Origin of the sequence: Lysobacter sp. S4-A87, assembly GCF_022637455.1 — a bacterium.
Lineage (GTDB): Bacteria > Pseudomonadota > Gammaproteobacteria > Xanthomonadales > Xanthomonadaceae > Lysobacter_J.
In genome coordinates, this window is the sequence record NZ_CP093341.1 from 569,905 (window position 1) to 685,247 (window position 115,343).

The window sequence follows — 115,343 nt, forward strand, 5'->3', positions numbered from 1 at the left end:
GCCCTGCTGGCGCACGCAATGAAGGTGCGCGACCGCAGCCAGCCGGCGCCTGCAGCGCCACAGGCCGCGCGGGCATCGATCGTCCCGCGTGGGCGGCTGCTGCTGAGCAATCCGTTTCCGACCGCATCGGTAGTGCTGCGCCGCGACCTGCCGTTCCGCTTCAATGAAGACTTCCGCCGGGTCGAGGATTTCCTGCTGTGGGGCCAGATCGGCTTCTCGGGCTTCCGCTGCGCCAAGCTGGACCAGACCCTCGCCTACTGGCACAAGGCCAACTACGGCGCCGGCGGTCTGAGCGAAGACCTTGCCGCGATGCATCGCGCCGGTCGCGAGGCCCGACTGGAGCTGTTGCGTCAGGGCCTGGTGACGCTGCCCGAGCACCTGTTCGCCCGCTGCTTCGGGCTGGTTCGCAAGGCTCGCCAGCGCCTGTTCGCGACGATGAGGCGATGGCGCGCCGAAGGTGTTGCCGGATGAGCAGCATCGACCACCTGACCACGTTGCCCCTGCGTTCGCGTCGTACGGCCGACACCGTCGGCGCGAGCGTTCTGAGCGCCCTGCTGCTGCTGGCGGTTGCTGCGTTCGGCTGCTGGCTGGTCGGCACCCGCTCGCCGGAGATCGGCACCGACACGCTGACCTATGCAGGCTTCTTCGAGGGACTCGGGCGGGAGTCGATCGAGACCCGGCTCGAGCCAGGCTTCGTTTACCTGAGCATCGCACTGTGGAAGCTGGGCGCTGGCGTGACCGGATACCAGACCGCTCTTTTCGCGTTGATGCTGGGTACCGTGGCGGTGTCGACTCGCCAGTACTTCCGATCCCTCGGCGATGAGCGCGGCCATCTGACGTTCCTCGGCGTGTCGCTGATGCTGCTGTACATCTCGCCGATGTTCGTCAATGCCTCCATCAACGCGGTGCGCCAGGGTCTGGCCGCCCTGCTGGTGTTCACCGCGCTGCTGTCGTTCCAGCAGCGCCGCTGGGGGATGTTCGCCCTGTTTGGCGCGATCGCCGGCAGCCTGCACATGTCTTCGCTGCTGTACCTCGTGTTCGCGCCGGTGCTGTTGCTTGGCCCACGCACGCAGCGGCTGGTCGCCGTCGCCGGCTTCATCCTCTACGTCACCGGGCTGTCGATGGCGATGGTCAGGGCTGCCGTTCCCGCGCTGTACGAACTGGTCATGACCTACACCGAGAACAGCTACTACCGCTCCGGCGTGCGCATCGACTTCGCGGTGTTCTCGATCTTCTGGTACGCACTGCCGCATGCCTTGTCGCCGCTGGTGAAGCCCGAGTTCCGCGAAAAGATCAAGAGCAGCACGGCGATCTACCTGGTGATGCTGCTGCCATTCTTCGCCGTAGGCTGGGGCTTCTTCTCCAACCGCTACCTGCTGCCGGCCTGGCTGTCGGCGTCGCTGATCGTCGCCGCAGTGATCTGCCACAGTCGCCTGCCCGCCCTGCGGCACCCGTTGCTGCTGAGGTTTGGCCTGGTCCTGTCTTGCGTGGTGTTCTACTACTTCGTCAACCACGAGATCGTGATCTGACGTGGACCCGACCTTTCCCCGCCGCCACTTGAAGGGCCAACGCCTCGCATGTCGCAAACGCTGCAGAAACTCGTAGTTGGCCTCACCTACCCGCCCGCGCTCAGCCTATGCCTGATGGCGATTGCCGCCGGCCTGTTGTTCCTGCGCCATCGCCGCATTGCCGCCACCCTGCTCGCGGTGGCGATTGCCTGGTCGGGGCTGTGGTCAGTGCCAATGGCCTCGGACTGGTTGCGCGGAAAGCTCGAAGCGCGTTACCCACCGGTCGATGAAGCCACGCTTCCCTCCGCAGACGCCATCGTCGTGCTCGGTGGCGGCATGCGCTACGGATGGCTGGATCGGCCCGAGGTCCGCGCCGAAGACCTCGAGAACAGCCGCCTGGCCGCAGGGGCACGCGCATGGTTGGCCCGACGCGCGCCAATCGTGATCCTGTCGGGTGGCGGAGAGAACGGCGGCACTGGAAGTCATGGCAGCGAAGCGCGAATGATGGCCACCGCCATCACGCGCCTGGGCGTACCGACATCGGCCCTGCTGCTGGAGGAGCGCAGTCGCAACACCCGCGACAATGCACAGTTCACCGCGCAGATCGCACAAGCACGCGGCGCGCACCGGATCCTGCTGGTGACGTCTTCTCTGCACATGCCGCGCGCCATTGAACAGTTCCGCGGCGAAGGCATCGACGCAATCGCCGTTGCCGTTCCGGAGCGCGCACGAAGAATCAGCTGGAAGGAACGATGGTTTCCGTCGCGTAGCGCACTTTGGCGAAGCGGACGCGCTTTCAAGGAGTTCGGTGGCTTGTTGATGATTCGTATACAGAACTGAACTGGCCGGCGGTCACACTTCTGTCGGGTTCCTGTTCGGCTCCGGTTGAACACACTGAATGCTCCTGCACCGCGCACCGCGGAAATCACACGACATGCGTCATCACGACATTACGATTCCACTGCGGTGCGCATGGATGGCGTCGTGAGCCTCGCTCCAGACGCGACAGCGTTGTGCACGCAGGCTTCCAATGCAGCACTGCGAACGAGTGATCGCCAGGTCTAGACCGGCACGTCCCGCCAAGGATGCGGGTCGAAAGCATCGACCGGATGCTTGCCAACGACGTGAGGGCCAGTCCTTGAACATCCAGTCATTGAGAAGCACCACCCGGAGATTCGCTTTGGCCAGTTCCATCGCAACCGTTGTGCTGGCAGCCAGTGGTTGTGTACCCGGACAGCAGATGAGCCGGCAATCGTCCGGCGCCATGCAGGTTGCCGGCGGTAGCGACGTGCGCATGGTTCCGATCACCGCTGATCTGGTGGCACCTGCGCGGGCACGGGTGCAGGTACCGCAGGAGCTGCTGAACTATCGCACCGAGTCCTACAAGATCCATCCCGGCGACACCATCCTGGTCACGGTCTGGGATCACCCGGAACTCACCAGCCCCGCCGGCAACCAGCAGCAGGCGGTCACCAATGGCCGACTGGTGCAGCCTGATGGCACGTTCTTCTATCCCTATGCCGGCAAGATCAACGTCACCGGCATGACCATCGAGGACCTGCGCAGCACGCTGGCCAGTCGCCTGGCACAGTACCTGCGCAACCCCCAGCTCGACATCAACGTCGTCGGCTACGGCAGCCGCGTCGCCGTGCAGGGCGCGTTCGAGGACACGGCGCCACAAGAGGTCACCACTGTTCCGTTGACGCTGTCGCAGGCGGTGGGCCGCGCCCGCATCAACGTCGAACAGGCCGACCTCGCCGGCTTCGTGCTCACCCGCGATGGCCGCGACTATCCGCTTGACCTGGATGCGCTCAACCGCGACGGCAAGGTCGCACCCGACATCTACCTCAAGCCCGGCGACCGGTTGTTCCTGCCGTTCAATGATCGCAAGGAGGTCTATGTCGTCGGCGAAGTGCTGCGGCCGCAGGCGCTCACCTTCAAGACCACCGACATGACCCTGACCCAGGCACTGGGACGCACCGGCGGCCTCAATCCGGTCACGTCCAAGGGCGAGGCGGTCTACGTGATCCGCGGCATCGAGGAAATGTCGCAGACACCAGCCACGGTCTACCACCTCGATGCCCAGTCGCCAGCCGCGTTCGCACTGGGCGACCGTTTCTCGCTGCGCCCTGGCGACGTGGTCTGGGTTGGCCCGGCCGGTGTGACGCGCTGGAACCGCTTCCTGTCGCAGCTGCTTCCGCTCTCGGGCATCATCGCCAACGCCGCCGCGGCCGGGAACGACATCGGCAACTGACGCGGCCTGACTTCTGCCGCGACAAAAGCACAGGGCCGGCGAGTTGCCTCGCCGGCCGTGCTCCCTCCCGGATATTCCCCGTATGTTCGCGGCGTGAGTTACTTGGCAGGTGCACTACCAGGCGGGAACGTCGCGAACATCTTGTCGATGCCAGCCTGCACCAGGGTATTGCCCTTCTCGACCGAGCTGGGAACCGTCGCCGACGCGGTGCCACGCCACACGGCCTGCTTGGTCCTGGTGTCGAACATGTCGACGACCAGCGTGCCGACGTCATACGTGCGCACCGTCGTCGAGGCGCTGCCCATGCCCATGCCACCCCAACCCCATCCGCCCCAGGCGGGGCCGTTGTAGAAGGTATCGATACTTTGCTTCTGCGTCGTGGCGACATTGGCAACGAGCGCGACGTCGGCCGAAGCCTCATCGGCCTGGCGCCAGCCCAGCGCCTGCAATTTCGCGTCGACGGCCGACACGATGCGCTGCTGGATTAGCGGCGAGTTGGCCTCGGGCTTCTTCAGCCAGGCATAGCTGTGGTAGTTGCCGAACTGCGCGGCCGGATCGTGATCGGTCGTCACCGTCGGCGTGGTGGCGCAACCGGCCAGCACCGCCGCCAGCAGCATGCCCAGCGCTACTTGTCTCATGGTCTTCTCCCGTATCTGGTAATCGGTTGTTCGCCAACCTACAGCGACGATCCACGGCCAACCTGGTCTGCCGTGGCCGCACTAGTTGCGTGGAACGGGAAATAGCCCCCAAGCGCGTGAACTGCATGTGAAACCTTGCCGCTGCGCGCGACTGCAGGCCATCGAGGCCTGCAAACGCGCGGAGGTTCTCCCTGATCGAAAAGGCAGGATCAGAACGAGATCGGGACTCGGGCGGTGAAGGTCACGTCGGGAGTATCGCGGGTCACACCAACGCCCAGTGCGACGTTGAGCGAGACCTTGTCGTTGAAGCGGTAGGTGCCGCCGAGCAGCATCGTGCCGAGGGTCACCCGCACCGAGCCCGGCGAATCCTTGCCGTTCTGCTCGGTCTTGCCGACCAGGCTGGTGTCGTAGCCCAGGCTGATCGATGCCTTTTCGTTCAACGCCAGGCCCATGCCGAGGTTGAATCCCCAGATGTCACCTGCTTTGACGTCGCCGAGGAATTCCTTGCCCGACAGCAGCACCGTGCGCGATACGTCGTGGCGCTCGAAGTTGTACAGGTAGCTGATGCTGCCGAAGAACACGACCGGATCGGACGGATACAACCAGGTCACGCCCGGCTGCAGGGATTCAAAGCCTGTGCCCGTCGGCAGCTCCAGCGGCAACCCCGTGCCGGTGGCGTTGGAGACGCAGCGCGTCACGCAGTCGGTGATGACTTCGAAGATGTCCTTGCCGGTACGACTCTTGTAGCGCAGCCAGCCGATGTAGAACGCCTTGTCGGGACCACCGCGGTTGAGCTGGTAGCGCGCGGTCGCTTCGAAGTCGCCCATGCCGCGACCGCTTGCGTTGAACACGTTGTCGACAGCAGTGCCGGTGAAGATCTCGCGGCTGACGGTGTCGGCATTGAGGTAGACGTACGGGACCTTGGCCTCGAGCTCGAATCGCCCGCCAAAGCCGTAGCGTCCGGTGATCGTGGCCACACCGGAGGTGGTCTTGACCTGGCGCACGTCGATCAGGCCGATCAGGATCGCCGGGATCACCGTGAAGCCGACCAGCGCAACACGGTCGTTGGCGGAATAGCCGTGCTGCAGCGACGGCTCCAGGATGAACTTGCCGGCCGGCGTGAGCACGCCCGGCTGGTCGAAGATCTGCGCCACTTCGGGCGGGCGCGACGAGCTCTCGGGGGCTTCGCCGACCGGCTTCTGCTGCTGCTGCGCCACTGGCTGTTGCGACTGCTGCTGCGGTTGCTGCTGTTGCTGGGGCTGTGCCTGCTGCGGTTGTTGCGCTTGCTGCTGGGCAACCTGCGTCGGCGCCTGCTGCATCGGCACCGGCACGAACGTCTGCTGCGACAGCGAGGGCACCATCCGGCTCGGAGTCACGCCGGCACCGCGTTCGCCTTCCAGTCGTTCCTCGTCCAGGGCACGCTGCAGCTGCGCGACGCTTTGCTCCTGCTGCGCCAGCGACTGGCGAAGTTCGCCCAGGCGCTGGTTCTGCTGGGTGATCTCCCGCTGCAGGGCGTCGAGGCGCGATTCTGCCGCGGCCACGGCTTCAGGCGAAGCCGGAACGAAATTGGTCGGCGCTGGAGGGGCGGCAGCCGCAGGGGGCGAAGGCGCCCTGGCAGTCGTGACAGCTTGCGGGGCGGCAGCGGTCGCAGGGGGCGCGGCGACCACCGCCGGAGAGGGCGCGCGGGCCACTGGAGCTGCGGCAGGGGGTGCCTTGGCTGGCGCTGGGGCTGGAGTTGCAGCCGGAGCCGGCCCAAGCCTGGCAGCCGATGCGGCGGCGGCGGCCAATGCGGCCGTGGCTGATCTGGCGGCAGCCGCGTCATGCGCTGCAGGAGAGGTGCCGTCAGTACGGCCGGCCGGCTGGTCCTCGGCGCCGGCGACGCCTGCCATGCCCAGCAGCAGGCAGGGGGCGAGCATCAAGCGCTGGCGTGTGGGTGGCGTCCTTTTCATGCGGCCTCCTGTGGGGGTCCTCGGATAGAACGCAGTCGGGGCGGTTTTCAGGGCGCCGGCATCAGGGCGGAGTCTCGGGGCGCCGATGTCACGGCGATGTCGCGGCCGCGACCGTTGCGTTCTGGAGGGCCTGCTGCAGGTTCAGGTCCTGGAACGCGCTCAGGGTGTCGACCCCGACATTGACCGTGGTCAGGGCACGGATGTCCTGGTCGTTGCGCGTGTTCTGGATCAGCAGACCATTGAAGGTGGTGGACGGCTCGACGGTATTGCCCTCGCCCACCTGGATCACCTGCCCCTGGTTGAAGCGGGCCAGTTCCTGGGCCTGGTCGGTGGTCATGTGGGTGATGTCGGGAATGTGCACCTGCGTCGACGACAGCAGCTCACCGTTGACGAACACCGCACGCTCGATCCCGAACGACAACGACATGCCGCTGGCAGTCTGGAAACCGCCGCGCATGTCCTCCAGCAATGCCGGGTCCACGGGAACCCATTCGGCACCCAGCGGACGTTGTTCGGCTGCGTTGGCCGCGGTGGCGGCCATGCCGGCAATGACGGCGACTGCCATCAGGCCGGGTCTCAGAAGCGATGAAGGAGAGCGCATGTCCCACCCCCTCAGATGTCGCCCGGCCGCTTGCGCGGCGTGACGATGTTGTAAAGGCTGTCGCGTGCTATGCCGGCATCCAGCGGCGCCGGTGGCGCCGTGCGCCAGTCGCGGGCGAGATTGAAGCCGGCGATCTCGCGCCGGTTGTGGATCACGAACAGGATCTTGTTGTCCCACAGCTCTTCGAAGCGCGAGCGTGGCATTGCGCGCGTGCCGCGCGCGGGATCGCCAAGCAGGATGCGGCCATTGCGCAACCCCTTGACCACTACGAAATGCTTGTAGCCGCGATCATTGAGCAGCACGATCGCCGGCAGCCCTTCCTGGAACAGTTTGTCCAGTGGCTGTTCGAAGCCATCGGCTTCGAATCCTCTCGACTTCAGGTAGCGGCGCATGTCCAGCAGCGAGAATCCGCGCTGCTTGATCTTTGCCTGGTCGCCGCTCTGGTACATGTGCATGAACACCTCGGCCTCGGTGACCGGGATGCCGTACTGATAGGTCAGCAACGTCGCCGTCGCCGCCGATCCGCAACTGAAATCGTACTGTTGCGGCACCGTGGTCTGGAACCTCGCCTCTTTCAGGCTGACCACCTGCATGCGATAGGGTGCGCCATTGACGCGCACGTCCACCTTGCCGGCCTGGGCAAGGCCGGCGAAGAGGATCCAGACCGATGCCGCCAGCACTGCACGGCTTCGGATGTTGCGGACGCTCATGGAGTCGGGTCCGCGAACTGCACGTTCACGATCATTCCGTTCTGGATCAGCACATTCGCGCCGGTGTTCTGGATGACCGTGTTGATGCCGTTCGAATTGACGAACGAACCGCCACCCAGTGCGTTGTTGCCGGTGACGACACGATTGGCGGTGTTGTCCTCCACTCTACCTTCCAGGAGGACATCGTTTTCGACGATGTCGGCGCCACCGCGCATGTCGGCGAGCGCTTCCACATCTATCGACTGGCCCATCGCGCTGTCCTGCAGTACCGGGGCATCGACGGGTTCAGCAGCGGGTGCGAATGCCAGCGGATCGCTGGTTTCGCTGTAGTTGGTAACGTCCTGGGCAGCAACCGTGCCCAATGAGAACAGGCAGATCAGACCTGCTGTGCTTGCAAGAACGATGGAACGGGTCGGTCGCACGGTCTTTCTCCTTTGCCATGCATCCCCGTCGCGCGCGTGGTTTCCCACCAGACCGAAGCTTCCTGCCGGCGCTTGCGGCGCCGACAGGAATTCCAGAATGCGCAAACGACGTACCGCAGGGGTCTGCGGTACGTCGGGGGGAGCGCTTACGGGCCTACGGACAGGTTGGCCTGGACGGTCACACCCTGCTGGATCAGCGAGGAGAAACCGCTGTTCTGCGCAACCGTCATGATGCCGGCCGCCGACTGTCCAACGCTGGTCATGTTGCTGGACATGTTGAACGAACCTGCGTCATTGGCGACTGAGCCGCCAGCACCACCGGCACCGCCGGTCGCACCGTTGCCGACGCCACCGTTGCCGGCACCACCGTTCCCGGTGCCACCGCCACCGCCTGCGCCGCCTGCGGCACCTGCCGCACCGACTGCGCCATCACCGGCAGTCGCCGAGCCATTGCTTGCGCTGGCATCGGCATCGCCGTTGGTGGCTGCGCCACCGCCGCCGCCGGAACCGGCAGAAGCAGTAACCGTGCCGCTCGCGCCGCCGTCACCGGCAGTTGCACCGGAGGTGCCCGTGCCTGCGCCGGAAGTTGCGGTCGAAGTGGAGGTCGAGCTCGAGGTCGAGCTCGGTGCGCCGCCAGCACCGCCCGCGCCGCCAGTGCCGCTACCGCCTGCACCGCCTGCGCCGCCAGTGTCGTCGCCGCGACCGCGAGCACCGCCGCCGTCGCCGCCGTCGTTGCCGCCGCCGCCACCACCGTTACCGCCGTCAGCACCACCGGCAAGCGAGCCGGAGCCTGCACCCGAACCGGAACCTGCCAGGCTGGCACCGCCAGCGTCGCCGCTGTCGTTGTCGGCATCGCCGCCACGACCACTGGTGTTATCCCAGGTGTCGCCGCCGCGGCCGCCACGGCCTGCCGTCGCATCGCCAATGACCGCGTCACCGGAAATTGCGCTGCCATTCTCGGCACTGCCGCCGCTGCCGCCGTCTCCGCCGTCGCCGCCGTTGCCGCCGTCTCCGCCGTTGCCGCCGTAGCCGTCGCCACCGTAGCCCTTGCCGCCGTAGCCATCACCACCGGCGCCGCCCTTGCCACCATTGGCGCTGCCATAGTTCTTGGCGGCGTTGCCGATGTCATGGTTATAGGTGTCATAGACCGAGCCTTCCAGCTTGGTCAGTGCGACGATGTGGCTGGAGGTCTTGGAGAAGGTGCTCGAATCGGTATAGGTGTTGGTTGCGGTGCCACTGCTGGCGGCCGAGGCCGACCCTGCAGCTGCCCCGGAATCGCCGTTGTTTGCGGTGCTGCTATCGCTGTCGTTGTCCTGGCTGTTGTCGGTGGCAGTGATGTTGGCGAGGATGTCATCGCCGCCATTGCCATCACCGTTCGTCTGTTGTGCCCAGGCCTGGCTGGTAAGACCAAGGCCCAGGAGCACTGCCGTTGCCATCAAGCTGCTACGAATGCGCATTTTTGTTCTCCTTTACGGTACGTCGATTGGCACCCGGGGGAGGCACCGGTAAACGACGCATGGAACTACACGCACAGGCGGTGCCAATGTTCGTTCAGCTGGGGCAAGTGATTGATCGCCAATGCGATTCCGCCTGAACAAAATTTGGTCGGCTGGAGATCGGGGTGACCGGGGCCGCAGAAGGGCCCAAGGTGTTGCATATATGAAACCGGCTTTAGTCGAATGACTTGCCGTACATCGGCATTGGCACGATGCAAACCATTGATCCGCGGTGCTCGGTTGGTGCCGGCCGCAGATTCAGCGAGTCATTGCGAAAGTGAAACGTCCACCTTTACAGGCATCTTTCAAAAGCAATATTCCTGTTCCCGCTCAACAGGTTGCGCTCAGGAATTGCGGCTTTGCTGGCGTTGCGAAGTGGCAACGCGCGGGCGCTGTCAGGATCACTCGTTGCCCTTGCTCACACCGCGCTCACGACGGGCAGCGTCGCGAACCGTGCGCAGGCGTTCAAGTTTTTCCCTGAGCTTTATCTCCAGGCCGCGCTCGACCGGCTCGTAATACACACGCTCGCCCATCGCATCCGGGAAGCCGGTCTGGTCCAGTGCGATGCCGCCTTCGGCATCGTGGTCGTACTGGTAGCCCTTCGAGTAACCCAGCTGCTTCATCAGCTTCGTCGGCGCATTGCGCAGGTGCAGCGGAACTTCCTGCGTTCCGTACTCGCTGACATCGCGCTTGGCCGCGTTGAATGCGGCATAGCCGGCATTCGACTTGGCGGTGCTGGCCAGGTACAGCGTCAACTGCGCGAAGGCCAGCTCGCCCTCGGGACTGCCCAGGCGCTCGAACGTATCCCAGGCATCGAGCGCCATCTGCAGGGCGCGTGGATCGGCCAGGCCGATGTCCTCGACCGCCATGCGCGTGAGCCGGCGGGCCAGGTATGAGGGATCGCAACCGCCATCGAGCATGCGCGTCAACCAGTACAGGGCAGCATCGGGATTGGAGCTGCGCACCGACTTGTGCAGCGCCGAGATCTGGTCGTAGAACTGCTCGCCGCCCTTGTCGAAACGCCGCGTCCGGTCGGCGAGAACCTGTGCCAGCGTGGTCGCGGTGATTTCACCGTCTTCGCCTTCGGCCAGTTCCGCGGCGATCTCGAGCAAGGTCAGTCCGCGACGGACATCGCCGTCGGCGGCACGCGCGATCTGTTCCAGCGCCTCGTCGGCGACCTTGAGGCCACGCCCGCCCAGGCCACGCACGTCGTCGGCCAGCGCCTGCTGCAGTGCCAGGCGGATGTCATCGACCGAGACGGCTTCCATCACGTGCACGCGGCAGCGCGACAGCAATGCCGAGTTCAACTCGAACGAGGGATTCTCGGTGGTGGCGCCAATGAACAGGATCGTGCCGCGCTCGATGTGCGGCAGGAACGCATCCTGCTGGGTCTTGTTGAACCGATGAACCTCATCGACGAACAACACGGTGCGATGGCCTTCAGTGAAGCGCAGCGCCGCCTCGGCCAGGACCTGCCGCACTTCCGGCAAGCCAGACAGCACGGCCGAGATCGCGCGGAATTCGGCATCGGCGTACTTGGCCAGCAACAACGCCAGCGTCGTCTTGCCACAGCCGGGCGGTCCCCACAGCACCATCGAATGCACGCGACCGGACTCGATCGCGCGACGCAGTGCCGAGCGCGGGGACAGCAGGCGCTTCTGCCCGACCATCTCGTCGAGCGTGCGCGGACGCATGCGCTCGGCCAGCGGGCGCATGGCGTCGCGATCGACGTGCAGCAGGTCGTCGGACCTTGTCAGGTCGGAAGCGGAATTTTGCGGAGAGTTGCGCCGGGCCACGAATTGGCAACCTTGCCTTGGACCCGCACACAATACCAAGACGCCGGACTGCGGCCGCCGCCGCAGCCTGCGGGTTCAGCGACCGGCCACGGGCGGCAAGGCCGCTGCCGGGGGCGTCGCCATGTCGTAGTGCAACTGCAGCCACTGGCCACTGCGACGGTCGTAGAACGCGGCGATGCGGATATTGCTGCTTCCGTCGATTCCGAAGTCCGCCAGGCCCCAGGCGTCGATCAGCAGGTAGTCCTGCCCGGTCTCGACCGACTCGATGCGATCGAGCTGCAGGCGCACCGACGTGCTTCCCAGCGTCCGTCGCAGGGTATCGACGAGGTGATCATCCAGGCGCTGCACCATTGCCGTGTCATTGGGCACCGGCCGCGCGTCGCCCCCTACCCCCAGCACCAGCTCCGGCGGGCCGGCCTGGCCGAGCAGCACGTCGTAGCGGGTGCGGAACTGGAAGCCTATCCACGCCACATCGCCAGTGAAGCGCATCTGCCCCTCGCCGCTGACGGAGCGCTGGCCGGATTCGCCCGGCTCGTCGCTGATCGCGCCGAAGCGCGCCTCGACCGCACGGCCATCGAACTGCGCGGCCAGCGCGCCGACGACGACGCCCGCGACGGCCTTTTCCAGTGTCGGGCGATCGTTGCTGCGCGCCATTGCTGCCCGCGAGGCCAGCTCGGCCGGCGGCATCGGCACGGCCTTGACCGGCATCGGCGAGGGCGCGCCAGGCTCAACAGCCACGGCAGCCGCCGAGTGCGCGAGCAGCAGCACCAGCGCCCATGTCCGGCAATCACGCATTGGTTGGGCAGGTTCCCGCGGCCAGGAATTGGCCTCGCTGCCTATCTGATAACGAAAAGGCCTGCCGAAGCAGGCCTTTGCGCGCTGGGGGTGGGTTCAGCCCCGATCAGCCGCCGCCAATCACGTCCACGCCCTTGGGCGGCGTGAAGCGGAACGTACCGCTGCTGAAGGCCGGATTGCGCTTCCAGCCGCTGAAGCTGATCTCGGTGCGCTGGCCGAGCGCGTCGACCACGTGCATCTTGACCAGGCCTGACGGGTTGAAGCCCAGGCGCGCGGATCGAAAACCGGATTCACCCTCGCCCTTGGGCGTCAGCGACAACCATTCCAGGCCAGCGTCGGCGCCAAGTTCCCTGACGTTGAACTGTGCGTCGAGGCGGCTGGGGTCGATCAGCGCCGACAGCGGGCTGTTCTGCTCCTCCTCGCCCTGCGGACGCACGGTCACCTGCTGCAGGTCGGGATCGTGGACCCAGACCTTCTTGCCGTCGGCAACGATCAACTGCGGGTAAGGCTTCACGTACTCCCAGCGGAACAGCCGCGGTGCCGACAGTGCCACCTGCCCGCTCGAGTTTTCCTTGAGCTTGCCGTTGGTGTCGAACACCTGCTGCGTGAACTCGCCGCTCAGGCCCTTGAGCCCCTTGGTGAACGTATTGAGGTTGTCGCGCGCGCCGGCAAAGGCGCTCGAGGCGGCCAGCGCGGCGATGAGGCCGGTCAGATGGATCAAGCGCATGGGAGTTCCTGCATGGTGTGGCGGCGTACGCGCGATGGACGAAGTGTGCCGTCGAAAAGATGAATGGAGGCATGAACGGGACCCGGGGACCCGGGCCGCCCAGTCCCCGATCCGGAGTCGTTCCGCGCCCGCCCTACTTCGGCGGTGGCGGCGCCAGCACGCTGCGGTCGCCGTTGTGCTCCGGAGGCGTGACCACGCCGGCCATCTCCATTGCCTCGATCAGGCGGGCGGCGCGGTTGTAGCCGATCTTCAGGCGGCGTTGCACGCCCGAGATCGAGGCACGACGGGTCTCGGTGACGATGCGGACGGCTTCGTCGTAGAGCGGATCGGATTCGTCGCCACCGCCGCCGCCACTTTCCGGCAGCCCGGTCGCGCCGACGACAATGCCGTCGCCCATGGTCTGCACTTCGTCGAGCACGCCCTGGATGTAGTCCGGGCCACCGCCGACCTGCTTGAGGTGTTCGACCACGCGATGCACTTCCTCGTCGGAGACGAAGGCGCCGTGGACGCGCTCGGGCATCGCCGTGCCCGGCGGCAGGTAGAGCATGTCGCCATGGCCGAGCAGCGTTTCCGCGCCCGACTGGTCGAGGATGGTGCGCGAGTCGATCTTGCTCGACACCTGGAAGGCGATGCGGGTGGGGATGTTGGCCTTGATCAGGCCGGTGATCACGTCCACCGACGGACGCTGCGTGGCCAGGATCAGATGGATGCCGGCGGCGCGCGCCTTCTGCGCCAGGCGGGCGATGAGTTCTTCGACCTTCTTGCCGACGATCATCATCATGTCGGCGAATTCGTCGATGAAGATGACGATGAAAGGCAGGGTCTCCAGCGGCTGCGGCGCCTCGCCGAGTTCGGCGTTGGGCTTGAACAGCGGATCCATCATCGGCTGGCCCGCTTCCTCCGCATCCCTGACCTTCTTGTTGAAGCCGGCCAGGTTGCGCACGCCCACCGCCGACATCAGCTTGTAGCGGCGCTCCATCTCGGCCACGCACCAGCGCAGGCCATTGGCGGCCTCCTTCATGTCGGTGACGACCGGCGCGAGCAGATGCGGGATGCCCTGGTAAACCGACAGCTCGAGCATCTTCGGGTCGATCATCAGCATCCGCAGGTCTTTCGCGGAAGCCTTGTACAGCAGTGACAGCACCATCGCGTTGACCGCGACCGACTTGCCCGAGCCAGTGGTACCGGCGACCAGCAGGTGCGGCATGCGCGCCAGGTCGGCCACGGTCGGGCGGCCGGCGATGTCCTTGCCCAGCGCCAGCGTCAGCGGGCTGGTCGACTTGTCGTATTCCTTCGAGCGCAGCAGCTCGGACAGGAAGATCATCTCGCGCGACGTGTTCGGCGTTTCCAGGCCGACCACCGACTTGCCCGGGATCACGTCGACCACGCGCACCGACTTCACCGACAGGCCGCGGGCGATGTCCTTGTCGAGCGAGCTGATCTGGCTGACCTTCACGCCCGGCGCCGGCTCCAGCTCGAAGCGCGTGATCACCGGCCCCGGATAGGCACCGACGACCTGCGCGTCGATGCGGAAGTCCTTGAGCTTGAATTCGATCTGGCGCGACAGCGTTTCCAGCGTCTCTTCGCTGTAGCCCTTGGGCTGCGGCTTGGGATCGTCGAGGAGTGCCAGCGGCGGAATGCCGGTGCCATCGCCGACGTGGAACAGCGGGATCTGCTGCTCACGCTTGGCGCGCTCGCTCTTCTCCACCACCGGTGCCGGTGGCGGTTCGATCCTGACTGGCGCGCGCTTGGCGCGCAGTTCGGTGTCGACCTTGCGTGCTTCTTCGCGCTCCTCGCGGAACGCCCGGGTCTGCTGCCACTCGGTCGCCTGCTTCTCGCCCTGGCGGAACAGCTTGCCCAGCGTCGGCCCGAGCGCGAGCACCCACAGGCCGATGCGGTCCATCAACGCGAACCATGACAGCCCGGTGGCCAACGTCACAGATACCAGCAGCAGCGCAAGCAGGAAGAGATTGCCGCCCACGGGGCCGAAACCGCTGTAGAGCGACTTGCCGACCAGCCGGCCCAGCACGCCACCGCTACCGGCGGAGAACGCTTCAGGCGGCGCGACGCGCAGGTGCAGCAGGCCCGTGGCCGCCACCAGGAATCCGACGATCCCGATCAGGCGCAAGGCGGGGCCGAGGTCGGCATCGCCGTCACCGTCGGCATCCATCCCGAACAACGCGATCCAGGCGATTGCACCGAGCATCAGCGGCAGGAGGAATGCGACGTAGCCGCACAGGTACAAAAGGATGTCAGCGGTGTAGGCACCGACCTGTCCGCCGACGTTGTGCAGCGGCGCGGTGATGCTGCCCGAATGCGACCAGCCCGGGTCCTGCGGCGAGAACGTCACCAGGCTGGCGAGCAGATACAGCAACAGCGGCGCGATCAGGATCAGCGCGATATCGCGCATGAGACGCTGCCGCCGCGGCGAAGGCGGCAACTTTTCGACCGTGACTTTCTTGCGGCTTGCCGCGGACGCCTGTGCCACCGTGATGTTCTGCCTCAGCTACGTGCCGTTAGTTGTTGAATATACGCCAGAAGAGGCGAAAACGGGGATCCGGAACCCGGGACTGCGAGGAAGCGCCGGCCATCTCCCCGGGAAAGCCTACGACAATCCCGCCCGCCCCCGCCTGAAGCGCACCCGGGGCGAACCGGGGTGCCGGGCGGGGCCCCGGGTGCGCTGCGCTGACCCGGGCTACGGGGAGGGGCCGGCGAAGTGCGGATGCTGGATACGAAACGGGGAGGACGGGTCACCCCGCCCTCCCCGCTAATCGGCCGTTGCCTGACGCTACTTCAGAGCTTGATGTCCAGCAGCGCCGGGTGCACCAGCTTGCCGCCTTCGACGTTGATGCCGCGCACCAGCGCCTGGTTCTGGCGCCAGGCGTCGCCCGAGGCCAGCTTGTTGACCCACGGCAGGATCGCCGCGCAGATCGCCTGCGAGCTCGTCTGCGGCACGGCGCCGGGCATGTTGGTCACGCAGAAGTGGGTCACGCCCTCTTCGACGTAGGTCGGCTCCTTCCAGGTGGTCGGACGCGAGGTCTCGAAGCAGCCGCCCTGGTCGATCGAGATGTCGACGACGACGCTGCCGTCCTGCATGCCCTTGAGCATCTCGCGGGTCAGCACGTGCGGAGCGCGCGCGCCGGTGACCAGCACCGCGCCGACGACGAGGTCGGCCGAGGCCACTTCGCGCGCGACGACGTCGGCGTACGGATAGAGCGTGGTGACGTTGTTGCCCAGGCGCATCATCTGGTCCATGCGGTCCTGGCGCATTTCGAACACCACGACATTGGAGCCGCCGGCTGCGGCCAGCGCCGCCGAGGCGCTGCCGGCCTGGCCGGCACCGAACACGACGACCTTGCCGCGCTCGGTCGACGGCAGGCCGCCGAGCAGCTTGCCCTTGCCGCCTTCGGGCTGGTGCAACAGGTGGGTACCGACCTGCACGGCGATCTTGCCGGCGATGACCGACATCGGCGCCAGCAGCGGCAGGTCGCCGTTGGGCAGCTCGACGGTCTCGAAGGCGATACCGGTCAGACCGATGTCGAGCAGGTGCCTGGTCAGCTCCGGCTCGGCTGCCAGGTGCAGGTAGCAGAACAGCAGGTGGTCCTTGCGCAGGTGCTTGAGGTCGCCGGCGATCGGCTCCTTCACCTTCACGATCAGCTGGCCCTTCTCGTAGAGCTGCGCGGCATCGGCGGCGATCTTCACGCCCAGCTGCGTGTACTGCTCGTCCTTGAAGCCCGACTTGACGCCGGCATCCTTCTCGATCCAGACCTCATGGCCGCGCTTGACCAGGTCGCCGGCAGCAGCCGGAACGAGCGCTACGCGCCCTTCGAGGGTCTTGGTTTCCTTGGGAACGCCGATCCGCATGTCTCTACCTTCAAATGTTGATACAAGTGTTGAATCACCGACGCGGGCATGCGCGGGCAATTACGAGGGAATGACGCAAAAAAGCGCCGCAGGCGCGGCGCGTACCGCTATTGTCCTTCACAAGCCGGACAGGGCTCACGGCGCAGTGCAACATTGCGTCCGCGAAGCGATCCTTGTTTTGCCGGGATGCCGCCTCCAAGCTATGGCTTCGACGACCCGACACACGCTGGCGTATGGCCGCAACCGCGCCAGACGCCTTTCCATCCATCAGCCCGCGATTATACCAATGACCCCATCGAAGCACTCCCACGTCATCATCCTCGGCTCCGGCCCGGCCGGCTGGACCGCGGCCGTCTACGCCGCGCGCGCCAACCTCAAGCCGCTGGTGATCACCGGCCTGCAGATGGGCGGTCAATTGATGACGACCACGGAGGTCGACAACTGGCCCGGCGATGCACACGGCCTGATGGGTCCGGACCTGATGGCGCGCATGCAGGCGCATGCAGAGCGCTTCGACACCGAAGTGGTGTTCGACCACATCCACACCGCTGACCTGTCCTCGCGCCCGTTCAGGCTCGTCGGCGACAGCGGCGAGTACACCTGCGACGCCCTGATCATCGCCACCGGCGCGACTGCGAAGTACCTGGGCCTGCCGTCGGAAGAGCTCTTCAAGGGCCGCGGCGTGTCCGCCTGCGCCACCTGTGACGGCTTCTTCTACAAGGATCAGGACGTGGCGGTGATCGGCGGCGGCAACACCGCGGTCGAAGAAGCGCTGTATCTGTCCAACATCGCCCGCAAGGTCTACCTCGTGCACCGCCGCGACACGCTGCGCGCGGAGAAGATCATGCAGGACAAGCTGTTCGCCAAGATCCAGTCCGGCAAGATCGAACCGATCTGGCACCACGAGGTCGACGAAGTGCTCGGCAACGACGCAGGAGTGACCGGTCTGCGCGTGAAGTCGGTGCAGGACGGTTCGACCCGCGAGGTGCTGATCCACGGCCTGTTCGTCGCCATCGGCCACACGCCGAACACCTCGCTGTTCGAAGGCCAGCTGGCGATGAAGAACGGCTACATCACCATTCGCACCGGCCTGGAAGGCAATGCCACGCAGACGTCGGTGCCGGGCGTGTTCGCCGCCGGTGACGTCGCCGACCAGGTCTATCGCCAGGCGATCACCTCCGCCGGCTTCGGCTGCATGGCCGCGCTGGATGCCGAGAAGTTCCTCGACAAGGAAGGTTGATGCTGGAAGACGGGGTCGTGCTGGTTGATGCAATGGACGCCGGCCCCGTCCCTTCCCGCGCACGCACTGCGCACGCCTGAGATGGCTTCACCTCGCATCATCGCCTCGCTGTCGGACATCCCCGCTTCGCAGTGGGATGCGCTGCACGACGGCCGCAATCCGTTTGTCACCCATGCCTTTCTCAGCGGGCTCGAACAGCATGGCTGCCTGCGCGCGCAATGGGGCTGGACGCCGCAGCACCTGACGCTATGGGAGGACGAGGAACTCCTCGCCGCCGCTCCGGCCTACCTGAAAGGCAACTCTCACGGCGAGTTCGTCTTCGATCACGCGTGGGCACATGCCTATGCACAGCACGGGCTCGAGTACTTTCCGAAATGGCTGTGCGCGGCGCCCTACTCGCCCGTCACCGGGCCGCGACTGCTGGCGCGGGATCCGTCTCTGCAGTCCGCGCTGGTCACGACACTGGCAGGGCTGTGCGCCGGCAATTCGCTGTCTTCGGCGCACGTCAACTTCCACCGCGACGACGAGGATCCTGCGTTCGACCGCGACTGGCTGTCGCGGATCGACGTGCAGTACCACTGGCGAAATGATCGCGACTGGACGACGTTCGACGACTACCTGGCTGCATTCGACCACAAGCACCGCAAGAACATCCGCCAGGAACGCGCCAGGGTCGAGCGCGCCGGCGTGACGTTCCGCGTGGTCGAGGGGCGCGACGCCAGCGAACAGGATCTGGCGGCGATGCATGACTTCTACCTGCAGACCTTTGCCGAGTACGGCAACCGGCCCGCCCTGACGCTCGAGTTCCTGCGCCACCTTGCACGGTCGATGCCGGCGTCGATGGTGATGTTCCTGGCGATCCGCGATGACCGCCCGATCGCCGGCGCGCTCTGCCTGCGTGGCGGCGACACCCTGTACGGCCGCTACTGGGGCGCCCACGAGACAGCGCCCGGGCTGCATTTCGAGACCTGCTACTACCAGGGCATCGACTACTGCCTGCGAAACGGCCTGACCCGTTTCGAGCCCGGCGCCCAGGGCGAGCACAAGCTCGCGCGCGGCTTCCTGCCGACGATCGTGCGCAGCCGCCACTGGGTCGCCGACGAGCAGTTCCGGGCCGCATTGCGCGACTGGTGCGCGCAGGAGTCCGACTCGGTGCGGCGCTACGCGGCGACGCTGGCCTCGCACTCACCGTTCAAGGCCACATAGGCCCTCCCGCTTCGGCCGCCGTGCGGGACGACAATGGCATCCGGCGATGACATCATCGCGCCATGACCGCCCTGCCCGCCCTGCTGCCGGACGACCCCGAGGCGCCATTCCCGCCCGTGGAGCAGGCGCTGCGCCAGCCCGACGGCCTGCTCGCGGTAGGCGGCGACCTGTCGCCGGCGCGTCTGCTCAATGCCTACCGGCACGGCATCTTCCCGTGGTACTCGCAAGGCCAGCCGATCCTGTGGTGGAGCCCTGATCCGCGCACCGTGTTCGCCACCGGCGGTGTGAAGCTGTCATCGAAGTTCCGCCGCAGCCTGCGCAACAGCGACTGGACGGTACGCGCCGACACGGCCTTCGATGAAGTCGTCGAAGTCTGCGCACGCATCCGCCGACCCGGCCAGCGCGGCACCTGGATCACTCGGGAAATGCAGGTCGCCTATCGCCGCCTGCACGCACTCGGGCACGCGCATTCGTTTGAGGTGTTCGCGGGCGAGCACCTGGTCGGCGGCATCTACGGCGTGGCGGTGGGCCGCATGTTTTTCGGCGAGAGCATGTTCAGCGCCGAATCGGGCGGCTCCAAGGTCGCCCTGGCGGCACTCGCCTGGCACCTGCATCGCTGGGGCTGGCCCCTGATTGACGCCCAGGTCGAGAACCCGCACCTGTTGAGCCTGGGCGCCCGGTCGTGGCCGCGGCAGGCCTTCGTCGCGCGGGTGGCCGAGATGGTGGCGCTGGAGGGCCTCCCCGGCCCCTGGAGCGCCCAAGTGGGCGATTGGCCCGCGCGCCGACTGGCCGGTCTGCTGCCCGATTAACCGTTTTTTTGCAACGGCGGCGCGCGCATGGCAAAATACGGGGCTTCGTTCCGTCCCTCATCCTGAGGCACGGGCGCTCCACGCATTTCAGGAACCACATGGCAAAAGACGACGTGATCGAATTCGAGGGCACGGTGGCGGAAACCCTTCCGAACACCATGTTCCGGGTGCGCCTCGAAAACGGGCACGAGATCATTGCCCACATCTCCGGCCGCATGCGCAAGAACTACATCCGCATCCTGACCGGCGACAAGGTGAAGGTCGAAATGACCCCGTACGACCTGACCAAGGGCCGTATCACTTACCGCATGAAGTAATGGCGGTAAGCAATTGAATTAAAAAGGCGGCCATTGGCCGCCTTTTTCTTTTGCCGAAGCAAGTCCCTGGATTCCCGCCTACGCGGGAATGACGGCTTTCAGACGAAGACTGGGCAATGAATTGCCGGAGCGTCGTCTGCCGGGCCGGGGATTGCGCAGCAGTGGGCCATGGATGGCCCACGCCCCGCATTCGGACAGGATGTCCGACTAAGGGGCGGAGCAATCCCCGGTTCGGCGGACGACGCCCAGCCGAAGCATCACGCCGCCTCGCCGCCTCGCCGCCAACCACGCCAACCACGCCGGTCACACCGTAGCCGGCAACAGCTTCTCCGGCTCGGCCTGCGCCTCGACCACCAGCTCGTCGTCCTTGACGTCGATGCTGACGCGGCCGCCGTTGACCAGCTTGCCGAACAGCAACTCGTCCGCGAGCGGGCGCTTGATCCTGTCCTGGATCACCCGCGCCATCGGACGTGCACCCATCAACGGATCGAAACCGTGCTGGGCCAGCCAGTCGCGCGCCGTCGGCGTCGCCGACAACGTCACCTCCTTGTCGTGCAACTGAGCCTCCAGCTCGATCAGGAACTTGTCGACCACGCGCAGGATGTGCTCGAAGCCCAGCGCCTGGAACTGCACCACCGCATCGAGGCGGTTGCGGAATTCCGGCGTGAAGCTGCGGCGGATCACCTCCATCGCATCGGTCGAATGATCCTGCCGGGTGAAACCGATCGTGCGCCGCGACGCCTGCGCCGCGCCGGCATTGGTCGTCATCACCAGGATCACGTTCTTGAAGTTGGCCTCACGACCGTTGGTATCGGTCAGCACGCCGCGGTCCATCACCTGCAACAGGATGTTGAAGATGTCCGGGTGCGCCTTCTCGACCTCGTCCAGCAGCAGCACGCAGTGCGGCGTCTTGACGATCTTCTCGGTCAGCAGGCCGCCCTGATCGAAGCCGACGTAACCCGGAGGCGCACCGATCAGGCGGCTCACCGAATGCGGTTCCATGTACTCGGACATGTCGAAACGGACCAGCTCGATGCCCAGCTGCAGCGCCAGCTGCTTGGTCACCTCGGTCTTGCCGACACCGGTGGGACCGGCGAAGAGGAAGTTGCCGATCGGCTTGTCTGGATTGGCCAGGCCCGAGCGGGCCAGCTTGATCGCGGAAGTCAGCGTGTCGATCGCCGGATCCTGGCCGAAGATCACCATCTTCAGGTTGCGCTCGAGGTTGCGCAGCACGTCCTTGTCGGAAGCGCTGACCTGCTTGGTCGGGATCCGCGCCATCTTGGCGACGATCGTCTCGATTTCCTCGACATCGATCAGGCTCTTGCGGATGTCGAGCGCCAGCAGCCGCTGCCGCGCGCCGGCCTCGTCGATCACGTCGATGGCCTTGTCCGGCAGCAGGCGGTCGCCGATATGCTTGACCGACAGGTCCACCGCCGCCTGCAGCGCGTCGTCGGCGTAGGTCACGCCGTGGTGCGCCTCGTACTTGGGCTTGAGGCCCTGCAGGATCTCGTAGGCCTCGCCCACGGTCGGCTCGACGATGTCGATCTTCTGGAAGCGCCGCGCCAGGGCCCGATCCTTCTCGAAGATGCCGCGGTACTCCTGGAACGTGGTCGAACCGATGCAGCGCAGGTCGCCCGACGCCAGCGCCGGCTTGATCAGGTTGCTGGCGTCCATGGTGCCGCCACTGGCGCTGCCGGCGCCGATAATGGTGTGGATCTCGTCGATGAAGAGCACCGCGTCCGGCAGCTTCTTCAGCTGCGTCAGGACCGCCTTCAGGCGCTTCTCGAAGTCGCCGCGGTACTTGGTGCCGGCCACAAGCGCGCCCAGGTCGAGGGCGTAGATGGTGGCGTCGGCAAGCACGTCCGGGACGTCGCCGTCGACGATGCGCTTGGCCAGGCCCTCGGCAATGGCGGTCTTGCCCACGCCAGCCTCGCCCACGTACAGCGGGTTGTTCTTGCGGCGGCGGCACAGCACCTGGATGGTGCGTTCGACCTCGTCGGCACGGCCGACCAGCGGGTCGATCTTGCCGTCGCGGGCGAGCTGGTTGAGGTTGACCGCGAACTCGGCCAGGGCGTCTCCCTTGCCCTCGCTGTCGCCTTCACCCGATGGCGACTCGCCCTCTTCCTGCGAGCGCGAGGCCTCCTCGCCGCCCTGCTTGGCGATGCCATGGGAGATGTAATTGACGACGTCGAGGCGCGCCACGTCCTGCTGGTTGAGGAAATAGACCGCGTGCGAATCCTTCTCGCCGAAGATCGCCACCAGCACGTTGGCGCCGGTGACTTCCTTCTTGCCCGAGGACTGGACGTGGTAGACGGCGCGCTGGAGCACGCGCTGGAAACCCAGGGTCGGCTGCGTGTCGCGGTCGACGTCTTCCGGCAGCACCGACACCGAGGTGGCGATGGCCTGCTCCAGGTCGGTGCGCAGGCGCGGGAAGTCGACCCCGCACGCCTTCAGTACGGCCTCGGCGGAAGGGTTGTCGAGCAGCGCCAGCAGCAGGTGTTCGACCGTCATGTACTCATGGCGCGCCTCGCGGGCGCGCTTGTAGCACTGGCCGATGCTGTATTCGAGATCCTTGCTGAACATGGGGCGAGAGCCTCCGGAAACTACTGCCGTCCTAGATGGGGGTGGGACTGGCGAATTCCATGCCGCCTGCAAGGCCCGCCGCAAGTCCCTTCCACCTCAAGGTCCTGGACCGGCCACGGGAGCGGCTGGTTCCACACCCTTCCTACTGGTCGAGACGTGCTAAGCAGGACTTTTAGGCCTTTTCCATCGTGCACAGCAAGGGGTGTTGGTTGAGCCTTGAAAATTCGTTCACCTGCGCCACCTTGGATTCTGCAACCTCGCGGGTGAAAACCCCGCACACACCCCGGCCGCGGGTATGCACGTGCAGCATGATCTGGGTGGCTTTTTCGGCGTTCATGGCGAAAAAGCGCATGAGCACCTCGACCACGAAATCCATCGGGGTGTAGTCGTCGTTCAGCAGCAGGACGGAATACAGGGGCGGTCGGGCGACCTCCGGCTTGCCGGTTTCCACCAGTACGCCGTGGTGATGTTCGTGTTCGGTCTGTTTGGCCATGGCCCGAATTATAGGGCCCGGGCGCTTTCCGGTCGTGGACGCCCATGCCCGGGCGCCGGCACAATGCCGCTCATTCACCGCCTCCACCCTTTGCCAGGAGCGAAACTTGATGCGTCTGCTTGCTGCGTTGCTGATTGCGCTGTCATCGATGCCGGCGGTCGCCGCCGACACCGGCATGCCTGCTGGTGAAACGCAGCGTCCTGTTGCCGACCCGCTGGTCGCCCGGCACCTGGACAGCCTCAAGTACCGCTACGAGGTGGACGAGGACGGCGACTACAAGCTGACCTTCGAAGTCGACGACAAGCGCAGCCAGCTCGCCTACGTGCTGTCGTCGACCGAGAAGTTCGGCAACCTGGAGGTTCGCGAGATCTGGTCGCCGGCCTATCGCAGCGGCGACGGGCCGTTCCCGGTCGATGTCGCCAACCGCCTGCTCGAGGACAGCCAGACGAGCAAGCTCGGCGGGTGGGTCAAGCAGGGCAGCATGGCCGTGTTCGTGGTCAAGATCCCCGCCGATGCCGCGGCAGGCGAACTCGACGATGCGCTCGACTTCGTCCTGCGCTCGGCCGACCAGATGGAAGCGGCATTGACCCAGGGCAAGGACGAATTCTGAAATGAGTTACCGCGAAGGCCGCTTCTGGCAACCCGACGTGACCGTGGCAACGGTCGTGGTCGACGGCGGGCGCCTGCTGGTGGTCGAGGAATCGGTCGGCGGGCAGCTGGTGCTGAACCAGCCGGCCGGCCATCTCGAGCCGGACGAAAGCCTGCTCGAGGCGGCACTGCGGGAGACGCTGGAAGAAACCGCCTGGGATGTGCGCCTGACCGCGTTCGTCGGCGCCTACCAGTGGAAGGCGCCGGCCAACGGCGACGGCAGTGGCGGTCGCCACTACCTGCGCTTCGCCTTCGCGGCCGAACCGGTGAGGCACCACGCGGAACGCCCCCTCGACGACGGCATCGTCCGCGCGGTCTGGATGACGCCCAGCGAGCTGCAGGCGGCCCGGGAGCGCCACCGCAGCCCGCTGGTGTGGCAGGCGGCGGCAGACTTCCTGGCGGGGCGCAGGTACCCGCTGGAGCTGGCCCAGCACCTGGCATGAGCAAGGCCGTGAGCAAGCTGACATGAGCGCGGCACAGGCAAGGACCATCGTCGGCATGTCCGGGGGCGTCGATTCCTCGGTGGCCGCGCTGCACCTGCGCGATGCCGGCGAGCGGATCGCCGGATTGTTCATGCAGAACTGGGCCGATGACGGCAGCGGCGACTGCCGCGCCGAGGACGACCGCCGCGATGCGGTCGCGGTCTGCGGCCGGCTCGGCATCCAGATCCATTTCCGCGACTTCTCCGGCGAGTACTGGGCCGGCGTGTTCGAGCATTTCCTGGCCGAGTACGCGGCAGGGCGCACGCCCAATCCGGACGTCCTGTGCAACCGCGAGATCAAGTTCAAGCATTTCCTCGACGCCGCCCGCGAACTGGGCGCGCAGTTCATCGCGACCGGCCACTACGCCCGGGTCGAGGCATCGGCAGGCCGCCACCTGCTCCTGCGCGCGGCCGACCGCAGCAAGGACCAGAGCTACTTCCTGCACCAGCTCGGCCAGGCCCAGTTGTCGGCAACCCGCTTCCCGCTCGGCGGGCTGCTCAAGCGCGACGTCCGGCAGATCGCGCTCGACGCAGGCCTGCCGACCGCGGCCAAGAAGGATTCAACCGGCATCTGTTTCATCGGCGAGCGTGATTTCCGCGGGTTCCTCGGCCGTTACCTGCCGGCCCGCGAAGGCGAGATGCGCACCCCCGACGGCCAGGTCATCGGCCGCCATCCGGGCGTGTTCTATTTCACCCTTGGCCAGCGCGAGGGGCTCAACATCGGCGGCGTGCGCGGCTTCGAGGCGGCGCCGTGGTACGTGGTCGGCAAGGATGTCGCCGGCAACGTCCTGTACGTCGACCAGGGCGCCGACAGCCCCTGGCTGCTGTCACAGACCCTGTGGTCCGAGCCGGCCCACTGGATCGCCGGGGGGGCGCCCTCGGCCCGCTTTGCCTGCACCGCGCAGACCCGCTACCGCCAGGCCGACGAAGCCTGCGAAGTGGCAGTGCGCGACGACGGCACCCTGGAAGTCCATTTCGCCCGCCCCCAACGTGCGGTGACGCCAGGGCAGTCGCTGGTGCTCTATGACGGCGACATCTGCCTGGGCGGCGCCGTCATCGCCGCCACCGACGCACCGCTGGAAGAACGATTGAAGGCCCAAGCTGCATGAATCAAAGCAAATCCATGTCCACCCGTGTGCTGGCGCTGGCCGGCCTGGTGCAGGCGCTGGCGCAGGTGCGACGCGTGGCCGATACCGGCCAGGCCAATGCCGCCATCCTCGGCACGGCGATGGACTCGGTCTTCCGGATCGATGCGCCCTCGCCCGCCGCGATCTACGGCGGCATCGAGGCGGTGCGCCCGGGGCTGACCCTGCTGCGCGACTATTTCAGCAACCAGCAGCGTGACGAGCAGTTGCCGCGGCTGGTGCTGGCGGTGCTGCAGCTGGAGCGGCGCTTCGTCCGCGACGACGACATGGCCCAGCGCGTGCAGGCCGGCATCCGCGCCCAGGCAGGCAACGCCGAGCGCAGTGGCAGCAGCCACCCGGATGTGATGAACGCCCTCGGCAGCCTGTACGCCGAAACGCTTAGCCACCTGCGTCCGCGCGTGCTGGTGCAGGGCAACCCGCACTACCTGGGGCAGGCCACGGTGGTGGCCGAAGTGCGGGCGATCCTGCTCGCCGCCGTGCGATCGGCGGTGCTCTGGCGCCAGTGCGGCGGCAGCCTGTGGGACTTCCTGCTGCGCAGGCGCGAGCTGCTGGCGGCGGTCAAGGACCGCCTCGGCTGATCACCGCTGCGGCAGCCGGTTTGCCGGCTGCCGCGATACGGTCATGCCAGCGGCAAGAGCGCCCCGCCGCTCTGCGCCCACGCCCAGCACACGGCCGCGATCAAAGCGAGCGCTAGCATCCAGCGAAGCGCCTGTTCGACGCGATCGGTCCCCTTGTGCGTCTTCATGTTGTCCCCCTGACTGCGCGCGATGAAACGACAGCATGCGACGCAAGTCCTTGACTGTTGTCACGCACTGGACGCGGCGGGTCGGCCAGGTTCGCGGTTAGCGATGGACGGCACATTCCTCGAGTAGTCCGAAGTCCTCACCCAACAAAAAACCCCGGCATTGCCGGGGTTCTTGTTCAACGCACCACGACCCGATCAGGCTGCGACCGTCTCCGCCACCTGGCGGTAGTCCTCGATCTGGTCGAAGTTCATGTAGCGGTAGATCTCGGCGCCCTTGGCGTTGATCACACCGATGTCCGCCATGTACTCCTCGCGGGTCGGGATGCGACCCAGGCGCGAGCAGATCGCCGCCAGTTCCGCCGAACCCAGGTACACGTTGGTGTTGCGGCCCAGTCGGTTGGGGAAGTTGCGGGTGCTGGTGGAGAACACCGTCGCGCCCTCGCGCGCCTGCGCCTGGTTGCCCATGCACAGCGAGCAGCCCGGCATCTCCATGCGCGCACCGGCGGCGCCGAAGGTGCCGTAGTGGCCTTCCTTGGTCAGCTCGGAAGCGTCCATCTTGGTCGGCGGCGCGACCCACAGGCGGGTCGGGATGTCGCGCTTGCCTTCCAGCAGCTTCGCGGCAGCGCGGAAGTGACCGATGTTGGTCATGCACGAACCGATGAAGACCTCGTCGATGACCGCGCCGGCGACGTCGGACAGCGTCTTCACGTCGTCCGGGTCGTTCGGGCAGGCCACGATCGGCTCGACGATCTGGTCGAGGTCAATGTCGATCACGGCGGCGTATTCGGCGTCGGCATCGCCTTCCAGCAGCTGCGGGTTGGCCAGCCAGGCTTCCATGGCCTTGATGCGGCGCGCCAGCGAACGCGGATCGGCATAGCCCTCGGCAATCATCCACTTCAGCAGCGTGATGTTGCTGGTGAGGTATTCGATGATCGGTTCCTTGTCGAGCTTGACCGTGCAGCCGGCAGCCGAACGCTCGGCCGAGGCATCGGACAGTTCGAACGCCTGCTCGACCTTCAGCTGCGGCAGGCCTTCGATCTCGAGGATGCGACCGGAGAAGATGTTCTTCTTGCCCTGCTTGGCGACGGTCAGCATGCCCTGCTTGATCGCGGCCAGCGGGATCGCGTTGACCAGGTCTCGCAGGGTCACGCCCGGCTGCATGGTGCCCTTGAAGCGCACCAGCACCGACTCGGGCATGTCCAGCGGCATCACGCCGGTGGCCGCGGCGAACGCGACCAGGCCCGAGCCCGCCGGGAACGAGATACCGACCGGGAAGCGCGTGTGGCTGTCGCCGCCGGTGCCGACGGTGTCGGGCAGCAGCATGCGGTTGAGCCAGGAGTGGATCACGCCGTCGCCCGGACGCAGGGCGATGCCGCCACGGTTGCTGATGAAGGCCGGCAGCTCGTGGTGGGTCTTGACGTCGACCGGCTTGGGGTAAGCGGCGGTGTGGCAGAACGACTGCATCACCAGGTCGGCCGAGAATCCCAGGCAGGCCAGGTCCTTGAGCTCGTCGCGGGTCATCGGGCCGGTGGTGTCCTGCGAACCCACCGAGGTCATCTTCGGCTCGCAATAGGTGCCCGGGCGGATGCCCGGCTGGGCGCCGTTGACTTCGGCCAGGCCGCAGGCGCGGCCGACCATCTTCTGCGCCAGCGAGTAGCCCTTGCCGCTGTCGGCCGGGTTGGACGGCAGGCGGAACAGGGTCGACGGTGCCAGGCCGAGCGCTTCACGCGCCTTGGCGGTCAGGCCACGGCCGACGATCAGCGGGATGCGGCCGCCGGCGCGGACTTCGTCGAACAGCACGTCGGACTTGACCGCGAATTCGGCGATGACCTGGCCGTCCTTGAGCGCCTTGCCCTCGTACGGGCGCAGCTCGACCACGTCGCCCATGTTCATCTGCGACACGTCCAGCTCGATCGGCAGCGCGCCGGCGTCTTCCATCGTGTTGTAGAAGATCGGGGCGATCTTGCTGCCCAGGCAGACGCCGCCGAAGCGCTTGTTCGGGATGAAGGGGATGTCCTCGCCGGTGAACCACAGCACCGAGTTGGTCGCCGACTTGCGCGAGGAACCGGTGCCGACCACGTCGCCGACGTAGGCGACCAGGTGGCCCTTGTCCTTGAGCGATTCGATGAAGTTGACCGGGCCGCGCTTGCCGTCTTCTTCCGGCTCGATGCCGTCGCGGCGGTTCTTGAGCATCGCCAGGGCGTGCAGCGGGATGTCCGGGCGCGTGGTCGCGTCCGGTGCCGGCGACAGGTCGTCGGTGTTGGTCTCGCCGGTCACCTTGAAGACGGTGATGGTCAGGCTGGCCGGGACTTCCGGACGGCTGGTGAACCACTCGGCGTCGGCCCAGCTCTGCAGCACGGACTTGGCGTTGGCGTTGCCGGCCTCGGCCTTTTCCTGGACGTCGTGGAAGGCGTCGAACATCAGCAACGTCTTCTTCAGTGCTTCGGCGGCGATGACGCCGACCTGGGCGTCGTCGAGCAGGTCGACCAGCGGATGGATGTTGTAGCCGCCCAGCATGGTGCCGAGCAGTTCAGTGGCGCGCTCGCGGCTGATCAGCGAATTGATCTCGGTACCGAAGGCGATCGCGGCCAGGTAGGAAGCCTTGACCTTGGCGGCGTCGTCGACGCCGGCCGGCACGCGGCTGGTGATCAGGTCGAGCAGGAACTGCCCCTCGCCCGCCGGCGGATTCTTCAGCAGCTCGATGACCTCAGCAGTCTGCTGTGCGGTCAGCGGCAGCGGCGGAATGCCCAGCGCGGCGCGCTCGGCAACGTGTTGGCGGTAGCTGGAGAGCATTGAGAGTCCCGTCGGTTGAAGCGAAATAGACAACTACGAGCGCTGCATGGCGCGCCGGACGGCGGGCGTGCAGGCTGGTCAGCTGGGGTCGGAGCGCCCTCGCAAGGGACTGCCCCTCGACTGCGTATTTTGCCTTGAATGGCCCTTTCCATCAATGAGTGCGGGCAACGGGCGGTGGGCTGGCAGCCAAGTACCGCAAGGGTTTGGGCGCTATTGGAACGCTCCATGGCGGCACTGCGACCATTGTCTGCACGCTACCTGAATCCGATAGGGTGATAATCGACGGACCGCGCCGGCCGCGCCGGCCGTGCAAGCCATAGCGCCCCTTCCCTCACGGGGCCAAGCCACACGATCAGGAGCCCCACTCATGCTCGACTCCTTCTCCACCCGCCGCCAGCTTGTCGTCAATGGCCGGACCCTGACCTACAACAGCCTGCCGGCACTGGGCGAGCGGTTCGACATCCGCAAGCTGCCCTATTCGATGAAGATCCTGCTGGAGAACCTGCTGCGCCACGAAGACGGCGGCATCACGGTCGGCAAGGAGCACATCGAGGCCGTGGCGAAGTGGGATGCGGGCAAGGAGCCCGATACGGAGATCGCTTTCATGCCCGCGCGCGTGGTCCTGCAGGACTTCACCGGCGTGCCGTGCGTGGTCGACCTGGCGGCGATGCGCGATGCGGTCAGCAAGCTCGGCGGCAATGCCGGCCAGATCAATCCGCTGATCCCCTCCGAGCTGGTCATCGACCACTCGGTGCAGGTCGACGTGTTCGGCCGCGCCGATGCGCTGGACCTCAACGGCAAGATCGAGTTCGAGCGCAACATGGAGCGCTACAGCTTCCTGCGCTGGGGCCAGAAGGCCTTCCACAACTTCAAGGTGGTGCCGCCCAACACCGGCATCGTCCACCAGGTGAACCTGGAGAACCTGGCGCGGGTCGTGGTCGAGCGCGAGGTCGACGGCGAGCTGCTCGCCTTCCCCGACACCGTCTTCGGCACCGACAGCCACACCACGATGATCAATGGCATCGGCGTGCTCGGCTGGGGCGTGGGCGGCATCGAGGCCGAGGCGGCGATGCTGGGCCAGCCATCGTCGATGCTGATCCCGCAGGTGGTCGGCTTCAAGCTCACCGGCCGGCTCCCCGAGGGCACGACCGCCACCGACCTGGTGCTGACGGTCACCCAGATGCTGCGCAAGCTCGGCGTGGTCGGCAAGTTCGTCGAGTTCTTCGGCGAAGGGCTGCCGCACCTGCCGCTGGCCGATCGCGCCACGATCGCCAACATGGCACCGGAGTACGGCGCGACCTGCGGCATCTTCCCGATCGATGCCGAATCGCTGACCTACCTGCGCCTGTCCGGCCGCAGCGACGAGCAGGTCGCACTGGTCGAGGCCTACGCCAAGGCCCAGGGCCTGTGGCACGAGCCGGGCCAGGCCGAGGCCAACTACTCGGCCACGCTCGAACTCAACCTCGCCGACGTCAAGCCGTCGCTGGCCGGCCCCAAGCGTCCGCAGGACCGGGTGCTGCTGAGCGACGTCAAGGCCAACTTCACCGAGAACCTCGGCGACCTGACCTCACATCGCGTCAACGGTGCCACGCGCCGCATGGACGCCGAAGGCGGCCACCAGCCACAGGCTGAACACCTTGCGGCGCGACCGCGCTCGAAGATCCATGTTCAAGACCAGGACGCCGACCTGTGCGACGGTTCGGTGGTGATTGCCGCCATCACCTCGTGCACCAACACCTCCAACCCGGCAGTGATGCTCGGCGCCGGCCTGCTGGCGCGAAACGCCGTCAAGCTCGGGCTCAAGGCCAAGCCGTGGGTCAAGACTTCGCTCGGACCGGGCTCGCTGGTCGTCACCGACTACCTGCGCAAGGCCGGCGTGCTCGACGACCTGGAGAAGCTTGGCTTCTTCGTCGTCGGCTACGGCTGCACCACCTGCATCGGCAATTCCGGCCCGCTGCCGGATGAAGTCTCGCGCGGCATCGCCGAGAACGATCTCGCCGTCGCCTCGGTGCTGTCGGGCAACCGCAACTTCGAAGGCCGGGTGCACCCGGAAGTGAAGATGAACTACCTGGCCTCGCCGCCGCTGGTGGTGGCCTACGCGCTTGCCGGCACGGTCGACATCGACCTGACGCGTGAACCGCTCGGCCACACGCCCGATGGCCGCGCCGTGCACCTGCGCGACATCTGGCCGAGCAACAAGGAGATCGGCGACGTCATCGCCGCCACGGTCGGCCCGGAACTGTTCGCGCAGAACTACGCCGATGTATTCAAGGGCGATTCGCGCTGGAACCAGATCGCCTCGCCCGAAGGCGAGTCGTTCGCCTGGGACGGTGCATCCACCTACATCAAGAACCCGCCCTACTTCGATGGCATGAGCATGGCCGTGGGCACGATCGACGACGTGCAGGGCGCCCGCATCATGGGCCTGTTCGGCGATTCGATCACCACCGACCACATCTCGCCGGCGGGCAACATCAAGAAGGATTCGCCGGCGGGACGCTTCCTGATCTCGCGCGGCGTGCAGCCGGTCGACTTCAACAGCTACGGCAGCCGGCGTGGCAATGACGATGTCATGGTGCGCGGCACCTTCGCCAACATCCGCATCAAGAACCTGATGCTCGGCGGCGAGGAAGGCGGAAACACGCTGTACTTCGCCAAGGGCGGCGCGGCACCGGAGAAGATGTCGATCTACGACGCGGCGATGAAGTACAAGGCCGAGGGCGTGCCGCTGGTGGTGATGGCCGGCAAGGAATACGGCACCGGATCCTCGCGCGACTGGGCGGCCAAGGGCACCAATCTGCTCGGGGTCAAGGCCGTGATCGCCGAGAGCTTCGAGCGCATCCACCGCTCCAACCTGGTCGGCATGGGCGTGCTGCCGCTGCAGTTCAAGGAGGGCGAGAACGCGCAGACGCACGGCCTGGACGGCTCCGAGGAGATCAGCGTGACCGGCATCGACGACGGTCGCGCACGGACCGCGACAGTGACCGCACGCCGCCCCGACGGCAGCGAGAAGCGCTTCGAAGTCCGCGTGCTGCTGCTGACGCCGAAGGAAGTCGAGTACTTCCGCCACGGCGGCATCCTGCACTACGTGCTGCGTCAGCTGGCGGCAAAGAAGGCGGCGTAATCGCGATCGCATCCCGGTTGCGCGTCATCTCCGCACAGGCGGTGATCCAGGGAGTTGCTCTTCGCCTTCGGGGCGAAAGTCCATGGATTCCCACCTGCGCGGGAATGACGAAGATTCAATCGAGCGGATTGGTCGCTCCCGGCTACAACTTCGGCACCCACGTTGCACTTGTCAGCCGCCACTCCCCGTCTTCCTCGCGCCAGCCGGTCTCGACCTCATAGAGTTGCGCAGAATCGGGCAGCACTTCGCCTGAGCCCCCGGTCAGCGCAGCAGTGAATCGCGCCGTTGCATGACCTGGCTGGAGCTGTACCGACACCGGCCCCAGGTTCACGCCGATCTGGCTATGACGCAGGAACAACAAGCGCGCGATCCTGCCCGCGCCTTCGCGGTCTAGCGAGTCCGGGCCAACGAAATCCGCCGCCAGCACACCTTCGAGCACCGATGCATCGCGCTGCTCGATGCCCTGCTGCAACGTCGCCACCGTCTCGCGCAGACGCTGCTCCGGCGGCGTGCGGCTGCATCCCAGCATCGACATGACCAACAGCAGCGCTGTCACGCTGCACCGCACAAACGCGTTCGTCTTCCGCATCCCCTGCCCCACAACGTTCTCCCTGGACCATGCAGTCGCCACTGTAAAGGCGCCCGAGTGCGCCTTGCCAGCCTTGGGGCCCTATGCTCCAATCGCTGGAAGCACCGTACGGCGGCGCATTCGATGTACGCACCGCCGAAGGCTATCAACTGCGATTGGAGAGGGGATCGCGATGAGTTTTGAACGTCCTTGGCTGGCCCAGTATCCGCAGGGGGTTGCGGCCGAGATCGATGTGGACGAGTTCCCGTCCGTCGTCGCCGTGCTCGAGAACGCGATCGACAAGTATCGCGACCGGCCGGCCTTCGCCAATCTTGGCAAGACCCTCACCTATGCGGAGATAGATCAGCTCAGCGCGCAGTTCGCCGCGTACCTGCTGGGTGAACTGCAACTCAAGAAGGGCGATCGCGTCGCGATCATGATGCCCAACTGCCTGCAGTACCCGATCGCCACGTTCGGCGTGCTTCGCGCCGGCCTGACGGTGGTCAACACCAATCCGATGTACACCGCCCGCGAGCTCAGGCACCAGCTTTTCGACTCCGGTGCCAACGTGATCCTGGTGCTCGACAACTTCGCCCACACCGTCCAGGACGTGATCGCCGATACCCAGGTCAAGCAGGTCATCACCACCGGCCTTGGCGACATGCTCGGGCTCAAGGGCACGGTGGTGAACTTCGTCCTGAAGTACATCAAGAAGATGGTGCCGGACTACAACCTGCCCGGCGCGATCCGCTTCCGTGACGCACTGGCCCTGGGGCAGCGCCACAACCTGCCCGAGGTCGAGATCTCGTCGCAGGACATCGCGTTCCTGCAATACACCGGCGGCACCACCGGCGTGGCCAAGGGCGCGATGCTGACCCACCGCAACCTGGTCGCCAACATGCAGCAGGCGGCGATGTGGGTGGGCACGGGCGTCAAGTACGGCGAGGAAGTGATCATCACCGCGCTGCCGCTGTACCACATCTTCGCATTGACGGCGAACGGCCTGGTCTTCATGAAGTTCGGCGGCCTGAACTACATGATCACCAACCCGCGCGACATGAAGGGCTTCGTCAAGGAGCTCAAGAGCGTGCCGTTCACCGCCATCACCGGCGTCAACACGCTGTTCAACGGCCTGCTCAACACGCCGGGCTTCGACCAGATCGATTTCTCCCGCCTGCACCTGACCCTGGGTGGCGGCATGGCGGTGCAGCGCTCGGTCGCAGAGCGCTGGAAACAGGTGACCGGCGTGACCCTGGTCGAGGCCTACGGCCTGACCGAGACCTCGCCGGCGGCCTGCATCAACCCGATGGACCTGAAGGATTACAACGGCTCGATCGGCCTGCCGATCTCGTCCACCGACGCCTGCGTCAAGGACGAGAACGGCGTGACGCTGCCGATGGGCGACGTCGGTGAGCTGTGCATCAAGGGCCCGCAGGTCATGAAGGGCTACTGGCGCCGGCCGGAGGACACCGCCGCGGTGATCGACGCCGACGGCTGGCTGCACACCGGCGACATGGCGCGGATGGACGAGAACGGCTTCTTCTTCATCGTCGACCGCAAGAAGGACATGATCCTGGTCTCGGGTTTCAACGTGTACCCGAACGAGGTCGAGGACGTGATCGCGATGATGCCGGGCGTGCTGGAAGTGGCTGCCGTCGGCGTCCCGGACGAAAAGTCCGGCGAGGCGGTCAAGGTGGTCATCGTCAAGAAGGACCCGGCCCTCACCGCCGAGCAGGTCAAGGCCCACGCCCGCGAGCACCTGACCGGCTACAAGCACCCGCGCTACGTCGAGTTCCGGACCGAGCTGCCAAAGACCAATGTCGGCAAGATCCTGCGCCGCGAGCTGCGTGACAGCCCGGCCGCGAGCCCCGCCGCCCATTGACCCGGGCCGGGCCCCGGCCCGGCCATTGCCTGCCAAAAACGCCCGCAAGGCCCCACGGCCTTGCGGGCGTTTGCATTTACAGGCATAGAATCGGGCGGTCGGACGCACCCCCTTGATCGCATTGCCGTCCCGAACAGCGCGACCGGCCGGACGGTTATATCCACGGAGGATTCGCAATGTCAGCTGTTTATCCGTTCCACCGCACTGCAACCGGTCGCAACCTTCGCGTCGTCGAGGAAACCGAGCGTGGCGTCTACTGGTGCCACATGCATGCCGGTGCGGTACCGGGTCGCCGCGCCTGTTTCTCGATGGACCTGGTCGACGACATCATCCAGTACCAGAATGGGCTCGCTGATCGCCTTCGCGCGGTCGCGGCGAACAAGTCGCTGACGCACGTGGTGCTGGCCTCAGATGCCGACGCCTTCAACCTGGGCGGCGACCTGGACCTGTTCTGCCGCCTGATCCGCGCCGGTGACCGCGAGGGCCTGCTCACCTACGCCCGCCAATGCGTGCGCGGCGTGCATGCCTTCCACGATGGCCTCGGCGCGGGCGCGCACAGCATCGCCCTGCTCCAGGGTGACGCCCTCGGTGGTGGCTTCGAAGCAGCCCTGAGCTGCCATACCATCGTCGCCGAGGAAGATGTGCTGATGGGCCTGCCGGAGGTGCTGTTCGACCTGTTCCCGGGCATGGGCGCCTATTCGTTCCTGTGCAAGCGCGTCACGCCGCACGTGGCCGAGAAGCTGATGCTGGAAGGCAACATGTTCACCAGCCAGGAAATGCACAAGATGGGTCTGGTCGACGTGCTGGTCCCGCGCGGTGAAGGCGTGGCGGCGGTCGAAGACGTGATCCGCGCCAACCGTCGCATCCCGCATGCACGCGCTGCCATGCACCAGGTGCGGCAGATGACCCAGGCCGTGACCCTGGACGAGATGATGCGCATCACCGAAGTGTGGGTCGACACCGCGCTGCAACTGGGCGACAAGTCGCTGCGGACGATGGACCGGCTGGTGCGGGCGCAGGAACGACGTGCGGCAAACGGAGCTGCCTGAGAAGCGAATCGGACGGCAGTGATTTACCGGGGAAACGCAGGAGCATCAGGCAGGTTCGCGCCCGCCTGACAGGAAGTACCCGCAAGACGAAAGATCGGTAAAACCAGGGGAACCAGCGCCCGCGGGAGGGGAAATCCGGCGGGCCGGATCCACGTTGACCACCGCTCCTTCGAGCATTGCATCGAGGCTGGTTCGTGCTGATCGACGCGACAATATGGCGATCTGGGCCGGCCACCAGCCGGCCGTCGTAGGACAATGCTGAGGAACGTGTAGCTGCACCGCCCGGACGCACGTAAGCGCCTTGTGAGCGATGAGCTGCACGTGCTGCAATCGCCCGCGACATCAAAGATGCCAAGGACGACGTGGGAACGAAGCAATCGATGCTGCTTGTCGCCATCGCGACAGCTGCGCTCCTGGCTGCATGGCTCTACGGTTTACCGCCCCATGCGGGCGCTCAACATGCCCGCTTTGGAAAGGATGAGACCGCGCCGGTAGCAGTCACTGCATTGCCTCCCGGCGTGCCGGCCCCGGCCCATCGCAACCGCACCCCTTCGCGTACATCGCTTCCAACGAGGATCGAGCCCCTATCGGACCAGTTTGCCCATTCCCGGGACCTGTACGGATTCGTCTCGAGTCTCCACGGGTCGTCGCAACTAGGAAACGGCGAGGCGACCCGCTGGATCGCGCAAGCGTACTCCGAGTGCTGGACCTATGCGCTCGACCCCGCAGGCTTCAACAGCTCCGCTCAGGCCTTTGCGAAAGACTCGGAAGGCGATGCAGCCGGCGTTGTCGCTGCATTTGACCGCATCTCATCACGTTGCCGGCGCTTTGCCGGCGACCGCATTGGCCCTGAAGCAATCCTGGATCTCAAGATCAAAGCTGCGGCTCAGGGCGACCTGGCTTCAGAGATTGAAGTCTTTGCACAAGCGGCCCCTATGCATCCCGACAGCCCTTCGTTCACCGACGAGCGAAGATCCCTGCTCATGCAACGAGCGCTCGCTTCAGGCGACCCGGCCGCAATTGCCGCGCTGGCGTCACTGATGGGGCCATCGGCCCGTCCGGGATCCGCGGGAGCGATGCCCGCAGGCTCGGTCCGCTCGGAAGCAGCGTGGAACCTGGCTGCCTGCCAACTGGGAATTGACTGTGGCCCTACCAGCAATCGGGTCGTGTATGCCTGCACTTTCGGCGGCATCTGCGGGTTCAACAGTGTTCGGGACCTCTACGTGCGCGGGCTCCTTGCGCCGAGTGACATCCCGTACCTCGACAAAGAGATTGCCTTGATCGTCAATGGAGCTGGACAACATGGAGTTGAGCAATGAAATCAGCCAGAAATGGAAGCGTAAGAACGTTTTGGCCATCGGCCTCGCGATTGCCTGCGGAATCGCAATCGCCGGAGCGATTGTCATCGTAGGGGGGGGGCAGACCCCTACAAAACTTGAGCAATGTCAACGGAACCACCATCAACGCAATGGCGGAAATTCGAATTGCAGGAATGACCCAAGCGGCTGCCAAGTATCGCCAGCTCAACGGCAGGAGCACGTTGCCTGCCAACAGCACATTCACCATGAAGTGGGCAGACGGCTCGTCTGAAGGGGCATACGTCACTTCGCCAGCGTCAAGCGTTGGCGCAGGCCCACTTCCGGGCACGCAACGCGCGCGTGGCGGATCCTTCGACTGCAAAAAGTGCCACAACCCGGCTGGGTCGTGATCACTCGGATCCCATTGCTCCGGGCGATTCGAATCGCGGCCTATTGATCAGGGAGAACGCTCGCCTTCTCCACGCGAGGCCCGCTGACGCTCGCGCGCGTCCAGCGCGGCCCTGCCCTGCGCCATGCGCTCGCCCAGGCCGTTGAGGCGGGCCTGCCATTCGCGCGCCAGCTGCCAGTCCGGCAGGCGCATGATCTCGCCGCTGACGGCGGCCAGCTTGTTCAGGCCGAGGTTGCTCGCCACGCCCTTGAGCGCATGCGCCTGCTCGCGCGCGGCATCCCAGTTGGCCTGCTCGCCGGCCTGGCGCAAGGCGACCATGCAGCCGTCGGCATCACGCAGGCATTGGGCAATGAACTCGCGCTCGAAGCCGGCGCCCATGCCGAGTGCGCCCAGTTCGTCGAGCACCGAGCTGTCGAAGGTGCCATCGCCACTGGGCAGTTCGTTGCGCAGCGCGACGAGCGGCGCGCCGAAACGGGCGTTCGCGGCGATCTCGGCCAGGGTGTCGAGCAACCGCACCGTCGACACCGGCTTGGCCAGGAAAGCGCGTGCACCGGCCTGTTCGCAGGCGCGGATCGATTCGGGAGTGACGTCGGCGCTGAGGATCAGCACCGGTGTGCGACGGCCGCCACCGGCCTCCATCACGCGCAGCTGGCGCAGCAGGTCCAGGCCGCTGACGTCGGGCATGTGCAGGTCGGCTATGACCGCGTCGTAGTCCGAACCGGAAAGTGCATTGAGCGCCTCGCCGCCGCCGTCGACGCAGGTGACGCGATGGCCGGCCTTCTGTAGCAGGCGCTGCAGCACCATGCGGTTGGCGACGTGATCGTCGGCGACCAGGATGCCCAGGCTGCGGACGCGGGCACGATGGCGCAGGAACGGGTCGGAGAAGGCGATGACGTTGGGCGAAGCAGCATTGTCGGCATCGCGCTGCAAGCCACCGTCCAGCGCGTCCGCGCCGGTCGCGTCCAGCTCGCCGGTCACGCGGTCGAACGGAAGCTCCACCCAGAAGCGGCTGCCGCGCTGCTCCACGCTCTCGAAGCCGATGCTGCCGCCCATGGCCTCGGTCAGGCCCTTTGCAATCGTCGTGCCCAGGCCAGTGCCGCCGTAGCGGCGGGCCAGGCTGACGTCGGCCTGCTCGAACGCCTCGAACAGACGCTGGCGCATCGCCATCGGCACGCCGATGCCGGTATCGGTCACCGCGAATCTCAACCGCACCTTGCCCGCAGCAGGGGTCAATCCCGTGTCGGTGTCCACGACGCTCACGTCGAGGCGGACCGAGCCCTTGTCGGTGAACTTGATCGCATTGCCGGCCAGGTTGATCAGCACCTGGCGCAGGTGAACTACATCGCCGCACAGGCTGCCGGGCACGTCCGCTGCGATCGCCGCCTCGTAGCGGATCTCCTTGGCGCGCGCCTGCGGCTGCAGGATCAGGCCAATGCTCTCGACCAGTTCCTGCGGGATGAACTCGACCAGGTCCAGCTTGACCTTGCCGGCCTCGATCGCGGAAATGTCGAGCACGTCCTCGACCAGCGCCAGCAGGCTGCGGGTGGAGGCCTGGATGGTGCTCAGGCATTCGCGCTGCTCGGCGTCCAGGCGCGTGGTTGCCAGCAGCTCGCTCATGCCGGCCAGGCCGTTGAGCGGCGTGCGGAACTCGTGGCTCATGTTGGCCAGGAAGCGGCTTTTGGCCTCATTGGCCTTGCGCGCGTCGTCCACCGCCCGGGTCAGGGCATTGAGCAGCGAATCGAAGTACAGCGGCACCGCAGCCAGGCCCAGCAGCAGGCCCCAGGCCAGGTACGGGTTGTCGCGCCAGTACGGCGAGATCAGGATCACCGCCAGGAACGAAGCGGTAGCCAGGGCGGTGGCGATGCGCAGGTAGCGGCTGCCATAGCGCATGCCGTTGCCGATCGTCACCCACAGGTACACGGCATACAGCGGCGCCGCCGGCTCGCCCTGGATGCACATGATCGCGCCCATCGCCGAATAGTCGGTGAGCATGCCGATCCAGCGCCGCACGTGCGACACGCCGGGCTCGAGCAGGATCGCGGCGAGCAGGCCCAGCGCGACGAGCAGCTCGCCGAGCAGGATCATCCAGGTCAGCGGCAAGGTGTTGTCGGCGCCGTCCAGGTGCAGGAAGCGCCATCCCAGGTACGTCGAGAACAGCGCCGTGATGACGATGCGGACCAGGTCCTGGGCGTGTTCGCTGTCGGGCCGTGCGGCCAGGCGCGTCTTCAGCTTGTTCAGGACCGAAACCATGGCTACTCCATGCCGGGGCGTGCGGAAACCGTTGAATAGCGGTTACAGATATCCTCGAGCCGCTCACGACTGCGGATCAGGGCGTCGACGCAACGCGGGTCGAACAAGCGACCGCGCTGCGCATACAGGTAGCCCAGCGCCGCATCCGCGTCCCAGGCCTTCTTGTACGGCCGCGGCGAGATCAGCGCATCGAAGACATCCGCAACGGCCACTATCCTGGCTTCCAACGGAATTTCCTCGCCCACCAGGCCGTCAGGATAGCCGCTGCCGTCGTAACGTTCGTGATGACGCAGGGCGATCAGCGCGCCGGCCTGGATGAAGCGGTTCTGGCTGCCGCTGAGCAGTTCATAGCCGATGCGCGGATGGCGGCGCATCACGGCGGTCTCGTCCTCGGTCAGCGGCCCGGACTTCATCAGCACCGCGTCGGGGATGGCGATCTTGCCGATGTCGTGCAGTGGCGCGGCCATTTCGATGACACGCACTTCGTCCTCGAACATGCCCAGCTGCTCGGCGATCAGGCCGGCGACATGGGACATGCGTTCCAGGTAGGCGCTGGTGCCGGCATCGCGGTATTCGATCGCACGCGCCAGCCGCGACAGCGTCTCGCGCTCGCGTTCCTCGACCTCGTGCATGCTCGACAGCAGGCGCTGCTCCAGCGACAGCGCACGCTGCTTGACGTTCTCCGACTGCTGGCGCAGCTGCAACAGGTTGCGGCAACGGGCGCGCAGTTCGCGCGGGCGCACCGGCTTGACGAGGAAATCAATGACGCCTGCTTCGAGCGCGGCCTGGCGCACCGGTTCGTCGCCGACCACGGTCACCAGGATGATCGGGATATCGCGGTGCATCGGCAGGCGGCGAAAACGCCTGGCGAACTCGAGGCCGTCCAGGGCCGGCATGCGGTAGTCCAGCAGCAGCAGGTCGGGCTGGTTGCTCTCGCACCATCCCAGCGCCGCTTCGGGATCACCGAAGTCCGAAACCCTCAATTCGGAGGATATGTCCTCAATGATGTGGCGCAGCATGGTGCGCGCAGAAGTTTGATCATCAACGATGACGACGTTCACACCGGACATCCATTAGAGCCGCCACCCCCTGTGGTGGCCTCGGTACCGAGGATACCCCGCGGCGCGCTTGTCCGCAGGGTCCTTTGCGCCAGCCCGGTAAGCCGGCGTTGTCGGTTCAGGCTCAGCCGCCCGTCTCCGGACGCATGTACGGGAACAGCAGCACGTCGCGGATCGAGGTCGAACCGGTCATCAGCATCACCAGGCGGTCGATGCCGATGCCCAGGCCGCCGGTGGGCGGCAGGCCGACCTCCAGGGCGCGGATGTAGTCGGCGTCGAAGTGCATGGCCTCGTCGTCACCGCCCTCCTTGGCCTCGACCTGGGCGCGGAAGCGCTCGGCCTGGTCCTCGGGGTCGTTGAGCTCGGAGAAGCCGTTGGCCAGCTCCTTGCCGTTGATGAACAGCTCGAAGCGGTCGGTCAGCTCGGGGTCGCGGTCGCTGGCACGGGCCAGCGGGCTGACCTCGACCGGGTGGTCGATGATGAAGGTCGGCTGCACCAGGGTGTGCTCGACGGTCTTCTCGAAGATGTCCAGCAGCAGCTTGCCCCAGCCATTGCCCGGCTTGGCCGGAATGCCCAGGCGGGCGCAATGCGCACGCATCCTGGCCAGATCGCGCAGGTCCTCGCGGGCGATCTCCGGGTTGTGCTCGAGCACGGCATCGGTCATCGACCAGCGGCGGAAGGCCGGGCCGACGTCGATGTCGTGGCCTTCCCAGTTGAGCCGGGTGGTGCCCAGCACGCTCTGGGCGACGTCGCGGATCACGCCTTCGGTCAGGTCCATGATCTCGGTGTAGGTGGCGTAGGCCTCATACAGCTCGAGCATCGTGAACTCGGGGTTGTGCCGGGTCGACACGCCCTCGTTGCGGAAGTTGCGGTTGATCTCGTAGACGCGCTCCAGGCCGCCGACGACCAGGCGCTTGAGGTACAGCTCCGGCGCCACGCGCAGGTAAAGCTCCAGGTCGAGCGCGTTGTGGTGCGTCACGAAGGGCTTTGCAGCGGCGCCGCCGGGGATGTAATGCATCATCGGCGTCTCGACCTCGAGGAAGCGTCGGGCGTCCAGCCAGGCGCGCATGGCGCGGATGATCTTGGATCGCTTGACGAAGACGTCGCGCGCCTCCGGGGTCACGATCAGGTCGACGTAGCGCTGGCGATAGCGCTGCTCGACGTCGGCCATGCCGTGGAACTTGTCCGGCAGCGGCCGCAGCGCCTTGGTCAGCAGGCGCAGGCTTTCGGCCTTTAGCGACAGCTCGCCGGTGCGGGTGCGCGTCAGCTCGCCCTCGGCGGAGACGATGTCGCCCAGGTCCAGGTCCTTGAACACCTCGTAGGCGTCGCCCAGCAGGTCCTTTTTCAGCCACAGCTGCAGCCGGCCCGATTCGTCCTGGATCTGTGCAAAACCGGCCTTGCCCATGTCGCGCTTGAGCAGCACGCGACCGGCAACGGCCACGCGGTGGCGCTTGCCGTCCAGCACTTCGGCCGTCCACTGCTCGGCATCGGCGTAGGCGTCCTGCAGGTCGCCGACGAAGTCGGCACGGCGGAAATCGTTGGGGAACGCGATGCCCTGCCCGCGCAGCGCCGTGAGTTTGGCGCGACGCTCGGCGATGAGCCGGTTCTCGTCCGGCGCGGTGCCGTCGGTGTGCGTCTGGGGCGTGGGCTGGTCGGTCATGGATTCGTGGTCTTGCTTGGAGGATGGGGACCCGTCATTCCCGCGCAGGCGGGAACCCAGTGTCTTTGTTCTCTTGGGTGAAAGCAAAGTCGCTGGATTCCCGCCTGCGCGGGAATGACGAACAAAAGGTTCCTGGTTCCGGCTTGCGCGCGGAACCAGTGGATCAAACTGCGTCGGCGCGCTTGGAGCCCGCTTCCAGGCCCGATTTCAGGCTGGCTTCGACGAATTCGTCGAGGTCGCCGTCGAGGACCTTCTGCGTGTCGCTGCGCTCGATGCCGGTGCGCAGGTCCTTGATGCGGCTCTGGTCGAGCACGTAATTGCGGATCTGGCTGCCCCAGCCGATATCGGACTTGGTCGCCTCGACCGCATCGCGCTCGGCGTTGCGCTTCTGGATTTCCAGCTCGTACAGCTTGGCGGCCAGCATCTTCATCGCGTTGTCGCGGTTCTGGTGCTGGCTGCGGCCGGTCTGGCAGGCCACGACAATGCCGGTCGGCATGTGCGTGATGCGCACTGCCGATTCGGTCTTGTTGACGTGCTGGCCACCGGCACCGGACGAGCGGTAGACGTCGGTGCGCAGGTCGGCCGGGTTGATGTCGATGTCGATGTTGTCATCGACTTCCGGCGACACGAACACCGAGGTGAAGCTGGTATGGCGACGGTTGTCGGAGTCGAACGGCGACTTGCGCACCAGGCGGTGCACGCCGGTTTCGGTCTTCAGCCAGCCGTAGGCGAAATCGCCCTCCACGCGCAGCGTGGCCGACTTGATGCCGGCGACATCGCCGCCGCTGACTTCCATCAGCTCGGTCTTCCAGCCACGCGATTCGCACCAGCGCAGGTACATGCGCAGCAGGATCTCGGCCCAGTCCTGGGCCTCGGTGCCACCAGCGCCGGCCTGGATGTCGACGAAGGCGTTGGCCGCGTCCATCTTGCCGGAGAACATGCGACGGAACTCGAGCTTCTCGACTTCCTTGGCGTAGCGCTCGACGTCGTCGACCACGGCCAGGGCGGTGCCCTCGTCGTCTTCCATTTCGGCCAGCTCCAGCAGCTCGCCCGCGCCGACGAGACCGTCGGTGAGGGTGCGGATGCCGTCGACGACCTTTTCCAGCGAGGAGCGCTCGCGGCCCAGGCCCTGGGCACGCTCGGAGTCGTTCCAGATGTCGGGGCTTTCGAGTTCGCGGTTTACTTCTTCGAGACGTTCGACTTTGCTGTCGTAGTCAAAGATACCCCCTAAGCGAATCCAGCCGACCGGTAAGGTCGGCGATGCGCTGGCGGACGGGATTGAGTTCGATCATGTCCGTGCGGTGCGGCCAAAGGAACCGCAAATTGTAGCAGCCGCGGGGCGCCCGGGTCCTGCCGGGAGCCGCGCGCCCTGCCCCTGCCCCAATGTCACGCGGCCATGCGGTCAGCGGAACTTGAACGGACCGGGGCGCCAGCTGTTGTCCGAGTAACGGCTGACCGGGCTGCCGTAGCCGCTGCTGGAACCGTAGCCCTGGCCGAAGCCGCGGCCGGACTCGCGCCCGCGACGGCGGTGCATCCGCTCCTGCAGCTCGTCCCGGCGCGCCTGGAGCCAGTCGGCACGGCCGACCGTATCGGGCTGCAGCGAGCGGCGTTCGGACTCGCGCTGGCGGAAATCGCAGAAGTCGTCGTAGGCCTCGATCTCATGCGTCAGCGCACGCGCGCACAGCTCGATCATGATCGCGTCGTCGAGGAAGCCGAACACCGGGATGTCGTCCGGAATGATGTCTACCGGCGCCGCCAGGTAGTTGAGGGCGCCACGTACGCGAAGGGCGTCCTCGTCCGACAGCGCCCATGCCTCGTCGCGCAGCATCGCGATCAGCGTGCCCAGGGCAGGCAGGCGCTGCTTCACGAAGGTCGGCGGATTGCCCTGCTGGGCTTTTTCCAGCAGCACGGTGGCCGCCGCCACGATCTCGTCGTTGCTTTTGCTGCCTGCGTCCTTGCGGGCGGATTCGATCTGGCTGCTGAACCTTTCCAGGTCCTCGTCCGACAGGTCGATAGTGAGGGTCAACGACATGGCTTGCTCCGTGGTCGGTGAATGGCGATCGCCCCAGCGTAGGGGCGCGAACGTTGAATCCGCGTCAATGCCCGGGCCCCGCCCCGCTCCGGGCTGGTCGCGCCCACAGCGCCGGCCAGGGCCCCAGTCGCTTTTCGGCCCGCCGCGACGAAGTACCCGCCACCACTGCATGGTCCGGCCCGGATTGGGGCCAGGCAGGCCCACAGGCGCCAGTTGCGAAGACGACCGATCCGACTCCGGAACCACGGCACCGGACGAACTGGAGCAGCACCCGGTGGTCCTGCACGCCCGCGAACTGCTGCGCGAGCAGAAGGTCGCCGCGGCCGGTGTCGCTGCCACGGACGGGCGGCCCTCCGGCGACCCGGCGCCCTGATCATCGAACCCGACGGCAGCCAGTACGTCCGCTTCGACCGGCAGTTCCAGGGACTGCCGGTGATCGACGGCGGCCTGCCCGAAACCAATGTCGTCAATTCCGTCGCATCTGCATGGGAGGCGGTATCGGTGCCGCTGCCGCGCCGTTCGTCGGCCGCGCGCTGCCTGGACTGATGCAAGTCGGATTCCATCCCGCGCCGATCCAGGCGCGGGATGGGGTCCCATCCGGATCACCGGTAAGGCTGCTGCCGCACCCACTTGGTCGCGATCCATTTCTCGCCGGCCGCCACCGGTGCACCACCGTGGAGGCTGGAAGAATCCAGCCCTCCGCGACCATCGCAGTAGGCGAAGTACAGCGCGCTGCCGCGACGCGGGACGAACGATGCGCCGGCAAGCGGGAATATCGTTTCGCCACCGGCATCGGGACTGTTGAGGTACATGATCAACGAAGCCGTCCGTTGCCCGCCGCGCGCCAGGTGGGGGACGCTGCCGGGCTGCTCCGGCGGAAAGTAGTCGTAATGCGGCCTGTACTCGCCGCCGGCCCGATAGTGCAGCACCTGCAGCCCCTCTCCGTGGTCGACCGGCACCTGCATCAGCGCGGCCAATCGCGATTCGATGGCGGCGATGGTCTCGTCGTGGCCGCGGGTGAACCAGGCGCCCTCACTGCTGCGGGCTTCGATCGTCGCCAGCTCGCCACTGTCGGGCGACACGACCGTCGAAGGGCGCATCTGCTGCGTCGACAGTGCGATCAGGTAGTCGCACTCCTGATGCGACAGGACGTTGTCGAGCAGTACCGCAGCGGGCCGCTCGAGCCGGGCGACCACGCTGACCTGGCGGTCGCCGACGGTGGCGTGGTTCGCCAGGCGCAAGGCGAACCGGTCGGGCCAGCACGGTCCGGTCGCACTGCGCGCGCCGTCGATCCCTGCCAGCGCATTGGCCACGGCCAGTGCCACTTCGTCGCCATCGATGTGCTCGGCGAGCATCGCCCGCACCAGCGAGTCGGGCGTGCAACCGCGCTCGAGGTTCTCTCGCACCCACGCGGTCCAGTCGTCGGAAAGCATGTGTCGATCTCCCGAGGCAGCCAGCCTCACGGTGTTGCCGGTGACCAACCGCGTCTTGCATGACGCAGTCGGCGCTCATCTACGCATCCGACCGGCGGCCGGATAATGGACAAACTTCCATTCCTGGTAACTGGACTTCATCGCGAAGCCGGCGTCCTCCGGGGGAAATCCGTGCTGCTTGAGTGGGACTGCCGTGGCCGAGCTGTTGACGCCATAGATCTCGCCTTGTGCGCCCTTGATCAACTGCCAGTCGCCGCCCGTCATCGGATCTGGATAGAGGGCGCGAAGGTGATGGCGCGGATAGGGCACGCGCGGATCGACCAGCAGGTCCTGCAGCTGCGTGGGATAGCCGCCGCCTCCATCGGCCATTGCATAGCTGCGGATCGCCTCGCGAATCGCATCGCCGTGGCGCAGCAACTGCGCTTCCTTGGACCGCTGCACTTGCAGGCTCCAGATCGTCCCCACTTGCATCAGGTAGATACCGATCAGCGCCACGCACAGCAGTGCGGCAAGGATCCCGAAGCCACCTTGCGACGCAACGCCAACGCGCGCACCCGCGCCTGGCTTACCAGCTGCTGTAGTCCGTGCCATCTTTCGCCTTGCCCCGGGCGCCACTGCGCACGTCGTAGATGCCGGCCCCGCCGTCCGCGGGCGCCACCAGCGTCCAGGTGGTGCGGCTGCCGGTGAGCGTATCCATGGGGACTTCGCGCAGGTAACGGCGTTCGACCAGTTCCTCCAGCGTCTGCGGGTAACGGCCGCTGTCGCCGTGGAAGCGGTCGATGGACACCCTCAGCACGGTCAGGTTCTCGCGCAGCACCGTTTCCCTGGCCCGGTCGGCCTGCTCGAAATAGCGCGGCACCACCAGCGTCAACAGCGCGCCCATGATGGCCAGCACCACCAGAAGCTCGATCAGGGTGAAACCTCGTCGGGTCATGGCGCGCCTACCATTGGCGATACGCCGTGCCATCCAGCGCGACGCCCTCCGAGCGGGAATACACGTCGTAGACATCCAGGCCTTCACTGGGCGAGTCCGGCGGGCTGGCATAGCTGCGCACGCCCCACGTCTGGGCATCGCCGCGGCTGGGGCAATCGCAGGTCGGATCGCGCGGGATTCGCCGGAGGAAGTAGATCCGCGCACCGTTGGCGCTGCCCTTGTCGACGGCCCCCTCCACCAGCACGTCCAGCGTTGGCGGGTAGCCACTGTCGTCCACCGACTTGTCGACCCTGCCCTCGTCGGTCGCGGTCTTGTAATCATCGATCGCATCTCGGATCTGCCACAGCGCTCGCCTGAGTTCCTCCTCGCGCGAGCGCTGCGCGGCCACCTGGGTAAGCGGCAGCGCCACCATGGCCAGCGTGGCCATGATCGCGAGCGTGACCAGCAGCTCGATCAACGTGAATCCACGCGCCATCGCCGGCCTCATCTGCGTCTGCCCTGTGGTGACTGCTGCGGCGGCGGTGCCTGCGGTGGCGGTGACGACGGCCCTGAAGGCACCGCTGACTGCGGTGGCGTTGGCGACGGCGGTGGCACGGCCGCGGCGCCGGTCCGCGGCGGCGATGCCGCTGCACTGCCCTGCGCGGTCGCAGACCTGACTGCCGCGTCGCCGATCGCGTCGTCGCGCTGCGTGCTCAGCCGCGTTTCCGTACCCGAATAGAAGTCGGTGATGCTGTCGACCGGGACACCCTGGTTGCGGACGATGCGCGGCGTGATCAGCAGGATCAGCTCGGTCCGGCGTTTGTCGCTGCCCCTGGTGCCGAAGATGCGGTCAAGGATGGGGATGCGGCTCAGGCCGGGCAGCCCGGTGCCTCCAGCCTGCTCGTTGCGCTGCAGGAGGCCGGCCAGGGCCTGGGTCTGGTTGTTGCGCACGCTCATCACGGTCTCGGCCGTGCGCGTGCCAATCTGGTAAGCGACCAGCCCGGTGCTGGTCGTGATCGTATCGGTGACGCTCGACACCTCCAGTCGCAGCCGGACCTGGACCTCGTCGTTGCTGCTGATGATCGGTTCGGCCTCCAGTGCCAGGCCGACATCCTGGTAGTTGATGCTCTCGGTGCTGAAGTTGTCAGACAGTGTGGTGGTCACCACCGGCAGGCGATCGCCGATCAGGACCTTGGCCTTCTCGCGGTTGCGCACGCGGATGCGCGGATTGGCCAGGGTGTTGGTCCTGCCCTCGCGCTGCAGCATGTCCAGGGCCAGCGAAGGCGCTCCAAGCCGGACCAGGATGTCGCCGCTGTTGAGGCTCTTGAGCTCCTCCAGGGTCAGCAGTCCCGGCGTCTGCCGCAGCTGGCTGTCGGTACCGGACGCGGGACTGGCGGTGAACTCGATCCGGTCCGGATACAGCAGACCGAACTGCAGCAGGTCGCTTGCCGACACCTCCAGCACCTCGGCCTCCAGCACCACCTCCGCCGGCGTCACGTCCATCGCCGCGACCAGTCGTTCCGCCACGCCGATGGCCTCTGGCGAGTCGCGCATGATGATCGCGTTGGTGCGCTCGTCCAGGACCACGTCGCGGGTCTTGATCATCTGCTTGAGCGCGGCCAGTACCTGCGGAGCCTGAGCGTTCTGCAGGTAGAAGGTGCGCACCGTCAGGTCGCGATACTCGATCTCCTTGTCCGGCCGGCGCGGATAGATCAGCAGGGAGTTGCCGCTGACGACCTTGCTGGTCAGCTGGTTCGCCTGCAGCACCAGCGACAGCACCTGCTTGATCGGGGTGTTGCTGGCATAGATGGTGGTGGGCGTGGTGGATGCCACTTCACGATCAAAGGTGAAGTTCAGTCCGGTGATGTTCGACATCAACTCGAAGATGCTGATCAGTGGCTGGTCGCGGAACTGCACCGTAATCGGCACGTTGAGGTCGCGCGTCAGCGTCGGCGCCTCGGCGCCGCCAGGCGACTGCAGGGCATCGCGCAGGCGCCCGGCCTGCACGTTTCCCGGCTGCCTGGCCAACACGTCGGTGGCGATTGCCAGCGCTTCCTGTGGCCGCTGGGCCCGCACCGACTCCGCGTACTTCAGCTTCGAGTCGATCTGTGCCTGGTGATCCATCCACTCCAGCATCGCGTGTGGCGCCTCCTCATCCGGCGCGATCGCGATGGCCTTGCCGACCCAGTCCCTTGCCTGCGCCGGGTCGCCGGCTTCGTACGCGGCCACCGCCTTGCGCAGATGGTCGTTGAGCACCTCGCGCCGGACCTGCAGGTGCCTGCTGCGCAATGCGAGGTCGTCTGGATGCGCGGCCGCCTGGCTCGCAAGCCATTGCAACGAGCTTTCCTGCGACTGTTTGTCGAGCATTGCGTCCATCTGGTGGTGGCGCACGTCGCTGGCGCAGCCGGTCAGCAGGGCGAGCGAGGCGGTGGCAGCGAGCGTCCCGATCGTGCGCATGTCAGCCTCCCAGCGACATCTGCTGCCTGCGCTTCATCGGCAGGTAGACGAAGCGGACTTCGCGACTGGTCAGCTTCTCGATCCGGTAGGAGCCCAGCAGCACGTCGCCTTCCCGGTAGAAGCCCGATTGCCGGCACGCCACGCACATGGGGAACTCCTGACCCTGCGCGTTGAGCACTGCGTAGAACGCACCGCTGCCGTCCAGCCACAGCGCGCCGATCGAGAACGGCAGCGGTGGCGGTTGTGCGGGCGGCGGCGGAACGTCCGGCACCTGCGCTGGCGGGGGCGGTGGAGGTGTCCAGTCCTGCCGCGGGAACAGATCGACGAAAGGCGCCGGCTCGGATTGCCCCGGCGGCGGTGGCACTGCGGCGCCATGGGAGGGTCGCGCAGCCCGCGCTACTGGTACGCGTCTTGCGGGAATCGGCACCTGTGCGTGCGTTGGCGGCGGCGAAGCAGCGGGCATCTCTACCGGGCCACGGTTCCACCCACCGACAATCGCCAGCGTGCACAGGACCACCGCGGCGAGCGCCGCCCACGGGGCAGCGCGCTCCAGCGCCGGCCGCCACTTCCGCGCGCGCTTCACGACGCCACCTCGACCAGCAACGAACACTGGATCCGGATCGCCAGCTGCGTCTGCCCGATGTCCTGGCGTGACAATGTCAGGTGCTCGATGCGAACCCCCGGCAGTTGCCGCAAGTCCGCAGTGAAGGCACGGAACTGGCGGTAGTCGCTGTTGAAGGAGGCCTCCACCAGGTAGCGCCGCAAGCGACTGCCATCACCCGGTTCGGCCTGGTAGACGGCGCTGGGTATGCCAAGCCCGTGGCGTGCGGCAATGGCGTGGAAACTGTGCAGGAACACCGAGAAGCGCTGGTCCGCGCTGGCCTTGTCGCGGGCCTCTTCCGGCGTTGGCGGCGGCGCGTGGGACATCGCGGCAATGCGTGAGTCGAGCTGCTCGCGTCGCTGTGCAAGGTCCCGCCGCAGCGGCCGGACCTCCATCCAGGCGATGACCCCGGCAATGACCAGCAGGGCGACCGCCAGGCGACCCAGGTTGCCCAGCCGCCACAGGCCACGTCGCAGTTCCCATTCGAACCGTTTCATCGCTGCACCGATGACGGCGGGACCGCGGCGGTCGAAGCTGCCGGGCCATCGCCCTGCACGTGCGACCCGGGCAACGGTCGCCATATCACCTGCAGGCGCGTTTCCACAGGACTCTCCTGCGGCCCCGGCTTGCCGGTCTGGCGCTTCACCAGGACGCGCTCGGTGGCGGCCTGCATCTCGAGCCAGTCGACGAACGCCAGCGCTTCCTGCGCCGACCTGGACTCGAACACCATGTCGATCTGGCGGGTATCGGTGGCCAGGTCCAGCAGCAGCAGCGCGATGCCGGGATGCCAGCCCCTCTCCAACAGATCGCGCGCCGGTTCCATCGCGTAGCGCTGCCGGGCCATCAGTTCGCGTGCCCGCGGATCGGCGGCGCTGCGGTGGGCGATGCCGATGGAGCGGCGGGCATCCTCGCTGCGCCTGATCGCCGTTTCATGTGCATCCAGCGCCTGCCCCCGGTCGCGCAGCACATCCAGATACTCGATGACGGCCACCAGTGAAGCGATCGCAAGCAGGAGGCTGGCCATCGGCGCAGCCTGCCGCGGCCGGTGGGCCAGGTGCAGGTCGAACCGCGGGACCTTCACGGCGCACTCCCCGCGTGCGAAGGCAGCCAGCATCCGCCGGGCAGGCCGCTCATCAGTGCCTGCATGCATGCCGGTGCGATCAGATAGGTACGTTGCAGCGACGCGGCACCGCACAGGAACGCCGCGTCGCGGACCACGTGCTCGATCGGCGCAACCGCCGGCAGCGCGATGTAACCCGTCCATTGCTTCTCATTGCGGAATCCGACGTGGGCAATCGAGCGTCGCCCGGCACGCTCCTCGATTTCGACGATCGCGATTGAGCCGTCTTCGACTTGTGCCGCATGGCGCGACAGTGCCCGGGTGAATGCCGGTTCGATCCGCCCCAGCCGCAGCGCCTGCGCCTTGCACAAGCGCGCAATTCGCGCGCACAGTGCCTCCGGCGCTGCCGCGGCCATGCGTGCGCGCCCCCACGGAGCGTCTTCGACACTGAACCGCCACGATTCCGGCGCGCCGAGACCGTCTAGCACGAACTTCGTCCGTGCCGACGCCAGCCAGTCGGCAGGTCGTGGCCACGGCGCCCATGGCAGGATGAAGTAACAGGCGAACGCACCGGAAACCACGACTTCGACGCGGTGCAGGCCACGCCTGCGTGGCCTGGGCAGCGCTGATCCCAACAGCGTCTCGACCGCCACCAGTGCCGCGGCAACGTCGCCCGTGCGGGACAGTGCGACCTGCGCCGGCGCCTGTCCGGTCGTAGATTGCAGGCGGACGCATTCGTCGTCGATCCACAGGACCTGGCGGCTGCAGACCGTCGCAGCCGACGGTGCCATTGCCGCAAGCCCCCCGGCGGCCTTCGCGGGCAAAGCACGAACCCTATTCCACCAGCGTGACACGGTTCACCTCCGCCAACGTGGTACGTCCGTCCGCCACGGCGCGCAGGGCAACCTGGCGTATCGGAGTGAAGCCGCTCTCGTGCGCGGCCTGCCGGAGCTCCAGCAACGGCCGTCGTTCCATGAAGCACTGCCTGATTGCATCGTTGAACCGCAGCACCTCGGCGATCGGCTGTCGCCCCAGGTAACCCGTCCTGCGGCAGGCGTCGCAACCGGCCCCCTTGCGGAACCGCCATCCGTCGACCTGCCCCAGCGTCAGCGCGGAGGCACGCAGCAGGGCTTGATCCGGCGGCGCGTCGCACAGGCAGTGCGGGCAGTTCAGGCGCATCAGTCGTTGCGCCACGGCACCGAGCATCGAGGCGACGAAACTGTGCATGTCCACGCCCATGTGCAGGAAGCGGTCCAGCACCGCGAACACGCCATTGGCATGCACCGAGGTCAGTACGAGGTGGCCGGTCAGGGCTGCCTGCACGGCGATCGCGGCGGTCTCGCCGTCGCGGATCTCGCCCACCAGGATCTTGTCCGGGTCGTGGCGAAGGATCGAGCGCAGGCCGCGCGCGAACGTCAGCCCCTTCTTGTCGTTGATCGGAATCTGCAGGACCCCGGGCAACTCGTACTCCACCGGATCTTCGATCGTGATGATCTTCTCTTCGCCGGTGTTGATCTCCGACAAGGTGGCATAGAGCGTCGTCGACTTTCCCGAGCCGGTCGGCCCGGTCACCAGGATCAGTCCGTAGGGCTCATGGGCGACGGCGCGGATGGCTCGGACGATATCGGCCTCGTGCCCGATGGCGTCCAGCCGCAACGGCGCGGCTTCCCTTTGCCCGCGCTGCTTGTCGAGCACGCGCAGGACCGCGTCCTCGCCGTGGATGGACGGCATGATCGAGACGCGGAAGTCGATCTCGCGCTGGTTGATGATGGCGCGGAAGCGCCCATCCTGCGGAATCCGGCGTTCGCCGATATCCAGATCGGCCATCACCTTCAGCCGTGACAGCACCTGTTCGGCGACGTCGGTGCCTGCGGCGGAACCGGCGGCAAGCAACACGCCGTCGATCCGGTACTTGACCACCAGTCCCGATGCCGTGCTTTCGACGTGGATGTCGGAGGCCCGTGCCTTGAGTGCGTCGTAGAGCGAAGAGTTCACCAGGCGGATGACCGGATGGACATCGGCAGCCAACGTGGCGAGGGTGATCTTCACGCCATCACTGCCGCCCGGCTGCGCATTGCCCATGTCGACCTGGCCCATCGCCTGGTGCTCGACCTCGTGCGTGGCCAGATGGGCCAGCAGCACGCCCGGCACCGCGAAGGCAAAGTGGAACGCGACACGCAAGCGCTGCATCGCCCAAGAGCGCTGGCGGGGATCGAACGGGTCGGCCAGGACCAGGAGCAACTGACCATCCTCGTCCCGCACCAGCAGGCAGTTGCGCGGCATCGCCTCGGCAAATGGCAGCAGGTCGAAACACGGCGAGGCGGCTTCCAGGTCGCCGGCATCCAGCCCACGCAAACCAGTGAGAAGGCCGACGCGCTGCAGATACAGGTCCGGATCCTGCCCCGCCTCGTTCCACATGCGCACCTGCAGCGAGTCGTCATCACCCCGGGCGAATGCCTGCCCTGTACCGCGTTCCTTTCCTTCGCCGGGTCCGTTCGCCATCGCCCTAGCCCACGCTTCCGGCCAACTGGAATATCGGCATGTACAGCAGGAACACGATCGTGCCGACGATGGCGCCCACGACGAGCATCAGCACCGGCTCCACCATCCGCATCAGCGTGTCGATGGCCCGATCGAGTTCGTCGTCGCAGAACTCGGCCGAGCGCGTGACCATGGCCGCGACCTCGCCGCTCTGCTCACCGACCCGGATCAGTCGCTCGGCGACCGGCGTGGTCAGCCGGGCGGCGGGCAATGCGGTCGACAGGGCCTTGCCGGCGCTGATGTCACCCAGCGCCTGCGACAGCGCCGGCAGCATCCGCGCCGGCAACAGTTGCGACGACAGCTCCAGCGATGCCACGACCGACATGCCACCCGAAAGGAGCAATCCAAGGGTCCGGTAAAAGCGCGTCAGTGCGAACAGCCGCTGGTACTGCCCCATGCGCGGCAGGGACCAAATCAGGGCCATCAGCTTCTCGCGCGCCCTGGCACTGCGCAGCGCCAGCACGGCCAGCACCAGCGCCGCCACGATCGCCACGATCGCCACGAACAGCGCCGCGCCGTGGGCGTGCACCGCCTCCCCCCACCACAGCATCAATCTCGCCGCTGCCGGCAGATCCTTCATCGATGCGTAGACCTGGCTGAACTTGGGGATCACGTAGAACGCCAGGAACAGGATGATCATCGCGCCGGTCGCGATCACCACCATCGGGTACACCATCGACGCGACCACCTTCTTGCGCACCACCGCCAGCCTGGCGTCGTAGTGGTGGTAGCGCTTCAGGGCCTCGGCCAGGTGCCCGGTGCGCTCGGCCGAGGCGACCGTTGCCACGTACAGCGCGGGGAATGCGTCCGGCTGGCGCTCCAGTGCCTTTGACAGTGGCAGGCCCTCGCACAGCGCATCGACGATGCCGGCCAGGACGCTGCGGTTGATGCCCTCGCCGCTTTTGTCGCGCAGCGTCTCCATCGTCTCGATCAGGCTGAGGCCCGCCTCCAGCAGTGCAATCAGTTCCTGCGTGAACAACGACCGGTCAAAGCGCGGCTTGCGCAATGCCATGCCCAGACGGCGCTTATGCAATGGCGCTACATCGACGACCGCCATGCCCATTGCCTGCACCATCTGGCGCAGCTGTGATTCGTCCGCGGCCTCCAGTTCAATCTGGTGCTGTCCGCCATCGGCAAGGACCCGTACCTGGAAGCGCACGACATCGCCCCTACTTGGCGACGATGTCGGCGTCTTCGCCGGTTCCGCCGGCTTTGCCGTCGGCGCCAAGCGTCAACAGGTCGTAGTCCTTGCCACTCTCACCCGGCACGCGGAACACGTACGGCGCGCCCCAGGGATCGGGTGGCGCGTCGCTGCCCAGGTAGGGCCCGGCCCAGCCCTGCTGGTTGCCGGGATTGATCGAAAGCGCCCTCAGGCCTTCCTCGCTGGTGGGAAACCGTCCCGTGTCGAGGCGATAGCGGTCGAGCGCATCGGCAATCGACTTCATCTGCGAGGCCGCGGTCTTGCTCCTGGCCTTGCCGATCTCGCCGAACAGCTTCGGTCCGACGTAGCCGGCCAGCAGCGCGATGATCAGCAGGACCACCAGCAGTTCCAGCAGCGTGAAGCCGCCTGGCGTGCGATGGCCTGGCTTGCGATGGCCTGGCATTTGAGCGGCCGACTTGCGACGACCGCGAGCAGCGACAGAGGCAGCAACGTGCATGATCGACTCCGATGATTGCCAGGTATCCGGGACCGGTGACGCGCGCGGCTCGATGCGCCGCCTCGACTGCTACTTGTTGATCTCTCCCATCACCTTGGTCAGCTCCGCACCATCGGCGTCACCGTCAAGCTCCCAGCTGAAGACGCCCCGCAGATTGTTCTGGCGCACGTATTCGAGCTTTTCGCGAACGGTGGCCGGCGTGTCGTACGACCAGAAGGTCGTACCGTCGTACTTCCACGCCTGCTTGCTGACCGGATGTTCGCGGACGGTGCCCGGTGCGTTCTTCAGGATCTTGTGATCCTCGATGCCCGCCTCGTAGCTGCCCGGTGCCTGCTTGGTGGCGGGCTGGTACAGCCCGTCGCCTTTCGGTCCCGCGGCCACGCCGGTCCAGCCGCGGCCATAGAACGGAATGCCGACGACGATCTTCGAAGGCGCAACGCCTCCCTGCAGCAGGGCCTTGATCGCGCTGTCGACGTTGAACGTTGCGCCGTTGCCCTTGGCGTTGGGGCTTTCAGGATCGATGTACAGGTTGGACTGGAAATCGGTCGGACCCGTGGCCTCCCAGCCGCCGTGGAAGTCGTAGGACATGACGTTGATCCAGTCGAGCGACTTGCTGTATTCGCCCGGTTCGGTGTTGGCGATCTTGTCGCCGCCCGATCCGATCGCCACCGTCAGCAGATAGTGCTTGCCGTCCTGCTGGCCGACCGCATCGAGCTGCTTGCGGAACTCCGCCAGCAACAGTGTGTAATTGCGCTTGTCGTCGGGATCGACCGCGTTGTAGGGCATTCCACCGCCGCCGGGGAACTCCCAGTCGATGTCGATGCCGTCGAACACGCCTGCTGCGGCGGCGTCGCCGCCGGCATTGCCGGCCTGGTCGAACGGCAGGTTGCCCTTGATGTAGACATTGATGCACGAGCTCGCCAGTTGCTTGCGCAGCGCATCGGTTGCCGCCGCCTTCGCGAACCACCGCGACCAGGTCCAGCCGCCCAGCGAGATCATGACCTTCATCCTGGGGTATTTGGCCTTGAGTTTCTTGAACTGGTTGAAGTTGCCCTTGAGCGGCCCGGCCTTGCCATTGCGTGGATCGTCCCAGGCGAATCCCCACGAGTCAGCTACGCCATCGATCGACTCGGCCGCCGTGAAGCCCTTCTGGTAATCCGCCCAGCCATCGCCGCCAGTACCGGCTTGCGGACTGTTGGAATCGGTCGGTTCGGCCTTGGTGATGATGTCGCACTCGTAGCCACCGTTCTTGGCGTAGAGGTTGCCGAACGCGTAGTTGACGAAGGTCAGGTGCTGGGCCGCGCCGCTGTTGGCGATGTCCTTGACCTGGTAGTTGCGCCCGTAGATGCCCCACTGCGCGAAGTAGCCGCCGACCTCCTTGCCTGACGACGTGCCCGATCCGTTGACGGGTCCCGTTGTGGGGGTTGGCTCCGGTGCGGGTGCGGGTGCGGGTTCGGGTGTCGGCGTTGGAGCCGGAGCAGGTGTCGGAGCTGGGGCCGGAGTCGGAGTCGGAGTCGGGGCAGGAGCAGGAGCAGGAGTTGGAGTTGGAGTTGGAGTTGGAGTTGGAGTTGGAGTTGGAGTTGGAGTTGGAGCTGGCGTCGGAGTCGGAGTCGGAGTCGGAGTCGGGGCAGGAGCCGGTGCTGGTGCTGGTGCTGGTGCTGGTGCTGGTGTTGGTGCCGGTACCGGCGCAGGTGCTGGCGTCGGAGCTGGCGCAGGCGCTGGTGCACCGGCCCCACCCGAGCAGGCGCCCATGTCCTGCCAGACGCCCCACTCGCCCGACTGCGCCGGGTTGTCGCCCTGCGTCCACCACTTGTTCTGATAGATGCGGCCGCCGTAGGTGACCCGCGTGCCGGCGCTGGCATAAGTCGCGCCGGCGGACCAGGCGGCGCCGCATTGCCCCGAAGACGGACTGGGTGCCGGTGCCGGTGCCGGCGTCGATGCCGGCGTCGGTGTGGGAGCCGGCGCGCCAGTGGCGGCACCGATGTCGCGCCACAGAGTCGGGCTGGAATTCGGCGTCCAACCGGCACCGACGTAGGCGGTGTGCGCCTGCAGCGCCTGATAGGTTCGCCCCTGGTAAGTAACCGTCGAGCCGGCGCCGTAGGTGGCGCCTTCGCGCCACTCGGCCGAGATCGCAGCAGAGGAATATGCGGCCAGCAGCGCCGCGGCCAAAAGTGACGCGCGATACTTTTCCAGGTTCATGGGTACCACCACCGTGGGCTTGCAGCGCCTGAACAAACGTTCAGCTTCGGCGCAAACGCTATAGGGCGGGCACCCGGTCAGTCTTTAAGAATTGTCTGAAAGTCTTGGGCGGCAAAATCCGAGTCCAGTCCGCCATTCGTCAGCGAACCGCTGGCTGCAACCCTAGGCGGGCTCGCTGTGCACGACCACCAGCTGCACCGCATCGCCGCCACGGTAGTCATCGGGTTCGAGGCGATATGCGATGCGCAGACGATCTGGCGGCGCATTGCCGAGCCAGCCGCCAAACTCGATCGCGTTCAGTCGCAAGCCGGCAAAGCCAAGCACCAGTTTGAGGTGGCGTTCGCCGACGACTCGCCAGCTCACCACGTCAAACTCGCCGTCGAACTGCGGCTCCGGGAAACCCTGCCCCCATGGGCCACCATCGCGCAGTGACTCGGCGCTGGCGCGGTTGAACTCTGCTGCACCGAGCTCGCCATCGCTGAGGATGTCGGCCTGCAGCAATTCGGGCGTCAGCGTGGCCTGCGCGCACTGCTCGAAGGCCCTGGCAAACGCCGGGTACGCCTCCGCGCGCATCGACAACCCGGCTGCCATGGCGTGGCCACCAAAACGCTCGATCAGGTCCGGATGGCGTGCGGCGACATCGGCCAAGGCATCACGGATGTGGAATCCCGGAATCGACCGCGCCGAGCCGCGCAGGGTGTCGCTGCCCGGTTCGGCCGGAGCGAAGGCGATGACAGGACGGTGCAGTCGTTCCTTCATCTTCGATGCCACCAGTCCGACCACGCCGGGATGCCATTGCGCGTCGTACAGGCATACCGCTGCGGCAGCGACCTGATCCGGCGACGGCACGCGCGCCAGCGCCAGCTCCGCTTCGTCGGTCATCTGCTGTTGCACGGCGCGGCGTTCGCTGTTGATCTCGTTCAAGGTCGCGGCGATGTCGCGCGCCCGCGCCAGGTCGTCGGTGAGCAGGCACTCGATGCCCAGCGACATGTCCTCCAGACGCCCCGCGGCGTTGAGACGCGGCGCCACGGCATAGCCGATGTCGGCGGCGGTGAGGCGGCCGGCATCGCGTTGCGAAACTTCGATCAGGGCGCGCAGGCCAACGCTGCCCTGCCCCGCGCGCAGCCGACGCAGACCTGCTGCGACAAGCGCGCGATTGTTCGCGTCGAGCGGCACCAGGTCGGCGACGGTACCCACCGCGACCAGGTCGAGCAGCGTCGTCAGGTCCGGACCCTGGCCGGAGAACGCCCCTTGCTCGCGCATGTGGCGGCGAAGGGCCAGCAGCACGTAGAACATCACGCCAACGCCGGCCAGCACCTTGCTCGGGAACGGGTCGCCGTGCAGGTTCGGATCGACAATGGCATCGGCCGGCGGCAAGTGCTCGCCGGGCAAGTGATGATCGGTCACCAGCACTTGCCAACCGCGCGCCTTGGCCGCGGCGATGCCGGCGTGGCAGGCAATGCCGTGGTCGACCGTCACCAGCAACTCGGGTTGCAGCGCCGCCAGCTCTTCGACCAGTGCCGGCGACAGCCCGTAACCGTGGACCATGCGGTTGGGCACGGCGTGCGAGACACGTTGCGCACCCAGCATGCGCAAGCCGCGCACGCCGACTGCGCAGGCGGTCGCGCCGTCGCAGTCGAAATCGCCGACCACGACAATGTGGCGATCCCCGGTGATCGCGGCCGACAACAGCGCCACGGCGGCATCGAGGCCGCCCAGGTCATCGGGTGCCAGCAGGTTGGCCAGGCGCGGCTGCGCCTGGTCGATGCTGGTCGCACCGCGCGCCGCGTACAGGCGACGCAACAGCGGCGACAGGGTTTCCGGCCATTGTCCGGCCTGCTCGTACTCGCGCCTGCGCAGCCTGGCTTGCGGCCTCATGCGCCGCCGCGTCCCGTCGCCGTGACAAACGAATGCAGCGGCTTGCGCCAGAAGCGCCAACGCTGGCTGCGCGCAATGTCGTAACGCGCGCCATCGGCGAAGTCGAACTGCAGACCGTCGAGCTGACCCTTCGCCAATGCCGCAAGCAAGGGAGCGAACCAGTCGCGCTCCAGCAGTGCCAGATCGCGGCCATCGCGAAGATCGAACAACGCGTCCCCGACGTTGCCGGGCCATGACGGTGGTCGTGCATCGACCTGTGCGCCGGCGAGCGCAGCCAGCGCCGTCAGCGCCTCGTCCTCACTGGCAATGCGGGCAAAGCGCGTGCGCACGTGATCAGGCAGCACCCCGGCGCCCCAGAACCACAGCGAGTTGACCGGCGCCAGGCCTGCCGCGGCACGCGAGGCATTGAGCGGGTGGTTGTGAAGCACGACCTGGGCTTCGCTCAGCAACGCGCGCCAGCGGCGACCTTCGTTGCCTTCGGGCAACTGGTCGAACATGTCGGCGCCGAGCGCCTGCTCGGGCGAGGTGAATTCGGGGAGCCTGGCACCGGGAGGAAAGCGCAGATACCAGCGCGACGGCACCGGTGCGTCGATCGGGAACCCGGCATCGCCGAAGAGCGGCTTCAGCGGACGCAGCAGTGCAGCCGCATCACTCGCGGACAGGCCCAGGGCCTGGCCGTAGGACAGCAGCCGCGCACCGTTGATGTCCGGCTGCACATAGGCCGGATCGGCGCGTAGCCAGACCGCGTTGGCGGCATCGCCGACGTCGCGCTGGCGCGCCGCCGCGGCGACCGGCCAGCCGCGCGGGAGCACGTCGAGCACGCGCGCCATCTGCGCACGGCCGTCCACGGAGGGATCTGCTGCCGACTGGCTGCGGTCGGCGCGGGCCAGGGCCTTGCCCGTGGCGGGCGAGAGCCGCTGCCCGCCGAAGCGATCGCGTGCCGGCAGCAGCAGGCTGACCATCAGAGCGTGTTCATCAGCCGGCGTAGCTGACGCCGACGATCTCGTACTCGCGGATGCCGCCGGGTGCTTCGATGGTCACCGTATCGCCTTCGTGCTTGCCGATCAGCGCACGCGCCACCGGCGACGAAATCGCGATCAGGCCCTGCTTGATGTCCGCTTCCAGGTCGCCAACGATCTGGTAGCTGCGCTCTTCGTCGGTCTCGCTGTCGGCCAGCTCGACCTTGGCGCCGAACACGACCCGCGAACCTGCGTTCAACGATGCGACGTCGATGATCTGCGCATGCGACAGCTCGGCTTCGAGCTGCTTGATGCGGCCTTCGATGAAGCCCTGCTGCTCGCGCGCGGCGTGGTACTCGGCGTTCTCCTTGAGATCGCCATGGGCGCGCGCCTCGGAGATCGCATTGATCACGGCCGGGCGCTTGACCGACTTGAGCTCTTCAAGCTCGGCGCGCAGGCGCTGTGCGCCGTGCAGGGTAATGGGTGCTCGCATTGCTTTGTTCCTTTGGATCCGGCCCAACGGCCGGCTACGGCTTCGATAGCCGATTCTCTATCAGATGGCGACCCCGGCGAAAGCCTTGTCACCCGTCATTCCCGCACAGGCGGGAATCCAGGGACGTTGCCCGGCCCGGAAAACCCGAGTCGCTGCATCCCCGCCTGCGCGGGGATGACGGCGACAGGGGCGGCGCGGACGTCAGGCCGCGCCGTCGATTTCCTTGTGCAGCTCCTGCAACGACCACACCGGGCCGGTGCCGCGATACTCGAGCGAGTTGACCAGTGCCCGCGCGCCGGACACCGTCGTCGAGTAGGTCACGCGATGCTGCAGCGCTTCGCGGCGGATCGAGAACGAGTCGTTGATCGCCTGGCGGCCTTCGGTGGTGTTGACGATGTAGACCAGCTCGCCGTTCTTGATCAGGTCGACCACGTGCGGGCGGCCTTCGGTGACCTTGTTGATGCGCTCGCAGCTGATGCCCTGCGCGGTCAGGAAGGCATGCGTGCCCTCGGTCGCGACCAGGCTGTAGCCACGCTTGACCAGGTCCTGCGCCACCGGCAGCACGCGGGTCTTGTCCGGATCGCGCACCGAGACGAACACCTTGCCGCCCTGCGGCAGCGCCTTGATGCCGCCGGCTTCCTGCGCACGGGCCATCGCCGCGCCGAAGTTGCGGCCCACGCCCATCACCTCGCCGGTGGAACGCATCTCCGGTCCGAGGATCGGATCGACGCCCTGGAACTTGGCGAACGGGAAGATCGCTTCCTTGACCGAGTAGTACTCCGGGATGATCTCCTTCGTCGCGCCCTGCTCGGCCAGGGTCTGGCCGACCATGCAGCGCGCCGCGATCTTCGCCAGCGCCATGCCGGTCGCCTTGGACACGAACGGCACCGTGCGCGAGGCACGCGGGTTGACCTCGATCAGGTAGATCGTTTCCTCGCCCTTCTCGTCGAAGGTGATCGCGAACTGGGTGTTCATCAGGCCGACGACCTTGAGCGACTTGGCCAGCGCCCGCACCTGGTCGCGCAGCTTGTCCTGCACGGCCGCGGTCAGCGAGTACGGCGGCAGCGAGCACGAGGAGTCGCCCGAGTGCACGCCGGCTTCCTCGATGTGCTCCATCACGCCGCCGATCAGGACGTTGCCATCCTTGTCGGCGATGACGTCGACGTCGACTTCCACGGCGTTGTCGAGGAAGCGGTCGAGCAGCACAGGCGAGTCGTTGGACACCTTCACCGCGTCGCGGATGTAGCGGGTCAGGTCGGAGTCGCCGTAGACGATCTCCATCGCCCGGCCGCCGAGCACGTAGCTGGGACGCACCACCAGCGGGTAGCCGATCTGCGAGGCCAGCAGCAGCGCCTCGTCGGGATTGCGCGCGGTGCGGTTGAGCGGCTGCGCCAGGCCCAGGTCCTGCACCAGCTTCTGGAAGCGCTCGCGGTCCTCGGCCAGGTCGATGCTGTCCGGCGTCGTGCCGACGATCGGCACGCCGTTGGCTTCCAGTGCGCGCGCCAGCTTCAGCGGCGTCTGGCCGCCGTACTGGACGATCACGCCCTTGGGCTTCTCCAGGTCGGCGATCTCGAGCACATCCTCGAGGGTCAGCGGCTCGAAGTACAGGCGGTCGGAGGTGTCGTAGTCGGTCGAGACCGTCTCCGGGTTGCAGTTGACCATGATGGTTTCATAGCCGTCCTCGCGCAGGGCGAGCGCGGCATGCACGCAGCAGTAGTCGAACTCGATGCCCTGGCCGATGCGGTTGGGACCGCCGCCGAGCACGATGATCTTGTCGCGGCTGGTCGGGTTGGCTTCGCACTCGTCCTCGTAGGTCGAGTACATGTAGGCGGTGGTGGTGGCGAACTCGGCGGCGCAGGAATCCACGCGCTTGTACACCGGGCGCACGCCGAAGGCGCGACGCAGGGTGCGCACGGCGGTCTCGTCGGTACCGGTCAGCTGCGCCAGGCGCGCGTCGGAGAAACCCATGCGCTTGAGCGCGCGCATGCGGCCCTTGTCAAGCGCCGACAGGCCGGCGTCGGCAACCTGCTTCTCGGCGGCGATCAGCTCCTCGATCTGGTCGAGGAACCACGGGTCGACGAACGACAGCGAATGCACGTCCTCGACGCTCATGCCGGCGCGGAAGGCATCGCCGATGAAGAACATGCGCTCCGGGCCCGGTTCCTTGAGCTCGCGGCGCAGCGTGGCCATGTCCTGCTCGCTGGCCAGGTCCAGGCCGGTGGGGTCGAGGCCGACCTTGCCGGTCTCCAGGCCGCGCAGGGCCTTGTGCAGCGACTCCTGGAAGGTGCGGCCCATCGCCATCACCTCGCCGACCGACTTCATCTGCGTGGTCAGGCGGGCGTCGGCCTGCGGGAACTTCTCGAAAGCGAAGCGCGGGATCTTGGTGACGACGTAGTCGATCGTCGGCTCGAACGAAGCCGGCGTTGCGCCGCCGGTGATCTCGTTGCGCAGCTCATCCAGGGTGTAGCCGACGGCGAGCTTGGCGGCGATCTTGGCGATCGGGAAGCCGGTGGCCTTGGACGCCAGCGCCGAGGAACGCGACACGCGCGGGTTCATCTCGATGACGACGACGCGACCGTCCTTGGCGTTGATGCCGAACTGCACGTTCGAGCCGCCGGTATCGACGCCGATCTTGCGCAGCACCGCGATGGAGGCATCACGCAGGCGCTGGTACTCCTTGTCGGTCAAGGTCTGCGCCGGGGCCACCGTGATCGAGTCGCCGGTGTGCACGCCCATCGCGTCGAAGTTCTCGATCGAGCAGACGATGATGCAGTTGTCCGCCTTGTCGCGGACCACTTCCATCTCGAATTCCTTCCAGCCCAGCACCGATTCCTCGACCAGGATCTCGTGCACGGGCGACAGTTCCAGGCCGCGCTTGGCGATCTCCTCGAACTCTTCCTTGTTGTAGGCGATGCCGCCGCCGGTGCCGCCGAGGGTGAACGACGGGCGGATGATGGTCGGGTAGCCGACCCGGGTCTGGATGTCGACGGCCTGCTCGAAGCTGCGTGCGACCTCGGCCTTCGGGCACTCCAGGCCGATCTCGGCCATGGCGACGCGGAACAGCTCGCGGTCTTCGGCCATCCGGATCGCGTCGCGCGAGGCGCCGATCAGCTCGACGTTGTACTTCTCCAGCACGCCGTTGTCGGCCAGGTCGAGCGCGCAGTTCAGCGCGGTCTGGCCGCCCATCGTCGGCAGCAGCGCGTCCGGGCGTTCCTTGGCGATGATCTTCTCGACCGTCTGCCAGTTGATCGGCTCGATGTACACGGCGTCGGCCATGTTCGGGTCGGTCATGATGGTCGCGGGGTTGGAATTGACCAGCACCACGCGGTAACCCTCGTCACGCAGGGCCTTGCATGCCTGGGCGCCTGAATAATCGAATTCGCAGGCCTGGCCGATCACGATCGGGCCAGCGCCGATGATCAGGACGGTCTTGATGTCGGTGCGCTTGGGCATGGTGTCCTCAGTAAAGTCGTTCCTGCCACGCGGGGGGCGCGAGCCAGGTGATCTGTTCGGGCGACCTTGCTGCGATCGCTCCGCGGTTAACCGCAGCAAGCACTGCCTGCTGCATCGAATTCCAGCTGCCGGCGGTGGCGCCGATGCGCGCACCGATCCGGTTGTTGTGCGCATCCATCGCACGTGCGGCGTTTCCCTGCCCGTCCCGCTCCATCACCTGCGTCACCCAGTCGACGCAGCGCGGCGACAGCGTGTAGGCCACGATCGCGCTGGCCAGCGTGTGCCGGTAGGCATCGGCCGGGCCGTTGCGACCGCCGGGAAGGCCGGCCGCGAAGAACTGCGCGTACACGGCGACCATCACGAACACCGGATACGCACCCAGCAACGCCACCGCCAGAAACCAGCGACGCCAGCGGCGGCGTCCGCTATTGGCGGCGACGGCGCCCATCACGCCTTGGGCAACTCCACGCCGCACTGCGACTGCACCTGCGCCGCCAGCGTTACCTGCTGGTCCTGCGGCAGGTCCACTTCCGGGAACTCGCGCTTGAGCACGGCCGCCGCCGGGCTGGACATGAACTTGGCCACGTCGTCCAGCTGCCCGGGCGTCAACCCGTCCATGAACGCTTCCGGCTCCGGGCGCGGTTGATTGCGCACCGTTGCGACGACACCGCTTCGGACGAACTCCATGAAGCGCGCACCGCCCGGCGTCTGCGCGAAGCGCTCCCAGTCCTCGACCACCGCGGCGTCACCGAACAGGTCGCGGAAGGCATTGTTCAGCGCACCGGCAAATGCCGGCCGGACCAGTCCGCTGACGCACGTCCGCTCGCTGCTGCTGTAGTGGGACAGCTCCGGCGAATGGTCGAACTTCTCGTCCATGGTCAGCGCGAACGCTTCGTCGAACCCCAGCAACTTCTGGACCCGCACCACCTGGCTGTCGGACGGCACGGCTGCGGCGGCCACGACGGGCAGCAGCACCAGTGCGACCGCAGCCATGCGGCGCAGCGCCTGCATCACTTGGCCTGCTCCATCATCGCCACGAAGCGATCGAACAGCGGGGCGACGTCGTGCGGGCCAGGGCTGGCTTCCGGGTGACCCTGGAAACTGAAGGCCGGGGCATCGGTCAGGGCGATGCCCTGGTTGGTGCCGTCGAACAGCGAGCGGTGAGTCACGCGCACGTTGCCCGGCAGCGTCGGCTCATCGACCGCGAAGCCGTGGTTCTGCGAGGTGATCATCACCCGGCCGCTGTCGAGGTCCTGCACCGGATGGTTGGCGCCGTGGTGGCCGGTGCCCATCTTCATGGTCTTGGCGCCACTGGCCAGCGCCAGCAGCTGATGGCCCAGGCAGATGCCGAAGGTCGGGATCCTTGCCTTGATGAATTCGCCGATCGCCTCGATCGCGTAGTCGCACGGCTCCGGGTCGCCCGGGCCGTTGGACAGGAACACACCGTCGGGCTTGAGCGCGAACACGTCCGCGGCCGGCGTCTGCGCCGGCACCACCGTCAGGCGGCAGCCGCGCTCGGCGAGCATGCGCAGGATGTTGTGCTTGACGCCGTAGTCATAGGCGACGACGTGGAAACGCGGCGGCGCCTTGACGAACTCGTTGCGGTCCAGGTCGAGCTGGCCGTCGGTCCACTCGTAGCGCTTGGACGTGGTCACTTCCTTGGCAAGGTCCATGCCCTTGAGGCCGGGGAACTTGCGTGCGGCTTCCAGGGCCTTCTCGACATCGAGCTTCTCTCCAGGAGACGCGCCCGCCATCAACGCGCCGTTCTGCGCACCCTTTTCGCGCAGGATGCGGGTCAGCTTGCGCGTATCGATGTCGGCGATGGCGACGATGCCGCGCTTGGCCAGCCACTCCGGCAGCGACACCTGGCTGCGCCAGTTGCTCGGGCGACGCGGCACGTCGCGCACGATCAGGCCGGCGGCCCAGGCCTGTGCGGCCTCGTCGTCCTGGTCGGTGCAGCCGGTGTTGCCGATGTGCGGGTACGTCAGCGTCACCATCTGGCGCGCGTACGAGGGGTCGGTGAGGATTTCCTGGTAGCCGGTGATGGCCGTGTTGAACACGACTTCGCCGACCGAAAGGCCAGGCGCGCCTACGGAAACGCCCTCGAAGATGGTGCCGTCTTCGAGTGCGAGGATTGCGGGTTGGGTCACGGGGATCGCCTTGGCTGCCGGGGGGTGCTGACACCCCCACCGCTGCGCAGATGCCGGCAGCCAGACTTGGCAAAAACCGGCCTGCAGCAAAGCGCGGACGCGGTGCGGGACCGGTCCGACGGAAGGGGTTCAGGCGAGCGGGAATTCTAGCGGTCCGCGGCCCTGGATGCCAGCCTTGAATGAATGGCGGCTGGAGATTCATCAGGCTCGCGTCGCCCCGGGGAGGCCTCCTGGCGGGGCTTCAGCCCCTGCTTCAGCCCCTTGGGCGCGCCTCGCGCCGCCAATGGCCGCTCAGAGCAAATCGCGCAGGCGGTAGTGGCCGGGCGCCCTGGCGGCGAGCCTGGCGGCGGCGTGCAGCGCCCCGCGGGCAAAGATGTCGCGGTTGGTCGCCCGGTGCACCAGCTCGATGCGCTCGCCGGGTGCGGCGAATTGCACCAGGTGCTCACCGACGATGTCGCCGGCGCGAAGCGATGCGTAGCGCGGCTGCGCCCCGCCCTGCTCCGCGCATGCGCCCAATGCCAGGGCGGTGCCGGACGGCGCGTCCATCTTGTGCACGTGGTGCGATTCGACGATGTCGCAATCCCAGCCCGGCAGCGCAGCAGCGGCGCGTTCGACCAGCTCACTGAGCACCGCCACGCCAAGGCTGAAGTTCGCCGCCCACAGCAACGCGATGCGCCCGGCTGCTGCGTCCAGGGCCTGACGCTGCCCTTCTTCCAGTCCGGTCGTGCCCGAGACCAGCGCCGCACCGCGGTGCGTGCACAAGTCGAGGATCGCGTCGAAACCCTGCGGCAAGCTGAAGTCGATGGCGACATCGAACGGCGGTACGCCCGACAGCTCTGCTGCTGCGAAATGCGGCACGCCATCGACCACACGCTGCGCAGGCTGCGAGCGCGAAACCGCGGCAACCACGACGACATCGTCGCGTTCGGCGGCAAGGCGCAACAGGGCCTGGCCCATGCGGCCGGTGACGCCGTGGATCAGGACACGGACGGGATGGCTGGAATCATTCATCCGCGCAGGCTAATCGCAACACGGGCGCGTGGACAAGCGAACACCCCGAATGGTGATAATCGGCGGGACGCGTCAACGCCGGAGCACGATCGTGCCGTCACACCCGCCACTGCTGATAGGCGAAGCCTTCTCGCCGTGGACGCAGAAGGCGCGCTGGGCACTGGAGGCCTGCGGTGTCGACTTCGCGTATCGCGAGTACACGCCCACGCTGAGCGAACCTTGGCTGCGCTGGCGGATGCGGCAATGGTCGGGGACGGTGTCGGTGCCGGCCCTACTGGCTGGATCAGAAGTGGTACGCGGCTCGTGGGACATCGCCCGCTTCGCCGCAGCTTCGGCCGGGGACCACAGGCTCGGTGACTTCGACGCGATCGCACCGTGGAACGAACTCAGCGAGGCGGCGCTGGCCGAAGCGCGCAGCCGCGTCCTGCGTTGCGTGCTGGCGGATCCGCAGGCGCTCGACGAGGCATCCGCATCAGTGCTGCCCCCGCCACTGCGGCAGCCGTTGCGCTTCATCGCCCGCGACGCCGCGCGTCGACTCGACCGCAAGTACCGGCACCTGCTGGTGCCTGGTTCGCTGCGTATTGCATTGGAGCGCACGCGTGCCGGCCTGCATGCGTCGGGTTGCGATCACCTTCTGGGCCGCTTCGGTTACGCCGACATCGCCATGGCCGTCGTGCTGGAGGCAATCCTGCCGGCGGCGCGGATCGAACCGCCATTGGGACCGGCTACGCGTCGATGCTGGAGCGACCCGGTACTGGCTTCGGAGTTCGATGACTTGCTTCGTTGGCGGGACCGGCTGCTCCTCCGGCCGCGCACCACCCCCTGAAAACAGATCAGGAGCCAGCAAGCTGGCTCCTGACAGGGTGTATCAGCTGGCGGCGGCGTTGCCTCAGGACGTCATTCGATCCCAGAAGCCTTTCACTCCGTCCAGAAAGGTAGACGCGCGCGGTGAATGGCGGCGGGCTCCCTCCCCGACAAAGGTCGCTTCGAACTTCTCCAGCAGCTCGCGCTGCTCGGGGGTCAGGTTGACCGGGGTCTCGACCACGATCCGGCAGTACAGGTCGCCGGGGGCGCGGCTGCGCACGGATTTGACGCCCTTGTCGCGCAGGCGGAACAGCTTTCCGGTCTGGCTCTCGGCCGGGATGCGCAGCTCGACGTCGCCATCCAGCGTCGGCACCCGGATGGTGTCGCCCAGCGCGGCCTGCGAGATCCGCACCGGCACTTCGCAGTGCAGGTCGTCACCGTCGCGCTGGAAGATCTCGTGCTCGCGCACGCGCACATCGACGTAGAGGTCGCCCGGCGGCGAACCGGCCGGTCCGGCCTCGCCCTCGCCGGTGAGGCGGATGCGGTCGCCGTTGTCGACGCCGGCGGGAATCTTGACCTGCAGGGTCTTGGTGCGCTCCACGCGCCCCTGGCCGTTGCAGTCGCCACACGGATTGGCGATGGTCTTGCCGCGGCCGCCGCAGTGCGGGCAGGCCTGCTGCATCGAGAAGATGCCGCGCTGGAAACGCACCTGGCCACGGCCCTGGCAGGTCGAGCAGGTCTCGAGGTTGCCGTCGGCCGAACCGGTACCGTCGCAGGTGTCGCATTCGTCGAGGGTCGGGATTTCGATGGTCTTCTCGATCCCACCCACCGCTTCTTCCAGCGACAGCTCCATCACGTAGCCGATGTCGGCGCCGCGACGCGGGCCGCGCGCACCGCCGCCTCCGCCAAAGATGTTGCCGAAGATGTCGCCGAAGATGTCGCCCATGTCGGCGTAGCCGGCACCGCCGCCACCGCCGCCCATGCCATGCTCGAACGCAGCGTGTCCGTGCTGGTCGTAGGCGCGGCGGCGATTGCCGTCGGTCAGGACCTCGTAGGCTTCCTTGCACTCCTTGAACGTCGCCTCGGCGGCGGCGTCACCCGGATTGCGGTCAGGGTGGTGCTTCATCGCGCAGCGACGGTATGCCTTCTTCAGGTCTTCGTCGCTGGCGTCACGGGCCACGCCCAGGACTTCGTAGTAATCGCGCTTGCTCATTGCCGGGGTTGACTCGGTAACTCGGTAAGGGGGAAATCGTCAAAGCGAAGGACCGTGCAATCCACGGTCACACGACCATGGACACAAGAAAGGGGAACCGGTTGCGGACGCACTGCCGTTGGCTGCGCGGTCCTCATTCCGGCCCCCCGTTCCCTATTCCCGCCTTACTTCTTGTCGTCCTTGACTTCAGTGAACTCCGCGTCCACCACGTCATCGGACTTGGGCGCGCCGGCACCGGCATCCTGGCCCGGCTGCGACGACGCGGCGGCGGCGGCGAACAGCGACTGCGCCGCTTCTTCCAGCGCCTTCGACTTGGCCTCGATCTGGCCCTTGTCGTCGCCCTTCATCGCCGTCTCCAGCTCGGCAATCGCGCCTTCGGTGCGGCCGATCACGTCGCCGGCGACCTTGTCGCCGTTGTCCTTGATCGCGCTGCGTGCGTTGTGGATCAACGCGTCGGCATGGTTGCGGGCCTGGACCAGCTCGTGGAACTTCTGGTCTTCCTCGCGGTTGGCTTCAGCGTCGGCGACCATCTTGGCGATCTCGTCCTCGGACAGGCCGGAACCTGCCTTGATCTCGACCTTCTGTTCCTTGTTGGTCTTCTTGTCCTTGGCCGACACGTGCAGGATGCCGTTGGCGTCGATGTCGAACGACACCTCCACCTGCGGCATGCCGCGCGGTGCGGCCTCGATGCCGGTCAGGTCGAAGCGGGCCAGCGACTTGTTGTAGCGGGCCTGCTCGCGCTCGCCCTGCAGTACGTGCACGGTCACCGCGGACTGGTTGTCCTCGGCGGTGCTGAAGGTCTGCGAGGCCTTGGTCGGGATGGTGGTGTTCTTCTCGATGATCTTGGTGAACACGCCACCCAGGGTCTCGATGCCGAGCGACAGCGGGGTCACGTCGAGCAGCAGCACGTCCTTGACGTCGCCGGCCAGCACGCCGCCCTGGATCGCGGCGCCAACCGCCACGGCCTCGTCGGGATTGACGTCCTTGCGCGGCTCCTTGCCGAAGAACTCGGCCACGGCCTGCTGCACCTTCGGCATTCGGGTCTGGCCGCCGACCAGGATCACTTCGCTGATCTCGCTGGCACGCAGGCCGGCGTCGTTCAGGGCGATGCGGCACGGCTCGATGGTGCGCTTGACCAGGTCTTCGACCAGGGCTTCGAGCTTGGCGCGGGTCAGCTTGATGTTGAGGTGCTTCGGGCCGGAGGCGTCAGCGGTGACGTACGGCAGGTTGACCTCGGTCTGCTGCGCGCTCGACAGCTCGATCTTGGCGCGCTCGGCCGCGTCCTTCAGGCGCTGCAGGGCCAGCGGATCCTTGCGCAGGTCGATGCCCTGGTCCTTCTGGAACTCCTCGACCAGATAGTCGATGACGCGCTTGTCGAAGTCTTCGCCGCCCAGGAAGGTGTCGCCGTTGGTGGCCAGCACCTCGACCTGCATCTCGCCGTCGACCGATGCGATCTCGATGATCGATACGTCGAAGGTGCCGCCGCCGAGGTCGTAGACCGCGACCTTGCGGTCGCCGCCCTTCTTGTCCATGCCGTAGGCCAGCGCGGCCGCGGTCGGCTCGTTGATGATGCGCTTGACGTCAAGGCCGGCGATCTTGCCGGCGTCCTTGGTCGCCTGGCGCTGGCTGTCGTTGAAGTAGGCCGGCACGGTGATCACGGCCTCGGTGACCGTCTCGCCCAGGTAGGCCTCGGCGGTCTTCTTCATCTTCGCCAGCACTTCAGCGGAGATCTGCTGCGGTGCCATGTTCTTGCCGTCGGCCGTGGCCACCCAGGCGTCGCCGTTCTCGTGCGCGGCGATCGAGTACGGCACCAGGTCGAGGTCCTTCTGGACTTCGGCGTCGGTGAACTTGCGGCCGATCAGGCGCTTGACCGCGAAAAAGGTGTTCTTGGGGTTGGTGACGGCCTGGCGCTTGGCCGAGGCGCCGACCAGGACTTCGCCGTCCTTGGTGAAGGCCACGATCGAAGGCGTGGTGCGGTCGCCTTCGGCGTTTTCGATGACCTTGGCCTTGCCGCCTTCCATGATCGCGACGCACGAATTGGTCGTGCCCAGATCGATACCGATGATCTTGCCCATGTGTGTAGCTCCCTCGCTAATGCTTGAATGATGTGGCGCCGAATCGAGTGGTGGCGCCGATGTGCGTTATCTGGGGGCCGGCGGCGGGCTCTTCAAGCGACAGGCGCTCGCCAGGCACCGCCCTGCCCCGACCGTTCAGTCGTGCTTGGCCACCACCACCAGCGCAGGGCGCAGCAGGCGGTCGTTGAGCAGCCAGCCCTTCTGGTAGACCTGGACCACGTCGCCCGGCGCATGCCCGGCGCTCTCGACCATGCTCATCGCCTGGTGGTGCTCCGGGTTGAAGGCCTTGCCGGCCGGATCGATCGCGACCAGGCCGTTGTCGGTGACGACCTTGAGCAGCTGGCGCAGGGTCAGCTCCATGCCTTCGCGCAGGTGCTGGGCCGTGTCGGCCTGGATGGTGAGGCCGGCCTCGAGGCTGTCGATCACCGGCAGCAGGTCGCCGAGCACTCGCTCGTTGGCGAACTTGCGTGCCATGTCGATGTCGCGGGCCATGCGCTTGCGCTGGTTCTCGAGCTCGGCGCGTTCGCGCAGCGAGTCCTCGCGCAGTTGCGCCAGTTCGGCGCGGGCGGCCTCCAGCTGAGCCGCCAGCGAACCGCCACCGTCGGCGTCGTTGGGGAGGTCCAGAGTGTCGTTGTCGGGGGTGTCATGCGGGTCGATCTGGGTCATGCGGTGCTCCATCCCTGCGCCAAGGGCGCCAAACAATTCGGAAATCCGCGCTCAATGCGCGACAGGGAGGCAATGGGGCCACCCTGCGAGGTTTCAAGACGAGCAGAGCCGCCAGCGGCGGCCAACGGCCGGGAACCCACCGTAGCCCGGGTAAGCGAAGCGCACCCGGGATCGTTCGCGCCGGCCCCGGGTGCGCTTCGCTTACCCGGGCTACGGTGGGGCTACGACTCGGAGTGGATTGCCGCTCCGAGCGCGTCGGCGGCGGCCTGCACCACTGGGATCACCCGCTCGTAGGCCATCCGGGTGGGACCTATGACTCCCAGGACCCCCAGCACCTGGCCGCTGCCACCGCCGGCCACATAGGGCGCGGTGACCAGCGACATCCCCTCAAGCGGGGCCAGGCCCGTCTCCTCGCCAATGAAGATGCGCACGCCCGGCGCCTGCACCGTGCGTTCGAGCAACTGCAGGATCTCGCGCTTGCGGGCGAAGGCGTCGAACAGATCGCGCAGGCGGTCCAGGTCGGCCAGCTCCTGCACCCCCATCAGCCGCGTCTGCCCGGCCAGGACCATGTCGTCGCCGCCCGGGGCCAGGGCCTGTTCGGCCAGCTCGACCGACTGCGTCAGCAACGACTGCATCTCGGTCTGGGCGCTGCGCAGCTCGCGCAGCAGGGTCGCGCGGATATCGGCCACCGTGCGCCCGGCGAAGTGGGCGTTCAGGTAATTGGCCACGCGCTCTAGCTCGCCTGCGTCGAAAGGCCGGCGGGTCTGGACGATGCGGTTCTGCACTTCATTGTCGGCAAACACCAGGATCGCCAGTACCCGCGCGCCGTCGAGGGGCACGAAGTCGATCCGGCGGAACGCGAACTGCTCGCGCCGCGGCACGCTGACCACGCCGACGAAATGGGTCATCGCCGACAGCAGCTCCGAGGCGCTGCCGAGCAGGGCCTGGGTGCCGGAGCCGGCAGGGAGTTCGCCGCGCAGGCGGGCCAGGTCGCTGTCCGGCAACGGCCGGACCTGCAGCAGCGAGTCGACGAACAGTCGATAGCCCTGCGCCGTCGGGATCCGGCCGGCCGAGCTGTGGGGCGCGCTGAGCAGGCCAGCGTCCTCCAGGTCGGCGAGGATATTGCGGATGGTCGCCGCGCTCACATCGAGGCCGGCATGGCGCGCCAGCGTCTGCGAGCCGATCGGCTCGCCGCTGTGGATATAGCGGCCGATCAGGGTGCGCAACAGCTGCCGTGCACGCGGGTCGAGGCTGGGATCGGCAGGTTTGCGGTTCATGACGGGGATATTGATAGGGCCCGGCCCGATCCGGTGCAAGGCTTTTCGGTGCCCGACATTGCGGGACGCGCCCCCCGGTCTGAACCTGCGAGACGCTCCCCCGCTATCACGCCGCAACCCACACGAGGCACAATCGCGCTCCATGCTCGTCCACCTCTCCCTCAAGCAGTTCGCCGTGGTCAGTGAAGCCGAGCTCGGCTTCGGCCCCGGCCTGACCGTCATCTCCGGCGAAACCGGCGCCGGCAAGTCGTTGCTGGTCGATGCGCTGGGCCTGATCTCGGGCCTGCGCGCCGACAGCGGCGTGGTCCGCCATGGCGCCGACCGCGCCGAACTGGTCGCCGGCTTCAGCCTCGATGACGTCCCCCTCGCCCACGCCTGGCTGCGTGACAACGAGCTCGACGAGGACGACGCTTGCCAGGACGCGCCCTGCCAGATCCGCCGCGTCATCCGCGCCGATGGCGGCTCGCGCGCCTGGGTCAACGGCCGCCCGGTCACCCTGGGCCAGCTCAGCGAGCTGTCCGCCCTGCTGGTCGAAATCCACGGCCAGCACGAGCACCAGGCGCTGCTGTCACGCCCGAGCCAGCTGGCCCTGCTCGATGCCTTTGGCCGCACCCAGGCCGAACTCGGCGCCGTCGGAGCCGCAGCGGCACGCTGGAGCGCGTTGCTGGCAGAGCGCGACGAACTGTCGGCCAAGGGCGACGTGTCCGATCGCATCGGCTGGCTCGAACACCAGCATGGCGAGCTCGACCGCGAAGACCTGGAGGCAGACGCCATCGTCCGCCTGCAGGAAGACCATCGCCGCCAGTCCCATGCCGCCGACCTGATCGCCGCCTGCGAAGGTGCCTTCGCCCGCCTCGGCGGCGATGAAGGCCCGTCGCTGTCGCGCAGCCTGCAACAAGTGCGCAGCGACCTTCAGCGCGTGCTCGAACACGAACCGCGACTGGGCGATGTCGATGCCATGCTCGATGCCGCCGCCATCCAGGTCGACGAGGCGCTGGCCCTGCTCGACCGCGTGCGCAGCGATCTCGACCTCGACCCGTCCGCCCTGGAGGTGATCGAGCAACGCCTGACCCGCATCCACGAACTGGCGCGCAAGCATCGGGTTCCGCCCGAGCAGCTGGGCGCGCAGCGCGATGCAATCGCCGTCGAACTGGAATCCCTGCAGGGCGCCGGCGTGCGCCTGGCACGCCTCGACACCGAGATTGAAACCGCACGCCGCGACTGGCGCCAGGCCGCGGATGTCCTCGGCCGCCTGCGCCGTGATGCGGCTGCAAACCTGTCGGCCAGCACCACCGCGCTGATTTCCGAACTGGGCATGGGCGGCGGCCGCTTCGACATCCAGATCGAACCGGTCGAGTCGGACCGGCCCGATCCGCAGGGCGGTGAGCGCGTGGAGTTCCTGGTCGCCGCCAACCCGGGCCAGCCGGCGCGGGCACTGCGCAAGGTTGCCTCCGGCGGCGAACTGTCGCGAATCTCGCTGGCGATCGAGGTCGCCGCACTCGGACTGGACGCCGTGCCGACGATGGTCTTCGACGAGGTCGACACCGGCATCGGTGGCGCCGTGGCCGAGATCGTCGGACAGAAGCTGCGAGCCCTGGGGGCCAGCCGCCAGGTGCTGTGCGTGACCCACCTGCCGCAGGTCGCCGCGCAGGGCCATGCCCATTACCGCGTCAGCAAGGCGGCCAGCGAAGGCGTCACCCAGAGCGCGGTGCAGTTGCTCAACGCCAAGCAGCGCGAGGAAGAACTGGCGCGCATGCTCGGCGGCGTCGAGCTCACCCGCGAGGCGCGGGCCGCGGCCAAGCGACTGCTGGCCGACGTATAGCGAACGTAGCCCGGGTAAGCGAAGCGCACCCGGGACTCGCGTCTGCAAACCCGGCTGCGCTTCGCTTACCCGGGCTACGCGGCTACTGCGTGGGGATGCCGGATTCGGATACCTTCTTGCGCAATGTCGACTGCAGCACCGCCACCAGCAGCGCTACCGACCAGCCCGCCAGCAGCACGCCGACCAGGCTCTGCAGCGCCCCGACCAGGCGCCACTCCGGTGGCAGCAGGACATCGCCGTACCCGAGCGTGGCATAGCTGACCACCGAGAAGTACAGCGAGGTGTTCCAGTCCCACTCGGCGTTCTTCCACTCGTAGAACCATGCCCAGACGACGGTCTCGGAGCTGTGCAGCAGCATCAACTCGATGACGACCCGGACCAGGTAGAAGTGCAGCATCCGGCCTTCGCGCGGGCGCTCCATCTTCGCGAGCTGTTTGATGGTGATGGCACTGTAGCCGCTGTGCATCACAACGGTGATGGCGGTCAACAGCAATGCCCAGAGCAACTGGTTAAGCATGTCGATCATCCGTGGTTTTGTCCGCGTCCTTGTGGATCAGCCGCGCTTCGGCGGCGGTACCTGCCTTCGGACCTGCCCTGGCCCGGATACTGCTCAGCGCTTCTTGCGCACGTATAGCACTAGCGAATGCTCTTCGATCTCGTAGCCGTGCTTGGCAGCGATCTTGCGCTGCAGTTCCTCGATCTCCGGGCTTTCGAACTCGGTGATCTTGCCGGTATCGACGTCGACCATGTGGTCGTGGTGATGGCCGCGGTCGAGTTCGTACACCGACTGCCCGGCCTCGAAGTTGTGCTTGAGCACCAGACCGGCCGCCTCGAACTGGGTCAGGACGCGGTAGACCGTGGCCAGGCCGATGTCCTCGCCGTGCTCGAGCAGGTGGCGATAGATGTCTTCGGCCGTCATGTGGCGGGGCTTGGACTGCTCCAGCAGCTCCAGGATCCGCAGGCGCGGGTGGGTGACCTTCAATCCGGCATTGCGCAGGTCTTGCGATTCCATCTGGGTTCCTCGGGTCGAACGCTGCCGGACGGGCGCGGTGGCTGTGGCTGTGGCTGGGGCAGTGGCGCCTGGGACCAGGCGCCGGAACGCCCGATGAACGCGACCGGGCCACTGCCGCCTGCGTCCGCGCTTGGTGGATGCGGGCTTCAGTGTATCATCGCCGCGTTATCCGCCTGTCGCAGACACCGATGCCGAAGCACACGATGCACAAGCTCCTTCTGGTCCTTTCCATCGCCATGGTCACCGGCGGGTGCGGCATCCTCTACAAGCAGCCGATCTACCAGGGCAACCTGCTGGAAAAGGCCAATGTCGACCAGTTGCAGGCCGGCATGAGCAAGCAACAGGTGTCCCTGCTGCTGGGCTCGCCGTCGATCGAGGACCCGTTCCACCACAGCCGCTGGGACTACACCTCGAGCCAGCGCACCGACCGTGTCGGCCACACCGAGATCAAGAACCTCACCCTGTGGTTTGAAGGCGACACTCTGGCGAAGTGGGAAGGCGACTACTTCCCCGAACAGGACGAAGACCTGGCCAAGTCGGCGCAGAAGCAGTTCGGCCGCAACCTGCCCAAGGAAAAGGACAAGCGCCGCGGGCGCTGAGTCCGGTCGCAGCGCGGCACCCGCGCTGCTCCCCTGCCCCGTCATGCCATCCCGGCTACTTGCGCGGCGCCTGCTGCGCGCGCCGGCGGCGTGACTCTTTCGGGTCCGCCTGCAGCGGCCTGAGCAGCTCCAGCCGGTCGCCGTCCCGCAGCCTCGTGCCAGGATCCGCGCGCACGCCGTATACGGCGTAGCCGGTGGTTTCCGCATCCGCGTCCAGACCGGCAGCCTTGAGGGCATCGGCCACGCTGGCACCTTCGGGCAATTCCAGGTCGATGGCCTCGAAACGGTGCGGCCAGGCGCGGACGACCTCGACCTTCATGCCCCCTCGCGCGCCTCTTCGCCGCGGTCGGCCACCTTGATGAAGTCGTCGACCATGCGGTCGGCCAGGCCCTGGAACCCGATCGCCATCGCCGGCCCCAGCAGTTTCACCTTGGGCTCGAACGTCAGCGTCAGGGTGACCTTGCAGGCCGACTCGTCCAGGGCATGGAACTCCCAGCGCCCGCCCAGGCTGCGGAACGGGCCATCGACCAGCTTGAGCTCGATGTGGTGCGGCGGAGACATCGTGTTCTCGGTGGTGAACCACGTGCGCAGCGCGCCAAATCCGATGTCCAGGCGTGCGACCTTGCGACTGTCACCTTCCTCCAGCACCTGCGCCGCCTCGCACCAGTCGAACCGGCGCGGATAGGCGGCCACATCGTTGACCAGCGCAAACATGCGCGCGGCGGAGTGTTCGACGAGGGCGGTACGGCGGATGGTCTGCATGGTCTGGGCTGGCGCCTGGCTTTGGGCCTGGTATCGCCCAGGCCCCGCTTCGGGGACAATGGTGCGATGTCCAAGAATTCCAACAACAAGACCGGCAAGGATAAGGGAAAGGGCGGCGCCGGCGGCACCATCGCGCTTAACAAGCGCGCCCGCCACGATTACCTGCTCGAGCAGAAGTTCGAGGCCGGGCTGTCCCTGCAGGGCTGGGAACTGAAGGCGATCCGTGCCGGCCGCGCCAACATCGTCGAAGGCTACGCGGTGGTGCGTAACGGCGAGATGTTCCTGCACGGCGTGCAGATCACCCCGCTGATCTCGGCCTCGACCCATGTCGTGCCCGAGGAGCGCCGCACCCGCAAGCTGCTGATGCACCGCCACGAGATCGACAACCTGATCGGCCGCATCCAGCGCGACGGCTATACCGTCGTGCCGACCGCGCTGTACTGGAAGGGCAACAAGGTCAAGTGCGAGATCGTCCTGGCCAAGGGCAAGCAGGCCCACGACAAGCGCCAGGCCAGCAAGGAACAGGACTGGCAGCGCGAGAAGCAGCGCGTGATGCGCGGGCACAACAAGAACGCATAGTTTCCGGGCTGCGCCCGCAAACCCCCAAGATTCGCTCGCGAATCTCGGGCCCCATGCCGCGCTTCCATCCCCCATTCGCACCTTCGGTGCGAATCGCCCCCAACTTGGGGGCTGGATAAAACCAGGGTAGCGGCTCAGTCGATCAGCTTTTCGCGCGGCAGCGTGAACCAGAACGTCGCGCCACGGCCCACTTCGCCCTCGGCGCGGATCGTGCCGCCGTGGCGCTCGACGATGCGCTTGACCGAGGCCAGGCCGATGCCGTGGCCGGCGAAATCCTCGTTCTGGTGCAGGCGCTGGAATGGCCGGAACAGCTTGTCGACGTATTCCTGCGAGAAGCCCGCACCGTTGTCGCGGACGAAGTACTCCGGGCCGGTTTCGCGATGCACGGCGCCGAACTCGATCTGTGCGCCGACGCGGTCGCGGGTGAACTTCCAGGCATTGCCCAACAGGTTGCCGAGCAGATTGCGCAGCAATGTCGCATCGCCGATCACGAACAGCTCCGGTTCGATCTGGATGTCGACCTGGCGCTTGCCGTCGCCGACCCTGAGCTCTTCCAGCACTTCGCTGGCGAGCCGGCTGAGGTCGACACGCTCCAGCTTCAGTTCGCCACGACTCAGGCGAGACATCTTCAGCAGCGCGTCGATCAGCTCGCCCATGCGCGCCGCGGCACGGCGCACGCGCACCAGGTATCCCTTGCCGGCATCGTCCAGGCCGCCGGAATGGCGTTCGACCAGGATCCGGCTGAAGCCGTCGATCGCCCGCAACGGCGCGCGAAGGTCGTGCGAGATGCTGTAGGCGAACGCCTCCAGCTCCTGGTTGGCCTGGCTCAGTTCGCGCGTGCGCAACGCCACGCGAGCCTCCAGCGTACGGTTGAGCGCGTGCACCCGCGCCTCGGCACGCAGGCGCTCGGTGACGTCCTCGACCTGCACCAGGCCGGCAATGTCCTGGCCGATGTTGCCCGGCACGGGCGAATAGGTCAGCTGCGCCTGGCGCGGCTCGCCGCCCTCGCGGTGCAGGCGGCGGGTGGCGCGATGGATGCCCTGTGCATCGGTGCTGCCGCTGGCGTGGGCGATCATCTCCGGCTCGTCGCTTTCGAACAGCGCGTCGAAACGCACACCCACCAGCGCTTCCGGGGTCAGGCCGACAATGGTCGCCAGCGCCGGATTGGCTTCGACGATGTGGCCTTCACTGTCGAGCAGCGCCTTGCCGATCGCCGAATACAGCATGGCGCTGCGAAAGCGCATTTCGCTGCGCCGGAAGTCTTCGGTCATGCGCACCGCGATGCGGTACGCCTGCGCCTCGGTGCGCGCCAGCATCCAGGCGATCGCGTAAAGCAACAGCGACGAGAACAAGCCCAGCGCGAGCAGGTTCTGCAGGCCCTGCAGGCGCGGCGCGGCCACCGCCAGCGGCGCCGATTCGTAATCCACCCGCCAGCGGCGTCCGTACTGGTTGAAGCGCTCGCTGTGGCGGAACGCGGGCGGACGCTTGTCGCCGCCCTCGGACGTGGCAAACAGCTGGCGCTCTTCGCCGCCTTCGTCGAAGACACGGAAGCGGCCACTGCCGTGCACGGCGCCAAGGGCATTGCGCACGAAGCCGTCCATGCGCAGCGGCACGTAGGCCCAGCCCTGGATGCCGGCCCTGCGCAGTCCGGTCGTCGCCGGGCGACTGCCGCCGCGATAGACCGGCAGGTACAACAGCAGCCCGGTGCCCTGGAGCGGGCCATCCTGGATCAGGTGCACCGGTCCGGACAGATAGGTATTGCCGGTGTCCATGGCGGCGGTCATCGCCGCCCGTCGCACCGGCTCGGCGAACATGTCGTAACCGACCGCGGCCACGTTCGCCGGCGTTTTTGGCTCCAGGTAGAGAATCGGCCCATAGTCCGCGCGCTCACCGCGCGGCCAGATCTCGAGCATTCCATAGCCCGAATCGCGCCAGGCCAGCTGCAGTTCCGGCAGGCGCGTGGCGGTGACGTATTCGGCAAAGCCAAGGCCGACCATGCCCGGGAAACGCTCCTGGATGTCCATGCCGTCGACATAGGCCTTCCATTGCGCCGGCGTTGGCCGCTCCCGCGTCACCGAAGCGAACAACGACACGCCGCCGCGCGCGACCAGTTCGTACTTGATCATGCCCTGGCGCAGCAGCTCGGTGACTTCGGCACTCTTGCTGATGAACTCCGCCTCGGCCGCGCGAAGTTCGCGCTCGCGCGCCGCGCGCCAGGCCGTGAATACCAGAACCAGCGAACCGACCAGCACGATCAGCGCCAGCAGGTAGCCCCGCCGTGGCGACAGCTCCGCGAGTTCGGGGGTACGGGGGCCGGCGGCGTCGGTCATTGCCCCAAGCATACAAAGCCCGGGCGCCAAGCGGAGCATCGCCTGCGGCGTCTGCAGCCCCTGCCCCCGGCCACTGGTTGAATGGAAGCTGCCCTGCGACGTGTCGCGGCGCTTGTGTGGCCGGGATGCGGCCCTATACTGACCGGGTCAGCGAACAGCTGTCCCCGGGGGTGCACTGGCTTCGACGGGGGTTGCGAAATCGCCTGGTGCATGCCGAGGGGGTAGCTTTCCTCGTAAATCCAGCTGCAAACTTCTAGTTGCCAACGACGACAACTACGCTCTCGCCGCTTAAGGCGTAAGCCCCGAAACTGCTTGTGTCCGTGTTCGCAGCGTAGGGTCATCATCACGGAATCGCCGGGGACGGTTGCCTGTCAGTCCCTGGTTAACCCAAAACAGGCTGGTCCCCGGATGCGCTTTGCGCGCCGTGCTGTTCGGGGGCGAGACCTAACGGAGCGCTAAGCATGTAGTGCCGGGGATGGAGTGCCTTCGGACGGGGGTTCAATTCCCCCCACCTCCACCATTCAAGCAAAAGCCCGCCTGGTGCGGGCTTTTTGCTTTAGTCGGCCACACCGGCCGCGACCGCCGCGGCATCGCTGCCGCCAGACTCCGGCCTCCGGCCATTGCTCCAACGCATCGCCACCATCCGCAGCGGGCTGAAATGGAACGTCAGCCGCCCTGCCCCGGCCGGCACGCAGGCGCCGCGAAACAGCGCGTTGGCGCGCAGCAGCGGCACCTCCTGCCCGTTGACCTCCGCCCACCAGCCCGGTGCGTCGATCTCGTTGAGCACGATCCACGCCGGTCGCGGCGCGCGGTAGTCGATCCCGACGCGATTGGCGCGATAGGACACTGGCGCGACCTGCGCAACGCCGCCTTGCCGGCGCGCACACGAAGTGCCTGCGAGCGCCGTTTCCGGCAGCCAGACCTCGCTGTTGAAGTCCGTTGCCTGGAACGCCGCCGTAGGCGGCAACGCGCCCTGATGTCCGCGCACGGTGGTCGGGTTGAGGATGCGCGGGAGCACGGACTCGCGCAGCTTCCAGTGCACGCCATTGGATTCGACGCTGCCCTGCAGCGACTCACGCGTGACGACCACGCGCAGTCCAAGCAGATCGAACGCCGGCGAGTCGTAGCGTGGAGCCAGCTCGGTGAAAACGCGCTCAGACAGCGTTCCGACGAAGGTCGACGAACCGAACGCGGAGGCATACGGCGCGTACAGCATGGGGTTGTAGCCGCCGGTCATCGCAACGCCGCGCACGCCGACGGCGTTGACCAGAGCGTTGACCCCAACGATCTCGGCCCGCTCGGGAATGACGCCGCTGCGGACGATGCCATGGATGCGGTTGAGGATCGGCGCAGTGGCCGATACGCCGTCCGCCGGAAGGCCGGCACCCTCGTACAGCTTCCGCACCTCGCCGCTGCCGCCGTAGTAGCGATTGCGCACGTTGTGGACCCCCAGGTCCAGCGCGAACAGCACCAGCAGCATGGCCAGCGTCAGCGGGCCGATGGAGCGGCTCGCGCGAAGGGCCCAGATGGCGACGGCGGAAATGAGCGCCGTCACGAGCAACGGCAGCAGGGAACGCACGCCTCCCAGGTTCGCTGCCCCATGCCAGATCGCGTACGCGCCCAGGCCGCCGAGGACCACCAGGCCCGCCCAGTTCGGCCGCCACTGCGCCCCTCGCAAGCGCGACTCCAGCGCCACGGCGGCCAGCAGCGCGGCCGCCGGCACGAACAGGAACAGCGCATCGGCCGGCCGGCGAAACATCGAAACGCCGGGCAGCCATTCGTACAACCATGCGTATGCGGGAGTCCGCAGTCCCAGCGCGTAGATGGTCGCCAGCGCCATGCAGCACATGGCCCCGACCACCTGGTGCCGGTACTGCGGCAGCGTTGCACGGCCCCAGGCAACCCAGACCGCTAGCGGCACCGCTCCCAGATAGAGGTAGTTCGCGGTCAGGTCGCCACCGCCGACGTACTTGCCGCGGGCCCACAGCAGGTCCGCGCCCAGCAGGGTGCCCAGCGCGGGCCAGGTGAGGCTGCCGCCCATCGCATCGTCCAGGAGCAGTTGCCCGCGATTGGTGTCCGGCAGGAAGGCAAAGGTCGCCATCCATTGCGGCAGTGAAACTACGGCCGCGATGACTCCAGCCAGGGCCAGGCAACCTGCGTAGCGCAAGCGGTCCTGTGGCGCGACATGGGTGAGCAGATACAGGCCGTACGCGATCGCAGCCAGGCCCATGAGATAGGTGACCTGGGTCATCTGCAGGGCGCACAGGCCGCCAAACAGACCGGCGAGCGCCGCTGTTGCCGGCTTCGGCCGTTGCGACAACCGGCGCAGGCCCCACCACAACCAGGGCAGCCAGGCGTAGCTGACGATCATCGGGACGTGCTGCATGCGCGAAGCGGCGACCCCTCCGAACATCACGGTCAGCGCGAAGAGCAGCCTGGAGGCCGGATGCAGGCCGTAGCTGCGGGCCACGACCAGCGCCCCCAGTCCGGCCAGCAGGACATGCACCAGCACGACCACGGTGAACCAGCTCATCGACGGCAGCGACGACAGCAGCATCGGCAGCACGACCGTTGGCTGGAAGGTCATCGCCTGCGGGTCGGCGAACTGCGGATAGCCGCCAAACAGCAACGGGTTCCACCACGGGCCTTCCAGCTGGCGCAGCTGCTGCACGGTGAATGCGACCGACGGGTAGAACTGCTGCGCGGCGTCGTAGGGAAGGACGCGGCTGCCGATCAGCCATGGCGCGCACAGCAACGCCCACAGGACGGTCAGGAACAATGCAGGGCGCGCCAGGGCCGCATCCGCGGCGTGACGAAGAAAAGGTCGTGACATGCGATGGCGGTCCAACTACTGATGCGTCGGACCCGTGAGTCCTGTGGTACGTCCCCTGTCACACCCGCCGCAGGCGGGGCAACTTCCATTGCCGGCGAGCTTATTCGTACCGGCCGCGGCTGCCAAGCGCGCGTCCGCCACCGCGAGCTTGAGCCGCGCGGGTCACGGTGGCACGATCGCGCAGGTGACTGGCCGACCCTCCGATGCGGTGCACCTGCGCGACCTCGCGCGGCTTCGCCGCGTGCGCGACCGCATCGACCGCGAATTCGCGCAGCCATTGGATGTCGAAGCCCTCGCCCATGGCGTCCACATGTCCGCCGGGCATCTCAGCCGCCAGTTCCGGCTCGCCTACGGCGAGTCGCCCTACTCCTACCTGATGACCCGGCGCATCGAGCGCGCGATGGCGATGCTGCGCGGTGGCGAGCTGAGCGTCACTGAGGTCTGCTTCGCGGTCGGCTGCTCGTCGCTGGGCACCTTCAGCACCCGTTTTGCCGAACTTGTCGGCGTGCCGCCCAGTGTCTATCGGCGCCAGGTGGCGGACGCGGCGCCCGGGATTCCGTCCTGCATCGAGAAGCAGGTGACCAGACCGGTCAGGAATCGAGAAGCGAAGGCCACCGACCCGGACCTAGCATGACCGCTCCAACCACCAGGGACGACTGCAATGAACATCTCCATCCACGCGAGCTTCCTCCCCCATAACGATCCGGACGCCGCGCTGGCCTTCTATCGGGACACCCTCGGCTTCGAGGTGCGCAAGGACGTCGGCTACAACGGCCTGCGCTGGATCACCGTCGGCCCGCCCGGCCAGCCGGAAACATCCATCGTCCTGCACCCGCCGGCAGCCACCCCGGGCATCACCGAGGACGAACGCCGCACCATCGCCGAGATGATGGCCAAGGGCACGTACGGCATCATCCTGCTGGCCACCCGCGACCTCGAAGGCGCCTTCGAGAAACTGCAGGCCAGCGGCGCCGAGATCGTCCAGGAGCCGACCGACCAGCCGTACGGCGTGCGCGACTGCGCCGTCCGTGACCCTTCGGGAAACATGATGCGGATCCAGCAGCTGGGCTGAGACGGCCGTCAACCCCCCGCTAACGATCCAAGGTGAAAGCCCGTCTTTTGACGGGCTTTTTTCTTTGCGCTGGAAGGCCGACAACCATTATTTCAGCGTGAAACTGCCGTGATGCTGGCGTAACACGGTGCGTGCGCAGAATAACGCCCACCCCTTGCAGAGCGGCCACGATGTCCGACGAAACCGACGATACCGGCACCCTCCAGGCACTCCTCGATCGACTGATCAATTTCAGGTTGCCGCGAACGCTGGCGGTCAAGAAGCGCGTCGATGCCGGCGAGCGCCTGACCGATTCCGATATCGCATTCCTCAAGAGCGCGCTCGAGGATGCGCAGCGCGGGCAGCAGGTGTGGGCACGCAATCCGGAGATGCACAAGATCGGCGTGCAGATCGTCGAGCTCTACGACGACATCATCAACAAGGCCGTCGAGAACGAAAAGAAGGCATGACGAGCGGAGCCGCGAAATGAAAACCGACAAACACGACCAGGCGCCTGCCGAAACGGAAAAGATGACGCGAAAGGCGTACGAGGCGGAGCTCGAGAAACTGCATGTCGAGCTGGTCAAGCTGCAGATGTGGCTGGTCGCAAAGAAGAAGAAGGTCTGCGTCGTGTTCGAAGGGCGCGACACCGCCGGCAAGGGCGGCACGATCAAGGCGATCACCGAGCGGGTCAGCCCGCGCGTGTTCCGCGTGGTGGCCCTGCCGGCACCAACGGACCGCGAGAAGAGCCAGATGTACTTCCAGCGCTACATGCGCCATCTGCCGGCGGCAGGCGAGTTCGTGATCTTCGATCGCAGCTGGTACAACCGCGCCGGCGTGGAACGGGTGATGGAGTTCACCTCTGAAGCCAATGTGCGCAAGTTCCTGCGGACCACACCGCTGGTGGAAGCGGCGATCGTGCAGTCGGGAATCATCCTGCTCAAGTACTGGCTGGAAGTCAGCGACGAGGAGCAGACCCGGCGCCTCAAGGAACGCGCCACCGACGGACGCAAGCTGTGGAAGCTCACGCCGATGGACCTCAAGTCGTATGGGCGCTGGTACGACTATTCGCGCGCACGCGACGACATGTTCGCCGCCACCGACTCGCCGCAGGCGCCGTGGTATGTGGCCCGTACCGACGACAAGCGCCGCGGGCGCCTCAACATCATTCGCCATATGCTCGACAAGATTCCATACGAAGAGCTGCCCCGCGAGAAGTTCAGCCTGCCCAAGCGGCAGAAGCGCGGCGACTACGTGGAGTCCGACTATCCTTTCAAGTTCATCAAGGAGCAGTACTGATTCCACGGCCCGAGCGGGAATGTTCGCGACAGGCATGACCAGGCCACGACAGGGAACTCGCCGATGAACGGCTGGATGCGTTGGCTACCCGGACTGCAGACCGCCAGGCGCTACGAAGCCGCCTGGCTGCCGAACGACCTGATGGCCGGGTTGGTTCTGACCACGATGCTGGTGCCGGTCGGCATCGCCTACGCTGTGGCCTCGGGCGTGCCCGGTATCTACGGCCTGTACGCCACGATCGTCCCGCTGCTTGCGTACGCCCTGTTCGGGCCGAGCCGCATCTTCGTGCTGGGGCCGGACTCTTCGCTCGCGGCAGTGATCCTCGCGGTCGTGCTGCCCCTGTCGGCAGGCGACCCGGCGCGCGCCGTGGTCGTGGCGAGCCTGATGGCGGTGGTGTCGGGCCTGGTGTGCATCCTGATCGGCGTACTGCGCCTGGGCTTCGTCACCGAACTGCTGTCCAAGCCGATCCGCTACGGCTACATGAACGGCATTGCGCTGACGGTGCTGGTCAGCCAGTTGCCCAAGCTGTTCGGGTTCTCGATCGACAGCGCCGGGCCATTGCGCGATCTGTCCCGTACCGCCCAGGCGATCCTCGGTGGACAGGCCAACTGGACTGCGTTCGCCGTCGGTGCGGGCACGCTCGTGCTTATCCTGCTGCTCAAGCCGTACAAACGGATCCCCGGCCTGCTGATTGCCGTCGTGGCGGCGACGTTCGTGGTCGGTGCACTCGCCCTGGACGACAGCGCCGGCGTCAAGGTGCTCGGCCAGTTGCCGCAGGGCCTGCCGTCGTTCGCGCTGCCGTGGATCGAGCCGGCGCACCTGGCGCAGGTGGTGATCGGTGGCTGCGCCGTGGCGATGGTGGCATTCGCCGACACCAGCGTGCTGTCGCGCACCTATGCGGCCAAGAACGGGGTCGCTGTCGATCCCAACCAGGAGATGATCGGCCTGGGTGCCGCCAACCTGGCCGCCGGGTTGTTCCAGGGCTTTCCGATCAGCAGCAGTTCCTCGCGCACGCCGGTTGCCGAAGCCGCCGGAGCGAAGACCCAGCTCACTGGCGTGGTCGGCGCCGTGGCCGTTGCCCTGCTGCTGGTATTTGCGCCCAACCTGCTCGAGCACCTGCCCAGCAGCGCGCTGGCGGCGGTGGTCATCGCCGCGGCAATTGGTCTGTTCGAGTTCGCCGACCTGCGCCGCATCTACCGCATCCAGCAGTGGGAGTTCTGGTTGTCGGTGGCCTGCTTCGTCGGCGTCGCCGTGCTCGGCGTGATCCACGGCATCGGCATCGCGATCGTAATCGCCGTGATCGAGTTCCTCTGGGACGGCTGGCGGCCGCACCACGCCGTGATGGGCCGGGTCGAGGGCATCCGCGGCTTCCACGACATCCGGCGCTATCCGCAGGCACGCCTGGTTCCGGGCCTGGTGTTGTTCCGCTGGGATGCGCCGCTGTTCTTCGCCAACGCCGAGCTGTTCCACCAGCGCGTGCTCGAGGCAGTCGCACAATCGCCCACGCCGGCGCGGCGGATCGTCGTCGCGGCCGAGCCGGTCACCAGCATCGATGTGACGTCGGCCGACATGCTCGCCGAACTGGAGAGGTCGCTGCGCGAATCGGGCGTCGAGTTCCGCTTCGCGGAGCTGAAGGATCCGGTCAAGGACAAGTTGCGGCGCTTCGAGATGCTGGAGCGCTTCGGGCCGATATATCCGACGATCGGGGCGGCCGTCGATGCGTTCCTCGACGAGCACGCCGTGAACTGGCAGTGGGAGGACGAGGAAAGCGACTGACCTCAGCCGCCGTTGCGGTGGGCGCGCTTGAGCAACCGCAGTGCGGCCTGCTCCCATTGCCGGGCGCCGCGCGCATTGGCGGTGGCGCGCTGCAGGCGGCCGTCTTCCCAGCACGCGAACACCACCGGGTCGATGTAGGACTTGCGGCAGATCGCCGGTGTGTTGCCCAGCAGTTGCGCGACGTCCTTGATCACCGCGTTGCGGGTGGCAACGATGCCCTGGGCATCGGGTTGCCCGTCTTCCTTCTGCGCGACCTCGCATCCGGCCAGCAGGCGCACAGCCAACAGTGTCCCACCCCAGGTGCGGAAGTCCTTGGCGGTGAAATCGCCGCCGGTGGCGTCGCGCAGGTAGTCGTTGACCAGGCCCGAGTCGACCGGCTGCACGGCGCCATCGTCATCGCGGTACTGGAACAGCATCTGCCCCGGCAGCTGCTGGCACCGCTGCATCAGGCGCGCCAGCCGGGCATCGTCGAGCACCACGTCATGCTCCAGCCCGCCCTTGCCGCGGAAACGGAGCTTGGCGCGGCCGCCGCGCAGGAACTCGACGTGGCGGTTGCGCAGCGTGGTCAAGCCGTAGGAGCGGTTGCCGCGGGCGTACTCGTCGTTGCCGATGCGCAGCAGCGTGTCGGCGAGCACCGCAACCACGATTGCGGACACCTTCTCGCGACCAGGCCATCGCGCGCCAGATCGCTGCGCAGGCGCCGACGCAGGCGCGGCAGCGATGCGCCGAACGCGACGATGCGGTCGAACTTGTCGCTGTCGCGAACCTGGTTCCAGTCCGGGTGGTAGCGGTACTGCTTGCGGCCGCGTGCATCGCGACCGGTGGCCTGCAGATGACCGTTGCTGCGCGTGCAGATCCAGACGTCGCGGTAGGCCGGCGGAATCGCCAGGGCCCGGATCCGGGCCAGCGTCGCCGCGTCGCGGATGCGCCGGCCGGCGGCATCGACGTACGAGAACCCCTTGCCGGCACGGCGGCGACGCAGACCGGGGTCGGCGTCGCTGACATAGACCAGGCCGCCCGCGGCCGCCGATTGCACAGCCGACCCGGACCGGGTGGCGATGGGGGAGCGCTCGCGAGCTGCCATGCCCTGCAGCATCCCGACGCGGACATCAAGGCCGCGTCACCGCCGCGGCGATCCGTTCATGCACGGCCCGGCATCGGCGCGATCGTGTGGGGGATCATGTGGGGGATCATGTGGGAGATCGAAGCGCGAAGGCTCGCGCTTCGTCTCAGCGACTCAGCGTCGCATTGCGCGCCTGCGCGTCTCAGCGCGCACGGCCGCGGGTGAACAGATTGACGATGGCCAGCAGCACGATCGCGCCCAGCAGCGAGAGCAGCAGGCCGCTCATGCTGAAGTTGCCGTCGTTGATGTCGCCGCCGCCCAGCCCCAGCACGCCGCCCAGCCAGCCGCCGATGAAGGCGCCGACGATGCCGACGATGATGTTGAGGAAAATTCCCTGCTGGCCGTCGCGACGCATGACCAGGCTCGCGAGCCAACCGATGATGCCGCCGACGATCAACCAGATGATGAATCCCATGGCATGTCCTCCGTTTAGGTGCGACCGATCCTAGGAAGGCATGCGTGACGCGAATGTATCGGAACTGGAAGTCATCGTGACGCCATCTATACATCGCCTGCCCTTAGGGTGAGCGGATGGACTGGACCATTCAGTTGGTCGTGCTCGGCGATGCCGCCATTGCCATGGTGCTGGGCGGTGCCATCGGGTTCGAGCGCGAACTGAAGAATCGCCCCGCCGGTTTCCGCACGCACATGCTGGTGGCGGGCGCTGCGGCGCTGCTGGTCGGCCTGGGGCAACTGGTGATCGTCGACCATCGTCTCGACGGCGAGGGGCTGACCCTCGATCCGCTGCGCCTGGTCGAGGCGGTGATCGCCGGCGTGTCCTTCATCGGTGCCGGCACCATCTTCGGCCACCGCGGATCGCAGGTCGTGGCCGGCATCACCACCGCGGCCTCGATCCTGATGGTGGCCGTGATCGGCGTGATGGCGGGGTTCCGCTACCACCTGCTGGCGCTGGCGGCGACCGTGCTGACGCTGCTGGTGCTGGCGGCGGTGGGGGCGATCGAGCGGCGGATGATGGCGAAGGTGAAGGACAACGGCGACGCGCCGACGCCTTCGAAGCGGTAACCCCTGCCCGGCTCAGCGGAAGTCGCGCGAACTGGTATCCAGCTCGCCGAGCAGTTCGGCGTAGTTCTCCAGCCGTTGCGCGATCACGTGCTGCACGCCGTCGACGCGCTCCAGCCGCCCTTCCACTGCCAGCAGCTGGGATTCCAGCAGCACCCGCCGCTGGCGTTCGGCCAGATGCTTCCAGACCACGACGTTGATCGTTCCCGATTCGTCTTCCAGCGTCACGAAGATCACGCCGCTGGCGGTCTGCGGTTGCTGGCGCCCGCGCACCAGCCCGGCCGTGCGCACATTGCGGCCATGGGCGACCTGGTCGAGTTCGGTCGATCCCTTGCAGCGGCGCGCGCTCAGCGCCTTGCGCAGGTACGACAGCGGGTGGCGGCCGAGCGTGGTGCCGGTCAGGGCGTAATCGGCACGCAGGTCCTCGTCGGGCGTCGGCATCGGCAGGCGGATCTGGGTTTCCTTGCCGGAGACGGTCGCCCCCAGCAGCGGCAACTGACGCTCGACGCCGGTGATCGCCCAGCGTGCGCGATGGCGGTGGCCGGCCAGTGACTTCAGCGCACCGGCGTCGGCCAGCAGGCCCTGCTGGCGACGATCGAGCGCGGCGCGCTCGCACAGGTCGGCGACGTCGTCGAAGGCACGCCGGGCCCGCGCCGCCTCGATGCGCTCGGCCGCGACGCTGTCGAAACCCTGGATCATGCGCAGGCCGAGGCGGATCGACAGCATCTTGTCGCGGAGCCCGGCCTGGTCGCGCAGCCCGGCTTGGCCCAATCGTTCCAGGCTGCAGTCCCAGTCGCTGAAGCGCACATCGACCGGCAACACGCGCACGCCATGGCGGCGCACGTCCTGCAGGATCTGGTCGGGCGTGTAGAAGCCCATCGGCCAGCTGTTGATCAGGCTGCAGGCGAACGCCGCCGGCTCGTGCCGCTTGAGCCAGCAGGTCACATAGGTGATCAGCGCGAAACTGGCCGCATGCGACTCGGGGAAACCGTAGCTGCCGAAACCCTTGATCTGCTCGAAGATGCGTTCGGCGAACTCGAGCGTGTAGCCGTTGCCGAGCATGCGCGTGGTCAGCCGTTCGCGATGGTGCTCCAAGCCGCCGTGGCGCTTCCATGCCGCCATCGAGCGGCGCAGTTCGTCGGCCTCGCCCGGCGTGTAGTCGGCGGCCTGGATCGCCAGCTGCATCACCTGCTCCTGGAACAGCGGCACGCCCAGCGTGCGCTCGAACACCTCGCGCAGGCGCGGCGGGTAGTCGACCGGCTCCTGGCCGTTGCGGCGGCGCAGGTAGGGATGGACCATGTCGCCCTGGATCGGCCCCGGCCGCACGATCGCCACCTCGATCACCAGGTCGTAGAAATTCTTCGGCCGCAACCGCGGCAGCATCGCCATCTGCGCGCGCGATTCGATCTGGAACACACCCACGGTGTCGGCGCGGCCGATCATCTCGTAGGTGTCGGGGTCGTCGGCCGGAATGTCGGCCATGGTCATGTCGCGACGGCCGTGCCGGCGCAGCTGGTCGAGGGTCTTGCGCACCGCGGTGAGCATGCCCAGGGCGAGGCAGTCGACCTTGGACACCTGCATCACGTCCAGATCGTCCTTGTCCCACTGGATCACGGTGCGGCCGTCCATCGCCGCGTTCTCCACCGGCACCAGGTTGTGCAGCGGCTGCTCGCTGATGACGAAGCCGCCGGGGTGCTGCGACAGATGGCGCGGGAAACCGATCAGCTCGGCGGTCAGCTGCAGCACCCGGCGCAGGATCGGCGCGCCGGGGTCGAAGCCGCGCTCGCGCAGGTACTCGGGCATCGGCATCTCGCCGCTCCAGCGTTCCATGGTCGCGGCCAGCTCGTTGACCTGGTCCGGTGGCAGGCCCAGGGCCTTGGCGACGTCGCGGATCGCGCTCTTGCCGCGATAGCTGATCGCCACCGTCACCAGCGCCGCCCGCTCGCGGCCGTAGCGTTCGAACACGTACTGCAGCACTTCCTCTCGGCGCTCGTGTTCGAAGTCGATGTCGATGTCCGGCGGTTCATTGCGCTCGCGCGAGAGGAAGCGCTCGAACAGCATGTTCATCGCACCGGGGTCGAGCTCGGTCACACCCAGCGCGTAGCACACCGCCGAATTGGCGGCCGATCCGCGGCCCTGGCACAGGATCGCGCGGCTGCGGGCGAAGCGGACGATGTCGTGCACGGTCAGGAAGTAGGACTCGTAGTGCAGCTCGGAGATCAGCGCCAGCTCGTGCTCGATCTGGTCGCGGGCCTTGTCGGGCGTGCCGGCCGGCCAGCGCCAGCGCGCGCCTTCTTCGGTGAGGTGGCGCAGCCAGCTGGCGGCGGTGTGACCTTGCGGGACCAGTTCGCGCGGGTACTCGTAGCGCAGCTGGTCGAGGGTGAAGCGGCAACGCCCGGCCACGCGCACGGTCTCGGCCAGCAGGTCGGCCGGGTAGATCGCCGACAGCGCACGGCGCGTGCGCAGGTGGCGCTCGCCGTTAGGGAACAGCAATGCGCCCGCCTCGACCACGGTAGTGCGGTGGCGGATGGCGGTCAGCGTGTCCTGCAGCAGCCGGCGCGACCGCACGTGCATGTGCGCATCGCCGGCGGCGACCAGCGACAGGCCATGGCGATGACCAAGATCGCGCAGCGCCTGCAGGCGTTCGTCATCGTCCGGGCCGCGATGGAGTTCGACCGCGATCCACAGGCGTTCGGGGAATACCGACTTCAGCCACTCGACCTCGCCGTCGCGGGCGTCGGCCGGCAGCCACAGCGCCAGCAGGCCGGCCGGCAGCCCGTCGAAGTCCTCGCGCAGCAGGCGGTAGCGGCCTTTGTCGGCGCGACGCCGGGCGACGGTGATCATCCGGCACAGCGCGGCGTAGCCTTCCAGGTCAGCCACCAGCAGCACCACGGCAGGGCCGCCTTCGATCCGCATCTCGCTGCCGACGATCAGCGGCAGGCCGCTTTTCCGCGACGCCTCCAGCGCGCGCACGATGCCGGCCAGCGAGCATTCGTCGGTGATCGCCAGGGCCTGGTAGCCCTGCTCCCTGGCGCGGTCGAACAGCTCCTGTGCGACCGATGCGCCGCGCTGGAAGCTGAAGGCCGACAGGCAATGCAGCTCGGCATAGTCGGGCAGCGCGCTCATGCGAACCACCCGTGCAGCATGTACGGCCCGCGCTCGCCGGCGACGCAATAGGCCCAGGCGCGCTGGCCGCTGGACGTTTCGACCAGGTAATAGTCGCGGCGCACTTCGAAGCCGTCCCACCAGCCCGATTCGATGCGTTCGGGGCCGGCAAGCACGGTCAGCGCGTGATCGCGCAGCGCAATGGGCTGATGCAGCAGCCAGCCCGGGCGCGGCAGCGACGGCGGCGCGGTCTCGCGCTGCGCCAGCGCGTCCACGCCCCAGGCGCGCTCGGGCCGGTGATCGCCACGCACGGCCAGGCCATGCACGGCGTCGTCGCCGAGACGCGCACGCAATCGTTCGCGCAATTGCGGCCACGGCATCGCCTGCTGCGATCGGGCATCGAACAGATCGCGACTGGCCGGCACGAACGGCGGCAGTTCCTGCGCGATCAGGCGCAGGCCGCGTACCGGTGCCGGCACCCTCGCCTGTTCGAGGCGGCCACGAGTGAGTTCGAACAACGTGGCCGCAGCGCGTTCGGGCGCGAGCAGGCCGACGGTGACTTCGCTGTCATCGCAGCGTTCGTGCTCCAGCACCAGCACGAAGCGCTGCACGCCGCCGTCGCGACCGGCCAGGAACGTGGCCAGGTCCGCGGTCAGGCGGCGCAGCGGGAACAGCAATGCCTGGCTGGATTCGATCTCGTGGTCGAACTCCATGCGCTGGTCGAACACGTCCGGTGGCCGGTACAGGGTCAGCGGCAGGGTCATATCGCCGCGCAGGGCGTCCAGGTACGGCAGCACCGTCTTCGGAAAGCGCCGGGTGATGCTGTCGCGCGGCAGCTCGAAGACCTGGCGCAGGCGGCGCAGGCCCATGCGCGACAGCGACAGTGCGGTCTCGCGATCGAGCCCGGCACGCTCGACCGGGATCTGGCCCAGGCCGGTCAGCAGGGTTTCGTCAGTGAGCCCAATGCCGTCGTGGACATTGGCCAGCACCCGCGCCGCATGCGGATTGGGCGCGGCAACGAGGCGATGACGGAAGCCCATCGCGCGCAGTTCCTCGCGCATCTGCGCTTCCAGCCGCGGCCACGGCCCGAACAATTTCAGGCTGCGGCCGATCTCCAGCACGATCGCGTGCGAGAACTGCGTGCTGACCTGCGAACTGAAACGGTAGGCCCAGGCCGCGACCAGGTCACGCCAGTGCGCCGCATCCCTGGGGTCGTAGGCAACGCTGGTGAAGCCGGCATTGATCGCCTGCGCCGCCGCCATCGACTGCCCGGGCCGCAGCCCGAGCGCGCGCGCGGCCGGATTGACCGAATGCAGCACGCGCCGCTGCACCGGTCCATCGATCAGCGCCAATGCCTGCTCGGGCATCGGCTGACGACGCAGGACACCGTCCAACGCCAGTTGCGGCAACAGCAGGCAGACCCAGCGCATGACGGTCCTGCCTCACTGCCAGTCGAAGGCAATGGGCCGCGTCGGCGCCAGCCCGCCGCGGCACTTGAGCACGCGCAGCTGCTGCGGATCGGTATCGATGGCGATGCGCAGCGCCGCCGGCGAAGGATTGCGCGCGGCCTTGGCCGGGCGGATCGCGAAGCCCAGGCACCGCCCCGTTTCGGCCGCCACCTGCAGCCGCCGCAGCGCGCGGTCGTCGGCGTGCAGCGGCCAGCACAGCACCGCCGCGCACGCGCCCGAGCGCAGGCATTGCTCGGCCGCCCACAGCGCATCGCGCGGCGGCGTGTCGATCACCTGCAACTGCGACAGGCGCACACCGGCGCGCTGCCAGGCCGGTGCGAACGGCACGTACGGCGGCGCGACCACGACGATGACGCCATCGTTCTGCGACAACCGCGCCAGCGTCGGCCACAGCAGGCGCAACTCGCCGACACCATCGGCCGGGATCAGCAGTTCGGTCAGTGCACCGTCGGGCCACCCGCCCGAGGGCAGCGCCGCATCGAGCATGGCGTGCCCACTCGGCTGCGGACTGGCCGGCAGCACATGGCGCTGCTGGCCTTTCCAGAGCCGGCGCTGGTCCAGCAGGCTGTCGATGGCGACGACCGCGCCCATGCCCTCAGCCCCGCCTCAACCCGGCCGGACCAGGCCGCAGAAGATGCCTTCAATGGCGAAGTCCTGGCCCGGTTCGACCACGATGGGCGAATGCACCGGGTTGCGCGGCAACAGGCGGATACCGTCGCCCGCATGTTCCAGTCGCTTGATGGTGATCTCGCCATCGACCCGCGCCACCACCACCTGGCCATCGCGCGCCTGGTTGCTGCGATGCACGCCGACCAGATCACCATCGAGGATGCCGTCGTCGATCATCGAATCGCCCTGCACCTTGAGCAGGTAGTCGGGGGCACGCGAGAACAGGCGGCGATCAAGCCGCAGGCGCGGAGCGTCCTCGACGATGTCGGCACCGATCGGCACACCGGCCGCGACCCGCCCCAGCACCGGCAGGCTGACCAGCTCGCCCGGCGCATCGCGACCGACCAGGCGGATGCCACGCCGCTGGTTCGGCACCAGCTCGATCTGGCCCGCATCGGCCAGCGCCTGCACATGCTTCTTCGCCGCCGTGACCGAAGCAAAACCAAAGGCCTGCGCGATCTCGGCCAGGCTCGGCGGCTGACCCTCCTCGATCCGCTCGCGGATGAAGGCCAGGACGGCGGTACGTTTCGGGGAAGGGCTGGCCATGGTGCATATATTTACACCTTGGCGTCAGTATTGACCAGATCCGCCTGTCATCTTTTGCACGACCAAAGAAAGATCAATGCGTTACAGAAAATAGTTCAAGTAGCCCGGGTAAGCGAAGCGCAGCCGGGAGACGTGGGCGATCCCGGGTGCGCTTCGCTTACCCGGGCTACCAATGTCCATGGATCCCCGCCTTCGCGGGGATGACGGTTTTCATGCGTCGCCAACCGACCCAAACAAAAAGAGCCGCCCGAAGGCGGCTCTTTCCGATCCCACCGGCAAGCGATCAGGACTCGATCGGCACCAAGGTGATCTCGACACGACGGTTCTGCGCGCGGCCGGATTCGCTGTCGTTGCTCGCCACCGGACGCGTCTCACCCGCACCGACCACGATGAAACGATCGCGATTGAGGCCACGGCTGGTCAGATAACCCGACACCGCATTGGCCCGCTGCTCCGACAACTTCTGGTTGTAAGCATCGCTACCGACACTGTCGGTATGACCGGCCACCTCAACGATGGTCTGGTTGTACTCCTGCAGCGTGCGCGCCACGTTGTCGAGCACCGGATAGAACTCCGGCTTCAGATTGGACTTGTCGAAGTCGAACGTGATGCCGCTGGGCATGTTGAGCGTGATGTTGTTGCCATCGCGCACCACATCCACACCGGTGCCGGCCATCTGGTCGCGCAGCGCACGCTCCTGGCGGTCCTGGTAGTTGCCGATCGCGGCACCGGCGAGACCGCCGACACCCGCACCGACCAGCGCACGCTGGCGACGCTCGGTGGCATCGTCACCGCTGAGCAGGCCCGCGGCGACGCCGGCCAGCGCACCGATCAGCGCGCCCTTGCCGGTCTTGCTCATGCCCTGCTGCTGCGCCGGCGGCTGCTGCCCCTGCTGCGGCGTGCCTTGCGGATACTGGCCCTGCGGATACTGGCCCTGCGGGTACTGCTGGCCGTAGTACGGCTGGCTCGTGGCGCAACCGGCAATCACGGCGGTCATCGCCAATGCGGCGAATGCAAACTTGATCTGGGTCTTCATCGGGGCGGTCCTTCTGGGAAGCTCGGTTGAACTGTGGCGCAAGCTAATCACGTCCGCGTGCGGTGGGAGCGACCAGCGGTCACACCTATTCAGTTTCCGGCAGGGAACATGGCTTCTGCCGCAACGGCATCGAGCGCGTGCTCCCAGCTTCCCATCAAGGACAGATACAGCAGCTTCTCAAACTCGGCGCCAAAGCGGCTGATCACCGCGTCCGGATCCGGGATCAGGCGACCGTCGGCGATCAGGCCGAAATGCACGCGGCCGTTGTAGCTCAGGATCGAAATGCCGACGCCGATCGAACCGGTCTGCGGCACCCAGAACATCATTTCGCGGAGCATGCAGCCGGCCAGGTAGAGAGGCTGCTGCGGACCGGGGACATTGGTGGCCACCGCAGTCGCCTTGCGACTGAAAAGCTCCAGCGCGAGACCCTGCATGGCCGCCGGCGCCATGCCGAGCGCGGCCAACAAGCCATACGCAACAATGGCTTGCCTTGAATTCTTGAGGTTGCGCATGCACTCGGCCACGCGCTCCAGGCGGCGGATCGGGTTGCCCTCGCCGACCGGCAGGTCGAGGAACACCAGGCCGAAGTGGTTGCCCAGCTTGCGTGCGTGTTCGAGCGGACGCAGGTTGACCGGCACGGTCGCGCGCAACGTCATGCCATCGACCCGCTCGCCACGCTCGATCATGTAGCTGCGCAGCGCGCCGGCGGCAGTCGCCATCAGCACATCGTTGACGGTGCAGTCGCAAGCACGACCGACCGCCTTCACTTCTTCCAGATCCAGCGGCTCGGCCCAGGCCACGCGCTTGCTCACGCCCAGGCGCCCGCGCAACAGCGACGGCGGATCGTCGGACAAGGCCAGCGCGTGCAGCAGCTCGCGCGCGATCTCGCCGCCCTCCTTCGCCAGCACCGCGGCCAGGCCGGGGTCGCGATAGAAGTCCATGCCCTTCTCGACCACCTTGCTGCCGAGCTGCATGTAGCGGTCGACGGCGCCGACGCGACGAGCGACGTCGGCGTGGTCCTGCTTGAGCCATGCACGCGGCAGTTCGCTGTCGTTGCCGGCGTCGGGCTGGGTATCGGTCAGCGACAGCAGCACCTGCACCAGTGCGATGCCGTCGGCGTAGCTGTGATGGATGCGCGCGATCAGCGCCGAGCCGCCGTTGTAGTTCTCGACCAGGTGGAACTGCCACAGCGGCCGGTCATGGCTCAGCGGCGACGACGCCAGCTGGCTGACGAAACGCTCCAGCGCGCGCTTGTCGCCACGGCCCGGCAGCGCCGCCGGCTGCACGTGCCAGTCAAGGTTGAAGTTGGGGTCGGTGCGCCACGAGGCGCCAGCCGGCGTGTCCACGGCCTTCTGGCGGAAGCGGCGGTAGGCGAGGAAGCGCTGCTTGATCACGCGCTTGAGCCGCTCCAGCGACATCGTCTCGGCGAACATCAGCACGCCGGTGATCATCATCGGATTGGTCGGCCGTTCCATGCGCAACCAGGCCGTGTCGACGCGCGACATCGTCTCCCGGCGCGCGCGCTTGCGCGAAGTTGCCCGCTCTCCTGTCGTTGCCATGCGCCCTCCCAAGCCTTGCCGCGAGTGAATCACGCTGCCAAGAGCACCGTCAACGCAACCGAACCTACGAAACCCGCATCCGACGATAGGCCTTCAACGCGCCGTCACGCCCGGCAAACAAATCCACCAGCGGCTGCATCGGGTAGTCCGGCGCCAGCCGTTGCGCAGTCACCGGGTCCTGCCACGGCGCGAACCGCAAGGGCAGCGGCAATCCCGCCAGCTCCGGCAGCCAGCGCGCGATGTAGCTCCCCTCCGGGTCGAACTTCTGCGCCTGCGTCACCGGATTGAAGATGCGGAAGTACGGTGCTGCGTCGGCACCGGTGCCGGCCACCCACTGCCAGCCGAGCGTGTTGCTGGCCAGGTCGGCATCGACCAGCGTGTCCCAGAACCAGCGGGCACCGTGGCGCCAGTGATAGCGCAGATGCTTGGTCAGGTAGCTGGCCACGATCATGCGCACCCGGTTGTGCATCCAGCCGGTGCTCCACAGCTCACGCATGCCTGCGTCGACGATGGGCACCCCGGTGCGGCCTTGCTGCCAGGCCTGCAGGTGCGAGGGCGAAACCTGCGCCCAGTCGAAGGCGTTGAACTTCGGGTCGAAGTTCTGCTGCGGCGTTTCCGGGAAGTGGTGCAGCAGGTGGTAGCCGAACTCGCGCCAGCCCAGTTCGCGCCGGGCCGCGTCGATGTCGGCATCGGCTACCGCACCGCGCAGCCGTTCCACTGCCGCGACCACGCGCCAGGGTGCGATCTCGCCGAAATGCAGATGCGGCGACAGCCGCGAGGTACCGATCCGGTCCGGGCGATCGCGTTGCAGCGCGTAGCCGTTCAGCGCGCCATCGGTGAACGCTTCCAGTGCCTGCAGGGCCCCTTCTTCGCCCGGCGTCCAGCGCTCCCAGAAGCCGCCATCCCAACCCTGGGCCGGCGCCAGGCGCAGAGCCGCCAGCGGTACGCCTTCTGGACCGTCGCCGCTGTCGGGCAATCGCTCAGGGGCGTCCGCGCAGGCCTGCAGTTGCCAGTGCGCGAGCGCTGAACGCCAGAACGGAGTGAACACCCGGAACGGCGTGCCCTGCTGGGTCTTCAGCGTCCACGGTTCGAACAGCAACGCGCTGTTGAAGCTTTCGGCATGCACGCCCTGCCCGCGCAGCACCTGCTTGATGCGGGCATCCCGGCGTTCGAATGCCGGCTCATAGCGACGGTTCCAGAACACCGCCTCGGCGCCGGTGGTGGCCACCAGCGATTGCAGCGTCGCCAGGCTCGGGCCGAAGAAGCGGCGCAGGTGTGAGCCGCGCAGGCGCAGCTGTCCGTCGAGCGCGTCGAGCGAACGATGTCGCCAGGCATCGGAAGCCGCGCCAGGCCGCCAGTCACCAGCCTCGTCCGGCGCGTGGATGTAGACCGGCACCGGCACGTAGCCGCCATCGAGCGCGGCCCGCAGCGCAGGATTGTCGGCCAGCCGCAGATCGTTGCGGAACCAGACCAGGGCCAGCGGCGCCGGATTCGCAGCGTTTGCGGACATCGCCCCTCCTGTTGATGGACGGGCGAAGTATGCCGCTGTCGGGGGCGCTGTCGTCAGCCCTGGCCCGGATGCGCGGTCGGTTACAGGCCGCCGCGATACTCGCGCGGAATGCGGTCGTTGAGGCCGACCAGGATTTCGTAGGGGATCACGCCGGCCCGCTGCGCCAGCGCTTCGACGGTAATGGCGTTGTCGCCCTGCGCGCCCACCAGCACCACCTCGTCTTCGTTGAAGGCGCTGTCCTGGCCGATGTCGACCATGAACTGGTCCATGCACACGCGCCCCACGATCGGGTAGCGCTGGCCGCGGATCAGCACCTCGCCGCGCGACGACAACCCCCGCGGGAATCCGTCGCCATAGCCGATGGGCACCGTCACCACGCGCGTGTCGCGCTCAGGCGCCCAGGTCGCGCCATAGCTGACCGGATTGCCGGCCTTGACCACCTTGAAGTAGACGACCTGCGAGGCGAGCGACATCACTGGCTCGAGGTCGACGCTGTGCCGCGAGGCCGGGTCGGGCTGGACGCCGTAGAGCATGATCCCCGGACGGACCATGTCCAGCCACGTCTCGGGGAAGTGCAGCACGCCGCCAGAGTTGGCCAGGTGTCGCAACGGCATGGGCGCGCCGATGCGCTCGATGTGCGAGAACGCTTCCCGGAACCGCTCCAGCTGCTGGGTGCTCATCGGCGAGAACGGATCGTCCGAACACGCCAGATGCGAATAGATGCCCTTGAGCACGCACCAAGGCGACGCCACCGCCGCCTCGATGAAGGCGCGCGCGGAGTAGCTGTGCACCCCGATGCGCTCCATGCCGGTGTCGATCTTGAGATGGATGACGGCCTTGCGCCCCATTGCCTCGGCCGCCGCCTCCACCAGGCGGAGCTTGTCGAGCGAGGAGACGGTGATCTCCAGGTCATGGACCAGGAACTGCGCCACCTGCCGCCCGAAAATGCCGCCCAGTACCAGCACGGGCGCGGTCACGCCTGCCTGGCGCAGGGCGATGCCCTCTTCCAGGAACGCCACGCCCAGCTGCTCCACGCCCTGCGCCTGCAGGTGCAGCGCGACACGCACCAGGCCATGCCCGTACGCATTGGCCTTGACGATGCCCATCACCGGCACGCCGACATGGGCGCGGATGCTGCGCAGATTGAAGGCCAGATGGTCGAGATCGACCACGATACGGGTGGGCCGCTCGCTGACGGCCGGGGGCATGCCTGCTGACTGGTGCACTTCGTTCCCGGGTGGTGGTAACGCGCGCCCCATTGTAAGGGCCACCGCGATCTCAGTCGCAGCGACGCTCGGTCTTTCCCCGCATTTACTCGAAGCTGCCCACCGAGTCGTGCGACAGGTTGTCGAAACGGGTGTACTCGCCGAAGAACTTGAGCTTCATCGAACCGGTCGGGCCGGAACGCTGCTTGCCGATGATGATCTCGGCCAGGCCCTTGTCCGGCGAGTTTTCCTTGTTGTAGTAGTCGTCGCGGTAGATGAACACGATCATGTCCGCGTCCTGCTCGATGGCGCCCGATTCGCGCAGGTCGGCCATGACCGGTCGCTTGTCGGTACGCGTTTCCAGCGAGCGGTTGAGCTGCGACAGGGCGATGATCGGCACCTGCAGTTCCTTGGCCAGGCCCTTGAGCGAGCGCGAGATCTCGGAGATTTCGGTCGCGCGGTTCTCGCTGTTGCCGGGCACCGACATCAGCTGCAGGTAGTCGATGACGATCAGGCCCAGGCCACCGTGCTCGCGCTTGAGGCGGCGCGCCTTGGCGGCGAGCTTGACCGGCGACAGGCCGGGCTCGTCGTCGATGAAGATCTTTACCTCGCGCAGCTGGCGGATCGCGCTGGTCACCCGGCTCCAGTCTTCGTCCTCGAGCTGGCCGGTACGCAAGCGCTGGGCGTTGACGCGACCGACCGAGGAGATCAGGCGCATCGCCAGCTGCGAGGCCGACATTTCCATCGAGAACACCGCCACCGGCTGCTTGCTGCGGAACGCGGCGTACTCGGCCATGTTCAGCGCCAGGGTCGTCTTGCCCATCGCAGGACGTGCCGCCAGGATGATCAGGTCGGTCTTCTGCAGGCCGGCGGTCATCATGTCGAACTCGGTGTAGCCGGTGGCCAGACCGGTCACGCCGCTGCCGTTGGTGTAGCGCGTCTGCAGCAGGTCGAACGCTTCCGACAGCGCCTTGGTCACCGCGGTGAAGTCGGTCTTGCCGGTGGTGTTGGCCTGGGCGATCGCCAGGACCTGGCGCTCGGCCTCTTCCAGGATCTCGCTGCTTTCGCGGCCGTCGGGCTGGAAGCCATCGTTGACGATGCCGGTACCGACGTCGATCAGCTGGCGCAGGATCGCCTTGTCGCGGACGATTTCCGCATACGCGGTGATGTTGGCGGCCGACGGCGTCGTGCTGGCCAGTTCGATCAGGTAGGCGCCGCCGGCGACCTGCTCGGACATGCCCATCGATTCGAACCACTCGCCGAGGGTGACCGCGTCGAACGGCCGGTTCTTCCCGGCAAGTTCGCGGATCGCACGATAGATCAGCTGGTGGTCGCGCCGGTAGAAGTCGCTGTCGCTGAGCTGGTCGGCGATCCGGTCGTAGGAGTCGGGCACCAGCATGAGGCCGCCGAGCACCGCCTGTTCGGCTTCGATCGACTGCGGAGGCACGCGCAGCTGGTCAAGGCGCTGCTCAGTGCGCGTCTCGAACCGCTTCTCGCCGCGAAACCCTGGACGTGCGCTCATGCCGTTTTGTTGCCCCTTCCGTGCGCCGTCTGTGCGGCTGTGATTGTGTGACGGGTCGGGCATCGTAGTCGCCGATGCCCTCGGGGGGTTGCAGATAACTCTGTGGATATCGCGTGGATAGATGGCATGGCGCCGTCTCAGGACCTGAGACAGCCGTCGTTGACCGCCCATCGCCTGCGCTTTGCAGGCGACTCCCCGTTGCCAGTATCGCGTGTTTGGCCGGCTCAGTAACGCGGCGGCAGCGATCCGGTCGCGACTGCGCCCTGCTGCGGACGGTGCCGATGCAACTCAACCAGCAGCGCCTGCGACAGCATGCCCAGGAGCGCGTCGATCGCTTCGGTTGCCCACCTGCCCGTGCGCACGGGCGACAGGCTGTCGGCCAGGTGCAGGTCGAGGATCCGCGCCATCAGCCAGAACGCACGCTCACCGTCGTGCTTGTCCTGGCAGACCTTGCGCAGGCTGGCAGCGACCAGGTCGACCAGCTCTGGCGCCGCTGCGGCGCCGACCACGGGTGCCATCCACAGCGACCTGGATGGGCCGCCACAGTAGGAGTCGGTCAGGATGGCGACCGACTGCGGGTCGCTGGCAGGGTGCTGCGGAGAGTCCATGGGATGGCCGACACCTGGGGGAGGAAGCCATCTACCGAGATGGCGGCGGCAACTGTGTCAGCCAGTCACCCTGATCCGTATAGGAATTGTCTGGTTTGCGTCTGGGCGCCGGATCGTCATCCACAAAAAGCAAAGGGCGCCTTTCGGCGCCCCTTGTTTGAAACCCGGTGGATCTTCGGATCAGGCGACTTCGCCGACCACGATGACCTTGACGGTGGCTTCGATGTCGGCGTGCAGGTGCACGACGATCTCGTACTCGCCGGTGCGACGCAGCGGGCCTTCGCCCAGCACGACTTCCGACTTCTCGACCTTGTGACCGGCCTTGGTGAGGGCTTCGGCGATGTCACGCGGGGTGACCGAGCCGTACAGCTTGCCTTCGGTCGAAGCGTTGGCCGAGATGGTCACTTCCACGCCTTCCAGCGCAGCCTTGCGGCCTTCGGCGCCGTCGAGGGCGGCCTTGGCCTTGGCTTCGTACTCGGCGCGACGCGCTTCGAACTCGGCCAGGTTGGCCGGGGTCGCCGGGGTGGCCTTGCCGTACGGGATCAGGAAGTTGCGGCCGAAGCCCGGCTTGACGTTGACCTTGTCGCCGAGCTTGCCGAGGTTCTGCACGTTCTGCAGGAGGATCAGTTGCATGGTGTTGCTCCTATTTCGTTAGCGAGGCTGTGCCCCGCAGCGGTGTTTCGCTGTCCGAAACCCCTCCCCTCCACCGCGGACGGCAGAAGGGGAAGAAACGTCCGCCCCCGAAGGAGCGGACCAATTTCATTAGGCGTTGTGGTTGTCGGTGTACGGGATCAGGGCCAGGAAACGGGCGCGCTTGACGGCCGTGGACAGCTGGCGCTGGTACTTCGACTTGGTACCGGTCACGCGGCTCGGCACGATCTTGCCGGTCTCGGTGAGGTACTGGCGCAGGGTGTTGAGATCCTTGTAATCGATCTCCTTCACACCCTCGGCCGTGAACTTGCAGAACTTGCGGCGACGGAAGAACTTGGACATGTTGGCGATCCCTTAGGCGGCTTCGTTATCGTCGGCGACGTCGGCAGTGCCGACCACGGTCTCGCCTTCTTCGTCACGGCGGCGGCGTTCGCCGCGCTCCGGCTTGTCGCCCTTCTCATCCTTGAACTTCATGATGAGGGACTGCTCGGTGTCGGCCTCGTCACGCTTGATGACAAGGTGGCGCAGCACGGCATCGTTGAAACGGAAACCGTCGACCAGCTCGTTGAGCACGTTCTGGGTGACTTCGATGTTGAGCAGGACGTAGTGGGCCTTGACCAGGTTCTCGATCGGATAGGCCAGCTGACGGCGGCCCCAATCCTCGAGACGGTGGATCTTGCCTTCGCCGCCTTCGATGAGCGACTTGTAGCGCTCGATCATGGCAGGCACCTGCTCGCTCTGGTCCGGATGGACCAGGAACACGACTTCGTAATGACGCATGGTGTGATTCCTTGTGGATGATGATCCGCGCAGGGCAGAAATGACGCCCTGGCGCTGACCGGATCAGCCCCCCGGCCTCCCGGAATGGAGGCGGTGGAGCAAGGTCTCCCCGGGCCTGGGCCCGCGGAGCCGGAAATTATGGCTGATTCAAGGGCTTGGAGCAAATCCCGGCGCTTGGCCCCCGATAGTCTCCCTCCCCTTCAAGGGGAGGGCCGGGGTGGGGATGGGTCTCCCGCCAGAGCCCTCACCCCTTCTCCTGCACGATCCACGCGTCGATCCGCGCCTCCAGCGCCTGCAACGGCACCGATCCCGTCTCCAGCACCGCATCATTGAACTCGCGCAGGTCGAACCGGTCGCCCAGCTCCTTCGACGCCTTCTCACGCAACTGTGAGATTTTGAGCTGGCCAATCTTGTAGGCCAGCGCCTGCCCCGGCCAGCCGATATAGCGGTCGATCTCGTTGACCACGTCCTGGCGGGTCTTGGGCGAGTTGTCCATGAAATAGGCGATCGCCTTGTCGCGGCTCCAGCCCTTGCTGTGCATGCCGGTGTCCACCACCAGCCGGACCGCCCGCCACATGTCGTAGGCCAGCTGGCCCATGCGGTCGTAGGGGTCGTCGTACAGGCCCATGTCGTAGCCCAGGCGCTCGGCGTACAGGCCCCAGCCTTCGCCGTAGGCGACGAAGTAGGCCGTGCGGCGGAACATCGGCGCGTCCGGCAATTCCATGCCGCGGGCGAACTGGAAGTGATGGCCGGGCACCGCCTCGTGCAGCGACAGCGCCATCATTTCCCACTTCGGCCGCACCTCCGGCTTGTAGAGGTTGACGTAGTAGAAGCCGGCGCGGGTGCCGTCGACAGCGCCGGGCTGGTAATAGGCCGTGGTGGTGTCCGGGGCGATGTTGTCGGGAATCGGGCGCACGCCGTAAGGCAGGCGCGGAATCGTCTTGAACACTTTCACCAGTTGCGGATCGATCCGCTTGGCGATCGCCTCGTAACCGGTGAACAGCTCCTGCGGCGACTTGTAGAAGAACTTCGGGTCGCTGCGCAGGTACTGGAAGAACTCGGCGAGACTGCCCTTGAAGCCGACTTCGGCCTTGACCTTCTCCATCTGGGCGCGGATGCGCGCCACTTCCTTCAGGCCGATCTGGTGGATCTGCTCGGCGCTGAGGTCGGTGGTGGTGAAGTAGCCGGCGACGAAGTCGTAATAGGCCTTGCCGTCCGGCAGGTCGGTGGCGGCGATCGTGGTGCGCGTCTTCGGCAGGTATTCATTGGCGAAGAACGTGGCAAAGCCGCGGTAGGCCGGGACGATGGTGTCGGTGATGACCTGCTTCGCCTCGGCTTGCAGCGCGGCGCGGTCGGCCTCGGGCACGGTGTCGGCAAAGCGGGCAAAGGGCTTGTAGAACGGGCTTTTGGCTGGATCGTCGACGATCTGCGCCTGGATCTGCCCGGTCACCCGCTCCATCAGCACCCGCGGCGGCGTGTTGCCGGTGGCGGCACCCTCGCGCATCAGTGCTTCGTTCTGTTCGATCACTTCCGGCACGGCGCGCATGCGTGCCAGCCAGTCGCGGTAGTCCTTCGTCGTCGCGAACGGCAGCACCTCGGCGATGCCTTCGGCGGTCTGCACGCCACCGCTGTGGCCGACCGGGCTCAGGTATTCGCGGTACTTCTGCCGCTCGACCGCCTTTTCCAGGTCCCAGCCGAACACGTCGTAATTGAGCTGGTCGCTGGCCGACAGCGCCTTGCGGTCGATGGCGCGCAGCCGTTGCAGGGCCTTGCGGTCGCCCTCCATGCGCGCCTGGATCGCCGCCATGCTCATGTCGGTCCAGCGATCGTTGAAGCGCTTGTCGCCGCGGTAGCTGGCCTCTTCCGGGCTCTCGCGCATGTCGCGTTCCCACTCTTCGTCGAACAGCGCGTAGAGGGCCTGGGTGGCGGCGTTGCGGGTTGGCGCCACGGCAGAGGGCGCGGCGGCGTCAACGTGGGGTGCGGTCACGCACAGACCGGCGGCAATGGCCACCGCAAGCAGAACTGGACGAAGCATGTCGGAATCCCCTCAAAGCAAGGGGACCGAGTCTAGCTTGGCTGCTCCCCCGGCTTGCAGGGGGCAACGGACCTCAGGCGGCGTCGGCCTTGGTCGTGAAGCTCTCGCCGCAGCCACATTCGGCGGTGACGTTGGGATTGCGGAACAGGAACTGCTCGCCCAGGCGCTGCTTGACCAGGTCGATCTGCGTGCCGTCGACCAGGGCCAGGCTCAGCGCATCGACATAGATGCGCACGCCGTCCTGCTCGAACACGGTGTCGCCTTCGTGGGTCTCGCGGGCGAGGTCGGCCTTGTACTGCCAGCCCGAGCAGCCGGTGCGCGAGACGCCAAAGCGCAGGCCGATCGCATCGGGCGATTCGACCAGGTAGCGCTGCACGCGTTCGAGGGCGGCGGGGGCAAGGGTGACAGCCATTGAGGCACTCCGGGGTGGCGACACGGGACGGCGAACCGCCTTTGGGCGAATTATAGCGACGCTATGCGGACGCTTCGGTAAACTGCCGCATTCCCCATATCGGCCCGAACAGGCAAGGATTCAAGGCATGACGGTGGTCAGCGTCGAACACGCGCTCGCGGGCAGGATCCCGGCGGGTGGTGAAGTCACGGTCCGTGGCTGGGTGCGCACCCGCCGCGACTCCAAGGCCGGGCTCAGCTTCGTCAACGTCAGCGACGGCTCCTGCTTCGCGCCCATCCAGGTGGTCGCCCCGGCCGACCTGTCGAACTACGAATCCGAGGTCAAGCGCCTCACCGCCGGCTGCGCGGTGATCGCCACCGGCACCCTGGTGGCCTCGCAGGGCCAGGGCCAGAGCTTCGAGATCCAGGCCAGTTCGCTGGAAGTGGTCGGCTGGGTCGAAGACCCGGAGACCTACCCGATCCAGCCCAAGGCGCACTCGCTGGAGTTCCTGCGCGAGGTCGCCCACCTGCGTCCGCGCACCAACCTGTTCGGCGCGGTGACGCGTATCCGTGACTGCCTGGCCAAGGCCGTGCACCGGTACTTCCACGAGAACGGCTTCTACTGGATCAGTACTCCTATCGTGACCACGTCCGATGCCGAGGGCGCCGGGCAGATGTTCCGCGTCTCCACGCTGGACGTGGCCAACCTGCCCCGCACCGACAAGGGCGAGGTCGACTTCAGCCGCGACTTCTTCGGCAAGGAAACCTTCCTGACCGTGTCCGGCCAGCTCAACGTCGAGGCCTATGCGCTGGCGCTGAGCAAGGTCTACACCTTTGGCCCGACCTTCCGCGCCGAGAACAGCAACACCACCCGCCACCTGGCCGAGTTCTGGATGGTCGAGCCGGAGATCGCCTTCGCCGACCTGGCCGAAGACGCGCGCGTGGCCGAGGAGTTCCTCAAGTACCTGTTCCGCGCCGTGCTCGACGAGCGTGGCGACGACCTGGCCTTCATCGCCGAGCGCGTGCAGGCCGACGCGATCACCCGCCTGGAAGCCTTCGTCAACGCACCGTTCGAGCGCATCGAGTACACCGATGCGATCACGCTGCTGCAGAAGTCCGGCAAGAAGTTCGAGTTCCCGGTCGAATGGGGCCTGGACCTGCAGACCGAGCACGAGCGCTGGCTGACCGAGGAACACGTCGGCCGCCCGGTGGTGGTGACCAACTACCCCGAGCACATCAAGGCCTTCTACATGCGCCTCAACGACGACGGCAAGACCGTCGCGGCGATGGACGTGCTGGCCCCGGGCATCGGCGAGATCATCGGCGGCAGCCAGCGCGAAGAGCGCCTGGACATGCTCGACGCGCGCATGGCGCAGTTCGGCCTGGATTCGTCGCACTACGGCTGGTACCGCGACTTCCGCCGCTACGGCACGGTGCCGCATGCCGGCTTCGGCCTGGGCTTCGAGCGCCTGGTGGTCTATGTCTGCGGCCTGAGCAACATCCGCGATGCGATCCCGTACCCGCGCGCTCCGGGGCACGCGGAGTTCTGACAACCCTGCCCTTCTCCCGCGAGCGGGAGAAGGTGGCCCGAAGGGCCGGATGAGGCGATCTTGCCCTCACCCCAACCCCTCTCCCGCAAGCGGGAGAGGGGCTACGAAAACGGAATGACATGATCCTGTTCCTGGCCCTGCTCTTCGTCGCCGTCGCCATCGCCGGCTTCTGCGCGTTCGTGATCTTCTGGCCGCTGTCGCTGGTGCACATCCGCGACCGCCACCCGCAGCTGCAGGCGCAGCTCGGCGAAGGTGCTTTCGCCCGCCCCTCGGCCTGGGGCTGGCTGCTGCGTCGCGGCTACCTGTCGGTGGCCGATCGCAATCTCAATGGCCTGGCCACTCCGGCGCGGATCTCGCTGCTGACGATCATCGCCGGCCTGGTCTGCGCTGCCCTCCTCTGGCTGCTTTCGGTGGTGATCGGATGAGCTACATCGACCAATGGTGGCTGGCCACGATCGGCCGCACCCTGATCTGGGCACGCCTTCGCGTGCTCGATGCGGGCACGGCCGAAGTGCTCGACAGCGACGGCGTCAGCCAGCCCTACGACAGCGAGGACACGGCCCGCGCCGCGCTGATGGATGCCGAGTTCGTCGCCCTCGACGGACTCGATGAGGACGACGCGCGCACGCGCGGCTTCGCCCTCGACGAACTGGCACCACCCAGTGCCGACGACGACGAGATGCTGCGCGCGCAGATGGTGCGGCAGCTTCCTTCGCGGCGCTGACCTGGCCGTCGCACCGGAGAACGCATGTACCTGCCACGCGCCTTCGCTGAAACCGACCTGCAGGCGCTCGACTGGCTGGCCCAGCGCGACCGCTTCATCACGCTTGTCACCGTGCACGATGGTGAACCGACCGTCAGCCACCTGCCGGTGCTGTACCGGCGCGAGGGCGATCGCGTCGAGTTGATTGGCCACTGGGCCAGGCCCAACCCGCAGGCGCGTCACGCCGGACCGGCGCTGGCGATCTTCCATGGCCCGCATGCCTACGTCTCGCCTTCCTGGTATCCGGACAAGGAGGAGGAAGCGCGGGTGCCGACCTGGAACTACGCCATGGCCCACCTGCGCGGCCAACTGACCACGTTCAACGATGAAGCCTCGCTGGCGATGCTCGTCGACGGTCTCAGCCGCGAGCACGAGGCCAGCGTTGGCCAGGAGTGGCGCTTCGAGTTTGAGCGCGACGACCACCGCAGCCAGCTGCGCGGAATCATCGGCTTCCGCTTCGTCGCCGGGCAGATCACGCTGAAGTTCAAGCTCAGCCAGAACCACCCGCTGGCCAATCGCGAATCGGTGACCGCTCACCTCGCGACCAGCACGCGCGAAGGAGGCCGCGAAATCGCGGCGCTGATGCGCGACCGCATGAACGAACGCATCGAACCCAAGGGAGACTGAGACATGGATCTGGACCTGAGCGGCAAGCATGCCCTCGTCTGCGGTGCGAGCCAGGGCATCGGCCTGTCGACGGCCAAGGCACTGGCCGAACTGGGCGCCAACGTCACCCTGCTGGCGCGACGCGAGGAACGGCTGCGCGAGGCCGCAGACCAGTTGCCTGCCAAGCCTGGGCAGGCGCATGGCTGGATCGCCGTCGACAGCGCCGACACCAACACCCTGCGCGCCAAGGTCGAGGCACTCGTGGCCGCACAGCCAGTGCACATCCTGGTCAACAACAGCGGTGGTCCACCGCCGGGGCCGGTGCACGGCGCCGACATCGCCGCATTCGAAGCGGCGTACCGCCAGCACCTCATCGCCAACCACGTGCTCGCCGAGGCGGTGATCCCGGGCATGGAACGCGATGGCTACGGCCGCATCGTCAATGTCATCTCGACGTCGGTGAAGGAACCGCTGCAGGGGCTGGGAGTGTCGAACACCACCCGCTGGGCGGTCGCGTCCTGGGCCAAGACCCTGGCGACCGAAGTGGCCGCCAAGGGCATCACCGTCAACAACGTCCTGCCCGGCTCGACCGAAACGCCGCGCATCGAGCAGATCATCGACAACACCGCCAACAAGACCGGACGCAGCCGCGAGGAGGTGTTCGAGAAGATGGTGTCGGAGATCCCGATGCGGCGTTTTGCCCGGCCGCAGGAGACGGCGGCGGCGATTGCGTTCCTGTGCTCGCCGGCGGCGTCGTATATCACCGGGGTGAACCTGCCGGTGGATGGTGGCCGGACGCGGTCGCTGTAAGCTAGCCACATGCGCCTTTGCCACTTCATCGCCGGCCAATCCCGCGAGCCCGCATCGGGCCGCTGGCTCGAAGTCATCGACCCGTCCAACGGCAAACCCTTCGCCGAAGTCGCCCAGGGCGACGCGGCGGACGTCGACGCCGCGATCTCCGCGGCCGAGGCCGCCTTCCCCACCTGGTCGGCCCTGCCCAACAGCGAGCGCGCGCGCTGGCTGGAGAAGCTGGCCGACGCACTGGAAGCCAACCTCGACGATTTCGCCCACGCCGAATCGCGTGACGGCGGCAAACCCATCGGCCTGGCACGCGAAGCGGAGATTCCGCGCGCGATCAGCAACCTGCGCTTCTTCGCCCACGCCGCGACCCAGTTCGCCAGCGAGTCGCACCACGGCCAGGCCGGGCTGAACTACACGCTGCGTCAGCCGCTCGGCGTGGTGGCCACGATTTCGCCGTGGAACCTGCCGCTGTACCTGTTCACCTGGAAGATCGCGCCGGCGCTCGCTGCCGGCAACACGGTCGTTGCCAAGCCGTCGGAGGTGACACCGCTGACGGCGACCATGCTCGGCGAACTGGCCGCACAGATCGGCTTCCCCAAGGGCGTGCTCAACATCGTGCATGGCCTGGGTCCGGAGGTCGGCGAACCGATGGTGGTCGATCCGCGCATCAAGGCGGTGTCGTTCACCGGCAGCACCGCGGTCGGTCGACGCATCGCCGGCATGGCCGGTCCGCTGCTGAAGAAGGTCTCGCTGGAGCTCGGCGGCAAGAACCCGACCCTGGTGTTCGCCGACAGCGACTGGCGTGACCACCTCGATACCCTGGTGCGCTCTGCCTTCCAGAACTCCGGGCAGATCTGCCTGTGCGGTTCGCGCATGCTGGTGGAGCGAAGCATCTACCGCGAGTTCCGCGACACCCTGGTCGAACGCGCCACCGGCCTGCGTGTCGGCGATCCGATGGACGGCGACAACCAGCTCGGTCCGCTGGTGTCGCAGGCACACTTCGACAAGGTCATGGCGGCACTGCAGCGCGCCCGCGATGAAGGCGGCCAGGTCCTGTGCGGCGGCAATGCACTCGAACGCCCGGGCTGGTTCGTCGCGCCGACCGTCATCGATGGCCTCGGCCCGGACTGCGCCAGCAACCGCGAGGAGATCTTCGGCCCGGTCGTGACCCTGCAACCGTTCGACAACGACGCCGTGGCACTCGCCCTGGCCAACGCCGGCGACTACGGTCTCGCCGCCTCGGTCTGGACCCGCGACCTCAACCGTGCCCACCATTTCGCCGCGCACCTGCGCGCCGGCATGGTCTGGGTCAACACGTGGCTGCAACGCGACCTGCGCACGCCGTTCGGCGGCAGTGGCGCCTCCGGCATGGGCCGTGAGGGCGGGTTCGAGGCCATGCGTTTCTTCACCGACGCCAAGAACGTCGGACTGAACCTGGGATGGAAGCAATGAGCACAAGCCCCCTCGCCGACCTGCTGGAACGAAACCGCGAGTGGTCCGAACGGATCAACCGCGAGGACCCCGAGTTCTTCGCCCGCCTGTCCAAGCAGCAGGCGCCCGAGTACCTGTGGATCGGCTGCTCCGATTCGCGCGTACCGGCCAACCAGATCATCGACATGGCGCCGGGCGAGGTCTTCGTCCACCGCAACATCGCCAATGTCGTGGTGCATACCGACCTCAACTGCCTGTCGGTGATCCAGTTCGCGGTCGACGTGCTCAAGGTCAAGCGGATCCTCGTCGTCGGCCACTACGGCTGCGGTGGCGTGCATTCGGCGCTGCACGGCAAGCGCGTGGGACTGGCCGACAACTGGCTGCGCCATGTCACCGACGTCGCCGACAAGCATTGCGACTGCATCGCCCACGCCGACGAGAGCGAGCGCCACGACCGCCTGTGCGAGCTCAACGTGATCGAGCAGGTGCAGAACGTCTGCCTGACGACGATCGTCCGCGACGCCTGGACGCGCGGCCAGGAACTGTCGGTGCACGGCTGGGTCTACAGCCTGCGCAACGGCCTGGTCCATGACATGGCGATGAACGTCGACAGCTTCGAAGCCCTCGACGGCCTGTACAAGGCCGCCGTCGCGCAGGTCAACGCCTACAGGGGAGACTCGCCGCGATGAGCGATGCGATCCGTGCCTCTGCCGCGCCGCGACCGGTAGGCTCGTACCCGCATGCGCGCCGCGTCGGCGATCTGTTGTTCCTGTCGGGCATCGGTCCGCGCGACCCGGCAAGCAATGCCATCGTCGGCAACGTCCACGACGCCGACGGACACCTGATCAGTTACGACATCGACGCGCAGACACGTGCGGTGTTCGCCAACGTCCACACCGTGCTCGAGGCCAGTGGCGCGCGCTGGGAGGACCTGGTCGACGTCACCGTCTACCTGACCGACATGGCGCACGACTTCAAGGCCTACAACGCGGTCTGGGCCGAGTACTTTCCGGACATCGACACGGCGCCGTGCCGGACCACGCTGGGCATCACTGCGCTGCCGACGCCGATCGCGATCGAACTCAAGTGCGTCGCCGCCTTCCCCGCCAAGCCCGCGGGAGAGTGAGAGAACCCATGCTGCCCAACCCCATCAACCTCCAGGCCTGGATCGAGGAACACCGCCACCTGCTCAAGCCGCCGGTCGGCAACAAGGTGGTCTTCCTCGGTGACTTCATCGTGATGGTCGTCGGCGGCCCCAACCAGCGCACCGACTACCACTGGGATGAAGGCGCGGAGTGGTTCTACCAGCTCGAGGGCGAGATGGTGCTGCGCATCCAGGAGGACGGCGCGGTCCGCGACATCCCGATCCGCGCCGGCGAGACCTTCCTGCTGCCGCCGCGCGTGCCGCACTCGCCCCAGCGCATGCCCGACTCGGTCGGCCTGGTAATCGAGCGCCGCCGCCTGCCGCACGAGCTCGACGGGCTGATGTGGTTCTGCGAGCAGTGCAACCACAAGCTCTACGAAGAGTTCTTCCAGTTGAAGAACATCGAGACCGACTTTCCGCCGGTGTTCGATCATTTCTACTCGTCGCGTGAGCACCGCACCTGCAAGCAGTGCGGACACCTCAACCCGGCTCCGGCCAAGTACGTCATGCCCGACACCTGAGCCTGTGTCCGTCGGGTGCCTGCGACCAGCGGTGGAGCTGGCATCGGTGGAGCGGGATGCGAGAGGCGGGTATGCACCCGCCTCTCTTGCCGTGTCGCAGGGTGCAGTGGGAGTTGCTTACTGGTACACGCCCAGGACCGAGACGCCGGAGAACGCCTGCTCGCCGAGGACGCGCACGTAGTACGTGCCCGCCTGCGGATACGTGAAGACGACCGTCTCGGCGTTGCCGAACTTGGCCGACTTTCGCTCGAACGCGGCGGTGGTCGGCACGATGTCCCGCGAAACGTACAGGCTCACGTCGCCGACGCCGCCGAAGGTGCGCAGGTTCAAGGTCTGCACGCCCGCCGGCACGGTGATCTCGTACAACAGGCCTTCGCCCACCCCTCCGAGCTGGTTGCCGACCGCGACGCGATTGGCCAGCAACGTGGTCAGGTCGACCGGCACCGGCTGCGAACTGGCAGCAACGGCAGCGCTTGCGTCGACGATGCCGGCGCCCATCAGCTTGTTGCTCGGTGGTGCCACCGCGAACGGCCGCGCGGTCTTGCGCAACACATAGCGCACCTGCGCCGGGGCCAGGGCCGGTTGCCCGCCGCCAACCGCGGCGGCCTGCATCAGTGCGACCACGGCAGCGACGTGCGGCGACGCCATCGACGTGCCGACCATGCCGACCAGCCCTTCACCGTCGGCACCGGCGATTGGGGTCGTGGCTCCCTTGTTGCCGAGCGACCAGATCACGCCAAAGTCCGGGGCGATGCCGTTGTTTTCGCCACCCGGGGCGGACACGGTCACGGTGGGACCGAAGTTGGAGTACGACGCGCGGGCGCCGGTCTTGCCGGTGGCCCCAACCGCAATCACGCCCGCGCAGTTGGCCGGACTGTAGTTGACGGTATCGGCGTTGCTGTTGCCGGCGGCGACCACCACCGTCGCGCCACGCGAGACCGCGCCATCGATCGCCAGTTGTTCGACCTGCGAGCAAGCGCCCAGACCGCCCAGGCTGAGGTTCAGCACTTCGGCCGGATCGTCGTTGACCGGCACGCCGTCGACGCTGCCGCCCGAGGCCCAGGTGATCGCGTCGGCGATGTCGGACTCCCAGCCACCGCCCGTGCCGAGCACGCGGATCGGCTGGACCCGGGCGTCGAACGCAACTCCGGCCAGGCCCAGGCCGTTGTTGGTGACCGCCGCGATGGTGCCGGCCACGTGGGTGCCGTGCCACGAGCTCGTCGGCCGGCTCGGCGGATTGAAATCGCCGGGATCATGCGCGTCGGCATCCCGGCCGTCGCCGTCGCCGGCGGTGGCCAGATCATCGATGAAGTCATAGCCCGGCACGATGTTGGCGTTGAGGTCGCTGTGGTCGACGTAGCCGGTGTCGAGCACCGCCACCTTGACGCCGGCGCCACGTGAGCTGTCCCACGCCTTTGGCGCGCGGATGCCGCCAACATTGTCGAAGTAATGCCATTGCAGGTTGTAGCTGGTGTCGTTCGGCGTGAAGTCCAGCGCCTGCAGCCGGTGGTCCGGCTGGGCGAACTTCACCGCCGGATCCGCACGCAGCTGGGCCAGCAGCACATTGGCCTCGGCAGGGTCGAGCACGCGCGACAGCTTGATCACGTCAGCGCCGCCGGACATCCTGCGCAGGTGCTTGATGCCCATCGTGGCTCCATTGGCACCGCGGACACCGGCGCGGGAGACCGCACTGGTCATTGCACTCAGCGCCGCCAGCTGGCCGCGCGGCGCGGCGGCGCCGTCCTTGTATTTGACGATGAAACGGTCATGGCCAGTCTCGACCGTCGGAGCGGCCGGCTGCATGGCGATGGTACGGCTGGTGGTTGCGGTGGCGGCGCTGACGCC

The 115,343-nt window shown here is 67.0% G+C and carries 104 protein-coding genes, 1 other RNA gene and 1 pseudogene (2 of these 106 only partly in view); 36 read left to right on the plus strand and 70 right to left on the minus strand.

The annotated features are described in order from the left end of the window. From MNR01_RS02610 to MNR01_RS02625, 4 genes are all read left to right on the plus strand, one after another. Positions 1-471 carry the 3' portion of a glycosyltransferase family 2 protein gene (locus MNR01_RS02610; RefSeq protein ID WP_241919434.1) on the plus strand. 372 nt of this gene lie to the left of the window's left edge, so the window shows 471 of its 843 coding nt (coding positions 373-843); its start codon lies off the left edge, out of view; it ends in the stop codon at positions 469-471. Further along, positions 468-1,529, plus strand: coding sequence for an EpsG family protein (locus tag MNR01_RS02615; protein WP_241919435.1), 1,062 nt, complete (start codon positions 468-470; stop codon positions 1,527-1,529). The genes MNR01_RS02610 and MNR01_RS02615 overlap by 4 nt, the downstream gene beginning before the upstream one ends. A gap of 48 nt (positions 1,530-1,577) precedes the next feature. Continuing rightward, positions 1,578-2,348 carry a YdcF family protein gene (locus MNR01_RS02620; RefSeq protein WP_241919436.1) on the plus strand — a complete coding sequence of 257 codons (771 nt, stop codon included), beginning with the start codon at positions 1,578-1,580 and terminating at the stop codon, positions 2,346-2,348. A 400-nt stretch (positions 2,349-2,748) separates the two neighbouring features. Continuing rightward, positions 2,749-3,762, plus strand: a complete 1,014-nt coding sequence (locus tag MNR01_RS02625) for a polysaccharide biosynthesis/export family protein (protein WP_241919437.1) — start codon at positions 2,749-2,751, stop codon at positions 3,760-3,762. 98 nt (positions 3,763-3,860) lie between these two features. Here MNR01_RS02625 and MNR01_RS02630 read toward each other — a convergent pair whose 3' ends face one another. The 11 genes from MNR01_RS02630 to ald form a co-directional block, all read right to left on the minus strand. Next, positions 3,861-4,400: a DUF4136 domain-containing protein gene (locus MNR01_RS02630; protein WP_241919438.1), complete on the minus strand. Its 540-nt coding sequence runs from the start codon at positions 4,398-4,400 to the stop codon at positions 3,861-3,863. Positions 4,401-4,609: 209 nt separating this feature from the next. Continuing rightward, complete coding sequence (locus tag MNR01_RS02635) at positions 4,610-5,941, minus strand: transporter (RefSeq protein ID WP_241919439.1); 1,332 nt, start codon at positions 5,939-5,941, stop codon at positions 4,610-4,612. A 496-nt stretch (positions 5,942-6,437) separates the two neighbouring features. Further along, positions 6,438-6,914: a hypothetical protein gene (locus tag MNR01_RS02640; protein WP_241919440.1), complete on the minus strand. Its 477-nt coding sequence runs from the start codon at positions 6,912-6,914 to the stop codon at positions 6,438-6,440. A 47-nt stretch (positions 6,915-6,961) separates the two neighbouring features. Further along, a complete protein-coding gene (locus MNR01_RS02645) occupies positions 6,962-7,660 on the minus strand; it encodes a C39 family peptidase (RefSeq protein ID WP_241919441.1) in 699 nt (232 codons plus the stop codon). Then, a complete protein-coding gene (locus MNR01_RS02650; RefSeq protein WP_241919442.1) occupies positions 7,657-8,187 on the minus strand; it encodes a hypothetical protein in 531 nt (176 codons plus the stop codon). Before MNR01_RS02650 ends, MNR01_RS02645 begins: the two co-directional genes overlap by 4 nt. A gap of 41 nt (positions 8,188-8,228) precedes the next feature. Continuing rightward, positions 8,229-9,539 (minus strand): hypothetical protein, encoded by a 1,311-nt coding sequence (locus tag MNR01_RS02655; protein ID WP_241919443.1) that lies wholly within the window; start codon positions 9,537-9,539, stop codon positions 8,229-8,231. 440 nt (positions 9,540-9,979) lie between these two features. Then, positions 9,980-11,293 (minus strand): replication-associated recombination protein A, encoded by a 1,314-nt coding sequence (locus MNR01_RS02660; RefSeq protein ID WP_241920698.1) that lies wholly within the window; start codon positions 11,291-11,293, stop codon positions 9,980-9,982. A gap of 156 nt (positions 11,294-11,449) precedes the next feature. Further along, entirely contained in the window at positions 11,450-12,112 is a 663-nt protein-coding gene (locus MNR01_RS02665; RefSeq protein ID WP_241919444.1) for a hypothetical protein, read from the minus strand. Between the two features lie 163 nt (positions 12,113-12,275). Continuing rightward, positions 12,276-12,896: an outer membrane lipoprotein chaperone LolA gene (gene lolA, locus MNR01_RS02670; protein WP_241919445.1), complete on the minus strand. Its 621-nt coding sequence runs from the start codon at positions 12,894-12,896 to the stop codon at positions 12,276-12,278. A gap of 133 nt (positions 12,897-13,029) precedes the next feature. Further along, positions 13,030-15,384, minus strand: coding sequence for a DNA translocase FtsK (locus MNR01_RS02675; protein ID WP_241919446.1), 2,355 nt, complete (start codon positions 15,382-15,384; stop codon positions 13,030-13,032). A 305-nt stretch (positions 15,385-15,689) separates the two neighbouring features. Next, on the minus strand, positions 15,690-16,760 hold the full coding sequence (gene ald / locus MNR01_RS02680) for an alanine dehydrogenase (RefSeq protein ID WP_241919447.1): 1,071 nt from the start codon (positions 16,758-16,760) through the stop codon (positions 15,690-15,692). 286 nt (positions 16,761-17,046) lie between these two features. On the opposite strand from ald, the gene trxB reads away from it, so the two are divergent. The 4 genes from trxB (at position 17,047) to infA (ending at position 20,332) form a co-directional block, all read left to right on the plus strand. Then, the gene (gene trxB, locus MNR01_RS02685; protein WP_241919448.1) at positions 17,047-18,000 is read left to right on the plus strand and encodes a thioredoxin-disulfide reductase; all 954 of its coding nucleotides are present in this window, start codon (positions 17,047-17,049) and stop codon (positions 17,998-18,000) included. 81 nt (positions 18,001-18,081) lie between these two features. After that, a complete protein-coding gene (locus tag MNR01_RS02690) occupies positions 18,082-19,206 on the plus strand; it encodes a GNAT family N-acetyltransferase (protein WP_241919449.1) in 1,125 nt (374 codons plus the stop codon). A 62-nt stretch (positions 19,207-19,268) separates the two neighbouring features. After that, positions 19,269-20,015, plus strand: a complete 747-nt coding sequence (gene aat, locus MNR01_RS02695; RefSeq protein ID WP_241919450.1) for a leucyl/phenylalanyl-tRNA--protein transferase — start codon at positions 19,269-19,271, stop codon at positions 20,013-20,015. A gap of 98 nt (positions 20,016-20,113) precedes the next feature. Further along, entirely contained in the window at positions 20,114-20,332 is a 219-nt protein-coding gene (gene infA / locus MNR01_RS02700; protein WP_031372296.1) for a translation initiation factor IF-1, read from the plus strand. A gap of 303 nt (positions 20,333-20,635) precedes the next feature. Here the strand turns inward: infA and clpA are convergent, their stop codons facing one another. Further along, entirely contained in the window at positions 20,636-22,915 is a 2,280-nt protein-coding gene (clpA, locus tag MNR01_RS02705; protein ID WP_241919451.1) for an ATP-dependent Clp protease ATP-binding subunit ClpA, read from the minus strand. A 172-nt stretch (positions 22,916-23,087) separates the two neighbouring features. Beyond that, positions 23,088-23,408, minus strand: coding sequence for an ATP-dependent Clp protease adapter ClpS (clpS, locus tag MNR01_RS02710; RefSeq protein ID WP_241919452.1), 321 nt, complete (start codon positions 23,406-23,408; stop codon positions 23,088-23,090). A 106-nt stretch (positions 23,409-23,514) separates the two neighbouring features. Between clpS and MNR01_RS02715 the strand changes: the two genes are divergently transcribed. The 4 genes from MNR01_RS02715 to hflD are packed head-to-tail and all read left to right on the plus strand — an operon-like array spanning position 23,515 to position 26,260. Then, on the plus strand, positions 23,515-24,018 hold the full coding sequence (locus MNR01_RS02715) for a hypothetical protein (protein WP_241919453.1): 504 nt from the start codon (positions 23,515-23,517) through the stop codon (positions 24,016-24,018). A 1-nt stretch (position 24,019) separates the two neighbouring features. Beyond that, positions 24,020-24,499, plus strand: coding sequence for an NUDIX hydrolase (locus MNR01_RS02720; protein ID WP_241919454.1), 480 nt, complete (start codon positions 24,020-24,022; stop codon positions 24,497-24,499). A 22-nt stretch (positions 24,500-24,521) separates the two neighbouring features. After that, positions 24,522-25,646 carry a tRNA 2-thiouridine(34) synthase MnmA gene (mnmA, locus tag MNR01_RS02725; RefSeq protein ID WP_241919455.1) on the plus strand — a complete coding sequence of 375 codons (1,125 nt, stop codon included), beginning with the start codon at positions 24,522-24,524 and terminating at the stop codon, positions 25,644-25,646. A 14-nt stretch (positions 25,647-25,660) separates the two neighbouring features. Next, positions 25,661-26,260 (plus strand): high frequency lysogenization protein HflD, encoded by a 600-nt coding sequence (hflD, locus tag MNR01_RS02730; protein ID WP_241919456.1) that lies wholly within the window; start codon positions 25,661-25,663, stop codon positions 26,258-26,260. A gap of 41 nt (positions 26,261-26,301) precedes the next feature. Here hflD and MNR01_RS17455 read toward each other — a convergent pair whose 3' ends face one another. Together MNR01_RS17455 and acnB are read right to left on the minus strand one after the other, a co-directional pair. Beyond that, complete coding sequence (locus MNR01_RS17455) at positions 26,302-26,427, minus strand: hypothetical protein (protein ID WP_256451862.1); 126 nt, start codon at positions 26,425-26,427, stop codon at positions 26,302-26,304. 195 nt (positions 26,428-26,622) lie between these two features. Further along, positions 26,623-29,220, minus strand: a complete 2,598-nt coding sequence (gene acnB / locus MNR01_RS02735) for a bifunctional aconitate hydratase 2/2-methylisocitrate dehydratase (protein ID WP_241919457.1) — start codon at positions 29,218-29,220, stop codon at positions 26,623-26,625. 367 nt (positions 29,221-29,587) lie between these two features. Here acnB and acnA point away from each other — a divergent pair, with 367 nt between their 5' ends. Beyond that, complete coding sequence (gene acnA, locus MNR01_RS02740; protein WP_241919458.1) at positions 29,588-32,344, plus strand: aconitate hydratase AcnA; 2,757 nt, start codon at positions 29,588-29,590, stop codon at positions 32,342-32,344. A 142-nt stretch (positions 32,345-32,486) separates the two neighbouring features. Here acnA and MNR01_RS02745 read toward each other — a convergent pair whose 3' ends face one another. Then, entirely contained in the window at positions 32,487-32,900 is a 414-nt protein-coding gene (locus tag MNR01_RS02745) for a nuclear transport factor 2 family protein (RefSeq protein ID WP_241919459.1), read from the minus strand. A 205-nt stretch (positions 32,901-33,105) separates the two neighbouring features. Between MNR01_RS02745 and MNR01_RS02750 the strand changes: the two genes are divergently transcribed. From MNR01_RS02750 to MNR01_RS02760, 3 genes are all read left to right on the plus strand, one after another. Further along, a complete protein-coding gene (locus tag MNR01_RS02750) occupies positions 33,106-34,794 on the plus strand; it encodes a long-chain fatty acid--CoA ligase (protein ID WP_241919460.1) in 1,689 nt (562 codons plus the stop codon). Between the two features lie 176 nt (positions 34,795-34,970). Further along, a complete protein-coding gene (locus tag MNR01_RS02755) occupies positions 34,971-35,843 on the plus strand; it encodes a crotonase/enoyl-CoA hydratase family protein (RefSeq protein WP_241919461.1) in 873 nt (290 codons plus the stop codon). A 380-nt stretch (positions 35,844-36,223) separates the two neighbouring features. Then, a complete protein-coding gene (locus MNR01_RS02760; protein WP_241919462.1) occupies positions 36,224-37,162 on the plus strand; it encodes a hypothetical protein in 939 nt (312 codons plus the stop codon). A 436-nt stretch (positions 37,163-37,598) separates the two neighbouring features. Here the strand turns inward: MNR01_RS02760 and MNR01_RS02765 are convergent, their stop codons facing one another. The 26 genes from MNR01_RS02765 to dapB all read right to left on the minus strand — a co-directional run bounded on the left by MNR01_RS02765 (position 37,599) and on the right by dapB (position 67,356). Then, entirely contained in the window at positions 37,599-39,800 is a 2,202-nt protein-coding gene (locus MNR01_RS02765; protein ID WP_241919463.1) for an ATP-binding protein, read from the minus strand. A gap of 2 nt (positions 39,801-39,802) precedes the next feature. Beyond that, positions 39,803-40,870: a two-component system response regulator gene (locus tag MNR01_RS02770; RefSeq protein ID WP_241919464.1), complete on the minus strand. Its 1,068-nt coding sequence runs from the start codon at positions 40,868-40,870 to the stop codon at positions 39,803-39,805. Positions 40,871-40,982: 112 nt separating this feature from the next. Then, a complete protein-coding gene (gene lysS / locus MNR01_RS02775) occupies positions 40,983-42,518 on the minus strand; it encodes a lysine--tRNA ligase (RefSeq protein WP_241919465.1) in 1,536 nt (511 codons plus the stop codon). A gap of 163 nt (positions 42,519-42,681) precedes the next feature. Continuing rightward, positions 42,682-43,810, minus strand: a protein-coding gene (gene prfB / locus MNR01_RS02780; protein WP_241919466.1) for a peptide chain release factor 2 whose coding sequence is annotated in 2 segments (ribosomal slippage) — positions 42,682-43,734 and positions 43,736-43,810 — 1,128 coding nt in all. Because the reading frame shifts where the segments join, the coding sequence is not laid out codon by codon here. A gap of 110 nt (positions 43,811-43,920) precedes the next feature. Further along, positions 43,921-44,550 carry a YkvA family protein gene (locus MNR01_RS02785; protein WP_241919467.1) on the minus strand — a complete coding sequence of 210 codons (630 nt, stop codon included), beginning with the start codon at positions 44,548-44,550 and terminating at the stop codon, positions 43,921-43,923. Between the two features lie 602 nt (positions 44,551-45,152). After that, positions 45,153-45,983, minus strand: a complete 831-nt coding sequence (locus MNR01_RS02790) for a 2OG-Fe(II) oxygenase (protein WP_241919468.1) — start codon at positions 45,981-45,983, stop codon at positions 45,153-45,155. Positions 45,984-46,058: 75 nt separating this feature from the next. Further along, positions 46,059-46,478, minus strand: coding sequence for a hypothetical protein (locus tag MNR01_RS02795; RefSeq protein WP_241919469.1), 420 nt, complete (start codon positions 46,476-46,478; stop codon positions 46,059-46,061). Positions 46,479-46,548: 70 nt separating this feature from the next. Then, positions 46,549-46,917, minus strand: a complete 369-nt coding sequence (locus tag MNR01_RS02800; protein ID WP_241919470.1) for a prepilin-type N-terminal cleavage/methylation domain-containing protein — start codon at positions 46,915-46,917, stop codon at positions 46,549-46,551. 7 nt (positions 46,918-46,924) lie between these two features. Continuing rightward, positions 46,925-47,392 carry a type II secretion system protein gene (locus tag MNR01_RS02805; protein ID WP_241919471.1) on the minus strand — a complete coding sequence of 156 codons (468 nt, stop codon included), beginning with the start codon at positions 47,390-47,392 and terminating at the stop codon, positions 46,925-46,927. Between the two features lie 8 nt (positions 47,393-47,400). Beyond that, positions 47,401-49,353, minus strand: a complete 1,953-nt coding sequence (locus tag MNR01_RS02810; protein ID WP_241919472.1) for a secretin N-terminal domain-containing protein — start codon at positions 49,351-49,353, stop codon at positions 47,401-47,403. A gap of 1 nt (position 49,354) precedes the next feature. After that, the gene (locus tag MNR01_RS02815; protein ID WP_241919473.1) at positions 49,355-49,624 is read right to left on the minus strand and encodes a hypothetical protein; all 270 of its coding nucleotides are present in this window, start codon (positions 49,622-49,624) and stop codon (positions 49,355-49,357) included. Between the two features lie 308 nt (positions 49,625-49,932). Then, a complete protein-coding gene (locus MNR01_RS02820) occupies positions 49,933-50,451 on the minus strand; it encodes a hypothetical protein (protein ID WP_241919474.1) in 519 nt (172 codons plus the stop codon). Beyond that, entirely contained in the window at positions 50,448-51,035 is a 588-nt protein-coding gene (locus tag MNR01_RS02825; RefSeq protein WP_241919475.1) for a hypothetical protein, read from the minus strand. The genes MNR01_RS02820 and MNR01_RS02825 overlap by 4 nt, the downstream gene beginning before the upstream one ends. Beyond that, positions 51,032-51,805: a hypothetical protein gene (locus MNR01_RS02830; RefSeq protein WP_241919476.1), complete on the minus strand. Its 774-nt coding sequence runs from the start codon at positions 51,803-51,805 to the stop codon at positions 51,032-51,034. Before MNR01_RS02830 ends, MNR01_RS02825 begins: the two co-directional genes overlap by 4 nt. 43 nt (positions 51,806-51,848) lie before the next feature. After that, a complete protein-coding gene (locus MNR01_RS02835; protein WP_241919477.1) occupies positions 51,849-53,516 on the minus strand; it encodes a GspE/PulE family protein in 1,668 nt (555 codons plus the stop codon). A 4-nt stretch (positions 53,517-53,520) separates the two neighbouring features. Then, positions 53,521-54,714 carry a type II secretion system F family protein gene (locus tag MNR01_RS02840; RefSeq protein ID WP_241919478.1) on the minus strand — a complete coding sequence of 398 codons (1,194 nt, stop codon included), beginning with the start codon at positions 54,712-54,714 and terminating at the stop codon, positions 53,521-53,523. Between the two features lie 10 nt (positions 54,715-54,724). Then, complete coding sequence (gspG, locus tag MNR01_RS02845) at positions 54,725-55,213, minus strand: type II secretion system major pseudopilin GspG (protein ID WP_241919479.1); 489 nt, start codon at positions 55,211-55,213, stop codon at positions 54,725-54,727. Between the two features lie 69 nt (positions 55,214-55,282). Further along, complete coding sequence (locus MNR01_RS02850) at positions 55,283-57,412, minus strand: glycosyl hydrolase family 18 protein (protein WP_241919480.1); 2,130 nt, start codon at positions 57,410-57,412, stop codon at positions 55,283-55,285. Between the two features lie 162 nt (positions 57,413-57,574). After that, complete coding sequence (gene recJ, locus MNR01_RS02855) at positions 57,575-59,290, minus strand: single-stranded-DNA-specific exonuclease RecJ (RefSeq protein WP_241919481.1); 1,716 nt, start codon at positions 59,288-59,290, stop codon at positions 57,575-57,577. Further along, the gene (locus MNR01_RS02860) at positions 59,287-60,252 is read right to left on the minus strand and encodes a phosphoglycerate mutase (RefSeq protein ID WP_241919482.1); all 966 of its coding nucleotides are present in this window, start codon (positions 60,250-60,252) and stop codon (positions 59,287-59,289) included. The genes recJ and MNR01_RS02860 overlap by 4 nt, the downstream gene beginning before the upstream one ends. Before the next feature lie 13 nt (positions 60,253-60,265). Next, the gene (gene greA / locus MNR01_RS02865; RefSeq protein WP_200605130.1) at positions 60,266-60,742 is read right to left on the minus strand and encodes a transcription elongation factor GreA; all 477 of its coding nucleotides are present in this window, start codon (positions 60,740-60,742) and stop codon (positions 60,266-60,268) included. Positions 60,743-60,943: 201 nt separating this feature from the next. After that, a complete protein-coding gene (gene carB / locus MNR01_RS02870) occupies positions 60,944-64,195 on the minus strand; it encodes a carbamoyl-phosphate synthase large subunit (RefSeq protein ID WP_241919483.1) in 3,252 nt (1,083 codons plus the stop codon). Positions 64,196-64,202: 7 nt separating this feature from the next. Further along, positions 64,203-64,643: a hypothetical protein gene (locus MNR01_RS02875; RefSeq protein ID WP_241920699.1), complete on the minus strand. Its 441-nt coding sequence runs from the start codon at positions 64,641-64,643 to the stop codon at positions 64,203-64,205. After that, positions 64,643-65,206, minus strand: a complete 564-nt coding sequence (locus tag MNR01_RS02880; RefSeq protein ID WP_241919484.1) for a hypothetical protein — start codon at positions 65,204-65,206, stop codon at positions 64,643-64,645. Before MNR01_RS02880 ends, MNR01_RS02875 begins: the two co-directional genes overlap by 1 nt. Continuing rightward, positions 65,206-66,345: a glutamine-hydrolyzing carbamoyl-phosphate synthase small subunit gene (gene carA, locus MNR01_RS02885; protein ID WP_241919485.1), complete on the minus strand. Its 1,140-nt coding sequence runs from the start codon at positions 66,343-66,345 to the stop codon at positions 65,206-65,208. Before carA ends, MNR01_RS02880 begins: the two co-directional genes overlap by 1 nt. Before the next feature lie 291 nt (positions 66,346-66,636). Continuing rightward, the gene (gene dapB, locus MNR01_RS02890) at positions 66,637-67,356 is read right to left on the minus strand and encodes a 4-hydroxy-tetrahydrodipicolinate reductase (RefSeq protein WP_241919486.1); all 720 of its coding nucleotides are present in this window, start codon (positions 67,354-67,356) and stop codon (positions 66,637-66,639) included. A 91-nt stretch (positions 67,357-67,447) separates the two neighbouring features. On the opposite strand from dapB, the gene MNR01_RS02895 reads away from it, so the two are divergent. Continuing rightward, positions 67,448-68,182: a glutathione S-transferase N-terminal domain-containing protein gene (locus MNR01_RS02895; RefSeq protein WP_241919487.1), complete on the plus strand. Its 735-nt coding sequence runs from the start codon at positions 67,448-67,450 to the stop codon at positions 68,180-68,182. Between the two features lie 63 nt (positions 68,183-68,245). Here MNR01_RS02895 and dnaJ read toward each other — a convergent pair whose 3' ends face one another. From dnaJ to hrcA, 4 genes are all read right to left on the minus strand, one after another. Beyond that, positions 68,246-69,373: a molecular chaperone DnaJ gene (dnaJ, locus tag MNR01_RS02900; protein WP_241919488.1), complete on the minus strand. Its 1,128-nt coding sequence runs from the start codon at positions 69,371-69,373 to the stop codon at positions 68,246-68,248. Positions 69,374-69,537: 164 nt separating this feature from the next. Then, on the minus strand, positions 69,538-71,448 hold the full coding sequence (dnaK, locus tag MNR01_RS02905; protein WP_241919489.1) for a molecular chaperone DnaK: 1,911 nt from the start codon (positions 71,446-71,448) through the stop codon (positions 69,538-69,540). A gap of 135 nt (positions 71,449-71,583) precedes the next feature. Beyond that, the gene (grpE, locus tag MNR01_RS02910) at positions 71,584-72,126 is read right to left on the minus strand and encodes a nucleotide exchange factor GrpE (protein WP_345779025.1); all 543 of its coding nucleotides are present in this window, start codon (positions 72,124-72,126) and stop codon (positions 71,584-71,586) included. A 209-nt stretch (positions 72,127-72,335) separates the two neighbouring features. Continuing rightward, on the minus strand, positions 72,336-73,391 hold the full coding sequence (gene hrcA, locus MNR01_RS02915) for a heat-inducible transcriptional repressor HrcA (RefSeq protein ID WP_241919490.1): 1,056 nt from the start codon (positions 73,389-73,391) through the stop codon (positions 72,336-72,338). A gap of 142 nt (positions 73,392-73,533) precedes the next feature. Between hrcA and recN the strand changes: the two genes are divergently transcribed. Continuing rightward, positions 73,534-75,213, plus strand: coding sequence for a DNA repair protein RecN (recN, locus tag MNR01_RS02920; RefSeq protein WP_241919491.1), 1,680 nt, complete (start codon positions 73,534-73,536; stop codon positions 75,211-75,213). Between the two features lie 82 nt (positions 75,214-75,295). Here the strand turns inward: recN and MNR01_RS02925 are convergent, their stop codons facing one another. Next, positions 75,296-75,739, minus strand: coding sequence for a potassium channel family protein (locus MNR01_RS02925; RefSeq protein ID WP_241919492.1), 444 nt, complete (start codon positions 75,737-75,739; stop codon positions 75,296-75,298). An 84-nt stretch (positions 75,740-75,823) separates the two neighbouring features. Further along, positions 75,824-76,225 (minus strand): ferric iron uptake transcriptional regulator, encoded by a 402-nt coding sequence (fur, locus tag MNR01_RS02930; RefSeq protein WP_200605112.1) that lies wholly within the window; start codon positions 76,223-76,225, stop codon positions 75,824-75,826. Between the two features lie 203 nt (positions 76,226-76,428). On the opposite strand from fur, the gene bamE reads away from it, so the two are divergent. Beyond that, entirely contained in the window at positions 76,429-76,824 is a 396-nt protein-coding gene (gene bamE, locus MNR01_RS02935) for an outer membrane protein assembly factor BamE (protein WP_241919493.1), read from the plus strand. Positions 76,825-76,879: 55 nt separating this feature from the next. Here the strand turns inward: bamE and MNR01_RS02940 are convergent, their stop codons facing one another. Both MNR01_RS02940 and MNR01_RS02945 read right to left on the minus strand, forming a co-directional pair. After that, positions 76,880-77,143: an RnfH family protein gene (locus MNR01_RS02940; protein WP_241919494.1), complete on the minus strand. Its 264-nt coding sequence runs from the start codon at positions 77,141-77,143 to the stop codon at positions 76,880-76,882. Beyond that, positions 77,140-77,586 carry a type II toxin-antitoxin system RatA family toxin gene (locus tag MNR01_RS02945; RefSeq protein ID WP_241919495.1) on the minus strand — a complete coding sequence of 149 codons (447 nt, stop codon included), beginning with the start codon at positions 77,584-77,586 and terminating at the stop codon, positions 77,140-77,142. The genes MNR01_RS02940 and MNR01_RS02945 overlap by 4 nt, the downstream gene beginning before the upstream one ends. 66 nt (positions 77,587-77,652) lie before the next feature. Here MNR01_RS02945 and smpB point away from each other — a divergent pair, with 66 nt between their 5' ends. Next, positions 77,653-78,165 (plus strand): SsrA-binding protein SmpB, encoded by a 513-nt coding sequence (gene smpB / locus MNR01_RS02950; RefSeq protein WP_241919496.1) that lies wholly within the window; start codon positions 77,653-77,655, stop codon positions 78,163-78,165. 134 nt (positions 78,166-78,299) lie between these two features. On the opposite strand, the gene MNR01_RS02955 is transcribed toward smpB, so the two are convergent. Beyond that, positions 78,300-80,495 carry a CHASE domain-containing protein gene (locus MNR01_RS02955; protein WP_241919497.1) on the minus strand — a complete coding sequence of 732 codons (2,196 nt, stop codon included), beginning with the start codon at positions 80,493-80,495 and terminating at the stop codon, positions 78,300-78,302. A gap of 166 nt (positions 80,496-80,661) precedes the next feature. Here MNR01_RS02955 and ssrA point away from each other — a divergent pair. After that, positions 80,662-81,015: a transfer-messenger RNA gene (gene ssrA, locus MNR01_RS02960) on the plus strand. 36 nt (positions 81,016-81,051) lie between these two features. Here ssrA and MNR01_RS02965 read toward each other — a convergent pair. Then, positions 81,052-83,328, minus strand: coding sequence for a YfhO family protein (locus MNR01_RS02965; protein WP_241919498.1), 2,277 nt, complete (start codon positions 83,326-83,328; stop codon positions 81,052-81,054). A 184-nt stretch (positions 83,329-83,512) separates the two neighbouring features. Here MNR01_RS02965 and MNR01_RS02970 point away from each other — a divergent pair, with 184 nt between their 5' ends. The 5 genes from MNR01_RS02970 to sulP all read left to right on the plus strand — a co-directional run bounded on the left by MNR01_RS02970 (position 83,513) and on the right by sulP (position 87,454). Further along, positions 83,513-83,962, plus strand: a complete 450-nt coding sequence (locus MNR01_RS02970; RefSeq protein WP_241919499.1) for an AraC family transcriptional regulator — start codon at positions 83,513-83,515, stop codon at positions 83,960-83,962. 27 nt (positions 83,963-83,989) lie between these two features. After that, positions 83,990-84,400: a VOC family protein gene (locus tag MNR01_RS02975; protein ID WP_241919500.1), complete on the plus strand. Its 411-nt coding sequence runs from the start codon at positions 83,990-83,992 to the stop codon at positions 84,398-84,400. A 170-nt stretch (positions 84,401-84,570) separates the two neighbouring features. Further along, positions 84,571-84,849, plus strand: coding sequence for a hypothetical protein (locus tag MNR01_RS02980; RefSeq protein WP_241919501.1), 279 nt, complete (start codon positions 84,571-84,573; stop codon positions 84,847-84,849). Between the two features lie 16 nt (positions 84,850-84,865). Continuing rightward, entirely contained in the window at positions 84,866-85,678 is an 813-nt protein-coding gene (gene ppk2 / locus MNR01_RS02985) for a polyphosphate kinase 2 (RefSeq protein WP_241919502.1), read from the plus strand. Between the two features lie 63 nt (positions 85,679-85,741). Beyond that, the gene (gene sulP / locus MNR01_RS02990; protein ID WP_241919503.1) at positions 85,742-87,454 is read left to right on the plus strand and encodes a sulfate permease; all 1,713 of its coding nucleotides are present in this window, start codon (positions 85,742-85,744) and stop codon (positions 87,452-87,454) included. Between the two features lie 2 nt (positions 87,455-87,456). Here sulP and MNR01_RS02995 read toward each other — a convergent pair. Next, positions 87,457-88,538 (minus strand): annotated as a pseudogene (locus tag MNR01_RS02995) (DNA topoisomerase IB). 181 nt (positions 88,539-88,719) lie between these two features. Next, positions 88,720-88,992 (minus strand): GlsB/YeaQ/YmgE family stress response membrane protein, encoded by a 273-nt coding sequence (locus tag MNR01_RS03000; protein WP_241919504.1) that lies wholly within the window; start codon positions 88,990-88,992, stop codon positions 88,720-88,722. A 116-nt stretch (positions 88,993-89,108) separates the two neighbouring features. Here MNR01_RS03000 and MNR01_RS03005 point away from each other — a divergent pair, with 116 nt between their 5' ends. Then, positions 89,109-89,600 carry an MgtC/SapB family protein gene (locus MNR01_RS03005; RefSeq protein WP_241919505.1) on the plus strand — a complete coding sequence of 164 codons (492 nt, stop codon included), beginning with the start codon at positions 89,109-89,111 and terminating at the stop codon, positions 89,598-89,600. 12 nt (positions 89,601-89,612) lie between these two features. Here the strand turns inward: MNR01_RS03005 and MNR01_RS03010 are convergent, their stop codons facing one another. The 15 genes from MNR01_RS03010 to MNR01_RS03080 form a co-directional block, all read right to left on the minus strand. Continuing rightward, positions 89,613-92,723, minus strand: coding sequence for an error-prone DNA polymerase (locus tag MNR01_RS03010; protein ID WP_241919506.1), 3,111 nt, complete (start codon positions 92,721-92,723; stop codon positions 89,613-89,615). Next, positions 92,720-94,132, minus strand: coding sequence for a DNA polymerase Y family protein (locus MNR01_RS03015; protein WP_241919507.1), 1,413 nt, complete (start codon positions 94,130-94,132; stop codon positions 92,720-92,722). The genes MNR01_RS03010 and MNR01_RS03015 overlap by 4 nt, the downstream gene beginning before the upstream one ends. Before the next feature lie 12 nt (positions 94,133-94,144). Beyond that, complete coding sequence (gene imuA, locus MNR01_RS03020; RefSeq protein ID WP_241919508.1) at positions 94,145-94,762, minus strand: translesion DNA synthesis-associated protein ImuA; 618 nt, start codon at positions 94,760-94,762, stop codon at positions 94,145-94,147. A gap of 15 nt (positions 94,763-94,777) precedes the next feature. Beyond that, positions 94,778-95,386 (minus strand): transcriptional repressor LexA, encoded by a 609-nt coding sequence (gene lexA, locus MNR01_RS03025; protein WP_241919509.1) that lies wholly within the window; start codon positions 95,384-95,386, stop codon positions 94,778-94,780. A 283-nt stretch (positions 95,387-95,669) separates the two neighbouring features. Then, on the minus strand, positions 95,670-96,422 hold the full coding sequence (locus tag MNR01_RS03030) for an OmpA family protein (RefSeq protein ID WP_345779026.1): 753 nt from the start codon (positions 96,420-96,422) through the stop codon (positions 95,670-95,672). A gap of 89 nt (positions 96,423-96,511) precedes the next feature. Next, complete coding sequence (locus tag MNR01_RS03035) at positions 96,512-97,981, minus strand: wax ester/triacylglycerol synthase family O-acyltransferase (protein WP_241919510.1); 1,470 nt, start codon at positions 97,979-97,981, stop codon at positions 96,512-96,514. A gap of 64 nt (positions 97,982-98,045) precedes the next feature. Further along, on the minus strand, positions 98,046-99,491 hold the full coding sequence (locus MNR01_RS03040) for a deoxyribodipyrimidine photo-lyase (RefSeq protein ID WP_241919511.1): 1,446 nt from the start codon (positions 99,489-99,491) through the stop codon (positions 98,046-98,048). 80 nt (positions 99,492-99,571) lie between these two features. Beyond that, positions 99,572-100,699 (minus strand): alanine racemase, encoded by a 1,128-nt coding sequence (alr, locus tag MNR01_RS03045; protein ID WP_241919512.1) that lies wholly within the window; start codon positions 100,697-100,699, stop codon positions 99,572-99,574. A 103-nt stretch (positions 100,700-100,802) separates the two neighbouring features. Further along, a complete protein-coding gene (locus MNR01_RS03050; protein WP_241919513.1) occupies positions 100,803-102,218 on the minus strand; it encodes a replicative DNA helicase in 1,416 nt (471 codons plus the stop codon). A 224-nt stretch (positions 102,219-102,442) separates the two neighbouring features. Next, positions 102,443-102,826 (minus strand): hypothetical protein, encoded by a 384-nt coding sequence (locus tag MNR01_RS03055; protein WP_241919514.1) that lies wholly within the window; start codon positions 102,824-102,826, stop codon positions 102,443-102,445. A 180-nt stretch (positions 102,827-103,006) separates the two neighbouring features. Next, entirely contained in the window at positions 103,007-103,459 is a 453-nt protein-coding gene (rplI, locus tag MNR01_RS03060; protein WP_241919515.1) for a 50S ribosomal protein L9, read from the minus strand. Between the two features lie 129 nt (positions 103,460-103,588). Next, positions 103,589-103,819: a 30S ribosomal protein S18 gene (gene rpsR, locus MNR01_RS03065; protein WP_055899483.1), complete on the minus strand. Its 231-nt coding sequence runs from the start codon at positions 103,817-103,819 to the stop codon at positions 103,589-103,591. Between the two features lie 12 nt (positions 103,820-103,831). Beyond that, positions 103,832-104,257, minus strand: a complete 426-nt coding sequence (gene rpsF, locus MNR01_RS03070; RefSeq protein WP_200605073.1) for a 30S ribosomal protein S6 — start codon at positions 104,255-104,257, stop codon at positions 103,832-103,834. Between the two features lie 244 nt (positions 104,258-104,501). Further along, a complete protein-coding gene (locus tag MNR01_RS03075; RefSeq protein ID WP_241919516.1) occupies positions 104,502-106,292 on the minus strand; it encodes a DUF885 domain-containing protein in 1,791 nt (596 codons plus the stop codon). A 73-nt stretch (positions 106,293-106,365) separates the two neighbouring features. Further along, complete coding sequence (locus MNR01_RS03080) at positions 106,366-106,704, minus strand: iron-sulfur cluster assembly accessory protein (RefSeq protein WP_241919517.1); 339 nt, start codon at positions 106,702-106,704, stop codon at positions 106,366-106,368. A 127-nt stretch (positions 106,705-106,831) separates the two neighbouring features. Here MNR01_RS03080 and asnS point away from each other — a divergent pair, with 127 nt between their 5' ends. The 9 genes from asnS (at position 106,832) to MNR01_RS03125 (ending at position 113,498) form a co-directional block, all read left to right on the plus strand. Further along, positions 106,832-108,232 (plus strand): asparagine--tRNA ligase, encoded by a 1,401-nt coding sequence (asnS, locus tag MNR01_RS03085; protein WP_241919518.1) that lies wholly within the window; start codon positions 106,832-106,834, stop codon positions 108,230-108,232. 119 nt (positions 108,233-108,351) lie between these two features. Continuing rightward, positions 108,352-108,657, plus strand: a complete 306-nt coding sequence (locus MNR01_RS03090) for a hypothetical protein (RefSeq protein WP_241919519.1) — start codon at positions 108,352-108,354, stop codon at positions 108,655-108,657. Then, positions 108,654-108,956 (plus strand): hypothetical protein, encoded by a 303-nt coding sequence (locus MNR01_RS03095; RefSeq protein WP_241919520.1) that lies wholly within the window; start codon positions 108,654-108,656, stop codon positions 108,954-108,956. Before MNR01_RS03090 ends, MNR01_RS03095 begins: the two co-directional genes overlap by 4 nt. Positions 108,957-108,980: 24 nt before the next feature. After that, positions 108,981-109,622, plus strand: coding sequence for an FMN-binding negative transcriptional regulator (locus MNR01_RS03100; protein ID WP_241919521.1), 642 nt, complete (start codon positions 108,981-108,983; stop codon positions 109,620-109,622). Positions 109,623-109,625: 3 nt separating this feature from the next. Continuing rightward, on the plus strand, positions 109,626-110,411 hold the full coding sequence (locus MNR01_RS03105; RefSeq protein WP_241919522.1) for an SDR family oxidoreductase: 786 nt from the start codon (positions 109,626-109,628) through the stop codon (positions 110,409-110,411). A 9-nt stretch (positions 110,412-110,420) separates the two neighbouring features. Continuing rightward, positions 110,421-111,854 (plus strand): aldehyde dehydrogenase, encoded by a 1,434-nt coding sequence (locus MNR01_RS03110; RefSeq protein WP_241919523.1) that lies wholly within the window; start codon positions 110,421-110,423, stop codon positions 111,852-111,854. Next, positions 111,851-112,522 (plus strand): carbonate dehydratase, encoded by a 672-nt coding sequence (can, locus tag MNR01_RS03115; protein ID WP_241919524.1) that lies wholly within the window; start codon positions 111,851-111,853, stop codon positions 112,520-112,522. The genes MNR01_RS03110 and can overlap by 4 nt, the downstream gene beginning before the upstream one ends. After that, the gene (locus MNR01_RS03120) at positions 112,519-112,959 is read left to right on the plus strand and encodes a RidA family protein (protein ID WP_241919525.1); all 441 of its coding nucleotides are present in this window, start codon (positions 112,519-112,521) and stop codon (positions 112,957-112,959) included. Before can ends, MNR01_RS03120 begins: the two co-directional genes overlap by 4 nt. Before the next feature lie 8 nt (positions 112,960-112,967). Continuing rightward, positions 112,968-113,498: a 3-hydroxyanthranilate 3,4-dioxygenase gene (locus MNR01_RS03125; protein WP_241919526.1), complete on the plus strand. Its 531-nt coding sequence runs from the start codon at positions 112,968-112,970 to the stop codon at positions 113,496-113,498. Positions 113,499-113,615: 117 nt separating this feature from the next. Here the strand turns inward: MNR01_RS03125 and MNR01_RS03130 are convergent, their stop codons facing one another. Then, a protein-coding gene (locus MNR01_RS03130; protein WP_241919527.1) for a S8 family peptidase crosses the window boundary here: on the minus strand, positions 113,616-115,343 show its 3' portion. It continues 78 nt past the right edge of the window; only the last 1,728 of its 1,806 coding nucleotides appear in the window; the start codon falls outside the window, past its right edge; its stop codon occupies positions 113,616-113,618.

Coding starts and splice junctions, on each gene's coding strand:
- MNR01_RS03015 (WP_241919507.1), bottom strand. CDS start 94,132: ATGCGCTGGGTCTGCCTGCTGTTGCCGCAACTGGCGTTGGACGGTGTC.
- MNR01_RS02880 (WP_241919484.1), bottom strand. CDS start 65,206: ATGCAGGCGCTGCGCCGCATGGCTGCGGTCGCACTGGTGCTGCTGCCC.
- hrcA (WP_241919490.1), bottom strand. CDS start 73,391: ATGAACCGCAAACCTGCCGATCCCAGCCTCGACCCGCGTGCACGGCAG.
- MNR01_RS02830 (WP_241919476.1), bottom strand. CDS start 51,805: ATGGCACCGTCGGCTGCGACGGTCTGCAGCCGCCAGGTCCTGTGGATC.
- rpsF (WP_200605073.1), bottom strand. CDS start 104,257: ATGCGTCATTACGAAGTCGTGTTCCTGGTCCATCCGGACCAGAGCGAG.
- recJ (WP_241919481.1), bottom strand. CDS start 59,290: ATGAGGCCGCAAGCCAGGCTGCGCAGGCGCGAGTACGAGCAGGCCGGA.
- acnA (WP_241919458.1), top strand. CDS start 29,588: ATGCTCGACTCCTTCTCCACCCGCCGCCAGCTTGTCGTCAATGGCCGG.
- dnaK (WP_241919489.1), bottom strand. CDS start 71,448: ATGGGCAAGATCATCGGTATCGATCTGGGCACGACCAATTCGTGCGTC.
- lexA (WP_241919509.1), bottom strand. CDS start 95,386: ATGGCCAGCCCTTCCCCGAAACGTACCGCCGTCCTGGCCTTCATCCGC.
- infA (WP_031372296.1), top strand. CDS start 20,114: ATGGCAAAAGACGACGTGATCGAATTCGAGGGCACGGTGGCGGAAACC.
- MNR01_RS03000 (WP_241919504.1), bottom strand. CDS start 88,992: ATGGGATTCATCATCTGGTTGATCGTCGGCGGCATCATCGGTTGGCTC.
- MNR01_RS03030 (WP_345779026.1), bottom strand. CDS start 96,422: ATGAAGACCCAGATCAAGTTTGCATTCGCCGCATTGGCGATGACCGCC.
- carB (WP_241919483.1), bottom strand. CDS start 64,195: ATGCCCAAGCGCACCGACATCAAGACCGTCCTGATCATCGGCGCTGGC.
- MNR01_RS02660 (WP_241920698.1), bottom strand. CDS start 11,293: ATGCGCCCGCTGGCCGAGCGCATGCGTCCGCGCACGCTCGACGAGATG.
- MNR01_RS17455 (WP_256451862.1), bottom strand. CDS start 26,427: ATGAAGACGCACAAGGGGACCGATCGCGTCGAACAGGCGCTTCGCTGG.
- MNR01_RS03010 (WP_241919506.1), bottom strand. CDS start 92,723: ATGAGCGCGCTGCCCGACTATGCCGAGCTGCATTGCCTGTCGGCCTTC.
- imuA (WP_241919508.1), bottom strand. CDS start 94,762: ATGGGCGCGGTCGTCGCCATCGACAGCCTGCTGGACCAGCGCCGGCTC.
- can (WP_241919524.1), top strand. CDS start 111,851: ATGAGCACAAGCCCCCTCGCCGACCTGCTGGAACGAAACCGCGAGTGG.
- MNR01_RS02645 (WP_241919441.1), bottom strand. CDS start 7,660: ATGAGCGTCCGCAACATCCGAAGCCGTGCAGTGCTGGCGGCATCGGTC.
- alr (WP_241919512.1), bottom strand. CDS start 100,699: ATGCCCCCGGCCGTCAGCGAGCGGCCCACCCGTATCGTGGTCGATCTC.
- MNR01_RS03075 (WP_241919516.1), bottom strand. CDS start 106,292: ATGCTTCGTCCAGTTCTGCTTGCGGTGGCCATTGCCGCCGGTCTGTGC.
- MNR01_RS02945 (WP_241919495.1), bottom strand. CDS start 77,586: ATGCAGACCATCCGCCGTACCGCCCTCGTCGAACACTCCGCCGCGCGC.
- hflD (WP_241919456.1), top strand. CDS start 25,661: ATGTCCACCCGTGTGCTGGCGCTGGCCGGCCTGGTGCAGGCGCTGGCG.
- greA (WP_200605130.1), bottom strand. CDS start 60,742: ATGCGAGCACCCATTACCCTGCACGGCGCACAGCGCCTGCGCGCCGAG.
- sulP (WP_241919503.1), top strand. CDS start 85,742: ATGAACGGCTGGATGCGTTGGCTACCCGGACTGCAGACCGCCAGGCGC.
- MNR01_RS03035 (WP_241919510.1), bottom strand. CDS start 97,981: ATGGCAACGACAGGAGAGCGGGCAACTTCGCGCAAGCGCGCGCGCCGG.
- MNR01_RS03055 (WP_241919514.1), bottom strand. CDS start 102,826: ATGGACTCTCCGCAGCACCCTGCCAGCGACCCGCAGTCGGTCGCCATC.
- dnaJ (WP_241919488.1), bottom strand. CDS start 69,373: ATGAGCAAGCGCGATTACTACGAAGTCCTGGGCGTGGCCCGTGACGCC.
- MNR01_RS02860 (WP_241919482.1), bottom strand. CDS start 60,252: ATGGTCAGCCTGCTGCTGCCGGCACGCGATCGCTTCGGCGGGCAGCGG.
- fur (WP_200605112.1), bottom strand. CDS start 76,225: ATGGAATCGCAAGACCTGCGCAATGCCGGATTGAAGGTCACCCACCCG.
- MNR01_RS02925 (WP_241919492.1), bottom strand. CDS start 75,739: ATGATCGACATGCTTAACCAGTTGCTCTGGGCATTGCTGTTGACCGCC.
- MNR01_RS02640 (WP_241919440.1), bottom strand. CDS start 6,914: ATGGCAGTCGCCGTCATTGCCGGCATGGCCGCCACCGCGGCCAACGCA.
- MNR01_RS03040 (WP_241919511.1), bottom strand. CDS start 99,491: ATGTCCGCAAACGCTGCGAATCCGGCGCCGCTGGCCCTGGTCTGGTTC.
- MNR01_RS02940 (WP_241919494.1), bottom strand. CDS start 77,143: ATGAAGGTCGAGGTCGTCCGCGCCTGGCCGCACCGTTTCGAGGCCATC.
- smpB (WP_241919496.1), top strand. CDS start 77,653: ATGTCCAAGAATTCCAACAACAAGACCGGCAAGGATAAGGGAAAGGGC.
- MNR01_RS02655 (WP_241919443.1), bottom strand. CDS start 9,539: ATGCGCATTCGTAGCAGCTTGATGGCAACGGCAGTGCTCCTGGGCCTT.
- acnB (WP_241919457.1), bottom strand. CDS start 29,220: ATGCTCTCCAGCTACCGCCAACACGTTGCCGAGCGCGCCGCGCTGGGC.
- recN (WP_241919491.1), top strand. CDS start 73,534: ATGCTCGTCCACCTCTCCCTCAAGCAGTTCGCCGTGGTCAGTGAAGCC.
- MNR01_RS02755 (WP_241919461.1), top strand. CDS start 34,971: ATGTCAGCTGTTTATCCGTTCCACCGCACTGCAACCGGTCGCAACCTT.
- MNR01_RS03110 (WP_241919523.1), top strand. CDS start 110,421: ATGCGCCTTTGCCACTTCATCGCCGGCCAATCCCGCGAGCCCGCATCG.
- MNR01_RS02720 (WP_241919454.1), top strand. CDS start 24,020: ATGAGTTACCGCGAAGGCCGCTTCTGGCAACCCGACGTGACCGTGGCA.
- MNR01_RS02615 (WP_241919435.1), top strand. CDS start 468: ATGAGCAGCATCGACCACCTGACCACGTTGCCCCTGCGTTCGCGTCGT.
- MNR01_RS02975 (WP_241919500.1), top strand. CDS start 83,990: ATGAACATCTCCATCCACGCGAGCTTCCTCCCCCATAACGATCCGGAC.
- MNR01_RS02875 (WP_241920699.1), bottom strand. CDS start 64,643: ATGGGCGCCGTCGCCGCCAATAGCGGACGCCGCCGCTGGCGTCGCTGG.
- MNR01_RS03100 (WP_241919521.1), top strand. CDS start 108,981: ATGTACCTGCCACGCGCCTTCGCTGAAACCGACCTGCAGGCGCTCGAC.
- MNR01_RS02630 (WP_241919438.1), bottom strand. CDS start 4,400: ATGAGACAAGTAGCGCTGGGCATGCTGCTGGCGGCGGTGCTGGCCGGT.
- MNR01_RS02750 (WP_241919460.1), top strand. CDS start 33,106: ATGAGTTTTGAACGTCCTTGGCTGGCCCAGTATCCGCAGGGGGTTGCG.
- lysS (WP_241919465.1), bottom strand. CDS start 42,518: ATGACCGACCAGCCCACGCCCCAGACGCACACCGACGGCACCGCGCCG.
- MNR01_RS02820 (WP_241919474.1), bottom strand. CDS start 50,451: ATGAAACGGTTCGAATGGGAACTGCGACGTGGCCTGTGGCGGCTGGGC.
- MNR01_RS02835 (WP_241919477.1), bottom strand. CDS start 53,516: ATGGCGAACGGACCCGGCGAAGGAAAGGAACGCGGTACAGGGCAGGCA.
- MNR01_RS03105 (WP_241919522.1), top strand. CDS start 109,626: ATGGATCTGGACCTGAGCGGCAAGCATGCCCTCGTCTGCGGTGCGAGC.
- ald (WP_241919447.1), bottom strand. CDS start 16,760: ATGCGGATCGGCGTTCCCAAGGAAACCAAGACCCTCGAAGGGCGCGTA.
- asnS (WP_241919518.1), top strand. CDS start 106,832: ATGACGGTGGTCAGCGTCGAACACGCGCTCGCGGGCAGGATCCCGGCG.
- MNR01_RS03125 (WP_241919526.1), top strand. CDS start 112,968: ATGCTGCCCAACCCCATCAACCTCCAGGCCTGGATCGAGGAACACCGC.
- MNR01_RS02965 (WP_241919498.1), bottom strand. CDS start 83,328: ATGTCACGACCTTTTCTTCGTCACGCCGCGGATGCGGCCCTGGCGCGC.
- MNR01_RS02800 (WP_241919470.1), bottom strand. CDS start 46,917: ATGACCCGACGAGGTTTCACCCTGATCGAGCTTCTGGTGGTGCTGGCC.
- MNR01_RS02850 (WP_241919480.1), bottom strand. CDS start 57,412: ATGAACCTGGAAAAGTATCGCGCGTCACTTTTGGCCGCGGCGCTGCTG.
- clpA (WP_241919451.1), bottom strand. CDS start 22,915: ATGTTCAGCAAGGATCTCGAATACAGCATCGGCCAGTGCTACAAGCGC.
- lolA (WP_241919445.1), bottom strand. CDS start 12,896: ATGCGCTTGATCCATCTGACCGGCCTCATCGCCGCGCTGGCCGCCTCG.
- MNR01_RS02805 (WP_241919471.1), bottom strand. CDS start 47,392: ATGGCGCGTGGATTCACGTTGATCGAGCTGCTGGTCACGCTCGCGATC.
- MNR01_RS02810 (WP_241919472.1), bottom strand. CDS start 49,353: ATGCGCACGATCGGGACGCTCGCTGCCACCGCCTCGCTCGCCCTGCTG.
- MNR01_RS02980 (WP_241919501.1), top strand. CDS start 84,571: ATGTCCGACGAAACCGACGATACCGGCACCCTCCAGGCACTCCTCGAT.
- MNR01_RS03095 (WP_241919520.1), top strand. CDS start 108,654: ATGAGCTACATCGACCAATGGTGGCTGGCCACGATCGGCCGCACCCTG.
- MNR01_RS02785 (WP_241919467.1), bottom strand. CDS start 44,550: ATGTCGTTGACCCTCACTATCGACCTGTCGGACGAGGACCTGGAAAGG.
- rplI (WP_241919515.1), bottom strand. CDS start 103,459: ATGCAACTGATCCTCCTGCAGAACGTGCAGAACCTCGGCAAGCTCGGC.
- MNR01_RS02625 (WP_241919437.1), top strand. CDS start 2,749: ATGAGCCGGCAATCGTCCGGCGCCATGCAGGTTGCCGGCGGTAGCGAC.
- MNR01_RS03050 (WP_241919513.1), bottom strand. CDS start 102,218: ATGAGCGCACGTCCAGGGTTTCGCGGCGAGAAGCGGTTCGAGACGCGC.
- MNR01_RS02770 (WP_241919464.1), bottom strand. CDS start 40,870: ATGTCCGGTGTGAACGTCGTCATCGTTGATGATCAAACTTCTGCGCGC.
- grpE (WP_345779025.1), bottom strand. CDS start 72,126: ATGGAGCACCGCATGACCCAGATCGACCCGCATGACACCCCCGACAAC.
- MNR01_RS03120 (WP_241919525.1), top strand. CDS start 112,519: ATGAGCGATGCGATCCGTGCCTCTGCCGCGCCGCGACCGGTAGGCTCG.
- rpsR (WP_055899483.1), bottom strand. CDS start 103,819: ATGTCCAAGTTCTTCCGTCGCCGCAAGTTCTGCAAGTTCACGGCCGAG.
- MNR01_RS02765 (WP_241919463.1), bottom strand. CDS start 39,800: ATGGTTTCGGTCCTGAACAAGCTGAAGACGCGCCTGGCCGCACGGCCC.
- ppk2 (WP_241919502.1), top strand. CDS start 84,866: ATGAAAACCGACAAACACGACCAGGCGCCTGCCGAAACGGAAAAGATG.
- dapB (WP_241919486.1), bottom strand. CDS start 67,356: ATGAATGATTCCAGCCATCCCGTCCGTGTCCTGATCCACGGCGTCACC.
- gspG (WP_241919479.1), bottom strand. CDS start 55,213: ATGCACGTTGCTGCCTCTGTCGCTGCTCGCGGTCGTCGCAAGTCGGCC.
- MNR01_RS03080 (WP_241919517.1), bottom strand. CDS start 106,704: ATGGCTGTCACCCTTGCCCCCGCCGCCCTCGAACGCGTGCAGCGCTAC.
- MNR01_RS02955 (WP_241919497.1), bottom strand. CDS start 80,495: ATGACCGACGCCGCCGGCCCCCGTACCCCCGAACTCGCGGAGCTGTCG.
- MNR01_RS02690 (WP_241919449.1), top strand. CDS start 18,082: ATGGCTTCACCTCGCATCATCGCCTCGCTGTCGGACATCCCCGCTTCG.
- MNR01_RS03090 (WP_241919519.1), top strand. CDS start 108,352: ATGATCCTGTTCCTGGCCCTGCTCTTCGTCGCCGTCGCCATCGCCGGC.
- MNR01_RS02620 (WP_241919436.1), top strand. CDS start 1,578: ATGTCGCAAACGCTGCAGAAACTCGTAGTTGGCCTCACCTACCCGCCC.
- trxB (WP_241919448.1), top strand. CDS start 17,047: ATGACCCCATCGAAGCACTCCCACGTCATCATCCTCGGCTCCGGCCCG.
- bamE (WP_241919493.1), top strand. CDS start 76,429: ATGCACAAGCTCCTTCTGGTCCTTTCCATCGCCATGGTCACCGGCGGG.
- mnmA (WP_241919455.1), top strand. CDS start 24,522: ATGAGCGCGGCACAGGCAAGGACCATCGTCGGCATGTCCGGGGGCGTC.
- MNR01_RS02760 (WP_241919462.1), top strand. CDS start 36,224: ATGCTGCTTGTCGCCATCGCGACAGCTGCGCTCCTGGCTGCATGGCTC.
- aat (WP_241919450.1), top strand. CDS start 19,269: ATGACCGCCCTGCCCGCCCTGCTGCCGGACGACCCCGAGGCGCCATTC.
- MNR01_RS03005 (WP_241919505.1), top strand. CDS start 89,109: ATGGACTGGACCATTCAGTTGGTCGTGCTCGGCGATGCCGCCATTGCC.
- MNR01_RS02790 (WP_241919468.1), bottom strand. CDS start 45,983: ATGCTTTCCGACGACTGGACCGCGTGGGTGCGAGAGAACCTCGAGCGC.
- clpS (WP_241919452.1), bottom strand. CDS start 23,408: ATGGCCAAACAGACCGAACACGAACATCACCACGGCGTACTGGTGGAA.